The sequence below is a fragment of the Cupriavidus sp. Agwp_2 genome (genome assembly GCF_040784895.1).
Taxonomy (GTDB): Bacteria; Pseudomonadota; Gammaproteobacteria; order Burkholderiales; family Burkholderiaceae; genus Cupriavidus.
In genome coordinates this window covers 1-115,343 of the sequence record NZ_CP088085.1, presented here as the reverse complement: position 1 = coordinate 115,343, position 115,343 = coordinate 1, and the positions used below count along the sequence as shown (strand labels likewise).

The 115,343-nt window shown below is 61.1% G+C and carries 107 protein-coding genes and 5 pseudogenes (1 of these 112 running past the window's edge); 47 read left to right on the top strand and 65 right to left on the bottom strand.

The annotated features are described in order from the left end of the window. A protein-coding gene (locus LPA45_RS30805) for a dienelactone hydrolase family protein (protein WP_199414544.1) crosses the window boundary here: on the bottom strand, positions 1–696 show its 5' portion. 9 nt of this gene lie to the left of the window's left edge; only the first 696 of its 705 coding nucleotides appear in the window; it begins with the start codon at positions 694–696; its stop codon lies off the left edge, out of view. Between the two features lie 768 nt (positions 697–1,464). Between LPA45_RS30805 and LPA45_RS30800 the strand changes: the two genes are divergently transcribed. Then, positions 1,465–2,070 carry a YitT family protein gene (locus LPA45_RS30800; RefSeq protein WP_116318582.1) on the top strand — a complete coding sequence of 202 codons (606 nt, stop codon included), beginning with the start codon at positions 1,465–1,467 and terminating at the stop codon, positions 2,068–2,070. Positions 2,071–2,144: 74 nt separating this feature from the next. On the opposite strand, the gene LPA45_RS30795 is transcribed toward LPA45_RS30800, so the two are convergent. Both LPA45_RS30795 and LPA45_RS30790 read right to left on the bottom strand, forming a co-directional pair. Then, entirely contained in the window at positions 2,145–3,431 is a 1,287-nt protein-coding gene (locus tag LPA45_RS30795; RefSeq protein WP_317925245.1) for an MFS transporter, read from the bottom strand. Positions 3,432–3,804: 373 nt separating this feature from the next. Further along, positions 3,805–3,958, bottom strand: a pseudogene (locus LPA45_RS30790) (RNA polymerase subunit sigma-24); the annotation flags it as partial. 123 nt (positions 3,959–4,081) lie between these two features. On the opposite strand from LPA45_RS30790, the pseudogene LPA45_RS30785 reads away from it, so the two are divergent. The 3 genes and pseudogenes from LPA45_RS30785 to LPA45_RS30775 form a co-directional block, all read left to right on the top strand. Beyond that, positions 4,082–4,318, top strand: a pseudogene (locus LPA45_RS30785) (hypothetical protein); the annotation flags it as partial. 163 nt (positions 4,319–4,481) lie between these two features. Continuing rightward, entirely contained in the window at positions 4,482–5,030 is a 549-nt protein-coding gene (locus LPA45_RS30780; RefSeq protein WP_317925246.1) for a hypothetical protein, read from the top strand. Positions 5,031–5,221: 191 nt separating this feature from the next. Continuing rightward, entirely contained in the window at positions 5,222–5,662 is a 441-nt protein-coding gene (locus LPA45_RS30775) for a hypothetical protein (RefSeq protein WP_116318578.1), read from the top strand. A gap of 272 nt (positions 5,663–5,934) precedes the next feature. On the opposite strand, the gene LPA45_RS30770 is transcribed toward LPA45_RS30775, so the two are convergent. Together LPA45_RS30770 and LPA45_RS30765 are read right to left on the bottom strand one after the other, a co-directional pair. Continuing rightward, a complete protein-coding gene (locus LPA45_RS30770) occupies positions 5,935–6,441 on the bottom strand; it encodes a YkgB family protein (protein ID WP_317925249.1) in 507 nt (168 codons plus the stop codon). A 147-nt stretch (positions 6,442–6,588) separates the two neighbouring features. Continuing rightward, a complete protein-coding gene (locus LPA45_RS30765; protein ID WP_116318576.1) occupies positions 6,589–6,894 on the bottom strand; it encodes a carboxymuconolactone decarboxylase family protein in 306 nt (101 codons plus the stop codon). A 116-nt stretch (positions 6,895–7,010) separates the two neighbouring features. Here LPA45_RS30765 and LPA45_RS30760 point away from each other — a divergent pair, with 116 nt between their 5' ends. Further along, on the top strand, positions 7,011–7,940 hold the full coding sequence (locus LPA45_RS30760; protein ID WP_317925252.1) for an AraC family transcriptional regulator: 930 nt from the start codon (positions 7,011–7,013) through the stop codon (positions 7,938–7,940). Between the two features lie 107 nt (positions 7,941–8,047). On the opposite strand, the pseudogene LPA45_RS30755 reads toward LPA45_RS30760, so the two are convergent. The 6 genes and pseudogenes from LPA45_RS30755 to LPA45_RS30730 all read right to left on the bottom strand — a co-directional run. Continuing rightward, a pseudogene (locus LPA45_RS30755) lies at positions 8,048–8,311 on the bottom strand (aldehyde dehydrogenase family protein); the annotation flags it as partial. A 260-nt stretch (positions 8,312–8,571) separates the two neighbouring features. Continuing rightward, positions 8,572–9,129, bottom strand: a complete 558-nt coding sequence (locus tag LPA45_RS30750) for an Rrf2 family transcriptional regulator (RefSeq protein ID WP_367395316.1) — start codon at positions 9,127–9,129, stop codon at positions 8,572–8,574. A 197-nt stretch (positions 9,130–9,326) separates the two neighbouring features. Continuing rightward, positions 9,327–10,805: an efflux transporter outer membrane subunit gene (locus LPA45_RS30745; RefSeq protein WP_317925017.1), complete on the bottom strand. Its 1,479-nt coding sequence runs from the start codon at positions 10,803–10,805 to the stop codon at positions 9,327–9,329. 11 nt (positions 10,806–10,816) lie between these two features. After that, complete coding sequence (locus tag LPA45_RS30740; protein ID WP_317925016.1) at positions 10,817–14,008, bottom strand: efflux RND transporter permease subunit; 3,192 nt, start codon at positions 14,006–14,008, stop codon at positions 10,817–10,819. Between the two features lie 103 nt (positions 14,009–14,111). Next, positions 14,112–15,359 carry an efflux RND transporter periplasmic adaptor subunit gene (locus tag LPA45_RS30735; protein ID WP_317925015.1) on the bottom strand — a complete coding sequence of 416 codons (1,248 nt, stop codon included), beginning with the start codon at positions 15,357–15,359 and terminating at the stop codon, positions 14,112–14,114. A gap of 648 nt (positions 15,360–16,007) precedes the next feature. Beyond that, positions 16,008–17,057, bottom strand: coding sequence for a porin (locus tag LPA45_RS30730; protein ID WP_116318635.1), 1,050 nt, complete (start codon positions 17,055–17,057; stop codon positions 16,008–16,010). 528 nt (positions 17,058–17,585) lie between these two features. On the opposite strand from LPA45_RS30730, the gene LPA45_RS30725 reads away from it, so the two are divergent. Together LPA45_RS30725 and LPA45_RS34235 are read left to right on the top strand one after the other, a co-directional pair. Then, complete coding sequence (locus LPA45_RS30725; RefSeq protein ID WP_317925014.1) at positions 17,586–19,124, top strand: CYTH and CHAD domain-containing protein; 1,539 nt, start codon at positions 17,586–17,588, stop codon at positions 19,122–19,124. Positions 19,125–19,698: 574 nt separating this feature from the next. Continuing rightward, positions 19,699–19,827 (top strand): hypothetical protein, encoded by a 129-nt coding sequence (locus LPA45_RS34235; RefSeq protein ID WP_376790704.1) that lies wholly within the window; start codon positions 19,699–19,701, stop codon positions 19,825–19,827. Positions 19,828–19,924: 97 nt separating this feature from the next. Here the strand turns inward: LPA45_RS34235 and LPA45_RS30715 are convergent, their stop codons facing one another. Then, positions 19,925–21,046: a DUF2252 family protein gene (locus tag LPA45_RS30715; RefSeq protein WP_317925013.1), complete on the bottom strand. Its 1,122-nt coding sequence runs from the start codon at positions 21,044–21,046 to the stop codon at positions 19,925–19,927. A 544-nt stretch (positions 21,047–21,590) separates the two neighbouring features. After that, on the bottom strand, positions 21,591–22,763 hold the full coding sequence (locus tag LPA45_RS30710) for an iron-containing alcohol dehydrogenase (RefSeq protein ID WP_116318567.1): 1,173 nt from the start codon (positions 22,761–22,763) through the stop codon (positions 21,591–21,593). A gap of 604 nt (positions 22,764–23,367) precedes the next feature. Here LPA45_RS30710 and LPA45_RS30705 point away from each other — a divergent pair. Further along, complete coding sequence (locus LPA45_RS30705; protein ID WP_367395315.1) at positions 23,368–24,954, top strand: amidohydrolase; 1,587 nt, start codon at positions 23,368–23,370, stop codon at positions 24,952–24,954. Between the two features lie 312 nt (positions 24,955–25,266). After that, positions 25,267–25,359: pseudogene (locus LPA45_RS30700) on the top strand (ABC transporter permease); the annotation flags it as partial. Positions 25,360–25,476: 117 nt separating this feature from the next. Here LPA45_RS30700 and LPA45_RS30695 read toward each other — a convergent pair. From LPA45_RS30695 to LPA45_RS30650, 10 genes and pseudogenes are all read right to left on the bottom strand, one after another. After that, on the bottom strand, positions 25,477–26,451 hold the full coding sequence (locus tag LPA45_RS30695; RefSeq protein WP_195430937.1) for an NADPH:quinone oxidoreductase family protein: 975 nt from the start codon (positions 26,449–26,451) through the stop codon (positions 25,477–25,479). Between the two features lie 371 nt (positions 26,452–26,822). After that, positions 26,823–27,602, bottom strand: a complete 780-nt coding sequence (locus LPA45_RS30690) for an SDR family oxidoreductase (protein WP_317925010.1) — start codon at positions 27,600–27,602, stop codon at positions 26,823–26,825. Positions 27,603–27,718: 116 nt separating this feature from the next. Continuing rightward, positions 27,719–27,935: pseudogene (locus LPA45_RS30685) on the bottom strand (SDR family NAD(P)-dependent oxidoreductase); the annotation flags it as partial. After that, on the bottom strand, positions 27,932–28,666 hold the full coding sequence (locus tag LPA45_RS30680; protein WP_317925009.1) for an SDR family oxidoreductase: 735 nt from the start codon (positions 28,664–28,666) through the stop codon (positions 27,932–27,934). The pseudogene LPA45_RS30685 and the gene LPA45_RS30680, both read right to left, overlap by 4 nt. A 2-nt stretch (positions 28,667–28,668) precedes the next feature. Continuing rightward, on the bottom strand, positions 28,669–29,487 hold the full coding sequence (locus LPA45_RS30675; protein ID WP_317925007.1) for an SDR family oxidoreductase: 819 nt from the start codon (positions 29,485–29,487) through the stop codon (positions 28,669–28,671). Between the two features lie 15 nt (positions 29,488–29,502). Beyond that, positions 29,503–30,279 carry an SDR family NAD(P)-dependent oxidoreductase gene (locus LPA45_RS30670; RefSeq protein WP_317925006.1) on the bottom strand — a complete coding sequence of 259 codons (777 nt, stop codon included), beginning with the start codon at positions 30,277–30,279 and terminating at the stop codon, positions 29,503–29,505. After that, the gene (locus tag LPA45_RS30665) at positions 30,276–30,680 is read right to left on the bottom strand and encodes a Zn-ribbon domain-containing OB-fold protein (protein WP_367395314.1); all 405 of its coding nucleotides are present in this window, start codon (positions 30,678–30,680) and stop codon (positions 30,276–30,278) included. Before LPA45_RS30665 ends, LPA45_RS30670 begins: the two co-directional genes overlap by 4 nt. Positions 30,681–30,684: 4 nt before the next feature. Continuing rightward, positions 30,685–31,851, bottom strand: a complete 1,167-nt coding sequence (locus LPA45_RS30660; protein ID WP_317925005.1) for a thiolase domain-containing protein — start codon at positions 31,849–31,851, stop codon at positions 30,685–30,687. Between the two features lie 11 nt (positions 31,852–31,862). Then, positions 31,863–33,425: an AMP-binding protein gene (locus tag LPA45_RS30655; protein ID WP_317925004.1), complete on the bottom strand. Its 1,563-nt coding sequence runs from the start codon at positions 33,423–33,425 to the stop codon at positions 31,863–31,865. 8 nt (positions 33,426–33,433) lie between these two features. Then, the gene (locus tag LPA45_RS30650; protein ID WP_317925003.1) at positions 33,434–34,444 is read right to left on the bottom strand and encodes a tripartite tricarboxylate transporter substrate binding protein; all 1,011 of its coding nucleotides are present in this window, start codon (positions 34,442–34,444) and stop codon (positions 33,434–33,436) included. Between the two features lie 146 nt (positions 34,445–34,590). Here LPA45_RS30650 and LPA45_RS30645 point away from each other — a divergent pair, with 146 nt between their 5' ends. The 4 genes from LPA45_RS30645 (at position 34,591) to LPA45_RS30630 (ending at position 38,743) form a co-directional block, all read left to right on the top strand. Further along, on the top strand, positions 34,591–35,358 hold the full coding sequence (locus LPA45_RS30645) for an IclR family transcriptional regulator (RefSeq protein ID WP_317925002.1): 768 nt from the start codon (positions 34,591–34,593) through the stop codon (positions 35,356–35,358). Between the two features lie 303 nt (positions 35,359–35,661). Next, a complete protein-coding gene (locus LPA45_RS30640; protein WP_317926009.1) occupies positions 35,662–36,288 on the top strand; it encodes a tyrosine-type recombinase/integrase in 627 nt (208 codons plus the stop codon). 157 nt (positions 36,289–36,445) lie between these two features. After that, positions 36,446–37,423 (top strand): AraC family transcriptional regulator, encoded by a 978-nt coding sequence (locus LPA45_RS30635; RefSeq protein WP_367395313.1) that lies wholly within the window; start codon positions 36,446–36,448, stop codon positions 37,421–37,423. Positions 37,424–37,558: 135 nt separating this feature from the next. After that, positions 37,559–38,743: an FAD-dependent oxidoreductase gene (locus LPA45_RS30630; RefSeq protein WP_367395312.1), complete on the top strand. Its 1,185-nt coding sequence runs from the start codon at positions 37,559–37,561 to the stop codon at positions 38,741–38,743. 255 nt (positions 38,744–38,998) lie between these two features. On the opposite strand, the gene LPA45_RS30625 is transcribed toward LPA45_RS30630, so the two are convergent. The 7 genes from LPA45_RS30625 to LPA45_RS30595 form a co-directional block, all read right to left on the bottom strand. Beyond that, on the bottom strand, positions 38,999–39,793 hold the full coding sequence (locus LPA45_RS30625; RefSeq protein ID WP_317925730.1) for a PRTRC system ThiF family protein: 795 nt from the start codon (positions 39,791–39,793) through the stop codon (positions 38,999–39,001). Then, positions 39,793–40,434, bottom strand: a complete 642-nt coding sequence (locus tag LPA45_RS30620; RefSeq protein WP_317925731.1) for a PRTRC system protein A — start codon at positions 40,432–40,434, stop codon at positions 39,793–39,795. The genes LPA45_RS30625 and LPA45_RS30620 overlap by 1 nt, the downstream gene beginning before the upstream one ends. A gap of 5 nt (positions 40,435–40,439) precedes the next feature. Continuing rightward, positions 40,440–41,162, bottom strand: a complete 723-nt coding sequence (locus LPA45_RS30615; RefSeq protein WP_317925728.1) for a PRTRC system protein B — start codon at positions 41,160–41,162, stop codon at positions 40,440–40,442. An 11-nt stretch (positions 41,163–41,173) separates the two neighbouring features. After that, the gene (locus LPA45_RS30610) at positions 41,174–42,307 is read right to left on the bottom strand and encodes a PRTRC system protein F (RefSeq protein ID WP_317925727.1); all 1,134 of its coding nucleotides are present in this window, start codon (positions 42,305–42,307) and stop codon (positions 41,174–41,176) included. A 102-nt stretch (positions 42,308–42,409) separates the two neighbouring features. Further along, on the bottom strand, positions 42,410–42,628 hold the full coding sequence (locus LPA45_RS30605) for a PRTRC system protein C (RefSeq protein WP_317925725.1): 219 nt from the start codon (positions 42,626–42,628) through the stop codon (positions 42,410–42,412). Between the two features lie 11 nt (positions 42,629–42,639). Further along, positions 42,640–43,098, bottom strand: a complete 459-nt coding sequence (locus tag LPA45_RS30600; protein ID WP_317925724.1) for a PRTRC system protein E — start codon at positions 43,096–43,098, stop codon at positions 42,640–42,642. Between the two features lie 64 nt (positions 43,099–43,162). Beyond that, positions 43,163–44,824, bottom strand: a complete 1,662-nt coding sequence (locus LPA45_RS30595; protein ID WP_317925722.1) for a PRTRC system ParB family protein — start codon at positions 44,822–44,824, stop codon at positions 43,163–43,165. A gap of 513 nt (positions 44,825–45,337) precedes the next feature. On the opposite strand from LPA45_RS30595, the gene LPA45_RS30590 reads away from it, so the two are divergent. Continuing rightward, positions 45,338–46,567: a hypothetical protein gene (locus LPA45_RS30590; RefSeq protein ID WP_317925720.1), complete on the top strand. Its 1,230-nt coding sequence runs from the start codon at positions 45,338–45,340 to the stop codon at positions 46,565–46,567. A gap of 409 nt (positions 46,568–46,976) precedes the next feature. Here LPA45_RS30590 and LPA45_RS30585 read toward each other — a convergent pair whose 3' ends face one another. The 9 genes from LPA45_RS30585 to LPA45_RS30545 all read right to left on the bottom strand — a co-directional run bounded on the left by LPA45_RS30585 (position 46,977) and on the right by LPA45_RS30545 (position 54,641). Next, on the bottom strand, positions 46,977–47,216 hold the full coding sequence (locus tag LPA45_RS30585) for a hypothetical protein (RefSeq protein WP_317925718.1): 240 nt from the start codon (positions 47,214–47,216) through the stop codon (positions 46,977–46,979). Next, positions 47,213–50,323, bottom strand: a complete 3,111-nt coding sequence (locus LPA45_RS30580; protein ID WP_367395311.1) for an SNF2-related protein — start codon at positions 50,321–50,323, stop codon at positions 47,213–47,215. The genes LPA45_RS30585 and LPA45_RS30580 overlap by 4 nt, the downstream gene beginning before the upstream one ends. A 219-nt stretch (positions 50,324–50,542) precedes the next feature. Further along, positions 50,543–51,049, bottom strand: a complete 507-nt coding sequence (locus LPA45_RS30575; RefSeq protein WP_367395310.1) for a hypothetical protein — start codon at positions 51,047–51,049, stop codon at positions 50,543–50,545. Between the two features lie 121 nt (positions 51,050–51,170). Further along, positions 51,171–51,956 carry a hypothetical protein gene (locus tag LPA45_RS30570; protein ID WP_317920659.1) on the bottom strand — a complete coding sequence of 262 codons (786 nt, stop codon included), beginning with the start codon at positions 51,954–51,956 and terminating at the stop codon, positions 51,171–51,173. Between the two features lie 79 nt (positions 51,957–52,035). Further along, positions 52,036–52,581 carry a hypothetical protein gene (locus LPA45_RS30565; RefSeq protein WP_317920660.1) on the bottom strand — a complete coding sequence of 182 codons (546 nt, stop codon included), beginning with the start codon at positions 52,579–52,581 and terminating at the stop codon, positions 52,036–52,038. Between the two features lie 11 nt (positions 52,582–52,592). Then, positions 52,593–53,075, bottom strand: coding sequence for a hypothetical protein (locus LPA45_RS30560; RefSeq protein ID WP_317920661.1), 483 nt, complete (start codon positions 53,073–53,075; stop codon positions 52,593–52,595). A 133-nt stretch (positions 53,076–53,208) separates the two neighbouring features. Continuing rightward, on the bottom strand, positions 53,209–53,679 hold the full coding sequence (locus LPA45_RS30555; protein WP_317920663.1) for a hypothetical protein: 471 nt from the start codon (positions 53,677–53,679) through the stop codon (positions 53,209–53,211). Between the two features lie 118 nt (positions 53,680–53,797). Next, entirely contained in the window at positions 53,798–54,004 is a 207-nt protein-coding gene (locus tag LPA45_RS30550; protein ID WP_317920664.1) for a hypothetical protein, read from the bottom strand. A gap of 157 nt (positions 54,005–54,161) precedes the next feature. Next, positions 54,162–54,641 carry a hypothetical protein gene (locus tag LPA45_RS30545; RefSeq protein ID WP_317920666.1) on the bottom strand — a complete coding sequence of 160 codons (480 nt, stop codon included), beginning with the start codon at positions 54,639–54,641 and terminating at the stop codon, positions 54,162–54,164. A 268-nt stretch (positions 54,642–54,909) separates the two neighbouring features. Between LPA45_RS30545 and LPA45_RS30540 the strand changes: the two genes are divergently transcribed. The 9 genes from LPA45_RS30540 (at position 54,910) to LPA45_RS30500 (ending at position 63,184) form a co-directional block, all read left to right on the top strand. Further along, on the top strand, positions 54,910–55,155 hold the full coding sequence (locus tag LPA45_RS30540) for a hypothetical protein (protein WP_317920668.1): 246 nt from the start codon (positions 54,910–54,912) through the stop codon (positions 55,153–55,155). Positions 55,156–55,405: 250 nt separating this feature from the next. Further along, positions 55,406–55,807: a hypothetical protein gene (locus tag LPA45_RS30535; RefSeq protein WP_317920669.1), complete on the top strand. Its 402-nt coding sequence runs from the start codon at positions 55,406–55,408 to the stop codon at positions 55,805–55,807. 78 nt (positions 55,808–55,885) lie between these two features. Then, positions 55,886–56,494, top strand: coding sequence for a hypothetical protein (locus tag LPA45_RS30530; protein ID WP_317920670.1), 609 nt, complete (start codon positions 55,886–55,888; stop codon positions 56,492–56,494). 51 nt (positions 56,495–56,545) lie between these two features. Beyond that, on the top strand, positions 56,546–56,965 hold the full coding sequence (locus tag LPA45_RS30525; protein ID WP_317920672.1) for a DNA/RNA non-specific endonuclease: 420 nt from the start codon (positions 56,546–56,548) through the stop codon (positions 56,963–56,965). Positions 56,966–57,215: 250 nt separating this feature from the next. After that, the gene (gene gmtY / locus LPA45_RS30520) at positions 57,216–58,598 is read left to right on the top strand and encodes a gamma-mobile-trio recombinase GmtY (protein ID WP_317920673.1); all 1,383 of its coding nucleotides are present in this window, start codon (positions 57,216–57,218) and stop codon (positions 58,596–58,598) included. Beyond that, on the top strand, positions 58,595–61,651 hold the full coding sequence (locus tag LPA45_RS30515; protein ID WP_317920674.1) for a VPA1269 family protein: 3,057 nt from the start codon (positions 58,595–58,597) through the stop codon (positions 61,649–61,651). The genes gmtY and LPA45_RS30515 overlap by 4 nt, the downstream gene beginning before the upstream one ends. Next, a complete protein-coding gene (gene gmtX, locus LPA45_RS30510; protein WP_317920675.1) occupies positions 61,648–62,364 on the top strand; it encodes a gamma-mobile-trio protein GmtX in 717 nt (238 codons plus the stop codon). The genes LPA45_RS30515 and gmtX overlap by 4 nt, the downstream gene beginning before the upstream one ends. A gap of 224 nt (positions 62,365–62,588) precedes the next feature. Continuing rightward, positions 62,589–63,014 carry a DNA/RNA non-specific endonuclease gene (locus tag LPA45_RS30505; RefSeq protein ID WP_317920677.1) on the top strand — a complete coding sequence of 142 codons (426 nt, stop codon included), beginning with the start codon at positions 62,589–62,591 and terminating at the stop codon, positions 63,012–63,014. A 14-nt stretch (positions 63,015–63,028) separates the two neighbouring features. After that, the gene (locus LPA45_RS30500) at positions 63,029–63,184 is read left to right on the top strand and encodes a hypothetical protein (protein ID WP_317920678.1); all 156 of its coding nucleotides are present in this window, start codon (positions 63,029–63,031) and stop codon (positions 63,182–63,184) included. Between the two features lie 92 nt (positions 63,185–63,276). Here LPA45_RS30500 and LPA45_RS30495 read toward each other — a convergent pair whose 3' ends face one another. Then, positions 63,277–63,912 (bottom strand): hypothetical protein, encoded by a 636-nt coding sequence (locus LPA45_RS30495; protein WP_317920679.1) that lies wholly within the window; start codon positions 63,910–63,912, stop codon positions 63,277–63,279. 19 nt (positions 63,913–63,931) lie between these two features. After that, positions 63,932–65,086 carry an integrase domain-containing protein gene (locus tag LPA45_RS30490; RefSeq protein WP_317920681.1) on the bottom strand — a complete coding sequence of 385 codons (1,155 nt, stop codon included), beginning with the start codon at positions 65,084–65,086 and terminating at the stop codon, positions 63,932–63,934. 1,109 nt (positions 65,087–66,195) lie between these two features. Between LPA45_RS30490 and LPA45_RS30485 the strand changes: the two genes are divergently transcribed. The 3 genes from LPA45_RS30485 (at position 66,196) to LPA45_RS30475 (ending at position 69,167) form a co-directional block, all read left to right on the top strand. Next, positions 66,196–67,200: a PRTRC system protein D gene (locus tag LPA45_RS30485; protein ID WP_317920683.1), complete on the top strand. Its 1,005-nt coding sequence runs from the start codon at positions 66,196–66,198 to the stop codon at positions 67,198–67,200. Positions 67,201–67,211: 11 nt separating this feature from the next. Then, positions 67,212–67,643 (top strand): hypothetical protein, encoded by a 432-nt coding sequence (locus LPA45_RS30480; protein WP_317920685.1) that lies wholly within the window; start codon positions 67,212–67,214, stop codon positions 67,641–67,643. 280 nt (positions 67,644–67,923) lie between these two features. Next, positions 67,924–69,167, top strand: a protein-coding gene (locus LPA45_RS30475) for an IS3 family transposase (protein WP_317924294.1) whose coding sequence is annotated in 2 segments (ribosomal slippage) — positions 67,924–68,277 and positions 68,280–69,167 — 1,242 coding nt in all. Because the reading frame shifts where the segments join, the coding sequence is not laid out codon by codon here. A 58-nt stretch (positions 69,168–69,225) separates the two neighbouring features. Here LPA45_RS30475 and LPA45_RS30470 read toward each other — a convergent pair. From LPA45_RS30470 to LPA45_RS30445, 6 genes are all read right to left on the bottom strand, one after another. Next, on the bottom strand, positions 69,226–69,444 hold the full coding sequence (locus LPA45_RS30470; protein ID WP_317920686.1) for a hypothetical protein: 219 nt from the start codon (positions 69,442–69,444) through the stop codon (positions 69,226–69,228). A 107-nt stretch (positions 69,445–69,551) separates the two neighbouring features. Next, positions 69,552–70,625 (bottom strand): primase-helicase zinc-binding domain-containing protein, encoded by a 1,074-nt coding sequence (locus tag LPA45_RS30465; protein WP_317920687.1) that lies wholly within the window; start codon positions 70,623–70,625, stop codon positions 69,552–69,554. 230 nt (positions 70,626–70,855) lie between these two features. Further along, positions 70,856–71,374 (bottom strand): single-stranded DNA-binding protein, encoded by a 519-nt coding sequence (locus LPA45_RS30460; RefSeq protein WP_317920688.1) that lies wholly within the window; start codon positions 71,372–71,374, stop codon positions 70,856–70,858. Positions 71,375–71,398: 24 nt separating this feature from the next. Further along, positions 71,399–72,160: a hypothetical protein gene (locus LPA45_RS30455; protein ID WP_317920689.1), complete on the bottom strand. Its 762-nt coding sequence runs from the start codon at positions 72,158–72,160 to the stop codon at positions 71,399–71,401. 8 nt (positions 72,161–72,168) lie between these two features. Then, positions 72,169–72,597: a hypothetical protein gene (locus tag LPA45_RS30450; RefSeq protein ID WP_317920691.1), complete on the bottom strand. Its 429-nt coding sequence runs from the start codon at positions 72,595–72,597 to the stop codon at positions 72,169–72,171. A 100-nt stretch (positions 72,598–72,697) separates the two neighbouring features. Next, positions 72,698–73,003 (bottom strand): hypothetical protein, encoded by a 306-nt coding sequence (locus LPA45_RS30445; RefSeq protein WP_317920692.1) that lies wholly within the window; start codon positions 73,001–73,003, stop codon positions 72,698–72,700. Between the two features lie 739 nt (positions 73,004–73,742). Between LPA45_RS30445 and LPA45_RS30440 the strand changes: the two genes are divergently transcribed. The 4 genes from LPA45_RS30440 to LPA45_RS30425 all read left to right on the top strand — a co-directional run bounded on the left by LPA45_RS30440 (position 73,743) and on the right by LPA45_RS30425 (position 77,798). Then, positions 73,743–74,912 carry a hypothetical protein gene (locus LPA45_RS30440; protein ID WP_317920693.1) on the top strand — a complete coding sequence of 390 codons (1,170 nt, stop codon included), beginning with the start codon at positions 73,743–73,745 and terminating at the stop codon, positions 74,910–74,912. 10 nt (positions 74,913–74,922) lie between these two features. Beyond that, entirely contained in the window at positions 74,923–76,104 is a 1,182-nt protein-coding gene (locus LPA45_RS30435; protein ID WP_317920694.1) for a FlhC family transcriptional regulator, read from the top strand. A gap of 54 nt (positions 76,105–76,158) precedes the next feature. Further along, positions 76,159–76,488 (top strand): hypothetical protein, encoded by a 330-nt coding sequence (locus LPA45_RS30430; protein ID WP_317920695.1) that lies wholly within the window; start codon positions 76,159–76,161, stop codon positions 76,486–76,488. Between the two features lie 296 nt (positions 76,489–76,784). Further along, entirely contained in the window at positions 76,785–77,798 is a 1,014-nt protein-coding gene (locus LPA45_RS30425) for a CAP domain-containing protein (RefSeq protein WP_317920696.1), read from the top strand. A gap of 76 nt (positions 77,799–77,874) precedes the next feature. Here the strand turns inward: LPA45_RS30425 and LPA45_RS30420 are convergent, their stop codons facing one another. The 16 genes from LPA45_RS30420 to LPA45_RS30345 are packed head-to-tail and all read right to left on the bottom strand — an operon-like array spanning position 77,875 to position 93,031. Next, on the bottom strand, positions 77,875–78,345 hold the full coding sequence (locus LPA45_RS30420; protein ID WP_317920697.1) for a hypothetical protein: 471 nt from the start codon (positions 78,343–78,345) through the stop codon (positions 77,875–77,877). A gap of 13 nt (positions 78,346–78,358) precedes the next feature. Further along, positions 78,359–79,606 carry a shufflon system plasmid conjugative transfer pilus tip adhesin PilV gene (pilV, locus tag LPA45_RS30415; RefSeq protein ID WP_317920698.1) on the bottom strand — a complete coding sequence of 416 codons (1,248 nt, stop codon included), beginning with the start codon at positions 79,604–79,606 and terminating at the stop codon, positions 78,359–78,361. A 12-nt stretch (positions 79,607–79,618) separates the two neighbouring features. Then, positions 79,619–80,098, bottom strand: coding sequence for a hypothetical protein (locus tag LPA45_RS30410; RefSeq protein ID WP_317920699.1), 480 nt, complete (start codon positions 80,096–80,098; stop codon positions 79,619–79,621). A 36-nt stretch (positions 80,099–80,134) separates the two neighbouring features. Then, positions 80,135–80,635: a prepilin type IV pili gene (locus LPA45_RS30405; protein WP_317920700.1), complete on the bottom strand. Its 501-nt coding sequence runs from the start codon at positions 80,633–80,635 to the stop codon at positions 80,135–80,137. 34 nt (positions 80,636–80,669) lie between these two features. Then, on the bottom strand, positions 80,670–81,710 hold the full coding sequence (locus LPA45_RS30400; RefSeq protein WP_367395309.1) for a type II secretion system F family protein: 1,041 nt from the start codon (positions 81,708–81,710) through the stop codon (positions 80,670–80,672). Further along, positions 81,707–83,509 carry a GspE/PulE family protein gene (locus LPA45_RS30395; protein WP_317920702.1) on the bottom strand — a complete coding sequence of 601 codons (1,803 nt, stop codon included), beginning with the start codon at positions 83,507–83,509 and terminating at the stop codon, positions 81,707–81,709. The genes LPA45_RS30400 and LPA45_RS30395 overlap by 4 nt, the downstream gene beginning before the upstream one ends. Then, complete coding sequence (pilO2, locus tag LPA45_RS30390) at positions 83,506–84,750, bottom strand: type 4b pilus protein PilO2 (protein ID WP_317920703.1); 1,245 nt, start codon at positions 84,748–84,750, stop codon at positions 83,506–83,508. The genes LPA45_RS30395 and pilO2 overlap by 4 nt, the downstream gene beginning before the upstream one ends. Before the next feature lie 3 nt (positions 84,751–84,753). Next, on the bottom strand, positions 84,754–85,401 hold the full coding sequence (gene pilP, locus LPA45_RS30385; protein ID WP_317920705.1) for a type IV pilus biogenesis protein PilP: 648 nt from the start codon (positions 85,399–85,401) through the stop codon (positions 84,754–84,756). 15 nt (positions 85,402–85,416) lie between these two features. Next, the gene (locus tag LPA45_RS30380) at positions 85,417–87,072 is read right to left on the bottom strand and encodes a type II secretion system protein GspD (RefSeq protein WP_317920706.1); all 1,656 of its coding nucleotides are present in this window, start codon (positions 87,070–87,072) and stop codon (positions 85,417–85,419) included. 20 nt (positions 87,073–87,092) lie between these two features. Continuing rightward, the gene (locus tag LPA45_RS30375) at positions 87,093–87,593 is read right to left on the bottom strand and encodes a toxin co-regulated pilus biosynthesis Q family protein (protein WP_317920707.1); all 501 of its coding nucleotides are present in this window, start codon (positions 87,591–87,593) and stop codon (positions 87,093–87,095) included. Between the two features lie 28 nt (positions 87,594–87,621). After that, positions 87,622–88,059: a lytic transglycosylase domain-containing protein gene (locus tag LPA45_RS30370; RefSeq protein WP_376790703.1), complete on the bottom strand. Its 438-nt coding sequence runs from the start codon at positions 88,057–88,059 to the stop codon at positions 87,622–87,624. Beyond that, a complete protein-coding gene (locus LPA45_RS30365; RefSeq protein WP_317920709.1) occupies positions 88,056–89,336 on the bottom strand; it encodes a pilus assembly protein PilL in 1,281 nt (426 codons plus the stop codon). The genes LPA45_RS30370 and LPA45_RS30365 overlap by 4 nt, the downstream gene beginning before the upstream one ends. Continuing rightward, on the bottom strand, positions 89,333–90,124 hold the full coding sequence (locus LPA45_RS30360) for a lytic transglycosylase (protein WP_376790710.1): 792 nt from the start codon (positions 90,122–90,124) through the stop codon (positions 89,333–89,335). Before LPA45_RS30360 ends, LPA45_RS30365 begins: the two co-directional genes overlap by 4 nt. Before the next feature lie 19 nt (positions 90,125–90,143). Next, on the bottom strand, positions 90,144–91,385 hold the full coding sequence (locus LPA45_RS30355) for a TrbI/VirB10 family protein (RefSeq protein WP_317920711.1): 1,242 nt from the start codon (positions 91,383–91,385) through the stop codon (positions 90,144–90,146). A 26-nt stretch (positions 91,386–91,411) separates the two neighbouring features. Beyond that, positions 91,412–92,296 (bottom strand): TrbG/VirB9 family P-type conjugative transfer protein, encoded by an 885-nt coding sequence (locus LPA45_RS30350; protein WP_317920712.1) that lies wholly within the window; start codon positions 92,294–92,296, stop codon positions 91,412–91,414. A 27-nt stretch (positions 92,297–92,323) separates the two neighbouring features. Next, positions 92,324–93,031, bottom strand: a complete 708-nt coding sequence (locus LPA45_RS30345; RefSeq protein ID WP_317920714.1) for a type IV secretion system protein — start codon at positions 93,029–93,031, stop codon at positions 92,324–92,326. Between the two features lie 384 nt (positions 93,032–93,415). On the opposite strand from LPA45_RS30345, the gene LPA45_RS30340 reads away from it, so the two are divergent. The 15 genes from LPA45_RS30340 (at position 93,416) to LPA45_RS30270 (ending at position 108,477) form a co-directional block, all read left to right on the top strand. Beyond that, complete coding sequence (locus tag LPA45_RS30340) at positions 93,416–94,465, top strand: ATPase, T2SS/T4P/T4SS family (RefSeq protein WP_317920730.1); 1,050 nt, start codon at positions 93,416–93,418, stop codon at positions 94,463–94,465. A gap of 17 nt (positions 94,466–94,482) precedes the next feature. After that, complete coding sequence (locus tag LPA45_RS30335) at positions 94,483–94,833, top strand: TrbC/VirB2 family protein (protein WP_317920715.1); 351 nt, start codon at positions 94,483–94,485, stop codon at positions 94,831–94,833. Positions 94,834–94,839: 6 nt separating this feature from the next. Next, complete coding sequence (locus LPA45_RS30330) at positions 94,840–95,169, top strand: conjugal transfer protein (protein ID WP_317920716.1); 330 nt, start codon at positions 94,840–94,842, stop codon at positions 95,167–95,169. Next, complete coding sequence (locus tag LPA45_RS30325) at positions 95,163–97,610, top strand: conjugal transfer protein (RefSeq protein ID WP_317920718.1); 2,448 nt, start codon at positions 95,163–95,165, stop codon at positions 97,608–97,610. Before LPA45_RS30330 ends, LPA45_RS30325 begins: the two co-directional genes overlap by 7 nt. Positions 97,611–97,642: 32 nt before the next feature. Then, complete coding sequence (locus LPA45_RS30320; protein ID WP_317920719.1) at positions 97,643–98,407, top strand: conjugal transfer protein TrbJ; 765 nt, start codon at positions 97,643–97,645, stop codon at positions 98,405–98,407. Between the two features lies 1 nt (position 98,408). Next, complete coding sequence (locus tag LPA45_RS30315; RefSeq protein ID WP_317920720.1) at positions 98,409–99,422, top strand: type IV secretion system protein; 1,014 nt, start codon at positions 98,409–98,411, stop codon at positions 99,420–99,422. Between the two features lie 3 nt (positions 99,423–99,425). Beyond that, complete coding sequence (locus LPA45_RS30310) at positions 99,426–100,697, top strand: TraI domain-containing protein (RefSeq protein WP_317920721.1); 1,272 nt, start codon at positions 99,426–99,428, stop codon at positions 100,695–100,697. A 4-nt stretch (positions 100,698–100,701) separates the two neighbouring features. Then, a complete protein-coding gene (traD, locus tag LPA45_RS30305; protein ID WP_317920723.1) occupies positions 100,702–102,558 on the top strand; it encodes a conjugative transfer system coupling protein TraD in 1,857 nt (618 codons plus the stop codon). A gap of 5 nt (positions 102,559–102,563) precedes the next feature. Next, the gene (locus LPA45_RS30300; protein WP_317920724.1) at positions 102,564–103,070 is read left to right on the top strand and encodes a hypothetical protein; all 507 of its coding nucleotides are present in this window, start codon (positions 102,564–102,566) and stop codon (positions 103,068–103,070) included. Next, positions 103,042–103,287 carry a hypothetical protein gene (locus tag LPA45_RS30295; protein WP_317920725.1) on the top strand — a complete coding sequence of 82 codons (246 nt, stop codon included), beginning with the start codon at positions 103,042–103,044 and terminating at the stop codon, positions 103,285–103,287. The genes LPA45_RS30300 and LPA45_RS30295 overlap by 29 nt, the downstream gene beginning before the upstream one ends. A gap of 1 nt (position 103,288) precedes the next feature. Continuing rightward, positions 103,289–103,906, top strand: a complete 618-nt coding sequence (locus LPA45_RS30290; RefSeq protein ID WP_317920726.1) for a DUF4400 domain-containing protein — start codon at positions 103,289–103,291, stop codon at positions 103,904–103,906. Positions 103,907–103,984: 78 nt separating this feature from the next. Next, on the top strand, positions 103,985–104,839 hold the full coding sequence (locus tag LPA45_RS30285) for an ATPase (RefSeq protein WP_317920727.1): 855 nt from the start codon (positions 103,985–103,987) through the stop codon (positions 104,837–104,839). 58 nt (positions 104,840–104,897) lie between these two features. Then, positions 104,898–105,068 carry a hypothetical protein gene (locus LPA45_RS30280; RefSeq protein WP_317920728.1) on the top strand — a complete coding sequence of 57 codons (171 nt, stop codon included), beginning with the start codon at positions 104,898–104,900 and terminating at the stop codon, positions 105,066–105,068. After that, a complete protein-coding gene (locus LPA45_RS30275; protein ID WP_317920729.1) occupies positions 105,058–106,764 on the top strand; it encodes an ATP-dependent helicase in 1,707 nt (568 codons plus the stop codon). Before LPA45_RS30280 ends, LPA45_RS30275 begins: the two co-directional genes overlap by 11 nt. Positions 106,765–107,196: 432 nt before the next feature. After that, positions 107,197–108,477: a helix-turn-helix transcriptional regulator gene (locus tag LPA45_RS30270; protein ID WP_367395308.1), complete on the top strand. Its 1,281-nt coding sequence runs from the start codon at positions 107,197–107,199 to the stop codon at positions 108,475–108,477. A 682-nt stretch (positions 108,478–109,159) separates the two neighbouring features. Here the strand turns inward: LPA45_RS30270 and LPA45_RS30265 are convergent. Next, on the bottom strand, positions 109,160–110,527 hold the full coding sequence (locus LPA45_RS30265) for a replication initiation protein (protein WP_317924307.1): 1,368 nt from the start codon (positions 110,525–110,527) through the stop codon (positions 109,160–109,162). A gap of 1,337 nt (positions 110,528–111,864) precedes the next feature. Between LPA45_RS30265 and LPA45_RS30260 the strand changes: the two genes are divergently transcribed. After that, positions 111,865–113,061, top strand: a complete 1,197-nt coding sequence (locus tag LPA45_RS30260; protein ID WP_133095114.1) for a ParA family protein — start codon at positions 111,865–111,867, stop codon at positions 113,059–113,061. Further along, positions 113,062–114,048, top strand: coding sequence for a ParB/RepB/Spo0J family partition protein (locus LPA45_RS30255; RefSeq protein ID WP_317924305.1), 987 nt, complete (start codon positions 113,062–113,064; stop codon positions 114,046–114,048). It begins immediately after the preceding gene. Between the two features lie 267 nt (positions 114,049–114,315). Here LPA45_RS30255 and LPA45_RS30250 read toward each other — a convergent pair whose 3' ends face one another. Continuing rightward, positions 114,316–115,287 carry a transposase gene (locus LPA45_RS30250; RefSeq protein ID WP_317924304.1) on the bottom strand — a complete coding sequence of 324 codons (972 nt, stop codon included), beginning with the start codon at positions 115,285–115,287 and terminating at the stop codon, positions 114,316–114,318. Positions 115,288–115,343 lie beyond the last annotated feature (56 nt).

Sequence of the window (115,343 nt, the reverse complement as noted above, 5' to 3'; positions counted from 1 at the left end):
GAGGTGGCGCGCGAAGAACGTCAGTGTGCGGTCCCAGGCGACCTGCGCCCAAGCGGCGTCGTACTGGGTACCGGCGATGCGGCCGTCGCCGATGGCTTCCTCGTTGGCAAAGGCATGGTGCGCGAGGTAACGGTGGAACGTCGCATCGACGCCGCCGGCGCGCAGCTTCTCCTCGAGCTTGTCGAAGTTCTCGGCCGCAAAGAACGCGTCCTGCGCGGCCGAGTGGACGAGCACCGGCACCTTGATATTGGCAGGGTCGATGGCTTCCAGCGGCGGCATGCCGTAGAACGGCACACCTGCCTTCAGCTCGGGGATGGCGTTCAGCGACAGCAGCGTCAGCGCGCCACCCATGCAGAAGCCGGTGATACCGATGCGGCTGCTCAGGGTGCCGAGGTACTGCACGGCGCCGCGGATGTCCTGCGCCACGGCGTCACCGAAGTTCAGCTTGGACATCAGGTGGTGGGCCTCTTCCTGCTCGACCGTGCTGGCGCCGCGGTAGAGGTCCGGCACCAGCGCGTAGTAGCCGGCACGCCCAAGGCGGTCGGCCACGCCGCGAATCTGGTTGTTCAGCCCCCACCACTCCTGGACAACGATGATGGCCGGGGCGCCGTCGGTGAGATCCGGCCTGGCAAGGTAGCCGTTGACCGACTGGCCGTCGGGACGGATGAACGAGACAGTCTGACCGATGTGTCGCATGATTGGCTGCTCCTGTCGTTTGCTGTGGACCAGATGGCCGGATGATAGCGCGTAAGGCCGGATCCCGGCCATCTCTCTTTCCCGGCTCGCCCCCGATTCGTCTAAGGTCATCCCCGTTACTCACGACGCTCGCTCCAGATGAAAGGCCGATCCACCAACTATGCCACCGACGCCGCCTTACCAGTCAGTGTGGCCATCGGGACGAGCGGCGCAGTCGGGACCTGCTATCTCGCTCGGAGACGCATTCCGTCGTCGCAGGTTTCAAAAGTCCTCTACGTCTTCCTGGAATAGCTATGCGACTCAGAAGCAGGGCCACCCAATGCGAGGCAAACCTGAGGGAGGGCCTGTCCGCCTTGCGTATTCGTGGCATGGCTCGGGGAAATCGGACCGAAGCGGATGCCAGAAGAGCGATCTCTTTCAAAAGGTCTACATGAAGGTCGCAGGCGCGATCGGATCAACAGAGGCGTCCATTTCAAAGCCCACGGAGTGACCGTTCAGGGTTGTCGGGAAGTGCCGGCCGCCGAGTTCGCAAGAGTCGCTTGCCGGCGAGGAGTCGAGCGGGTAGCAGCGGTTTGCATCGAGACAGTCCGGCGGAGATCTATTGGACGACGAAATCAGTGCTGAACGAACCCATATCTTGGCGGCTGACACTTGACCAGGATCATGCAAGGGCTCGTCCAGCGTCGCTACACTTTGTCAGTCGTAGTCCGACTTGCGCCCGACTTATCTTGATGGGCAGTATCGAAGCCATCTTCGCCCCCCTCCGCCATGAAGCCTGCAATCGCCCAACACACTCCCATAGAGAACTTGCAGGCACTGATAATAGGCACACTGCTTGTCGCACTGGCAGTATCCATGTTCAAGCAGGCAGGTTTGCTTTCGGGCGGTACGGCTGGTCTGGCATTCCTTGCCCATTACCTCGGCGGCATGCCGTTCAGCGTAGCGTTCTTCGTCTTCAACCTGCCCTTCTACTGGCTTGCATGGAAATTCATGGGCGGGACGTTCACTTTCCGGACGTTTGTGGCGGTATTGTTGTTCTCAGTCGAAGCCGACTTGCTGCCACGCTGCCTCAGCTTCGCCACGCTCGACCCCACGCTTGCTGCAATCCTGGGAGGCGTACTATTGGGCAACGGATTCCTGATTCTGTTTCGGCACAAGGCGAGCCTTGGCGGTATCGGCATCCTTGCTCTCGTGCTTCAGGAACGGCACAACTGGCGTGCCGGCCATATCCAGATGGCGGTGGATGCAGCGGTCGTCGGAGCGGCTCTCCTGACCGTTCCATGGCCGCGCGTCGCTCTCTCCATTCTCGGTGCCGTTGTCCTCAACTTTGTATTGGCGACCAACCACCGCCCGGGACGCTACGTGGTCCAGTGATCATTGCTGGCGTCCGTCAACTGCGAGTGAGAACGATCCTCACCGTGCTGCTCACTTCTGGCCAGTATGCTGCGCTAACCATTGCCGTCGGCCGCAACCTCCGGATTTGGTTCTCCGTCCTTGGTAGCAATCAATGCTTTCGGCGTCAGCGGAATCAAAGGGAGAATCAGTGCGTACACCACGGTAGTCGCGATCACACACAACGTGAAGCCGTGCGCTGCGCCGCTGTTATAAATCCATGAGCCCAACAAATCCCCGGCACGCGCCGAGAGCGCGAGAACACCATCGACCAGCATCATCAAGGTCCCTTGCAGGCCCGGTGGACAGGACCGCATCGCAAGATCGAAGTATGCTGCCGTGGCTACCCCGCCCATCAGCCCTATCGGTGCCGCCAACACCAGGGCGAGATCGGCTGAGTGAATGAATGCCAGCGGAACCATCTGCGGCACTGCGACGATCGTTCCCCACCACAGCAGCTTGTTCAGCGATACCTTCTTGCATAACACGCCGTACAGCAAGAATGTCGGGATGAACGCGGCGGCGAAGATGCCGTTGTAGTATGAATACACGGAATCCGACGCATTTAGCTCATTGCTCAGATAGAACTGCAGCGGCGTGGCAGACCCTGGCGCAAAGTTCCACAGAAAGCAGATGAGCAGGGCTGGATAGACGGCCTTATGCTTCACTAGCCGTCTGACATTACCAACGAAATCCGCGCTCCCGGCTTGCGGCTTCTCGTACACATGGCCGAAGACGGAAGTGGGATTCCAGAGCCCGAACACGGCAATCAACAGCGTGACCATCGCCACTAACAAGAAGGCCTCTTGTGGGGCAAGATGATCGGACACGAGCCCGGAAGCGAACGCTCCCGCAACGACGGGAACGGAGCTGACCACGTTGGACAAAGCGCTCAGGCGCCCAGACATGAGCTTTTCCTGGCCCACCAGTGCGAGTAACCCCTGATAGGCTGCGGCAGTAAATCGGGATGACAGCATTGCCAGCAGCATTCCGACGACCAGTCCCGTGTATGAAGTCCCCGCAAACGCCATCCAGGTGAATGCCGCCGCGGTGGTGGGAGCGAAAATCAGGAAGAAGCCGCGGTCTCGCAATCCGAGCGGATTCCAATGATCGCGCGCGAGCCCAAAAGCAAACGCAATATACACGGGTATGCCGGTAATCAGCCGGAATGCCGAGATCTGCGTCGCTGTCGCATGCAACTCATTCTTGAGTAGGTACGACGTCTGTATATCAATCAGGTAACCGGCCGGCGTCGCCAGATGGACAAATAGTGTCAGCCAACCGAAGTACAGCAGGGTTCGGTAATTGTCCTTAGGGCCATTGGGATCTAAAGCGGCCGGCATTGTCGGAGGCGGAGCGAAAGACTGGAAATTCGGTCTGTACAGATTGCCGATCAGAACTGCTCGTAAAGCCACACCTCCAGGTACGGCGTGCCCAAACACCAGCTTCCGGATTCGGCATGGAGTCGCCCTTGCCCGCGAGAATAGTGCTCAAGAAAAATCAAGTTAACTGCCGGGCAACGATAACAGCATACTGCGCCAGAGACGATGGAGGTAGCGCGGACTTGACAATGACGGCCCTGGGTAACGAGGACCGCACCGCCGTTCCGCCTTGTCAATCACATCAGTCGCATCCCGAACGGAGCAGCCCGCGCATGCGAAGGGCTGCTAGTACGTGATTGACTACCGCGTCGCAGCGTGGACCGGCAAGCTGAAAGTCCTGAGCTTCGGCATCGTCCGGGACCAGCCCCCCTCGCCGTCCGGAACAGCAAGCGGTTGTTGCGCCGCATGATGACCTCGAAGGCAGAGGCGGCGCCGGCACGGGCGCTGGCTATCAGTTCGGCATCCGTGTGGGCATCGACGGCAGACATCTTGGGGACCTGGCATTCCGGTTTGTGTTCGTATTGGCGATTTCGCTCCCGTTTCTGACCATTAGACGTGCCTACTTACGGAAAGGTGACAAAGATCTGGGTTCCGGACGGTAGCCCGCCTCAATCCCAGGCCTCTTTCGACCGCGTCAGCCATCATATCCCCGCCTCGCCGATCGAAATCTGGGTCGGGGTCTCTCCGTACCTTCCGGCCTCCGCGGCATTTGCCGATGCAAACTCGGTCCTGCACCCGTCCGCCGACTCGATTGCCGAGCCGGAAACCCCAAGCTACGCCTCGCGCTCCGCGACCAAGCCTACCGGACCACGTCACTAAGGGGCATCTGGCAACACGCCCCCTACTTTCATGACGGATCAGCGGCGACGTTGTCGGATGTCGTGAAGACCTACAACACGAAGCAGGGACTGGGGCTGACCAACCAGGAAATTGCCGACCTGGCCGAGTATCTGAAATCGCTGTGAGGGGTGCGACGGGCCGAGATCGCGCGGCTGTCTGTGAGAACCCTTCGTGGCTGAGTTCGATGGACACCATTTCTTACAACTCAGCGGAGTACCCATCGGTATTCTTGCGGCACTTTTGCCAACTCAGGTCATCATGCATTCCGTTCGTGTGCTCACCGTAGCTGCGGCAGCACTGTTTACCGGCTGCGCCGTCGCTCCCTACGAAGACGACTATTACCATCGCGGATACTCACGTCCCCTCTATGGCGGTGGCTACTCTGGCTGGGACAGCGGCCACTACCATGGCGGCAACCGAAAATGGGACGGTAGCTGGGATCGAGGCCGCGACTGGGACGAGAAGAGAAGCAGAAGCCGGGATTGGAACAACGGCGACAGCCGAAGCTGGACCCGTGGTCGAGATCAAGGCGAAAGCCGCGGCGAAAAACAAGGATGGCATCACCGCGACGAGCTTACTGAGAATCGTGGTCGGGAACGACGGAGCGAGCGCGGAGAGCACCGGAGTAATGGTCGTAGCAATCACCGCGCTGACGAGGGCAGCCGCCACCATGATTGGGACGGCGGCCACGGCCGCGGCAAAGATCGCAACAGGGATTGATGCAGCAACCGCTAGCGTTGGTCGGCCCCACAGACTGAAGAGCGCGCTTCGCGCCTGGTGCAACGCCCATCGGCACGCTCGCGAATCGCGCGCTGCCCCCACTAAGGCCAGGCAATCCCTGAATTGGACCTCCCGTGTAGCGTGTAGACTTCCCGTCGACTCATTGCCAACCCTCGCTACTCAAGGAAAAAATGCCTCAAAATTCACTTCGCGGACTGTGCTTGACCCTGCTGCTAACTGCCGCAACCACATCGGCACTGGCTGAAGACCTGAAAAATGCTGCCGGCGGTGGGCTGGGCGGTGCCGCAGGCGCGGCGGTCGGTGGAGCGCTGGGAGGCAGCAGCGGTGCTGTCATCGGCGGCGCGCTGGGAGGCGGCGCGGGCGGTGCGGTGACAGCCAACAAGAAGGAACGAACCGGGGCCATTGTGGGTGGCGCGCTGGGCGGTGGCGCTGGCGCGGCGGCGGGAAATGCCTTGGGCGGCCGCACTGGCGGTATCGTTGGTGCCGCTGCTGGCGGCGCGGCCGGATCGGCGCTGGGCGGCAATGTGTCGCGCAACAACTACGCCGATGATCACAAGCATGGCAATCCCGGCAAGCATAAAGGCCACAAGAAGCATCGTCACGACGACTGAGCGAGACGACGTGCGGGCGTCCAACTCGCGGTATCTACCCCTTCACGCGTGCGCAGAGATCGGAACGGCCAGGACGAAAAGAGCCGACGCTGTTGTGCCAGTACCTTGCAAGGGGTCGCGGGCGCCTGGATGGGCTTCGACGATGGATGTTAGCGACAGGCCTGGCTAATGCCCGTCAACACTCATAGCCTCCGCTGCCCCGGCGTCCTTGTGGGCTCGCGTCGGTCGGAAGCCGGCCAAGATTCGGCATGCCGCAGAACACTGCTACGTACTCAACGGCGATCCCACCGGGAACGCGCCGCCTGCCAACGTGCCAGCGCCGTGCGCAGCAGGGAAGCCGACGCTGCCAACAGCACGAGGTCCTTCAGCAGGAACTGGCCGATTGGCGCTGAGATCGCCGGAAACCCGCCAGCGGTCGGCTCGGCAACGCCGGGGGTGGTGACAAAGAACGTCAGCGTGATCACGTATGTCGCGCATGACATGGCTGCACCAAGTACCGCCACCCTGTGATGGAAGGCGCCGGCGGCCAGCGTCACCGCGGTGGACAGTTCCATCACGCCAATGACAGCGCTGGCGCCACGTACACCGAACACGTCGATCAGCCAGGCCATGAAGGGGCTATTCTCGATGAACGGCGCAATCCCCTGCGCTTCGTAGCCGGTAAATTTCATCCCGCCGAACCAGAGAAAGACGACAACCAGAGACCAGCGCAGCAATGCCTCGTGGTTGTTGATGGCTTCGCTGGTGCGCGTTGTGGCGACGGGTTTGATGGCTTGCATAGTTACTCCTCAACGGATATGTGGTGTGGTGGAGGAGCACGCCCCGGTGGCGCAGACCTCCTCGTATCAGACGCGTCCCTTACCGGAATGAAGTCGCCCCACGGAGTTCGGGGCTCCCCTTGCGCGGTAAGGTTCGTTGGATGGCGTTCAGTCTCGGAACAGGTGCGTGGCATGCGTGACCGCACCGCCCGCCCGGATGGCGGCGGCGACGAGTGCGGCTTCTGCAAGTTGCGCATTGGTGGCGCCGGCATCGTGGGCGGCCTTGGTATGCAGGGCGATGCAATAAGGGCACTGCGTCGTCAGCGCCACGGCCACCGCAATAATCTGTTTCTGCTGCGCCGAAAGCGCGCCGTCGGCAAAAGCTGCGTGGTCAAATGCACGGAAGCTCTTCATCGCTTCAGGAGCGTTTTCGTCCAGCTTCCTCAAACGGGCAAGATCCTTCATATCAAACATGAAAACTCCATCAAGGTTGGGGTTGGAGTAGGTATGATAGGAATGGCAAGGTTCCACTTGGTCTTAGTTTGGTTTCAATTCGTCCAAAGATGGCCTCTCCCCCTTCTGCACATCGTGTGCTCGAGCATTTCCTTGCCACACTTGACATTGGTGTCACGCACATCACACGGTGCGACATTCGCGATGGGTGGAGCGTGCGCTTCGATGCGTGCGAAACCGCCAGCCTGCACTACTGCCTGGACGGCCGCGGAACGCTCGACGCAGGCAACGGCCACCGCATCGCTCTGCAGCCGCACAGTTTTGTCCTGATGCCGCCGGGCGTTTCCTACCGGCTGGAAAGCGCTTTCGAGTCGCCGACGATGTCGGTGGAGCGGGCAAGGCTTGGCTCATGGTCCGCGCGCGAAACCGCGCCGACGGTAAAGGTGGGCGAGGCGGCAGCGGGAGTTGAGATGGCGTGTGGGGAGTTGCGCTTCGCGACGAGTACCGCCGATCCCTTCAGGATGCTGCGGCATCCAATCGTGACGCGGTTCGACGGGCCGGCGGGGTTGAGAGACCAGTTCGTCATGCTGCTGGCGGAATCCGCACAGCCCGGACTGGGATCGAGGGTGCTGATCGAGGCATTGCTCAAGCAATGCCTGGTCATGCTGCTGCGGCGTCAGATGGAGAGCGATAACGCGGAGTTGTCGTGGACGGCGGCCGTTGCCGATCCCCGGCTGCTGCTCGCGTTGGAAAAGCTCTTTGAACAACCGGAAGCGCCACTGTCGGTGCAGCGGCTGGCCGATCTGGCTGGAATGAGCCGTTCAGCGTTCGCTTCGCACTTCGAACGGGCGTTCGGCCAGACCCCGATGGCCATGCTGCGCGCGGTGCGGCTGCACAAGGGCGCGGAATTGCTGGCAACTACAACCCTGCAGGTTTCCCAGGTGGCGCACGCCGTTGGTTTCTCCAGTCGCAGCAATTTCTCGCAGGCGTTCTACAAACAGCATGGTGTGGACCCAAGCGGATTCCGGCAGCGAACGGCGTCTCGTCAGCGTGGGCGTGGTGACTAATATCGATTGCGGGTTCAACCGATCGCCGTCAGCAGCAGGCCCTTGCCGCGAATCACCGCGACCTTGCGCAAACGGAAGCCGATGGCATTGTTGCTTCTGGAATCCCATTAAATCGGGTACTGTGGCGCTTCGCCCTGAATGGTCATCCATTGCCACTGGGTAAATTCCTCCCAGTTGGCTGCTCCGCCGATGCTGGTACCGTTGCCAGACGCGCCGACGCCGCCGACCGGGTTGATGACCTCGTCGTTGACTGTCTGGTCGTTGATATGCAGCATGCCAGTGCGCAGGCGCTCCCCAATGCGCAATGCCCGAGCGACATTGCCGGAGACGATGCCCATTGACAGCCCGTACTCGGTACGGTTAGCACGTGCAGCGCGCCAGCCGGCAGGCCGGCGAGTTCGAACAGTCGCGCAACCACAAAGCCACCGCCACCGCCGTGCGGGGATCTGGCTTGAGCACCACCGCGTTGCCCAGCGCCAGCCGTATAGACCCAAACAAGGACTAAGTAGTCGCTGTTTAGTCGCGCATTGTTGGCAGGTCAGATGTGACGAGTCTGAAGAAGCCAGGCGAAAAAACGCCTCCGCAAGCGATGAGGAGAAAAGGCGATGCTGGAGACTTGAACGCGCGGACCTCAGGCGCTCTTGCGTGAACCCGCGCGCGCGGGCGCAGCCCTGTCGCCCCGCCGGTTGGCCGCTCGATCCGACAGCCAGTTGACAACCTGCACACCGTAGCTGGCCGGCGTCTTGTCATTCACGCGCTGGGAAAGGTCGGCCAGGGTATGCCGTTTCAGTTCCGCTCGCATGGCCTTCTCGGCAGCCTGCATGACAGCGTGAACCGAGCAAACGCCGCGTGTCGCCCAGCCCGGTGCATCATCATTGAAGACGGCACAGCGGCCGCGGATCTCGAGGCAGTCGAAGAGCGGCTTCTCGCCATCGATCGCAACCACGACCTCGTGGACGGTAATGTGGTTGGCGGGCCGCGCGAGCCGGAATCCACCCTTGATGCCCTCCGTGGCGACCACCAGTTTGGCCTTGGCCAGCTTGGTGAACAGCTTGGCCAGGAAGTCGTGTGGAACGCCCTGAAGTTCAGCCAGATCACGGACGCTCGCTTCTTCCACCGCCGACTGCGAATGCGTCAGGTACAGCAGGCAGTGGAGGCTGTATTCAACGCCTGTACTGATTTGGGACATGGCATACTAAGACTTGATGTATCGTAGTTGCAATGCTATACAACTTCCGCGGGAACCGCAAGGCGAAGACACACCGCTTGTGCTTAGGGGCGACCACGGCCACCGGGCCGATAAGCGGCATGGCACCGGCTGCCGGCCTGGTGTGAGCGACAGGTCTCCTGATTCCCGCTCCAACACACCCGGCAGCACGCACGCTGTCAGGATTGCTGCCGCTGGCTCCATCCACCGCCGAGGCTGCGCACCAGCGACACCGTCGCCGCGGCACGCAAGCCTGCCACCGCATTGGCATCGCGCTGCGACTGCAGCACGGTGCGATCGGCGTCGATCACGGCCAGGTAGTCGACGGCACCGGCATCGTAGCGGCTGCGCGAGATGCGCTGGGCCCGTTTCGCGCCGGCCAGGGCGCTGTCGAGCGCAGTGGCCTGCTGGCTGAGCCAGCGCACGTCGGCCAGGCTGTCCTCCACCTCACGGAACGCCGACAGCACGGTCTGCCGGTAGCGCGCCACGCTCTCTTCGTGCGCGGCGCGGGCGCCAACCAGGTTCGAGCGGTTGCGGCCACCGTCGAACACGGTCTGCGCCACCGTAGAACCGACCAGCGGACCCAGCATCCATGTGCGCGACGACCATTTGAACAGGTTCGACAAGTCCGCCGACTCGAAGCCGAACAGCGCCGTGAGCGAGATGCGCGGGAAAAACGCCGCGCGGGCGATGCCGATGCGCGCATTGGCGGCCGCCATCTGGCGTTCCGCCGCCGAAATATCGGGCCGGCGCTCGAGCAGTTCCGACGGCAGCCCCGCCGGCACGGCCACCGGAGCGGTATCGAACGGCCGGGTGGCGAGCCCGAACTGCGCGGGGGAGACGCCGGTCAGCACGGCCAGCGCGTGTTCCTGGTTGGCGCGGCGGCGCTCGATGCCGGCCAGGTCGGCGCGTGCGGTGCCCAGTTCGCTTTCGGCACGGGCCGGATCCAGGTCGGTGGTCTCCCCTGCTTCGTACCGCTTGCGCAGCAGCGACAGCGCGCCCTCACGCAGCCTGATCGTCGCGTTGAGCAACTCGCGGTCACTGTCCAGCGTGCGCAGCGCGAAGTAGGCCTGCGCCACGTCGGCCTGCAGCGCCAGTTGCACGGACCGGTACAGGTCCTCGGCTCCCCGCTCTTCGGCACGCGCGGCGTCCACGCTACTGGCCACGCGGCCGAACAGGTCAAGCTCGTAGCTGGCGAACGCGCGCGCCTTGAGCACCGTCTGGGGCGCCACGCGCGCGCCATCGGGCAGCCCCTGCGAGGCCGCTGACGGCTGCGAGCGCGTCGGGTCCAGGCCCACGCTCAGTTGCGGGTACCGGTCCGCCTCGGTGGCGCCGGTGAACGCACGCGCCTGCTTCAGGCGCGCCGCCGCCGCTGCCAGCTCCTGGTTGTGAGCGTTGGCCGCGTCGATCAGCCGGTCCAGATCGGCATCGCCAAACAGCTTCCACCACTCACCGCGCTGCTGGCCTTCGGCCGGCGTGGCGGTCTTCCATTGCGCGCTCTCGGCCGCGACGGCCTCGGCTTCCTTGAAGGTCGAGGCGCTGGGTGTCTCCGGCACCTTGTAGGTCGGCGCCAGCGAGCAGCCGGCCAGCACCAGTGCAGCCGCCATGGCCGCAAGCCGTGGCGCGTTCCGCTTCATCGCATCGCTAATGTTGTGCATGTCTTTCACCATCACTCTGCGGACGCCACGGCATGCGCGGCCTTTGCATCGGTCGACACCGCCGCGCGGCGCTGGCCGCGCGTGGCCAGCAGGCGCAGCGCCACATAGAACACCGGCGTCAGGAACAGGCCGAAGAACGTCACGCCAAGCATCCCCGCGAACACCGCCACGCCCATGGCCTGGCGCATCTCCGAGCCGGCACCGCTCGATACCACCAGCGGCACCACGCCCATGATGAAAGCGAACGACGTCATCAGGATCGGACGCAGGCGCAGGCGGCTGGCCTCGATCGCTGCCTCGACCACGGTGCGGCCGTGATGCTCCAGCTCGCGCGCGAACTCGACGATCAGGATCGCGTTCTTCGCGGATAGTCCCACCAACACGATGAAGCCGATCTGCGTGAAGATGTTGTTGTCACCTTGCGTCAGCCATACGCCCGTCATGGCGGCCAGCAGGCTCGTCGGCACGATCAGGATCACGGCCAGCGGCAGCGTCAGGCTCTCATACTGGGCGGCCAGCACCAGGAACACCAGCAGCACGCACAGCGGGAAGATCCACACACCCGCGTTGCCGGCCAGGATGTCCTGGTACGTCAGCTCGGTCCATTCGAAGCCGATCCCCTTTGGCAGGGTTTCGGCAGCGATGCGCTCGGCGGCAGCCTGCGCCTGGCCCGACGAGAAGCCCGGCGCCGGTCCGCCATTCAAGTCGGCGGCCGTGAAGCCGTTGTAGCGGATCACGCTATCCGGGCCAAAGCCCTGCTTCACCTGCACCAGCGACGACAGCGGCACCATCTCGCCGCTGGCGCTGCGCGCCTTCAGCTGCAGGATGTCCTCGGCATGCTGGCGGTACTGCGCATCCGCCTGCACCTTGACCTGGTAGGTCCGGCCGAACTTGTTGAAGTCGTTGACGTAGGCAGAACCCAGGTAGGTCTGGAGCGTATCGAACACATCGGTCACCGGCACGCCGAGTTGCTTGGCCTTGGTACGGTCGAGCTGCACGTCAAGCTGCGGCACGTTCACCTGGTAGTTGCTGAAGATGCCGGCGAGCTCGGGCGTGGCGCGCGCCTTGGTCATGAACGCGTTGGTGGCTTCGAACAGCGCGTCATAGCCCAGCGCGGCGCGGTCCTCGATCATCAGCTTGAAACCGCCGATCGTGCCGAGGCCCTGCACTGGCGGCGGCGGGAATACTGCAATGAACGCGTCCTGGATCGCGGCATACTCCTTGTTCAGGTCCGCGGCAATGGCCTTGCCCGACAGCTCCTTGCTCTTGCGCTTCTCGAACGGGTCCAGCGTGACAAAGACGATGCCGGCGCTCGGACCATTGGTGAAGCCGTTGATAGACAGGCCCGGGTAGGCAACGGCCGATTCCACCCCCGGATGCTTGAGCGCGATATCCGACATGCGGCGCATCACGTCCTCGGTGCGGTCCAGCGTGGCCCCGTCAGGCAGCTTGGCAAAGCTCACCAGGTACTGCTTGTCCTGCGCCGGCACAAAGCCCTTCGGCACGAGCTGGAACACGCCCCAGGCGGCCACCAGCATCACGGCGTAGACGCCAAATACCGAGCCCTTGCGGCGGATCACACCCTTCACGCCACGGCCATAGCTTTCGGAGCTGCGGCCGAAGAAGCGGTTGAAGCGGACGAAGAACTTGCCGAAGACCCTGTCCATGCCACGCGTCAGCCAGTCCTTGGGCGCGTCATGGCTCTTCAGCAGCAGAGCCGACAGCGCGGGAGACAGCGTCAGCGAGTTGAAGGCCGAGATGATGGTCGAGATCGAGATCGTCAGCGCGAACTGCTTGTAGAACTGGCCGGTCAGGCCGGTCATGAACGCCAGCGGCACGAACACGGCGATCAGCGTCAGCGCGATGGCAATGATGGGGCCGCTGACTTCGCGCATGGCCTTGTAGGTGGCCTCCTTCGGCGTCAGCCCTTCCTCGATGTTGCGCTCGACGTTCTCCACCACCACGATCGCATCATCGACCACGATACCAATGGCGAGCACCAGCCCGAACAGCGAGAGCGCGTTGATCGAGAAGCCGAACGCATGCATCAGCCCGAAGGTACCGACGATCGACACCGGCACCGCCAGCAACGGAATGATCGATGCGCGCCAGGTCTGCAGGAACAGGATCACCACCAGTACCACCAGCACGATCGCCTCGAACAGCGTGTGGACCACCGCCTCGATCGAGTGGCGCACGAACTGCGTGGGGTCATAGACGATGCTGTAGGCCACGCCTTCCGGCATGTTCTGCTTCAGCTCGGCCATGGTCTTGCGCACTTCGTTGGAGATATCGATCGCGTTTGCCCCCGGTGACTGGAAGATCAGCAGCGACAGGGCGGACTTGTTGTCCAACTGCGAACGCAGCGCGTATTCCGACGCACCCAGCTCGATGCGCGCGATGTCCTTCAGGTACGTGACCACACCGTCAGGCGAAGTCTTGACAATGATGTCGCCGAACTCTTCCACGGTCTGCAGACGACCCTGCGCGTTTACCGACAGCTGCAGGTCGGTGCCCGGCAGCGCCGGCGACTGGCCAAGTACGCCTGCCGCCACCTGTACGTTCTGCTCGCGGATGGCACGCACCACGTCCGACGCGGCGAGCCCGCGCTCGGCGATCTTCTCCGGATTCAGCCACACGCGCATCGAGTAGTCCCCCGCGCCGAACAACCGAACCTGGCCCACGCCCTGGATCCGCGCGATGCGGTCCTTCACGTTGATCAGCGCGTAGTTGCGCAGGTAGGTCGTGTCATAGCGGTCGTTGGGCGAGACCAGGTGGACCACCATGGTCAGGTCAGGCGAGCTCTTTACGGTGGTGATGCCCAGGCGGCGAACATCTTCCGGCAGGCGCGGCTCGGCCTGCGAGACGCGGTTCTGCACGAGTTGCTGGGCCTTGTCCGGGTCGGTGCCCAGCTTGAAGGTCACCGTCAGCGTCAGCGTGCCGTCGGTGTTGGCTTGCGAGTTCATGTAGAGCATGTCCTCGACGCCGTTGATCTGCTCTTCCAGCGGCGTGGCCACGGTTTCCGCGATCACCTTCGGATTGGCGCCCGGGAACTGCGCGCGCACCACCACTGACGGCGGCACCACTTCCGGGTACTCCGAGACCGGTAAATTGAACATCGAGATGGCGCCGATCAGGAAGATCAGCACCGACAGCACGCCCGCGAAGATCGGGCGGTCGACAAAAAATTTCGGGAAATTCATCGTGGTCTCGGCGAAAGCAGCCCCCGCTGGCGGTCCGCCGGAGCGGACGCCATGTGCAACCTCAGGGGAGAATTCCAGTTCGGTCTGTGGCGGAGGGCGGGACTCAGCTCACCCTGGCCTTGCCGGCCGTGCCGGCCTTGGCGTCAGCCGCGGCCTGCTTGCGGTCCGTCGTGCTGCCACGCGACTCCAGTTCGCTGCGGTAGGCCATCGCCACCGGCTTCGGGGTCACGGTGTCGCCGGGGCGCACGCGCGTCAGGCCGTTCACGACGATGTTCTCGCCCGGTTGCAGACCCTTGCGAATCACGCGCAGCCCTTCGTACGTCGGCCCCAGTTCGACTTCGCGGTACGCGAGCGTGTTGGCCTTCTCCACCAGGAGCACGAACTTCTTACCCTGGTCTGTGCCAATGGCGCGATCGTTGACCAGCGCGGCGGGATACGGCGAGCCGCCGCCGAGCTTGACCTTCGCGTACAGCCCCGGCAGCAGGCGGCGGTCCTCGTTGTCGAAGACGGCGCGCACGCGGATCGTGCCGCTGCGCGTGTCGAGCCGGTTGTCGATCGAATGAATCCGGCCCTTGTGCGGGTTGCCCTCCTCGTTGGCCAGGCCCAGGAACACCGGCAGGTCGCCCTTGCCGCCACCAGCGCTCGGCGCCGTGTAGCGCAGGTAGCTCTGCTCGTCGACATCGAAGCTCGCGTACACCGGCGAGACCGATACCACCGTGGTCAGCGGCGGCGATGCCGCTCCGGCCGCCACGAGGTTGCCCACCGTGATCTCGGCACGCGACACGCGGCCCGTGACCGGCGCAACGATGCGCGTGTAGCCCAGGTTCAGCTTCGCCACCTCCAGCGCCGCCTGCGCGCCGCGGACGTCGGCCGACATCTCGCTGGCCGCATTGATACGCTCATCGAACTCGCGGCGCGAGATCGCGTTATCGTCGAGCAGGCGCTGCGCGCGCACCTTTTCGGTCTGCGCATGCGTTGCACGTACCTGCGCCGCCGCCAGCGCCGCCTCGGCGCGCGCGACTTCGGCCGCATACGGGCGCGGATCGATCGTGAACAGCGGGTCACCCTTCATCACGATCGAGCCATCGCGGAAATGCACCGTTTCGATCGTACCGGACACACGTGGACGGATCTCCACACGGTCCACGGCCTCGATGCGGCCCGAGAATTCATCCCATTCGGTGATGGTCTGGCCCACCACTGCCGCCACTTCAACCGCCGGGGCCGGCGGCGGCGAGGTGGCCTGAGCTTCCCCGCCGTGCTGGGGACGCAGTACCGAAGCTGCCACGCCGGCCCCCAGGATTGCCACGAGGGCAGCGGCGAGCAGCGTTTGTCGAGACTTGCGATTCATCCTTCTTCACTCCATGCATCTTTGAGACTCTTGAGTCGATGCGCCCTTCCCTCAATCCAGCCTCAAAACTGGAGGTCGCTGGTGCGCTAGTGGCCATGAAGGCTCCGATTGCCATTTCAGCGTATCGAAACATGCAGCCCCCGGCCCTTAACCACGGTACGCCGCACCGTGGCATATCGGTAGCACCGACATGCCACCATAACTACGATAGTAGTAGTCGTAGTTATAAAGCGCAAGCAATTTTTGGTGGAGCAATGCTGTCCACCTCCATGTGCAGCAGTGGGATCATGTCGTCTGGCCTGACATGACGTCGACAACCGCAGCAACTGTCTGCGGCAGACCAGGGGCGGTGCACGCGTCCAGCCAACTGCAGGCGTGATCGAAGGCTGTTGCGGGTCGGGAACTGCCTAGCGGCGTAGCCTTCAGGGTAGCTTCCCGTTCCCCACCAGGATTCGACCGCAGGTATGCACGGCTAACGGCCTCGATGGCGAACGTGCCGCGTTCCCCGGTGCCGTAGAAGCCGTCGCCGTAGTCTGCCACCAGGTAAGCGAGCGCGACCTGCGCGACTGTTCCGTTCGAGACCCGCTCTCGACATGGAAGCCCGGAAGGGGGCCCGGGAGGGCCGCGCACGCTCCGTGGCAAGGCGCATCAGAACCGGTGACGAACGCCCACCACCGCACCCACCTGATCCTTGCCAGGCTGTACGTTGAAGACAGCCGACGTGCCACTGCCACTGTTGAAGCCGTTGACCCCCAGTGCCGAGTTATCCTTGTTTAGCGCGTAGGAGACCGAGGCGTAGAGGTCGGTGCGTTTGCTGAGTGAATAATCGCTGGTAAGCACAAATTGCCACGGGTCGGATGCGGTCTGGCGGAAGTCTTGGTAGTATGCCGCGCCAGTCAGAGAGAACGCCGGCGCCAATTTGTAAGCCAGGCCCAGCCAGTAGAGGTTCGAGCCGGTGTTAGCCGCCTGGGCGCCCGGCAGCATGGCACCATCATAGGCCTTCGCCAGGCGGTAGCCGGCATAGACCTTCGCATCACCCACTGCATAGGTGCCAGCCACGGAAACGCGCCTCAGGACCGGCGCCTGGTTTGTCGGCGTGCCGACGTGCGCATCGTCATAGGCCACGCCCAGCGCGAAGGGGCCGGAGGCATAGTTGAGGAACGCGCCGAAATTACGTCCGAAAACGTTGCTGCCGGCCACTTCGCTGCCATTAGCCTGGAATGAGTAGAAAGCCTGGCCGGTCAGCTTGCCGAACTTGCCCACATACTTGACGGTATTGTCCGCGCGCGCGCCAAACTCCGGCGCAATCGAGAGGATGCTGTAGCGGTCGGCAATCGCATTGGGGTCATAGATATTGCCGAATTCGCGCATGGCGGTTTGCTGCCGTCCCAGCAGCAGTGAGCCGTATTGGCTGTCGAGCCCTGCATAGGCATTGCGGCCGAACAGACGCCCGCCCTGGCCCGAATTGCCGGTATCGATGTCGAAGCCGCTTTCCAGCAGAAAGACTGCCTTCAGCCCGCTGCCCAAATCCTCCATGCCCCGCAGCCCCCAACGCGAGCCAGACTGGTTCCCGGAAACCAGCCGCACGAGACTGTCGCCATTGCGGCCTGCATTATTGCTGAATTCGATACCGGCGTCGGCGATACCGAACAGCGTCACGCCGGACTGGGCGTGGACGCTTGAACAACACCCTATCATTGCGAAGAACAAGGATATGTCAACGAGAGGTAGTCGTCGCATGGTGGTCCCCCTTCCTTCTTCCTGATTTTTGGCCAGCAATGCGCCCGCTGCAATCATCCAAACGGTGGGGTTCGAGGCTTAGCGAAGATGTGGCGGATCTTTTTCGAATCCCGGCCACCCTCTCCCACATCTCCTCCCTATGTGCTCCAAACACAACGGTTCAAGGTATTGGCGTCGTGTCGCACCGGCTCCAAACCGCTGCGTCGGCAGGGTGAAGTCATACCAAGTGTCGAATGGCTGGTTATCTGACGGTAATGCTTGCAATACGATGTGAACCATTCGGCTGCCCGACTTTTCATTGCTGAATGTCTGCTTCTCGCCGCCCGCTGACGGCATATCTCTTGCACGGGTATCTACGATCGCGAATGCAATGTCCGAAGAGCCGGCTTTCGCCGACACGGATGGGTAAATCCTGCGATCTGGTGTAGGAACTGATAGGCAAGCCGCGTTAGACATGCCCCATCGCCCTTAGGAGCAGCAATACCCATGGAGAACGAACTGAAGTTTGAAGTGGCGGGGGACCAGGACGCCGCCATTCGCGAATTGCCAACGCTTCTGGACGCGGAACTGCTTTCGCCACAGGAGCAGGCCCTGGAAAGCGAATACTTCGATACTCCCGACTTTCTCCTGCGGCGAAACGGTGCAGCTTTGCGCGTTCGCCGCGATGGCGACCAGATCGTGCAGACCCTGAAGTCTACCGGCGAGCAGCGCGCCGGGATCTTCGAGCGCGAAGAGTACGAATCCGAGTTGAAAGAGGCTAAACCTGATCTCGAAGCGTTGCGCGCCGCTGTGCCAAAGTCTTCGCCGCTTTCACATGTCCTCAAGAACGCATCGCTGTCAGATCAGCTAGCCCCAATTTTTCGAAGCACGGTCACCCGGAAATTGTGGACGCTAAGGCCGACGAGCGGCGAGGAGATCGAACTCGCACTAGACACCGGCGTGATCACGGCGGCAGAGCATGCTCGCTCCTTCTGCGAGCTTGAACTGGAACTCAAGCATGGCGATCCCCGCCGCCTTGGCGAAGTCGGCCTCCGGCTCATCGATAAGGTACCGTTAAGCCTAAGCATGCAGAGCAAGAGCGACCGGGGCTACGACTTGCTGGTATGCGACAACCGCTCGGCGATCAAAGCCCTGCCCATCTCCCTGAGGAAGAAAGACACTGTGGAAGAGGCCCTGTGCAAGATATTGCACAACTGCCTGGCCCAGGTGCATGCCAATGTGCCGCTGGTAGCCACCGGACATTCGCCCGAGGGCGTGCATCAGATGCGCGTGGGCCTGCGCCGCTTCCGTTCCGCGCTCGACATGTTCGAGGATGTGGTCAAACTGCCGGCTGCCCTCGAGGATGAAGTGAAGTGGATTGCCGACGAGCTCGGCCAATCACGTGACTGGTATGTGCTGGCACACTCCACGTTGTCGCAGGTTGATGCAGGCGACGACAAGCCCGACCCCATGGCGGAAACCAAGGCGGCGGCCGCCGAAATCGCAGAGGACCGCCATGCCAAGGCAACGGCTGCGGTACAGTCGCCGCGCTATGCACGCGTTGCGCTTGCGCTCGATCACTGGATAACGACGAACCCATGGCGCGATACGTCCGATGACACGCGCAAGATGCTCAAGAAGCGTATCGGCGTGCTTGCAGATCGGGTCCTGCGCCAACGCCATCGCAGGCTGGTCCGCCGTGGCCGAGGCCTGCACAAGCTCGATGCGCATCATCGCCACCGCGCACGGATCGCGGCAAAGAAGCTGCGCTACGCGGTTGAGTTCTTCGCGGACCTCTTCGAGCAGAAGAGCCTGAAGCCGTATCGACAGGTACTGGCGAAACTGCAGGATGATCTGGGTTGGGGCAACGACATGGCGGTAGCAGATGGCCTGCTTAGCCATCTGCAGCAGCACCATCGGAAGGCCTCGGATGGTGCAGGCTATGCGCGCGGCTTCCTGGCGGCGCGCGTAGCGGACGATCGTGATAATCAACGGAGGCTTTGGAAGCGGTTCCGAAGCACAAGGCGCCCAGGCTCGCCGAAGTGAATGCTGGACTGCCGCGACGGCCGGCCTCGATGGATGCCACCACGGCTAGCCACCACTTTTCTCATATCGGCACACCAATGGTACCGGGCGCGGTAAATAGTAGGTTGAAACGTCCTATCGCGCCTCAATCCCATCGCACCGGCCAGCAGTGCGATGGTAGCCGTTCCACTTAGTGACCAGCAGCGATTCCATAGAATGAGCCTGGCCGGGGATTCGACACGATATAGGAATTCCGTCGAGCCCAATTCATCGCTGCTTTGAATACCTCGGACTCTCTCTGACTCCAATCACTTCTCATTAGAGGAGCGGCGTCCTGTGCCTTCGTGGCGTACACAGCCGCTTGGTGTAGCGGCTCGCGGCTCCGCTTTCCTGGGATAGTAAAAGTACGAATCGTTACGTGCATCATTCGAAGCAGCAGAGTTGCTTGATGAGCGATTATGTCGGCATCCAAATGACATTACTGTGACAGCCACTTCCTAGCCAAGCGCGAAAAGGTGGTACGCGACAGTTTCACGATGCCGAAGTCGGACTACCAGAAGATCGCTGAACGAAGGGGCGCTGTCTGGAGGGTGGCGTGCGCAACAAGAAGAGCGAAATTCTGCGTGCTGGGTTGTTGCTGCTGACCGAGAGGTCGCCGAAGGAGTTGCTGGCGGCAATCAGGAAGCTCGAAGCCGTGAAAACGGGGCGTCCGCCGAAGGCTTAACACCCGCCTCCCCCGCTCAAATCTCGGCGGTCAATGCCGATACCATACAGTTGCGCGGCGGCACGACCTTGACGTCCAAAAGGGAAGCGGGCGGTTGTCATTGGCCCCGTTTGTGCGCCTTCCTATGTGGCCTACGGTCGGACTGCCGCGGTGAATCGGAAGGCACGAGGGTTCGCCAGGTGTCGTAGTCTTCGAGGACGCTGGCCGTTGAGCGCGCGGTGCAGTCGAGCAGCCATCCCTTGGGCTGGCTGCGCAGATGCGTCAGCACTTCGGATACGCGCCTATGCGCGGCATGGATCGACCCAACGTCGCGCCCCATTGCCTCCAACAACTGTGGCCCCCTTCCCGCCTTCGCAACATCATCGATGTCGAGCTTGCGGCTGTCTGGTCCGATGCGCCGCAGAATGAAGCTGTCGCAAATCTGAAGAAAGGGATCTGGGGAACGGTATGCGCCGTTTGCTACGTCAATAAATCGTGAGGCCTTCGTCTTTCGGTTGTTAGCCCAGTACCAGCTCGACGGCACCAGTGCCTTAGCCTCGCGGACGATCGCCCCACCTTGCCAGTTCGCCATAGCGCAATACCTGGGACGGCCGAGACCTCCACCGCCACGCCGCCTCGGCGCGACCCATTCCAGCGTGGCTCCCCGGGGTAGGCTTCGCTCGAACATTCGTACGATTCCGCGCGGCGGATTCACATGCTCCAAATTCTCCAGGGATTGCCAGAATTCCTGAGGTTTGTCGATGAGCTCCCACATCAGCTTGCCAAACCACGGAAAGCCCTGTTCAAGCAAGACCGGCCTTGGCTGCTGGATACCGTTTACGTAGCCTTCGAGAATGGCCGCACAAACATCTGGCGCAGGAGACTCGCGCCGCTGTGCCAAGGTCGCGCTGGTTGCCAACCGCACCAAATCCAATGAATAAGGCATGATTGCAGCGTCGTCGAAATCGTTGACACCCCATACCTGCCGTCCTTCTGCATCACGCCAGGTACCGAAGTTCTCGACATGGCAATCGCCAATAGCTAGCACGGACGGAGCGTCGAGGCAGTCGGCCGCGAAACGTAAAGCACCCTTTGCCCAACGGAAATACGTCGCTCGCAGGAACGTATGTGCGTCCTTCCGCATGCGCTCGTGCTTGAAAAGCAGGTCGCCTTCTACGACATCGCACTGATGACGCAGCCATTCCTCGTACCCCACAACGTCCTGCGTCAGCGGTGCCATACGATCCCCTTTGTTCAACCGAATAGATGCACCAAAAGCTTAGTTCGGGGTAAAGGCAACGCCCGTCCTCCATAAGTATGAGACCCGTTCAGTCATTCTAAAACGCGATCTAACCGTCAATAGAGTCTGACTGCTTTGATGAAACTCCGGCGTCATTTGCAAGCTTGTACAGGCACGCCCGCGAAAGCGGAATGCTCCGAAACGGGGAAGGATCGGACTAAAAGTGGTGTCGCAAACGCCAATGACAGGGACGACCCCTATAGGTGGCTCCCCGTCCGTGCAGATGCCTCCAACGTCGCCGCAGCGGAGAACCACTATGCTCGGCGGCGCGCCAACCTTGCCGATAAGCGCAACGTTATAGCAACTTATCGCTACGTCACTGCAATGCCGGCGCACGCCCGCCCCCATACTACGGTTCACCGTCGCCGCCGAATCTTGCGCGAACGCAACAGCAGTCGCCGGCCACAAGCGGACCTTCGGTGATGCTCCCTAAAGGTCCGCAGTCTGCCCGCCCCTCCTGCCTTCGCAGCAGGGAACATACGCATTACATCGCCGCGGCGAAGATTGCCATGACTTGCGCCAGCGTGGCCTTGCGCGGATTCGTCAGCATGCAAGCATCCTTTTGCGCATTGCTTGCCATCACTTCATGGTCGTCCGTCTTGACGCCCAGGCCTGCCAGACCCGCCGGAATGCCAATCGACGCGGAAAGGGTCCGGATCGCCGAGATTGCAGCTTTGGCGGCGTCGTGCGCGCTCAAGCCCCCAATGTTCTCGCCTAGCAGTTCGGCGATTCTCGCGTAGCGCTCCGGCGCGGCAATGAGGTTGAATTCCGACACGTGCGGCAGCAGGATCGCGTTGCACACGCCGTGGGGCAGATTGTAGAAGCCGCCGAGTTGATGGGCCATCGCGTGCACGTAACCGAGTGATGCGTTGTTGAAGGCCATGCCGGCAAGGTATTGGGCGTAGCACATCGCAGCGCGTGCTTCCATCGAGTCCCCGTTCGCGACCGCTTTGGGCAGCCATTCGGCGATCAGCGCGATCGCCTTTTCCGCACAGGCATCGGTAATTGGCGTGGCGGCGGTGGAAACGTATGCCTCGATGGCGTGAGTCAATGCGTCCATGCCGGTCGCCGCCGTCAAGGCGGGCGGCATCGCGACCATCAGGCTCGGATCGTCGATGGCGATTAACGGCGTGCAACGCCAGTCGACGATTGCCATCTTCACATGATTGCTCGAATTAGTGATGATGCAAAAGCGTGTCATTTCCGCAGCAGTGCCAGCGGTCGTGTTGATCGAAATCAGCGGCGTCATTGGCACCGTTGATTTGTCGATGCCTTCGTAGTCGCGGATATGTCCGCCTCCGGCGGAAACGAGGCCGATGCCTTTCGCGCAGTCGTGCGATGAACCGCCGCCGAGCGAAACGATGAAGTCGCATTCTTCCCGCTCGAACAACCTTGCGCCGTCGTGAACGTTAACGTCGGTGGGATTGGGCTCAGCACCCGGAAAGATGACGGCCTGGAGCCCGGCTTCGCGAATGTGCCCCGCGACGACCTCGGAGAGCCCCATCTTGTACAAGCCGGCATCCGTGACGATGAGAGCCTTCCTGGCCCCAAGTGCTTTGGCGCGAGCGCCCGTTTCGCGCGCGCAGCCCGGACCAAAGAGGGTCACGCAGGGAATGAAGAAGCTGTCGACGCGATTAGCGATGTTCAGGTGGGTCATGTCGTCTCCAAGGTCGTAATGAATATGAGGTCTCCTGTCCTCGCAAGCCTTGACGCATGAACTGTACCCGTGTCTGGCGACGTCTTTTTCAGACGCTGTCCATCAGATGCGCCTCGTGAAGTGTTGTAATTTGAATCGATGTGTTCAGTTTTGGAGCGACTGGGCGTATCCGGCAACCGCTGGATCGCCGAACTTCGGCCGTTCGCAAAATCGTGTGCGAATGACGGCAGCGGGTCGAAGGCAAGCCTTGAGAGAACCTGCTGCTCGTACGGGATCAGCTTCGGCCCGCTGACAGCATCGCCGGCATGACCACTGGCACCATAGATCGTCGTCTTCTGGATCTACGAGCGCCTCCCGCTCTTGAGCTAGGCTGGCCTGCCCACCCCTGATTCCGGGAGGGTACTGCAAGCAGAACCGAGGTCAAGCACAAGGACAAGGGAGGAGATACCGGACTATGAGAACGACAACGAAGATGCGGTCCATCAGATGCGCCCTGACAGTGGCACTTGCGGCGGGCGGCGTCACAGGGCCGTCGATCTGCGCTGCCGTGGAAAATTCGGCCACGAATGCAGACGCGATTTACCTCAATGGCAGAGTACTGACGGTGGACGCCGGCAACCGCACCGCGGAAGCAGTAGCCGTACGCGACGGCCGCATCCAGGCGGTAGGACGCAGGAGCGACATCGAGGCACTGGCCGGGGCAGGCACCAGGGTGGTCGATCTGAAGGGGAAAACCTTGATTCCCGGCTTCGTCGACGCGCACAGCCATTTCCTGGCGACGGGTACCGCGGAGGCATTCTCCGTTGACCTGAGCAGTGCCCCCGTGGGCACCGTCAAGAACATCGACGAGATCGTCGCGCGCCTGAAGCGCAAGGCCGAAATCACGCCCAAGGGAGAATGGATCCTCGGCCACGGCTATGACGACACCCTGGTCACGGAGAAACGGCACCCGACCCGAGCCGACCTGGACCGGGTATCCGCCGATCATCCGATCTTCGTTCGCCACGTCTCGGGCCACTTTGCCGTTGCCAACAGCAAGGCCCTGGAACTGGCGCAGATCACCAGGGACACCCCGAATCCGCAGGGTGGCGAATTCCGGCGCGATGCCGCCACGGGCGAACTGAATGGCGTACTGGAGGAGACCCCCGCGCTGGCGCCGGTGGCGGCCAGGATACCGACGCCGAGCCGCGAGAAGAATCTCGAGGCGATCCGCAAGGCCACCGACATCTACTCGGCCAAAGGCGTGACGACAGCGCAAGACGGCGCCCTCGGGAATCCCAGGCTGCTGGGCATGGTCCAGGAGGCGGCCGCGCAGGGGCAACTGCCGATCCGCCTGGTACTCTGGCCCACCGCTCCTGTCGCCAAGGCGCTGATCGAAGGCAAGGCCGAGTTCCGCTCACCGGATCCGCAACTGCTCAGGATCGGTGCCACCAAGCTTTTCGATGACGGCTCGATCCAGGGCTATACCGGCTACCTGAGCCAGCCATACCACGTGCACGCGCCCGGCAAGGATCACGCCTATCACGGCTACCCCACCATGCCGCGCGAACAGCTTGCCGCGCTGGTGCTCGAGCAACACAAAGCAGGTCGGCAGATCGCCATCCACGGCAACGGCGATGCCGCCATTGACGACATCCTGTTCGCTTTCAGCGAAGCACAGAAGGCCTTCCCCCGTGCCGACGCGCGCCACATCATCGTCCACGCACAGACGGCGCGCGACGACCAGCTCGACAGGATGAAGGCACTGGGCGTGATCCCGACTTTCTTTGTCCTGCATACCTACTACTGGGGTGACCGGCACCGCGACGTCTTCCTCGGGCCGCAGCGCGCCATGCGCATCAGCCCGGCGGAATCCGCGCTCAAGCGGGGGCTGCGGTTCACCATCCACACTGACACACCCGTGGTACCGATGGATGCGCTGCGCCTGATGTGGTCGGCGGCCAACCGGATTTCGAGCAGCGGCAAGGTGATCGGGGCGTCGGAACGCATCAGTCCCACCCAGGCGCTGCGCGCGGTCACCATCGACGCTGCATGGCAGGCATTCGAGGAGAACAGCCGCGGCTCGATCGAACCGGGCAAGCTCGCGGATTTCGCCATCCTGTCCGCCAGCCCGCTGGAGGAACCGGCACGGATCAAGGATATCCAGGTGCTCGAGACCATCGTGGGAGGGAAGACCGTCTTTTCACGGTGAGGGAATGGCCTAGGCCTTACACCTGCCCTGCTGCCAGGCCGTCTGCACTGCCTGTGCCGCGGGCGCTCGCCTGCCGCGAAGCACGTCGTTCGAGCCAGCCCAGGCCAGCACTTTTTTGGCCCCTTCCGGCCAGCCCCGGTCATTCGCACCCACCTAGGCGAGTGGCCGCAGTGGCTTCGACACCGGACCATTGCGATAAGGCGCCATTCACACCCGCCTTGGAACGTGGCATTATCCGTACGAACCAAATAGAGATTCCGTACGCGACGACCATTTGCGCGATGGGGGACGGGAGGGGTGAGCACGTAACCGGGTTCGGCGCGGGGCATCGGCTACCTCGTACTGCAAGCAGAGGACACGTTCGATATCTACACGATGTTCGCCAGCATCGTCGTGCTGACGGCGCTGCTCGATGTGACCGCGAGAAGTGGCTGACGACGTCCGGCAACACACAGACGCCGTCATTTCCTGACGAGGGTGTCTCCCCCTCCCCTCGTCGCGGGAACACGGAGCACAGTGGCATCACGGCGTGATGACGATCTTCCCCGTCACCTTGCGCGCTTCCATATCCTTCAACGCCTGCGGTGCCTGTTCCAGCGGATAGCGCATCGAGATATGCGGGCGGATCTTGCCTTCCTCCATCCAGCCCAACATCTGCGCCATACTGCCCTGGTTGGTCTTCGGCTCGCGGCGCGCGAACTCGCCATAGAACACGCCCACCAGGGACGCCCCCTTGAGCAACGCCAGATTCAGCGGCATCTTCGGAATCTCGCCATTGGCAAAACCGACCACAAGGTAGCGGCCGCGCCAGGCGATGGACCGGAATGCCGGTTCGGCATAGACGCCGCCCACCGGGTCGTAGATCACGTCCGGACCCTTGCCGTTGGTCAGGGCCTTGATACGCTCGCGCAGGTCTTCGGTGGTGTAGTTAATCACGGCGTCCGCACCGTGTTCCTTGCACACCGCGAGCTTTTCATCGGTGGATGCCGCGGCAATCACGCGCGCGCCGATCGCCTTGCCGATTTCAATAGCTGCCAACCCGACACCGCCGGCCGCGCCAAGCACCAGCATGGTTTCGCCGGCCGTGAGCTCGCCGCGGTCCACCACCGCATGGTGGGAGGTACCGTAGGTCAGTGTGAAGGCAGCAGCCACGTCGAAGTCGATGCCGGGTGGCATCGGCACCACGCCCTTGGCGGGCGCCTTGGCTTGCGTCGCGAATGCGCCATTGCTCAGGTAGGCGATGACCTTGTCGCCCGCTTTCACATGTGTGACACCGGCGCCCACGGCGTTGACCACGCCGGCCAGCTCGGAGCCCGGCGAGAACGGCAGTTCGGGCTTGACCTGGTACTTGTTCTGGATTACGAGCACGTCGGGGAAATTCACGCCGGCGGCCTTAACGTCGATGACGACTTCACCTTCGCCCGGCACCAGGTCGGGCAATGTCTCCAGCGAGAGGGAATCGGGGGGGCCCCAGGCTTTGCACAATACGGCTTTCATCTTGTCTCCCATACGTGAAGTAGTCTTGCCGTTGCATGCGCGGCAGAACTGTGACATAAATTTAGAAGTGACGCGGCGGCGACGACTAAGAGAGCACCCCCCGTACGTTTTTATTGCTCCTTAGAGCCTCGCGACGCAAGGAGTGGGGACTCCCTATCCGCCAGAGTCCGAATGCAGGAGGCTATGCCCTACGACGAGGCCGTTTATGGCAGAGCCTGTCGATCATATGAATAGCGCCTCGCGAGACTGGATCCCCTAAGACGCGGTGGCAAGCGCCTGATTGATCTTGCAAACCATGATGAAAGGGTCGACACCTCTCAATTCTGTCAGTCCTTTTTTTGATCGTTATGGTTCAAAATGTCCCGTTCGGATCAGGCGGCCACATATTTGAGCCAGCGCCCGCCATCCACGATGAGGTTCTCACCGGTGACGTATCCGCCCAGATCGGAAGCGAGGAAGACTGCGGCGTTGGCGATGTCCTGCTTGCGGCCGAAGCGGCCCAACGCAGTCTTCCTGGCTTCGAGGTCGCCATTGCCTGCGTCGATATACATCCGCTGCACACCCTCCGTATCGCCGATGGGGCCGGGAGAGATTGTGTTGACGCGGATGTTGTCGCCACCCCATTCCACCGCGAGCGTGCGGGACAGCGAGAGGATGCCGCCCTTTGCTGCGGAGGCATGGGCTGAACCCGGCCAACCCGTGACGCCCAGCATCGTGATGATGCTGATGATGGAGCCGCCGTGCGGTGACGCCTTCAGATACGCGTAGGCGGCATGACAGCCGTGAAAAGTCCCGTTCAGATCGATATCGATCACCGTGCGCCATCCGTTGGGCGAGAGTTCCGCCGTCGGGCAGACAAAATTGCCCGCCGCATTGTTCACCAGGATGTCCAGCGTCCCGAACCTCTCCACGGTGGTCTCGACGGCTGCCTTGACCTCTTCGTAGCTGCGCACGTCCACCTTGAGCGCTGCGGCTTTTCCGCCTTCATCAACGATAGCCTTCGCAGCGGCCTCGACGCGCTCTTGGTTGCGGCCGACCAGCATTACGTTCGCACCCAGCCGCGCATACGTCGTGGCGATTTCCAGTCCGATGCCGGTACCGCCGCCGGTGATAAGGGCAGTGCGGCCCTTCAGAGGGTCATTCGAATACATGAGAGTTTCTCCGTAGGTTGCGCCTCAACTGAACCAACCGGGCGCGAGAGGGTCAAGCTCGCCCGCGCCTTTAACCATTGCCCTCTAAGTCATTCCACGATTACATCGTCGTTCAGTTCAGCGAAGTCTGGCGCCGTGACACTACCCACGCAAACGACGGCGTGGCCGCCAAGCTTCTATCAGCGCCACCGTTTCGCGTGCAGGTTCGGCGCCCAGGTCGTTGTTAGCCAGCCTCGCCCCTTCGCTGGCGAGCTAGAGCGCCACCGCTTACCCCACGCCATGACCGGAACCGGTGATCAACGCCACCTCACCGTCGAGCTTTTCCGTCGTCATGTGGCCAGTCCTACGGTCATTCCACCGCATACGTAAATCACCTGACCGGTCGTGAAACCGGCTCGCGCATCAAGCAGTCCGCTGACCATATGCGCTACCTCTGCCGGCTCACCCATGCGGCGCACGGGAATCGCGTCGACGATGCGCGTCGTCGCGGGCGCGCCCGCTGGATTGACGCGCTGAAACAACTCGGTAGCGATCGGCCCTGGCCCAATAGCGTTCACCGTGACGCATTCTGCAGCCAGTTCGAGCGCCAGCGTCCTCGTCAGTCCGTGCAAGCCGGCCTTAGTGGCCGAATAGGCAATGCGTTCGCTCTTCCCCAGCGCGGCGCGACTCGATATGTTGACGATGCGGCCAAACTTCGCCTCGCGCATGGCGGGCAGCACCGCCTGCACGCAGGTGATAACCGCGGTTAGATTTACCGCCACCACCGCCTGAAGGTCCGAGGCGGTGACCACATCAATGGCGGCAGGGCGAACGATTCCCGCGTTGTTCACCAGCCGCGTAATATGCCGGCCGGAAGTCGCCTTAAGAAGCGCCTCGCGAAGTGAATCCGGATTTGCGAGATCCGCCTCCACATAAGTCTCGCCTGGGAGCACGTGGGTGGGGCGCGCGATGTCCAGGTTGATGACATCATAGCCATCCTCAAGGAGCCGCTCGATGGTAGCTCGCCCGATGCCGTTCGAGCCGCCAGTTACCAGCACCGAACCCTCTTGGTGTCGATTTGCCATAGTTAGATGAACTTTCCGGTGATCCCACCGTCGACCATCAACTCGGTACCGGTGATGTAGGCAGCGGCGTCCGATACGAGGAAGGCGCACGCATTAGCCACGTCCCATGCGGTGCCCATGCGACCCACTGGTACCTGTCGGGCGCGCTCCTGCCTGGCTCGATCGAAATTCTCCGCGTCGTACATCTTTGCCACTGTGCTGGCAATCCGCGGGGTGTCGATCAATCCGGGAACCACCGTGTTGGCACGGATACCGTCGGCCGCGTATTCGTGGGCTACCAGTCGGATGTATTGCTCCGTGGCCGCCTTCGTCACGCCATACGCCAGGTGCGGATACCCGAGATAACGACGCCCTGCGATGGATGAGATGGCGACGATGGCCCCGCGACGCCGTTCTTTCATGGCTGGCAGCACCGCTTGCGCGCACAGCAGCAGGCCGCCAACGTTGATTCCATTGATGCGCGCCATGTCGGCCGCGCTTGTTTCCATCGCGCCACCTACCTTGCCGATGCCAACGTTGTAGTGCAGCACATCCACAGCGCCAAATGCATCGCGCGCCTCGCCAAAGAGTCGCACGACATCCTGCTCAAGCGCCACGTCTCCGAAAAGGGCAATCGCACGGCCGCCCTCCGCTTCGATCAGCCGCAATGTCTCGCGGGCAGAGGTTTCGTCGAGGTCAACAACCGATACGCTCGCGCCCAGGCGTGCATACAACACCGACGCGGCGCGTCCGATGCTCCAACCGGGTCCGGCCGAACCGCCACCTGCAACGAACACATGCCGACCATCGAGGCGCAGCGGCATCGGAAGATCTGCTTCCATGACTTTCCCCCTCACTTAACGAGGCTGCATGCGGATCGCCCCATCCAACCGGATGGTTTCACCGTTCAGCATTTCGTTCTCGAGCAACTGGACCACCAGCTTTGCAAACTCCTCGGGCTGCCCCAGCCTCGCAGGAAACGGCACGGAGGCAGCGAGACCCGCCTTCACCTTCTCCGGCACCCTTGCGAGCAGCGGCGTGTCGAAGAGCCCCGGCGCAATCGTATTGACGCGAATGCCGCGCTGCGCAAGATCGCGCGCCGCCACAAGCGTCATGCCCACGATGGCGGCCTTGCCGGCGCTGTACGGGATCTGGCCAATCTGGCCTTCGAAGGCCGCAACAGACGCTGTCAGCACGCAAGCACCGCGTTCGCCGCTCTCGTTGTGCGGTGCGGTCTTGGCAATCTCTGCAGCAGCCAGGCGCAAGACATTGAAAGTACCGATGACGTTAAGCTGGATCACTTCGGCAAAGCTGGACAGGGAGCCCGGCGAGCCATCTTTCTCGACCAGACGGACCGGTGCGCCACGTCCGGCACAATGCACCAGCCAGCGAAACGGCGCGGCTTCGCTCGCTTGCGCTAGAGCGCGGCGCACGTCGTCTTCTTCCAGGACATTCCCGGGGACAAAGGAGGCCGTTGGCCCGAGGTGGTCGCACACCTCGGCGCCGCGCGATGACGGCAGGTCAAGGATAACGACATTCGCGCCGCCCTTGACCAATGCGGAGGCCGTAGCCAGGCCTAGGCCCGATGCACCGCCCGTGATGAGCGCAGAAGTATTCAGGAACGGTTGATTCATCGTGCCGTCTCCGCAGTAAAGGTTGGGGCGTTACGGCCTTCATCGGTGCGCCGGAAGGCCACTCGGACCGGCATGCCGATCCGCATGTCGTTATCGTCGATCTCGACGAGGTTGGTCAGCATGGTGGCACCTTCCTCCAGTTGAACGTACGCCACCGTATAGGGCTGAGCCGCGCGCCTCAAGGTGGAGAACGCGTAGACTGTGCCGCGCCCGCTGAGCGGCTTCCACTCAGTATGATCGCTGCCGCAGAACGGGCAGATCGCGCGTGGGTACCAATGCAACTTGCCGCAATCACTACAGGCTTTTCCCAGCAACACGCCTTCCTCGGCGGCGCGCCAGAATGGCAGGCTCTCAGGGTTAGCAGCGACGTACGGATCTTCTTGAAACGATTTCAGTGTCATGATGTCACTCCCTTTCGAGGATCAACGCCGAGTACGCATGCCCACCGCCGAGCACCAGGCCAGGCCCACTTGCCATCGCGATGGAACAGTCCGGTACCTGGACCTTCGGATGGGCTTCACCTCGCAATTGCCTGACGGCCTCAATGACTTTGGTGACGCCGCCGCGATTCTGCGGATGGTTATTGCACAGACCGCCGCCATCGGTGTTCCAAGGCAGTGCACCCTTGCCGGAAATCAGATTGCCGTCGGCCACGAACGCACCGCCCTGCCCTTTCTTGCAGAAGCCGAGGTCTTCCAGTTGCATGATCACCATGATGGTGAAATTGTCGTAAATCGACGCATACTGGATGTCCTTCGGCTGGACGCCTGCCTGCGCAAAGGCTTCCTTGCCGGCCTTCGTGGCGCCAGTGACGGTCAGGTCGACCATGCCCCCCTGATTGGTGTTCACCGTTTCCCCGGTGCCGAGTACCTTGACCAGGGGCCGCTTCAGCGAACGCGCCACCGCCGCGCTCGTGACTACGAGTGCCCCGCCGCCGTCGGTGACCACGCAGCAATCCATCTTATGTAGCGGATCGGCTATGATGCCTGACGCCAATACGTCTTCTACCGTCACAAGCTTCGGCAGGAAGGCCTGGGGGTTGTGCTGCGCATGGGTCGATGCGGCCACCTTGACCCACGCCATCTGCTCCGCCGTAGTGCCGAACTCGTGCATATGGCGCTGCGCTGCCATCCCATAAATCGTAGCGATCGTCCATTGGCTCCCGCTGTCCCAGACAGCTTCAGGCCGGTCCGGGCTCAATGGGCGTGGCTTGATGCCTACCGACTGGCCGGTGCTGCGAGGGCGCCCCGCCATGGTGATCAGTGCTACCGAACATTTTCCCACCGCGATGGCGGCGGCGGCGTGCGACACCAGCGAGATGTAAGAGCATCCGCCAAGCTCCGTGCTGTCGAGCCAGCGCAACCGTAGGTTCAGGTAGTCGGCCATCAGCAATGGAGTGCCGCCCGGCACATCGCCCGCGCAGAAATAGCCGTCGACATCGGCAAGCGTGAGCCCCGCGTCGGCGAGGGCACCCTTGGCGCATTCGGCGTGGAGCTGGGCGACGGACTTGTCCGGCGCGTGCCGAGTCGGATGCTCGTAGGCGCCACAGATATAGGCTTGGGTTTCGTTCATGGCAAGACTCTTCAATGGACAGAACGCTGGCCTGCGTTCCAGTGGAGCGACCGCAACGCCTTCTTGTCGATCTTGCCGAGAGCTGTAAGCGGCAACGCGTCAATGAATTGCACGCGCTTGGGGGTAGCCACGGCACCCTTGGCCTCGCGCACCGTTGCGGCAATCTCTTCTTCCGACAACTGGCAGCCATCCTTCAGTTGCACATAGGCCATGACCAGCTCGCCCCACTTTTCATCGGGAACGCCTATCACGGCTGCCGAAGCCACCGATGGATGCGCGCAGATCGCGTCCTCGATTTCCTTCGGATACACGTTGAACCCGCCTGAGATGATCATGTCCTTCTTGCGGTCGACGATGTAGTAGAGACCGTCAACGTCCTTGTAGGCAATATCGCCAGTGTGAAGCCAGCCGCCCTTCAATGCCGATGCCGTTTCCGTCGGATTGTTGAGATACCCAGACATCAGCAGCGGTCCGCGCACGCACACCTCGCCACGCTCGCCAGCCGGCACCTCGACGCCCTCTGCATCAAGCAGGCAAACGCGCATCAGAGGCGACGGGCGCCCCGCAGACGCCAGTTGAGCGTCGCTCAGACCCGAATGATCCTGTTTGCCCATGATCAGAATCGAGTTGGGCGACTCCGTCTGCCCGTAGCTTTGGATCAGGATCGGGCCCAGAAGATTCAGCGCCTGCCGGATGCGCGAAGGCGAGGTGGGCGCTGCACTGTAGATCAGCGAATGGAACTTGGACCAATCGACCTCATACACGCGCTCGCTATCCAGCAGCGCGTACAGCATGGTCGGCACCAACCAGGTCACGTTGCAGCCGTACCTGTTGATCGTGTCAATCACGCCGCCGGCGGAGAAGCTACGCATGAGCGTTACGCAGCCACCGCGCATCAGCGTGGGAACCACCAGCGATCCGGCCCCGTGCGAGATTGGCGCCACGCACAGGTATTTGATCTCCTCCGGCCATTCCTTGACAGCCAGATCGATTACCACATTGGTCGCGAGCGCGCGGTTGGACAGCATCACCCCCTTGGGGCGGCCAGTCGTTCCCCCGGTATAGGCCAGGCGAACGATGACCTCTGAATCGCCATAGGCGATGAGCGGCGCCGGCTGATAGTCATTGATGGCATCTCCCAGGTCATCGAAGCCTGGAATCTCACCCAGCGACAGCCAAGTCCGCACCTTGCCGCAGCGTTCGCGCAGCGCCATGCCGCGCGCCTCGTGATAGGCATCCACGATCAGCACGCTGGCTCCGCAATCATCGAGCACATACTCGTGGTCGGCCTCGCTGCCCATGGCGTGAAGCGTGACTGAGCGCAAGCCGCGCATATATACGGCGGCGATGATCGCGAAGACTTCGAACCGGTTGACGGCGAGCTGCGCGACAGTGTCGCCAGGTTGCAGCCCGATGCTATCGAAGTACTGTGCGATCTGGCTGATCTTCTCGCCCAGTGCCCGGTAGCTGACGGTGGCCTCGTCGTTCCGGAAGGCAATGCGATCCGGGAAGCGTTCGATCGCGGTGATGATGAGGTCCGCTACGGTGGACCCCTGGTGGGCTTCGTGAGACATGTACGTTCCTATTCAATGGTGACGTTGCCGGCCTTGATCATCCGTTCCCACTGCGGGCTGTCGGCCTTCATCTGCTGGACGAAGGCATCCGCCGGAAGCGGGGCCGGCGTCAGGCCAAGTTCCTCGATCCGCTTGATGACCGCGGGTTGCTTCAGTGCGTCCTGCAGGGCGTCCGAGATGGTTTGCTTGAGCGGCTCGGGCAGCCCCGCCGGACCCAATATGGCGTACCAGCCGATGGGTTCGAACCCGGAGAACCCCTTTTCCTTCAGGGTGGGCACTTGCGGCAGCAGGGGATTGCGCTTCTGGCCGGTACCGGCGAGGATCTTCAGCTTGTCGCTCTGCAGGTGTGCGCGCAGGGAGGAGATATCGACGACTGCGGCATCCACCTGCTTGCCCAGCAGCGCCGTGATCAATGGGGCCGACCCGGCATAGGGCACGTGGACCATGTCAAGCTGGTTGCTCACATTGAACAGCGAGCCTTGCAGATGCGCGGAACCGCCATTGCCGTTTGACCCGTAGCTGATATGCCCCTTCCTGGATTTCGCGTAGGCGACGAACTCGTCCACGTTTTGCACCGGCGTGGAGGCGGGAACAACGAGGTAGCTGGTCGATGTCGCAATCTGCGCAAGCGGCGTGAAATCCTTGAACACCGCGTAAGGCACATGCTTGTACAAGCTCGGCTCCTGGATGATCGCAGTCGTCGACACCAGCAGCGTGTAGCCGTCGGGTTTCGCACGCGCCACCATCGCGTTGCCGATCTGGCCACTCGCGCCGGGCTTGTTTTCGACGACGACGCTGGTCTTCCAGCGCTTGCTCAGTTCATTGCCAAGCATACGGGCCACGATGTCGGTGCCGCCGCCTGCAGCGAACGGGACGATGATCGTCACCGGCCGGTTTGGATAATTACCCGCCGCAGTGCCCTGCGCCGTAGCGAAGGTGGGACCCAGCGCCAGCGTCGTCGCCAGCATCAAGGCGCCTAGTGTTTGCCTGCGCCGTAGGCGCAACATTCCCATGGTCATGCTCGTCTCCAATCTAGTTATGTGCCGTCGGGCTCTACTGGTGGGGTGACCACTGCGGGCTCGGCTGCCATGAAGTTTTCCGCTTATTTGCCTCGCTGAGAAGGCTAGAATGTCCGGCAGCCGGACAAACGAACAGGTGAAGTAAAGTGACGAAAGCGCCCAACGATGATGGCAACCGATCGCTCCAACGGGGATTAGACCTGCTCGACTGCGTCCGGCAACACGCTCACCAGGGCATCCGCGTCATGGAGATCATGCGGATTTGCGCGCTCGAACGGGCAACCGTATATAGGCTGTTAAGCACGCTGATCAACGCTGGCTACGTGACAAAGCGAGACAGATACTGGTACGTGCCGGGGCCGCGCTTGCAAGAAGTATCCAGCGGCGCGACGCCAGTGGACGATCTCGCGATGCGACTGCAACCGGTGCTGCGACACATCAGCGAAATTACCGAGGACTCTGCATTTGCTGTGGTGCGCGAAGGCGCCCAATCTCACTGCATCGCCCGGCAGATCGGCACGTTTCCCGTTCAGGTGCTGATCGTGCAGGTTGGCCGCCGTCAGCCTCTGGGCGTGGGCGCCGCCGGATTAGCGCTACTCGCTGCGCTGCCCAAACACGAGGCCGCAGCAATCGTTGATGCGAACGCCTTTACGCTGAGCAGTTATGGCGGGATGACGCCTGATCGCATGCACCTCTTGTTGAAAGCCACGCGCGAGCGCGGATGGTCCGTTATCGGTAACCACGTAGCGACGGACACGCTCGGCGTGGGGTTCGCAGTTCCGGCGGCGGGCGGGGTGCCTCTGGCAGCCGTCAGCGTGGCAGCGCCGCTGGCGCGCATGCAGCGTCAGCGGCAAACCTACATCATCAAGGTTATTCAGAGCGCTCTCGCCAAGTGTTTACCGACAGGGCTATAGGGGCGCTGCTTTGCCCCGGCTAAGCCCCCTCCCGCGCGAACCTGCGTTCTCCTATCAGATTGGTAGCGTGAAGACCTTTTCCGGTTATCGATGGGCGCACGCATCGAACGTGGCGACAGTGCCTGGCGCGAAGAGTATTCGGGCGGCCGCCCAATTCTACGGTCTCGAAATGACTTCATGTGTGTCCGCTGTAGGCCAGCATTCGGACCTTCGCGGAGAACTGTAGGGATGGCCGTAACGGGTCGATCAGCGACCGCCGGCAGAGGCGCAGACTAGTTTCCCTTCATTTGAATGGAGACCGTCATGGAAAACACCTTTGTCGACCAAACGCGTCACGTCCCGTGGAACAAAGGGAGGCTGACGGGCCAGAATCCTCCACTGAAATTGAATGAGATCTGGGCGATACGAACGCGGCTTCAGCTTACGACGAATGTTCGCGAACTGGCGATGTTCAACCTTGCCATTGACAGCAAGCTCCGAGCGTGCGATCTAATCCGCCTGCGCGTGCAGGACATCTGCATTGGCAGCCAGGTTGGCGCGAGGGCAACAGTCTTGCAGCAGAAAACTCAGCGGCCAGTGCAGCTCGAGATCACTGAACAAACTCGCCAAAGCGTTCAGTGTTGGATTTATGCTCGCGGACTCAAGCTGGGCGACTATCTCTTTCCGAGTCGCTTGCATGCATCACCGCATCTGTCGACACGACTGTACGCGAGGATCGTTCATCGCTGGGTCGCCTCCATTGGTCTTGACGATTCGGCTGACGGAACGCATTCCATCCGACGCACCAAAGCGGCGTTGATCTACCGACGTACGAAGAATCTGCGAGCCGTTCAACTGCTTCTTGGCCATACCAAGCTGGAAAGTACAGTACGCTACCTGGGCATCGAAGTGGACGACGCGCTCGAGATGGCTGAGCAGACCGAAGTGTAGTTAAGGACTTGGCCGGCCAGCGGTCGCTTGCCGGCCAGTTTCTGCCGTTTGATCTTTATCGCGCCAATGACCGAAGTCGGCCAACGCTGACATTTGCAGGAACCGCCGAAGACGCTGAGCTAGAATCCCATGGCCCGCGCACCTCACTTTCCCGACGATGAATCCCGGACCGCATGACGTCCTGAGCCGACTCCTTTCCGCATGCAAGGCCGAACGCGCCGTGACGGCAAGCTTCCGGCTCCACGAACCGTGGGCATTGCACTCGGCCGGCACCGAGGGGGCGCTGATCCGCATGTGCTCCGGTCCCGGGTACTGGATCTGCACCGATGGCGGCACGCCTGTCGAGATTGATCCGCGCGATATTGTCATGCTGCCCCGCGGCACCCCTCATACGGTGTCATCGACACGCGACCCCGGTGATCGCGTCGTGCCGTTCGCCGATCTGCTGCAGGCGCACATGATCGGCCGCCATGGCGACCATCCGATCGAACTGACATATGGCGGGGATAGCACGGGCAGCACCGACATCCCACCCACGCAACTGTTCTCCCTGCATTTGTGGATGCCCGCGCTGGACGTGGGCACCATCCCGGCGGAATTGCCACCGCTGATCGTCCTGCGTGCCAATGAGCAGGCGCTGGCGCACACGCTGGCAAACACGATGGAACTGCTGGTGCAGGACTCGCTGACCCAGCGTCCTGGTTGGCAGTTGTCCGCTGCACGCATGGGCGACCTGCTACTCGTGCATATCCTGGGCGAGTATCTGAGCACGCCCGCGGCCGCGCGTCAGGGCACACCGAACGTCCTTGACGACCCCGGCATCGCGCGCGCCGTTGCCGCCATGCAGGAAGCGCCGCAACAGCACTGGAGCATTGCCCAGCTCGCTGCCGTGGCGTACCTGTCGCGCACGGTCTTCTTCGAGCGCTTTTGTGTGCTGCTGGGGGTGCCGCCGATGCAGTACCTGAGTGCCTATCGCATGAACCTGGCTGCCGAACGGCTGCGCCAGCCGCGCGCACGAATTGCCGATGTTGCCGAAGCGACTGGCTATGCATCCGAAAAAGGATTTTCACGCGCGTTCCAGCGCTGGATAGGCGTGTCGCCCACCCAATACCAGCGTGACGCCTGGGCGCCATGACGTTTCCGCGCCCCCACACGCTGCCGATCCGGACGATCGGTGCCCGAATCCGGCCTTCCGGAGGTTGAGCGTGGCATAACCACCGCCCAATAATTCCGCTCAGTCGCCTGCACCGGCGAATAAGGAGACTTGGGTATGAAGCAGATGGAACACGCGCTGATCGTGGGGGGTGGAATTGCCGGCTGTGCGGCGGCCATTGCACTGGCACAGGCTGGTGTGCGAGTGACGATGCTGGAGAAGCAGCGAGAATGGAAATTCCGGAGTTCTGGCATATTCATCTATCACAACGGACTGGCGGCGCTCGGCAGCCTTGGCGTACTGCCGCAAATCGTGTCGGGTGGCTTTGCCATTGCCGATGGCCGGAACAGCTACCTGGACGAGCGCGGCGATCCGATCACCGATACGTACTACCCGTCTCGGCGCCCGGACATTGCGCCGATCGTCGGCATTCGTCGGGCCGAGATGCATCGCATCCTCGCCAGTCGGCTCGATGCGCTGCGCGTCGATGTCCGTCTGAGCACCACCGCCGTCCGGATCGATCAGAACACGTCAGAGTACGTCACCGTCGCTCTATCCGATGGCACCATAGGCCGGTATGACCTTGTAATCGGGGCAGACGGCATTCGCTCGGAGATCCGTCGTCTGGTCGCGGGCCCGCTGGAACCTGTCTATACCGGACTTGGCGTCTGGCGCAGCGTGCATCCGCGTCCGAAGGACCTCACCGCGAAGATCATGATGATGGGTACCGGTAAGCGGCTTGGCATCATGCCGATCAGTGATGATCAACTGTACCTGTTTGGCACGCTGCCTGAACCCGCCGGGCAATGGTATGAACGGGCCGATTGGCCGGCGCTGATGCAAGCCCGCTTCGCGGAGTTCGATGGCCCGGCGCGCCAATTTCTAGACGCGCTCTCGGCTGACGCCGAAGTGCTCTACACCGCCGTGGAGGAGGTCGCCGCCCCCCTGCCTTGGCACCGTGGCCGTGTGATCATGATCGGTGATGCGGCGCACGCCTCCACACCCTTTATGGGACAAGGCGGCGCGATGGCGCTCGAAGACGCAGTGCTGCTAGCGGAGATGGTGTCGCGTGACGTCGACGTGGAGACCACGCTGCGAGCCTTTGGCGAGGCACGCTATCCCCTGTGCAAGTTCGTGCAGGACACCTCGCGTAAAGTCGGCAAGGCCGGAGCACAGGAAGATGCGGACATCATCAAGGCGCGCAACGAAACGATGCGCCGATCCGCCCAGCGACAGGTGGACGATTTCTACGCGCGGATGGATGTGCTGCGCCGTCAATCGCCCTGGGCGCAGAACGCCTGACAGGCGGGGTACAAGCGCGCCTCGCCAGTCGCTAGCGCGGGCGCGGCAAGAAATCACCCACTGCATGAAAGGAGGGGGCCGGTGGGACGTTGCGATCGACAGCTATGGCCCAAAAATGCGGTCGCACGCTGAGCCGTGCGCGAATGACTCAGAGGGGTCGTTCTGCGACCCTCAGTCACCCCGCGGAGCGGCTATGAACCAAAAAAAACCCCGAACATCAGTTCGGGGGTGGGTGTATGAAATATCGACGCGCCCTCATTTCGCCTTGGCACGCTTGCGCGTGGGCCTGGCGGCCACGGCGTAGCCGAATCGGGCCCATGCAGCTGGATCGATCGGCAACGGATTGGTGCGTCCAGCCTCCAGGTTGACGAACACGCCCGAATACTTCAGCGTGCCCTGCCGGAAGAGCGTCCACAACAGGTTGAAGGCCTGCACCGCGATCGCTTGATTGATGACCAACGACTGCTTGCGCAGCGCGTCGGCCATCGAACAGGACGGCCCGGTGTCGGCCTTGTCGCCCTTGGGATCGATCAGTTCCGGGAACAGGTCGCCCACATGCGGAAGTCGAGTTTCCCGCTTGCCGCCCACCTGGCCAAGAATGACCTGACCGCGGTCGGTCTCGTTGCCGCAATCCAGGTAGTAGCCACCTCGGCCGCGCTTGAGCGCATCAAGAATGGCTTTGCGCGCCGCGCGGGAGTCCACGCAACCGATCGCCATGTCACAGTGAAAACGATCCTGGCTGCCGATCCGTCGTGGCATGGCTTCCCAGCGGGTGCCCATCAGCAAGTTAAGGCGATTCACCAGCAACGTCGCCTTGTGCTGGCCGACGTCGTTCGGATAGAAGCCCTGGCGGCCGACGTTCGTTTCGCTCACCGTGTCGTCATCGTACACCGTGCATTCGATCCCGCAGGGGTGGCCGAGTTCGAGCATGGCGTGGTGCAGACGCGCCAGCGCCGGCAGCAAAGCGCTGCCGGTACCGCCCGCACCTACCACCACCACTTGCCAGGCATTGCATCGCATCGTTTCGGGGATATGGTGTTCGAACGTCATCACACCACCTCCCGGGCCCGTGCAGCCGCGTACCAGTTGCCCGGTACTCGGTCCACCGCTTCGAAAATTCCCTTGGCACAGAGCCGCAAGCACAGCGACGGTGTTGCAGCAAGGCAGTTCCCCATCACGAACGCGAACTTCACGTCATGCTGATCGTCCTTGTTGTCCGTCGGTGAGAAGCCTGCTGGAAACTTGCCGTGCGAATGGCAGTCCACCACCAGCACCTCGCCATCTGCCAACGCCGGTCTGTCGTAGTCCAAGTGATCGCGGCCGTGCGAAAGGATCGTGACCGGGACCAACTGGAATGCGCCAGTAGCTGAATTCCAGACGATCCAGCCCCCGGTCTCGTTGGGCATGGCTGCACGTGCCATCTCGGCGAATTCCCCGATCAGGTGAGCGGGGATCTTGCCGCAGCGTAGGTCCGTCGCGGCAGCCGCGGTGCCATATGGCACCGCAGTCTTGATGTCGAACCGGCCCACGCGGCGCACCAGGCGCAGCCAGGGCCGCGACACTTCCAGAAACACGCCGTTGGCGGCGATCAGCAGGCGTTCTCCCGTCGTTTCCAGAGGTGCCAGTTCGCCGAAGCGCGGCACCATCACTGTCGGGCAGGATTTTTGCAAAGTAATGTCCATCGGATGCAGCATGTCTAGGCTCCAATTTTCCCGGCGATCAGCTGGCCGAGAGTCTTGTTCATGGGGATAAGGGCTAACTTTGGGAATGTTGAGAACTTCCCGTCGAGCATGTCGCGCCAGAAGGCAAAAAAACCGTCTGCGTAAGCGACACGCGTGCCACCGACATTCGGATGCGTGAAGGCAGAAGCGAAGAACGCCTCTTCCCAGCCGGCAATTGAAGCCACGTCGATCTGCTTGGGCACGTGTGCCGAGCCGATACAGATCTTTCCGTGGTCCCAGGTATTGAAATAAGGCGGCTCGTACAGCACCGACTCTGGATTGGGTCGCACATCCTCGCTCAGGGCAAACACGCGAAAGCCATTGGCCGCCGCGTGAAACACCAGTCCGGGATGAGGGACGACCACACTGCGGTTGCCCAACTCCTGACAGGTGAAGAACACGCGGCGATTGCCAGGCGGACACCACCAGCTAATGGCCTCCGGACTGATCGACAGCACGTTCGGCGTGAGGAACTCGCCTTTGGGCAACGCAGCCTCGGCAACCTGACGCACCGCCTGAATTAGTGCACGTCGGTTGAGCGGGGTACCAGCCCCAATAGCTGGGCGGCCTGTCTGGCCGTCAGTGACGATCCGATGTGCGGTTGCATAAGTGAAGGAAGACAAGTCGCGCCCATAAAGCAAAATGGCCCCTTGGAGGGCCACGTCATGTTCGCGAGATGCGCTATGAATTTCGGCCATGTGGGGCCCTCCTATTCAGAAATTTCGGTGAGAACGCGATCAAGTGCACCGATCACGTCAATCATGTCAGCCAGTTGCTTGAACTGCCGGCGGATTTCGCGCGTTGTGCTCTTCAGCGGAATCAACGCCTGGAACATCGTGGCGTCGCCTGCATTGTTGAGACACTCAAAATGGTCATCAAGGATTTCTCCGACCCAGTGCTCCCGCCACATAGCAATGGTTGCCGCCGAGTACGCCGGCTCCGCCCATTGCGAACCATCGAGAACACGACTACGACGAGTGCGTGCCAGTACCTCGTGCAGATGCAGCAACGCGAGGCAGATTCGGCGCGCAACGCCGCGCTTGCGCGCCGCGAGCGATTCAAGCTGTTTGGGCGTCAGCACATTCAGCTTCATGGACTTGTCCAGTCGCCGGTATGAGGGCACGGCATCGTCGGGGGCCAGCAAAGGCAAGACAGCCGACGGGAGATAGCGCTCAATCTCTTCGCTATCCTCGTCTCCGAAGCGCTCAGCAAGGTGCTTTCGCGCTTCCTCATCACTCATCGTGGCATCGTAGTCCCACCACCATCTGGAGAACATCTCTGCCAGATCGTCGGGCGTGCGCAGGAATAGTGATTTCCCAGCTGCCTGACTGACCAATTGTAAGGCTGTGAAGAGCAGCGCCGGATCGGCACGGCGCATGGCATCAGCGCGCGGCCCGATCTCGAACACGTTCTCGTCGGGCAGCTCGATTGCCAGATACAGGGGCGCATCGACCTCGCCGTCCCATCCGAACTGACTGACCTGATCCACTGCGGCAGACTGGTCCAGCAGCGCGAAACTGAACGTAAGACGCTGGTACTTTGAAACACGCCGGCGCAGCCAGGCAAACATCGCTTGGGCAAACGCATCGCCGGCGCTGGTAGCACCGTCGACATCCGCAGCATCCAGCCCATCGCACGCGAAGTGCTGGCGGATCAGGAGGCGTGCGTCCTTACTGTCGCCGTACTTGACCTTCCCGCGAGCGGGAACGTCATCCGGCAGAGTCGGTAACGTCAGAAAACCATTGGCAGCTCGACGTCGGGCAGGGCTAGGCTGTCGCGAAAGCGTCCAGCCGGACTCTGATGCAGGGAGGCTCTCATCAACGGGCCGAGGATCGAACAACACGATTCCATCTCCTCAGAATGTAAAAAAACCGCCCTTTCGGGCGGCTCCTGGTCGGAAGGCAGGTTGAAGTCCGGTGTGGACAGCGCCTGCATCAAGTCACGCTTACGCATGGCAGCCCTTGGCGCCGGCGGCTCGCACGAACGTGTAGCGCATGACGGTGCCGTTGTGCTCCGGGCCGTCCACCGTGGCGGTGGTCAGTTCGGGGTACTGGGCGGTGTACATGTCGCGCACCTGGTCGGGCGTGAATGCCGGCCCCGGATCCATCAGGGTCATGCCGTTGTAGGTGAACTCACGGGTCAGTTGCTGGACGGTCAGGCTCATGGTGTCGCTCCTTATCCAAGCAGATCGGCGAGATTAGTACCGATCTGCTCGGGCGAGGTTGCTTGTGGTGCCGGGCCCGCAGCCTTGCCCTCGCCTTCCGCGTTGTCGTCCGTGCCGTCAGTACCATCCGCATCATCGGAAGACGATGCGACCGGCTTGCTGTTGGCCTTGGATAGCGCCTTCTGCGCCTTGGTCGATTGCGCGCTGGTTGCGGCGTTCAGGATCGAAGCCGTGGCTTCGACCTGTTCGGCCAACGAGCGATGCGAAACCGACACCGAGGCGATTGCCTGGGAAAAGCCCTCGTCCAGGTCCGCCGCGGAGGCGGTCAGAGCGAGCGGCGTGGCCAACGCCGCATCAGCGGCCTTGGAAACGACCGGTGCAACGACAACAGCCATCGCGTCACCTTTCATGGTTAGCGTGAGCACGACCTTGTCGCACGCCGCGACGAGCGGAACGAGTTCCTGAAACATTGGGAAATCCTTGAAAAGATGAGTAAATTGGGAAAAGCGACCGCCGGGAGGCGGTCGATTGCGATCAGAATCGAAGAACCTTGGGCAGCTTGCCTGCGTAATCGAATCCGTCGACGTTGAGCAATGCCTCGATCAGATCCGGCTTGGACTTGTTGAAGACCTTGGCGAAGTTGTCACCAAGCGCCGCACGCAGGCCCAGTTCGTCGGCCAGCACCTTCATTTCTGACTTGGTCAGCAGCTCCAGAAAGTCCTTGGACTTTTGCAGATTCCAGTGCTGGCGCAGGTCCAGCTTGTGGTACTGGCACATCGCCACGAGGTGATTGACTTCGATCCCCTCAATGGCCGCGACGGTCATCGCTGTGGTCAGCGTGGCACGTTTGCCGCCATCCAACTCTTGCACCGTGGCCAGGTTCTTCTTGAGGTCGGTGGACGAAGCTTTCTCGTCAGTCAGCTTCTCGAAGATCTTGCCCATGGTGTCGCCACTAATGTTGCGCGAGAGGCCGGACAAAGCCACCGCCAGCAAGTAGACGTTGGCCGTCTCGGGAATACTTGCAACCTCGCGCCGCAACGCCTTACGCCACAGCGCGACTCGGTAGGTCTTCACCTTCTCGGTCTCGCTGATGTGCGTGACGGGCTTTTCCTCAGCCGGAGCCGTGGTCGAGCCCTTGACAGTCGTGGAGGCACCCGCAGCCGCTGTGGTAGGCTTTTGCGCGTTCGCCTTGGCGTCGCGCTCGGCCTTTAGGCGTGCCGCGATCATCTTGCTGTTGCAAGCCGTATCGAAGCACTGGCCGCGGAAGACTTTGCCGATACTATCCGGCAGGGCGCTGACAGCCGCCCCATAGTGCTCGCAAGCGTGGCAAGCCTTCGCCTGCCCTTCGCCTACTCCGGTCGGACCGTCCACCACCAGTTGCACGCGCGTATGGTTGTCACCCGCACGCACAATCCGGATCACCGGGTACTCATCCTTCAGGCCGTAGGCAACCGTTTCCAGTTGCTTGTCGGTCTTCTGGGTGTAGCAGGCGCGGTTGGTGCAATTGCCGGTCGCAATGGCCTCACCGAACATTTCCGTCTGCAACGACGAGTTGTGCGGGCACGCAGCGCATTCAGCCTTGTCGAAGATCGCCGTAGCGAGGCTGCACGCCGCAGCCTCAATGGTCTTCTTCAATTCGGCCACCGACTTCTTCTCGCTCACGATCACAGGCAGGAGCTTGTCCTGCTTGTCCTTGGCGAGCGTGGCCAGCAGTTCGGCGTGGCCGAGTTGGATGGTGCGGGTATTGAGCGCGTCCAGAACGGACGTGCTGCAGTTCATCAGCGCCAGGCGTTTGTCCAGCGTGGAGCGGGACCATCCCAGGATCTTGGCGGCTTCCTCGCGGTCGCCCTTGAGTTGTCCGACGATCCGCGCGGCAGCCACGGCTTCTTCGGAAGGCGCCATGTCCGCACGCTGGACGTTTTCGATGAGGGCGAGCCGGTCGGCTTCCTCTTCGCTCATCTTGCGGATGGTGACAGGAATCTGGTAGTCGTCGCCATGCGCCGCTTTCGCGGCACGCAAACGGCGCTCGCCGGCCACCAGCTCGAACACCTCCTCGCCCAACGGACGAATCAGGACCGGCTGGATGACGCCGTTCTCGCGAACGGAATCGGTCAGCTCGGCCATTTCGGCAGGATCGAAATACTTGCGCGGATTGCGGCCAGGGTTGATCTTACCTACGGCGATGGTGGGATTCATTATGGGGTTCTCCGAAACGGAAATGGGAACCCGTTGCCGCACCGGGAACAAGTTCCCGATGGGATAAGAAAGGAAGGCATGGCGGCCCGGCAAAGCGGGAAGCCAAGTTACTGCAAACAGCTGCGCACCAGGCGGTGCTAGGTCGATGCGTCAGGGACGCTGAAGTAGGCGACAGGATATACCAATCGTCTTGTTCACGCCACTGAGGCTACGCGGTTCCTCGTGGCTTTGCTTACGCTGTCAACGTGGCATTGCCGGCGCGCCAGCGCCCGAGTCCCAAGGCGACTTGGGGATCGACAAAAAAAGTCCGCACTGTGGCGAGCTACGGGTGGGAAATCGAGAGAGGTCAACTCACGACCCACAAATTTTCCGTCAAATGTAAAGACATATATATCCCCCGCAAGGGGCATCCGACGCTCGATGCGGGGCGCATTTCCGTCGCTATACTTCTCGCCGCCAAGAAGTGAGCAAGGTCCGCCAGGCCTTGCCACCAATCAACGCCGAGGGGCACACGTGACTAAACTAAAAAGAACTCGCAAGACTATCCGCCTACTGACAGCGTTGGCTGTCATCGCACTGCAGTCGGCCTGCAGCACCTCGCCCGTCGTCTTCAGCGCGAAAGAACGCCGGGACGCAGCGCAACATGTGGTCCCCGCCCAGGAGCTCGTCGCCTTCGTCGATCGTCACGGCAATCTGTATCCAGGGCAGGAGGTCGAGGTTAAGCTCGATGCAATGACGGCCGTCAGTGAACACTCTGCCGACTTTGCATCCCTGGAGGCGCTTTATAAGCGCGGTGCGGACCCCGAAGGCTGGGCTAAGATGCGCTCGCAGGCCGGGGTGACCGATACCGGGACGTTTGACGAGCAATGGAACCTCGTTCAGACCAAGCTCCGGGCAAGCCTGGTGCAGCAAATCCAGCAACGTACTCAAGGAACTCGCCCCCTGGTCATCCTTATCCACGGGTTCAACAACGACTACACCGCTGCCGACGCTTGGTACCACTTGGTCTCCGAGGATGTCCGGAAGCTGCAGCGCGACGCCGTAGTGTTGCGGCTCCACTGGGACGGCATGGTGCAGTCGGGCGTCCCGGTGTTCATTTGGCGTGAGGCGCAGTGGAACGCACCTATTGTCGGCCTGGCCTTACGGGATCTGTTGCGCTCCTTGCCGTCGAGTCAGCCGGTTCGCATTCTCACTCACAGCACCGGCGCCTTAGTGGCGGCCAACGCCTTGGGAGACGCGACCAAGCCTCTAGACTGCGAGCGGCCTGGCTATGCTGAATACTGCAAACGGATCAGCGACTCTAATACCTTGCCGAATCAAGACCTCTATCGAGTCGCCCTGGTGATCCCAGCTGCCAGCCTAGAAACGTTCCGGAACTACCCCAACGCGAGCCGCACTTGGCCGGAGCGCATGATCCTCGGGCTTAACAAGGACGACTTCGCGACCGACAAGTTGATCTTCTCCTGCCGCTGGGATGGTGCAACCTGCATGAACACTTGGGCCGCGGACGCCTGCCGGGAAGTGAAGAGGGCCTTCGAGCAGGCTCCTTCCAAGACACAGGTGTCTCTATTCCAGTTCAGCAACTCGCCGGGCAACTCGGAAGGCTCCAAATGGATCTTCTGGGAAGAGCACAGCATGGAGGCCCAGCGCAACCGCAGCAAGTGGTGGCCCCTCCTGCATCAACTGCTTGACGTTAACCCTGCGGTGAGTGACGACTCGATACGGTTCTGCGCTAGTAACTGACCGCGTCATGCCTGAAGGGTGGTGCATGTCTATGACCGCTACACCTCCCTGAAAGGCCGCGAAAAAAAGCCCTCATTCGAGGGCTAGAACTACACGTAAGGGCATCGTAGCGGGGCACGCTACGGGAATCCATCATAACTGCCAATCCGGCAATCTCATCCCCCGAAAGCTCTCGAATTTGCTATGCCTTTCGACGGACTGTGCGACTTTTCTCGCCGCCACATGAAAGTTTGCCCTCCGTCGCGGCCCACACCACCTGGCATGCGCGCTGCGCGCACAAAAAGAAAAGCCCTCCGGGAAACCGGAGGGCGTTGCATCAAAGTCCTAAGTTTGCGACAACCGACCATCCCGGCGACTGCGCCGCCGGCACATGGCCGCGGCGCTGGAACGTTCGGGTCGGCCCCTATTGCTACACCGGCTGCCGCGGCCCGATCGGCCGCGACAGGAGCGTGGTAACGGCGCCGGCCACGTGCCAGCCGTCCAGCTCCGACTCGTGGATGCCGTGCACCAGCCGGTCCAGGCATATCACTTCGACCCCATCCGCCTCGATGGTGCCCAATATCTTCGCCACGGCGGTAACGCGAGTGCCGCGGCGCTTTACGGTGGCCACGCCCTCGCCGATGGCGATGGTGCAGTTATCAACTTTCATGCTGCCTCCTTGAGCAGATCACGTTGATCCCGGGCCTTGCGGCCGTGCAGCTTGGCAAGATCGTCTACAAATTCGTCCAACAGCGTGTCCATGTGCAGGAACGCCTCGTCCTCCAGTTCCGGCGTCGCCCAGTCCAGGCCCGCCTCAATGGCATCCCGTTTGTGCGCCACCATCTGGTCCTGATAGGTGTCAATGCTTCCCGGCAGGTGGAAATAGACGACCTTCAACTGCCCTTTCCGGCTCCAGCGCAGCGCGCGTCGCATCGCCTGATATTCGATACGCCACGTCCACGAACGGTCATAGAAGAGGACATAGTCGGCATTGGGCAGGTTGTAGCCCGCCCGGCCCGACGCCTTGGTGCACAACAGTCCTGTGGCACTTCCACCCACGAAGCGCTTGTCCTTGTCGGCCACGCGCTTCGCAATCGGGATCCCGCCATGAAACGGCACCGTCTCGACTCCCTTCGCCTTCAACTGGGTGGCGATGAGGTTGATGACCCCGGGGTTCTCCGCAAACAGGATGGCCTGCTTGCCCTCAGCGGCGATGGCTTCCAGCCGCTTGATCACCGCGCGCTGTTTGCTGGTCAACTGCGCCAGCCCCCCGACACGATCCACCCCGTGCTGCGGGTAGTTGGCGGCGAAATGCACGGCGCGGATGCGAGCCAGGATCGCGATCAGGTTGTTGGACTTCCCTTCCACCTTTCGCACGTCCCGGTACCACTGAGCAAACTCATCGGCCGTCCGCAGATAGAGCGACAAGTGCGCAGGGTCCCAGTCCGTCTCGACCACCTCGACCGCGGGCGGCTCGACGCGGATATAGCGGGCTACATCGGGCTCGCACACCAACCGGCGCTTTACGTGCGGCGCCAGCATCTGCCGGTACCGCGGCAAGTTGCCGATCTTGGGCACTTCGCGCTTGGCCCCATCCTGCAGGCTTTCTGCGAATTCCCAGGTGACCCACTCCAGTACGACAAAGTCGCTGCGGAACCGGTCGATTCCGCGCTCGGCATGCTGCACCGAGGCGAGCCAGTCCGCTTCCAGGTAGCCACGCCGGTAGCCATAAGGCTGGGCCGCAGTACCGTCGCCGCCCGTGAACGCGATCAATCCGAAAATGTCGCGCGGATAGTTGGCGATCGGGCTGCCGGTCAGGATATAGCGCCGCTTCGCCGACAGCTGCCAGAGCGCGCGGCTCTGGTCGCTGGCCGGATTGGACAGTCGCTCCCCCTCATCGGCCACCAGCAGGCCGATGCGACGGCGCAGCCGGTGCGCGTAGGTGACTCGGCGTGAGGCCTGCCGGTCGACGGGCATGCGCAAGCGCTCATAGGCGATCAGGTTGAGGCGACCCAGCTGCACCAGGTCTTCAGACGACTGAATCACGTGGACGTCCGAAGCTGGCATGACTTGCTCCAGCTCGGCGCGCATCTCGGCGATCAGGCGTGCCTCGACAACGATGAGGCCGTGCTTGACGCCCGACAGCAGGATCAGGCCCGCCGCGAGACGCGACTTGCCGCAGCCCTGCTCCCACGCCGCCACCGCACCGTTGGGCTTGAGTAGCAGCTCAACCAGGTCTTCCTGTTGGAATTGCCAATCCAGCCACCGGTCGATGCCCAGCGTCAGCAGCCGCTTGCGCAACCCTTCGGCCTGCCCGGGGTAGCGCTTGGCCAGCCCCTCGTGGACAATTTCCCATGCCTGCGCCGATTTCTCGAAGCTGTAGCGGGTGGTGATCTCGTCAAACGAGACGACGTAGGCCTTGTCGCGTACCTGATACTGGTAGCGGCCGTCGGCCTGCCGATCGAAGCGCACTGCCTGGCCGGCCTTGATCACCGGGCCGCCCCAAACCGACGAATCGACCAGATGCGTCTTCGTCGCCGTGCCGACTATGGTATCGGCGGCGCCTACGCCAGTCGTCCAGGCCACATGGCGCAATGGCAATGCCTGCCGCTTGCTGCGTCGCAGACGCTGGCGGAAGTGCTCGAGGAAGCCTGGCGCAAACTCCGGCTCACCGCCGGCGGCCTTCACCATGCCGACGAGCTCGCCCAATGCCCCGATAGGATCGGGCTGCACCAGGTAGGCCTCCAGATCCACCCGGCCCGTACCTGCATAGCGAAAGCCACGCGGCAGGCGCTGGCCTTCCAGCGACACGATGCGGCGCTCCAGCACTCGGTTGAGCACCATCGCCTCGACGAACCCGCAGTCGAATCCAAGCACGATCCATCGGCCGTCATGTGAGACGCGTACCCGTTTCTGCGAGGTCACCGGGCGCGTGATGGCCGGACCTTGGTCGTCCAGCAGCTGGTGACCAAGCCGCGGCTCGCCATAAAGGCGACCCTCGGCCTGCAGCTCCAGTGCGGGCAGCGGTTGGGTCAGATCCGACACGGCCTGCCGCACGAAATCACTGGCTCGCATGCGAAAACGCGCGAACACAGCAATGGAGGTGCGCACCTCCGCCCCTTCCTCCCGGAAGGCGCTCGATGGCAAGTCGAAGACGCCCACTACGCGCCTGGCGGCATCGCTGAACGGCTCGCCGTGAGCGATGAGCCGGCCGGCGAACTTGTCGACAAAGGTTGCGGGCAGCAATGCCACTACGATCTGCGCCGCGTCGAGTGCCTGTGACAGCGCATACTCGTGGCTCAGGGCACTGGTGCTCGCGCCGAAGCGGCCCCAGGTTGTGCAGTCGTAGGGCTTAAGGTGCGGCGACTCCAGATGGATAGAGAACGGCGGGTTAATGAGGGCGATATCGAAGCGCTTCGGATGGATTTCCTCCATGCTGGCGTGCCGAAAACTGCCGTCAAAGCCAGCCGCCTCGACGGCTTGCTGAACCGCCTCGATCGTTGGTTGGTGCACGTCCACGCCATACAAGCTGTGCGTGTCCGGGTCCGCGAACTGCAGCAGACGAGCCGAGCCGACCGAGTTGTCGAGAATCGACACCTTCCGGTTGGGCTGCCAGTGGGCCACAGCTCCCCACATCAGGCGGGCAATGGCATCTGGCGTAAAGAACTGGGAGAGATGGCGCTGACGCGCCGCGTGCAACTCGCCCATGTTGGCGATCTTCTCGGCCTGGGAGCCAAGGCTAACAATCGCCCGCAAGGGCACGTACCAATTTGACATGCTGGGTTCCAGAAAAGAAGGAGTCCCGCCGGTGAAAGTCACTGGCGGGGCGTTAAGGGGATGCAAGCAATGGGGGGCTATGCGGACTGAGGTGATATGACGGTATGCCGCTGGACGACCGCTAGCAGCGTGTCAGCGACCGGCGTGGCGAAGCGCAACTCCCAATACTCGTTGTACTGGATGACGTCGAGGCCTGGGAAAGTGCGCCGCTGCTGCGACTCAAACACATCGGCGGGATGGAGCTGCGCGAAGCAGCTGGCCAGGACCGCTTGTCCATTGCGACGCGCAAAGACCGCGAGTGCTGCGAATGCCTGCGTAACAGGCTCCATACGAGCCGAAATGCAGTTGGCGCGAGGGCCGCGAGGCATAGCTGACCGTCTGCGATATCGCAACGAGCTTGAGGCGAACGAAGACAGTGGAGCGGCGCACGGCCGAACTGCTGGCCACGCCGAAGGCACGAACGAGCGTGGCCGCTGTCTGCCACACCGCTTTCGCGGGCCCGTCGGCCTCGTATGTCTCGCGCAGCAGATTCCAAAAGCGATCCAGATCCGGCACGACACCGGCGCGGATAGCTTCCCAGATGTTGGGATAGTCGTCGATGGGCAGCCGTGTTTCGTCGATGGCGATGGGGGCACCGTCGATGCCAAACTCGACGCCTGCCCGCTGGATGATCTCGGCGACCTGCTTGCGGCAGAACCGTTTGAGGTCGGCCGACGATGGCGCCATAGCTTGGGGTCCGGCTAGGGTCTCCCCTGCGCGGAATGCCTCAATGCGTGTGTTGTAAATGACTTTCACTCCAAGAGGCCGAGGCGCCCATAGGCGCCACCGGTAAAAGTTTACATGGGGCCTACGCCGCTTCCTGCATGAACGCCTCGCCGTACTCGCCGAGGAAAAGCATCAGATCGTCGGCGACCTGGTGGGCTAGCTTGAATTCCCACGCGTCCTTAAAGAACACGATGTCCAGACCGGGATAGCTGAGCTTTTCACGGTAGTTGTACTCAACGTCGTGCACGTTGACCTGGCTGAGCCCGCCAGCCAGCAACTGATGACCCGCCTTGGCGGCAAAGGTGGCGAGGCCGGACAGGCAGTCTGCCGTGCTCTGGTAGCTGTAGTAGCCTACCTTGCGCGCCGTCCGCCGATAGCAGGCTTCGGAGGTGACGTGTTTGCGCAGGACCACTGCCGAGGCGGTGCGCTTGACTTCGCGCTTGCGATTGAGGCCAAAGCCGGAAATGATCCGCTGGGCGGCCTGCTGGTAGGCCAGCTCCGCGCCGCCATGGCCGCCGTAGCGGCGGGCCATCGATGCCCACAGCCCGTCGATGTCGGGAATCTTTCCGGCCCTCAGGGCCGCGTCGATATCCAGGCCGGCGCGCTTGTACTCATCCTCGTGGGCAATATCAAGCCGAGCGCCAGCGGGGGCAAACTCACGGCGGGCGCGATTGACCACGCCGCCGGCGACCGAGCGGCAGAACTTGTCCAGTTCTTGCGCCGTACTGTATTCGCTGCGAAGCTCAATCGATCGATAGTGATCAGGAATCGCGGCGACAGTCTCGCGTTCAAACGCTGCAGCCGCAGCATACGCGGCGTGGGCCGCCTTCTGTGCGGCGATGAACTGCTCAATGATGTCCTTGTACATAGTGGTCTCTCAAGAATGGCAGGGGAGACCCCCCAACGGGAGTCTCCCGTTGGGGTTAAAGTTTGGTGGGCATTGTCGGCTAAGCGCCGGCGTCGTTCATCCATTCCGCGGCGTCCATGCCGCGCTCCAGCTCCAGGTATTCCAGAAGCCACGACTTGCGTTGCTGTGGATGTGCCGTTCGCCAGGTCACTTCGTTCTTGTCGTCGCCGCTGAAAAACACACCGGCCACGTCGCCAGCATCAATGCCAGCAGCACGCTGCAAGGGGTACAGCGCCTCATTGAGGTCGCTCTCCTGCACGGCAGCATCGATCATTGACGTGGTGACGAGATCCACGTCGACCGTAGCGGAGCGGCTCGACGCTGGCTTGGCGTTGGTAGCGCTGTCAGCCTCGATCCAGTGCTTCGATACGTCGGCGTAGTTGCGCAGCCACTTCGCCCGGGCTAAATCGTCAGCAAGTCGCCATGCCGCGTGCTTCACTGGCCCGTCGAAGTAAAGGCTTGCAATTCGGCAATTGCCCAGATCTACCACCGCACTGATCACTGCTAGCGCGGAGGAAAGGTCATCCCATAAGATCGCCTCTTGCACCAGCTGCTCGTCAATTGCCGCAATCTGCACCTGAGTCATATGGGACCCCTTCAGTGCACGGAGATTGCTGCGCCTGCAGGGAGGGGGGAGAACCCCATCGCCCACCACACCGACGCGGGATGATCCGGAAAGTCGGGGATCATGCTGCTGCAGAAGAACACCGGCACATCGTCCATGTCGACAAGTCCCGAGACGACTTGCTCACGCCACCGGGCCTGAAGAAGCAGCCACGTCAGCTCAGCGCGCGCAATGGTGTCCCAACTCGTCGGCACGTTGGCCTCGTCAAAGAGCTCCGCGCCCGCGGGGGTCATGATGGCAACGACTTCATGGTACCGACCGAGATCGTGGGGAAAGCCACGGCGCTCAAACGTGAGCGTGTGGCGATCCGGATTGCCGAAGACTCGCTTCAGTTGTCGGATGTAGACCGCGCATTCCAGACGCGATTGCACCTCGTAGTCGGGCTGTCCGACCTGGGCGCATGATTCTTCGGCGGGAACGGGCCCGACTTCGAGGGAGAGAGATTGGATAAACATGGCGCTTCCTTAATGGCATGCTGGGAAACGCCTCCCATCGGGAAGTTTTCCCAGCGGGTAGAGGGCTGTCCAAAACAATCGGACGCTCGATGTTGGTGCCGCGCCATCCACGAGGGATGGCGCGGCAGATCGGTCAGTTAAGACCGTAGGGGATATTGCTTACGAGGATGGCCTCGCGAGCAACGTGCTGCTGAAAGCCTTGGAGATTGGCGGACACCCATTCTCCGGCTAGCCGGTTGGTGTACGCCTCATCCCTGTAAAGGTTGTTTTCAGGGAAGCGCTGGTACAGCCACGCGTGACATGCTTCGTGCGCAGCTGCGGCAACACTCGCTGCGTCCGACGCATCGAGGTCTAGCAGTTCGATTACCGGTGGAAGGCTCGTCGGCTTGATGCCGAGTTCGGCCATCGAGTCCTGCATCGTGCCGTGGACGGCGGGCGAGAACCCTGCCCATTCGCCGTGCCTGATGAGAGTCTTGCCGGCTTCGACATCGCTCTGTACCAGTGCCACTGCCTCAGTACCAAGAATGTCGCGTACTACATCGACGACGTTCCACTTGGCCGCTCCGAGGTCACTCGAAAGGGCCGATTTCTTGCAAGCTTCCATGGCTAGAATTGAGATGAGCACGGAAGCCGGCCGGTACGGGAGGCATTCCCGTGCGGGTTGGAAAATAGATCGCGGATGGGTTCCGTGACCGAACGGCTCGAACCTCGTCTTTGGACGCTCAGCGCGACAACGAAGGTTTGGCTGGGAACAACAGCTTGACGAGGAGCCAGGCAGTGCAAATCAGCAACTGAAAGTCGAAACAGATGGACACCTGCATCATCGCGACGCGATCGTCAGGCGTAATCTGCAAGAAATAGAGGACGGCGAGCAGGTTAAAGACGGTCGCAAGGACAGCCAAACCAGTCGTGCGAGAAGAGAGGTTCATAAAGGCTCCAATGGATAGATGGAGCCTCCGCGTTGGGAAGCCCCAACGGGATGGAAAAGAAGAGTGCCGACAACGTCGGCAAGGTCGATGCGTCGGAGACGCGGAAGTAGCCTAGAGAATACCGGAAAGGCCGGTGCAAATAAAGACTGCGACCGCCCTACCCCAGCATTTCGGTCGCTTTGCGCAGCCGATTGAGTACCTTCCAGCGATGACGCGCCGCTTCGGCTGGATCTTGCGAAGATGAGTAGTCCGGCATGAGTTCATTGCCTGGCCTGCCGCCGGGCTTCTCAAAACTCACGCATTCCATCCCATGCTCTGCGGCATGCAGCTGCGAGAGCGACCAGGACACCTCGAACACCGCGATCGAATCCCAACGCGCGGGGAGGGATTCGTAGTCGAACCAGACCTCCCCAGTGCCATCCAGAATCGCGGTGACCGTGTATTCGGTGCCATGACTGGCCGGGATGGCGCGGACCTCGAATCGCAGGACTTCTGCCGGCGGATGCCAGAACACCCGGTCCAGCATCCGTCGATACGCCAGCGCGTCGATGGTAGCCAGCTCGCGGTAGTACTGCTCGCCGGGAGCGGCGAACGCCCGCTCGTTGCGGGGCCGGGTGCCTAGGTCGATTACCTTCATGGGATGCGGTGTAGGGACGGATTTGCCGGTCGTCCGGCGAAAGAGACGCGAAATCATACGTCATTCGCAAGGTCGGTTGGCTCGATTCCCCGTGACAATGGTGATTGCCCCAAAGGGTCCGCTCGTCGCATGGCGGAATTCGCACGCAAGCAGGCACGTGAGCGCGAGCGCTATCCGCTGCTGAACGACCACGTGGCCGCAGAACAGCACTCGGTGGAGGTGGAGATCGCACGACGCATCGTGCGTGCCGGATTCGTTCGAGCAAAGAATGCGGGACTACTACGCGCGCAGCTGGCGCGATGCCCGCAGGATTTACTTCAGCCAACCCGATGCGGTCCGCTCATCCACGCAAAGTGCGACTTGGGCAGGTCCGACCACCTCGACCTACTTCGCGTGGATGGTCGACGTGGAGACTGGCAACCAGGCGCGCCGCATTGCCGAGTGCCGAGCCCGCGATGCTGCGGCACGCGCCGCGCGCACGGCGCCGTCGGTGCAGGAACTCTTGGCAATCTGAACGCGACCGCAGCAACCTGCAGGCGGGATTCCGCCCGGCCTCTCTCTCTCTCTATATATATGCACCCGAACCTCTGGCCAACGAGCTGAAGTCTCTACACGGCTTCGTCGGCGAGGTTCTGGCCCGGAGCGCCCAAGGCCCACTCGACGGGGACACCATCTGCTCCCTCGGCGAAAAGCACGCGCTGCGGGACTACTTGCAAGCCATCGTCGCCCAACAACACGCCATCTGAATCCAACCCAAACCATGAATGTCTTCCCCCCACTATGACTACCCCCAACCTGAAACAGTGCTGGCGATCCGCGGCGCCATTGCAATTGGCCGCCAGGCCGGGCCCCGGCCTCCTAATGGCTCATGGCTTACCGAGTTCTGGGAGGTAGGCCACGTCGCCCGCAATGCAGCCAACGCGATACACGAGGCGATCGAGCCGTTGCAGCGGATGGTCTGCGACGCCACAGCGCACCTGCAAGGCCATGTCGCTACGCTGGAGCGAGCCGCTGGCGACATCGATGGACTCTACCCGGAACGATTCAAGGATGAGCCGATGCCTGCCGCAACCCAGCTTGACATGAACCAACCCATGCAACACGCCATCGCCGACTTGCTCGCCAAGAGCACGCAGTATTTGCAGCTTCCGTGCAACGCCAGCTAAGCAAGTCGCCCTGCGGCGGCGGGCCGGGCCGCGGATCTTGGCATAATGCGCGCCATATTCCCGCCAACCCGCCCATCCATGGCCGACGACCTTCTCACCTGCGCCCACTGCGGCAGCCAGCCTCGCTTCATTGCCAACCGTTTCGAGGCCGTCATCACCTGTACCGGCTGTGGCATTACCACCCCACCCGAATCTCTTGATGCTGGCCACGACCAGGCTCACGCCGTCCTGCGCGGCATCTGGAATACCCGCCTCACCCCACGGCCAACCGCGCAACACGAGCTCTCCGCCATCGTGCGTAAGGAATTGTCCAGCTCGGACCTTGGCACCGTCCTCGCACTCATCGCCCGCAACGAGGATAATTGGGAGACGCGTGGGCCGCTCTTCGCCGCTATGGCAGAAAAGCTATTGCAGCCCGAACCCTTTCTGCAGGAGCTGATACCAGCTGAGGCCTTGCTCAAGGACGCCTGCCGCTATCGCAAGCTCATGCGCCGCGCCAAGCTGATCCACATCGACGGTCGCCCCTGGGTTCACATCGAACCGATCGACGCACTGCCCGCAACGGTCTCCGAGGAGCTATTCGGCGGCACGATCATCCTGGAGGAGTTTCTGGCACGCGTGCTGGATACCACGCAGGACGCCGGCGAGGGCGTTACGTCGCCGCAGGGGAAGCAGCCGAAGGCTTGACTTTGGCGAAGCCTTGGCAAGATAGGTGCATCGCCTCTCAGGAAAGCAACCATGCACAAGCCCCTGTTCCTTGCCGCGGCCATCGCCGCAACCTTTGTCGGGAGCAGCATCAGCACCGCGCTCAGCACCGCCGCGTACGCCAAAGGCCCGGCGACCGATTGTCCGCACATCTTCGGTACCAACGGCAAACCGAGCGTCGCCAGCAGTGCCCCTGCCAGCCGCACCAAGTTCCTCTGCTTCCGCGGCTATGCCGTGCAAACGTCGGCCGCAACCCGCACCGCCCTGTGGTCGGCCGAGAACCTATCGGCCCAGGCGGTGCTGGCCGCCCGTTCGGTCCCGCGCGGCAGCGATTTCTACGAGGAAGCAGAGATCCCTGCGGCCGACCGTGCCCGCCTGTCCGACTACGGACGTGGCACCGGCCTCGATCGCGGGCACCTCAAATACCCGGCGAAAAGCATACTCAATGCGTAATCAAGCGGTCAGTTATTGAGTATCCATACTCGACCCTATATACTCGCCCCCCCTTAAGAACTACCAACCATCGAATTGCGCAAAACCGTAGCCTGGCTGTTTGCTTTGATTGTGCTCTGTGCAGGCATAGCAGATGCCCGAAATTTGTTGGATCACATCGCTCGCCAAGAGCAACGAGAGTACGGCTCAGAACCTTCGTTTGTCGAATGGGCTCCGGTCGCGAGTACGATTTGTCGCTCATAACGGCGCGATGATCTACACCGATACGGTCCTCGTGCGGGACAGCATCCGTGCTGACAGACCGACCATACTTCTAATCGTAGGCACCGCCCCGTTTGAGCAGTTGCTGGCCTTTTTTAGAGAGAAGTGTGTCTCCCTCTCAGCAGAGCGCACCTATGCCCAAGCTACTGGCCGATTTATCGAATGGCTTTCCGTGCGCGCAATCGAGTTCCACGATACCTCAATGCGCAACCTTCTGTTCACGGCTTTCACTCACGACCTGCGATTCGGAACATGCCGCGAAGGAAAGGACCTCTATGGCCTTCACTGGCGGCCAACCAGTCAGCAGAATCTGGCACGGTTGACTCGGGCTCTGCTTCATTTTAGCGACTGGCTGAACACTCGCATCGGTACGACGCTGCTGAATCCAATTCACCACCAGGCTTCACCAGCAGAGCAGTTGGTCTTTTGGCGCAAATGGAATAGACAAAGGGTGGCCTCTCTCTTGGCTCACACCAAAGGGCGATCACAGGCCGAATCAGACGCCCAAACCAGCCGGAAACTGCGGCTTCCGAGGAACCGGAATGCTCTGCTCCAAGAGGTCAAGGCGTTTCCCGCGGAACGCCTTGAGGATCTACTCTGGCGAGGCTTTGCAAGTCCTGGGAATGAACTGGATCCCCGCCTTTGGATGAAGTACAAGCTGCGCGACATTCTCATAACGCTACTCTGCGCCTACGGCGGCTGTCGGGCTTCCGAGCCACTCAATCTATGGGTGGACGATGTCTTCGTTGACCCCGACGACACCGAGCTGGCGTTGGTGCTGGTGCACGAGCCTAGCGACGGCTTGGCGGAATACACCGATCCGATGACGCGTGTACGCCGGAGGACAACTCGCGCTGACTTCCTGCAGAGATTCTGCGGTGGTCGGAAGCCCCTCACTGCGGAAACAGGTCGTCGGCATGCGGGATGGAAGGGATGCCTTTTGACGCATCGTGAGCGCAAGGCATTCCAGGTATTTTGGATTGACAAGAACGCTGGTCGCCTTTTCTTAACGCTGTGGCGCTTGTATATCCAACATGTCAGGCCTGTGGTTCCGCAGGTACCCTGGGCTTTTCTAACCAAAGAAGGTCAGCCTCTCGGCGTTGAGGGATTCGCTGACTCTTTTAAGGTGGCAGTGCGCCGTATCGGCCTGACGCCAGCTAAGTGGGCAGGCACCTCCACCCACGGCCTACGCCACCGATACGGCCAATGGCTGAACGACCTTGGACTAGGTGACAAGGAAGGTCAAGTGGCCATGCACCATGTAAATGCACGCAGCCAGGACGTCTATCGGCAAGGAGGTGTCGCTGGCGTAGCCGCCGCGATTGGAAGCCTATCTATCACCTCCCTGCCTCACTTCACGGAAACCGCATGAACTTCATTTGCCAGCTCGATCGATACACCGCCATTGTGAGCGTGCTAACCGGGCGCACCATCTATGTCAACGATGCCCCGGACCAGTATCTTGTCTCACCAGACGTCGCGTGCGAGAAGGTAGTGGAGATAGGGGAAGGCTGGTTGGCCAAATTCGATGCGGCACCTTCTGAAGCGAGGCCCACACCAGGATTGCGTAAAGTGGTTAAGGACTTGACTGAGTGCCGCAGCCGCGAAGACGTTGCAGAAGCACTGCAGGCGATTCTGGTCAGAGAGTTCGAAGCGAAGCGCGATACTACTTCCGTAGCAAGCCACCAACCCTTCTTGGTGGAGCTGCTGTTGCAGCTTTGGTCCTGTGGTGCGGTGGCTTGGCCAGTAAAGCAGCAAGTCCCCTTCGCTAATCCGTTCTTGAGGCTGAGCAACCCTGGCTTCACCGAGCAGCCGCTGTCCTATTTGTCGCGGATCGGCGCATACCTCAACCGCGGGAGCACGGATGACGCCGCAAACTTGCGCTTCATCCTGGATCATATTCTCGCGCGAGCCGGGATAGCTGAAATCGGCGACCTGACGCCGAACACGTTCTATCTGACCGAGGAGCGCACCCGCCTGCGAAAAATGAGGTCCACCGGCATTCAGGGTGTTCTTAGTGTCCTGCGCGAGGAATACTACGATCGGGCCATAGGATGGACGCCGGAGGATTTCGGCTTCTTCAAGGCCAAGATGGGACACTTGGCACGAGATGACAACTTCGCCTGGCTCGTCTCGAAAGACGCGGCAATGAGCGAATGGGCGCGCCTGGCCATCAAGCATTTGGAAAACACCCCTGCAAACTTCCGCAAACGCAAATCTTCCCTAAACAGTTTTCTGCAGCATTACCTCGAACACCCAGAATTGCCGCGCAACCCAGCTGAATACTTCGACATTCGCCGACGCCCAAATGCCTTGTTCCACGCCCCGGGAAATATAGGTCGGCAAACCATGTCGGTTCTCCATGAGTTCCTGAACGAAGTGCTCTTCGAAGTCTGCGCACAACCGGATGACAATGAAATACCCATTCTGATGCCGGGCTTCGCCAATCCTCTTCCCAGGCCTAGCTACAAGAACGTGAACAAGGGTGAAACCCATCGGGAAGCCATGCCGACTAGGCTTATTAGCCTGGCGGCTCACATCTTGACTGAAGACGACTTCGCTTGGGCAAGAGAGGCGGGACGCATCAAGGATGTTTACCGCTGGCTAAACCCAGAGACAGGGGACTTCGAAACCGTATGGAGCCCTGTCCGCGCCTACGCCATATTGATTAAGCTTCTACTGCCCGCACGGACATATCAAGTCCGCATGCTCGACAGCGGCGAAGGAGACACCTACCGCTACGAGGGCGGTGGCCAATGGGAAGTTAACTCCGGGGACCATCGCCCGGTGCCCGGCAGTAAGCTGGTCGATCGTGGTGTGTTTCGTCACTACAAGCGCAAGGATGGCAGCAACGGTGCTGTGTTCTACTTCAATACAAACAAGACTGCCGACATCGAAAGCATAGTCAAGGGCTATGTCATGCCTTGGGAGAAGAAGGACGCCTTGCAATTGTTGGTCAAGCTGCGTAACTGGCAGGAGAAGTACAACCCGCTCCGGGCGCCTACCGCATGGTCCGACATCGTCGAGCTGAAGAGGGTAAAACACGCCGACGACCTGGCGAAGATGGGAGCGAACTTCTTCCTCTTTCGCGACCCTGCCAACAAGACGCGCCCCGACCTGCCGGTGACCGACGTGCGGATTCGCAATCTATGGCTAAAGCTCATGGAAGAGATGGAACTACGGCTAACCCAGGCAGGCGAAACGTTGAGCAATGGCGATCCAATCAAGCTGGTCCTAACCCGGGACTATACCGGGCAGCCGACATCTGCCACGTTCGATCTCCATAGCCTGAGGGTGTCGATCATCACTGCCATGTACGAGGAAGGTATTCCCCCGGAATACCTGATGAAGATCGTCGGCCACGCCACCGTGCTAATGACCCTCTACTACACGAAGCTCAGTGCCGAGACTCTCAGCTTGCGGATGGATGAGGCTCTACTGGAGCGGCAACGCAAGTCCCAGGTGGAAATGGCGGGGTTCATCAGGCGAGCCAGCCGACAGGAACTGGAGCAAGCGGTGGCCGTCCGACACCCTGCGGCCCTAGATGCAGCGGTCGGGGGAACAGGGGTAGGTATGCTAGTGATGGACCATGGCATCTGCGCAGTCTCCGCCAAGCGCTGCCACGAAGGGCTCGCGACAACCGATCCGTCGACGGGTGTCACCCGATATCAGGCAGTACCCGGCGGCGCCACTAACTGCTCTCGCTGCAGGTTCTTTATCACCGGCCCAGCGTTTCTTTTCGGACTAGAGGCACATGTCAACGACTTGTCGTATCGGCTCAAGAAGGCCTCCTACACGTTCGAGAAAGCCCAAGAACGATTCGACGCCCTAGCGGACGCCCATGCCGCTTCTTTGGGAGATGGAGTGGCCTTTCACCGGCAGCGCGAACTAGAGATTGCCGAACCAGCTTTCGAGTCGTCGACTGCCGAGGTGGACGCCATTGCGCTGAGCTTGCAAGCTGCCTATGCGCTCACCGAACAATCCATTCGCATTGCCAGCCACAACAAAGGCGACGGCTTAGCACTGGTCGCCGCGGGCGGCACCGGGCAGGTCGAGGCCGTGCTATCCGAGGGCCACGAATTTGAGCAGCTCAACCGCATATGTATGAGCGCGACACTGTTCGACGGGCTCAACATAAATTGGCAGCAGCCGAATCTTGAACGCGCCCGCCTTTTTGACCGGATGCTTCGAAATTCTGGCTATGCCCCGCAGTTCTCTCTGCTTGATGACGAGCACGCGCTGCAAGCGGCAAATGCAATGGGCCAGTTCCTTTACGCCAGGCTGGAGGCCAACACAGTACACGCATTGGTGGACGGACGCACGACTCTGCAGGCTGTGGGGCTGGACAAGGCCTTTATAGCCCAACTGGAGCATCTCCAACCCAAGGCCTTAGAGTTCGCCCATTACATTTTGGAGCCCGCATGACCAAGCCACAAAATACTACCGTTCAAGACATCCTTAAGGACGCCCGACAGCTCTACGATGTGCACCGGAACACGGCAACTAAGGAATCAAAGGTTGAGAACCTCGATAAGCTGTGGGAAGTCCTCAACGCCATTCAGGATGAGGGAAGCCGCGACTACTCGCTCGCTGAGGTAGGTCGCCGTCTCGCGAAAATTGGTGGACCGAAGACCCAAAGCCTCCGCAACGCACAGGGCTCCTACTACCGGGAGATCATTTCGTCGTATGCAAACGCCCTCAGCGGCGCGACTCGGTACGCGGCCAAGACGAAATCCAACGTGGAGCAGGCGCTGGCCTTGGTAACCGATCCAAGCATCCGGGCGACCATCCGAGTTGCTCTCGATGAAGCAAAGCGGCTCAAGGTCGTCAACGACAATCTTCATGCCGCATTTAAGACACTGCGGGTCGGAGCCTCGCTAATGCCTTCGCCCGCAGCGGAAGCCACGCCGTCGCTACCACCGTCCGGCGTGGCCGAAGGAGCGCTTGCTCCCAGACTGAAAGCAGCTCTCTGCAAAGGCATTGATCATTCTAGATTGGCTCAACAAGGGCTACGTGTCGGGGAGGATGGCAGCATCGAGAACGACCATGGAGATAAGCTTTTCCCGCCAGCCTTTGTCACCGCCATTCAGTCTATCCTGCGCTCGCCGACAGAAGCTCCAGCAGTTACTTCGCCCTGACCGCGGCCGTGTGAGCGACCAAAAACCGCCACCCCGCTGCCCCCAGATTGCATGCTACCGCTCACTTTGAGTATAGTTTTCCGCCGGGTGTTGCACCTCTCGCCATCAGGAGATTTCCCTGACCTGGCTTCCCAAGCAGAGAGCTTTAGCCTCGTGAATATCGAGCCACAGGCTGCTGCAGCAACCGTCGACTGTGGAGCCACATCGAAACTTCGACCCGGCGCATGGTGCGCGAGTACGGCCAAGCCTTCGTGGTCACCGGCCCGGCGTTCGATCCCGCTCAAGCTGCCCGCCTCAACGGGCGCATCTCGGTTCCTACCTATATGTGGAAGGCGGTTTTTGTACCGGGCGTCGGGGCCGCCGCCTATGTGGCCCGCAACGACGCGACGCGCCAGTATGCGGTCTTGAGCATCGTCGAGCTGGCCAAGTTCGCAGGCGTCGACCCGTTCCCGCGTCTGGATAAGACCTACCGCGATTCGCCGATGGCGCTATTGGCTCCGACACCGCACCCGGGCGAGAAAGCTGGTCGCAAGGTCAGCCTCGCCACGCTCACGTTCACCCCCGTTGAGCGGTCGGACCAGTCTAATGCACGGGAGCCGCGGCAATCCAACGTCTTGCCTTTCGTCCGCGCCGTCCTCAGCCAAAACTGACCGGGAAATCCGTCATGGATCGTATCAAGCAAATCATCCACGTCCTGCGCACCGACAAGAAAGCGCGGGTCTACGTCGCCGGCTATGTCGCCTTTGTCCTGTTCCTGTGCTGGTGGGGCGCAACCGGACATTTTGACAACGATCCATGGCTGCCGGACTTCCTACGCTGAATGCCCTGGGAGCGCGTTTAACCGGTTAATTGCGCCCCTCGGCTACCGGCCTCCAGTTGGATCCGACCGGACCTATGCTGACCTGATCACGTTCAGTGCAGCACCGCCCTTGTAACGTGCAGCCCCGCACCGACTCCATCCCCCAATTCAGCAAGATACTCGGGCTGTTGGCACCGACGCGAGATTTCTACAACATTCGCCCTCAGTATTGCAGAGCTCATCGAGTAGGCGTTAGGCGCGCCTTCCCACCCCTCCCCGACTTCCTGAAACCACTGCACACGAAGGAACTGGCCAATACCGCCGTTGTCATCCCAGTCCCACCCGCCGCCGTCAAGCACTCCCCCAACAGCCTTGGTAAACTCGTAGCCCACAACATCGCTTAGGAATGTGCCAACCGTTTCGCCATTGCGTCTCAAGTGCGAAAGCTCCACATACGGATCGGCTGCCAGATACCCGATTACCTCGGTGAGCAACCCTTCTTCATCCTCTGTCTGGTCCACCACCAGAAGCCCCCAGTACGTACGCAGGCCCCGCCGCAAGCGAGTCGCCTCCTTCAGGTCTTCCTGAACGTATGGATCGTGCTTGTCCTCCAAACTATTCACGCGCGCCACGGCGATAACGTAATCCGGAAGTGCTACCCATGGCCATTCAGCAACAGCTGCCGCATCGAGACCACGTTCGACTATCACGTTTATCTCTTCATCCGAATAGGTTCTGTCGATAAGCATGCTTGCCCTCCAATGATAGTTACGCAGATTTCTCCCCGGCCTGATGCCGGTCCAATCGTCGGTACAGCGCCTGCCGCGAGATGCCCAAGGCCTGCGCGGCCTTAGCCTTGTTGCCTCCGGCGGCGACGAGTGCCTCCTTAGCTTGATCCGGATTGACCTGTGGCTTCTCCTTTCGCGCCATGGCAGTGAATGTCGAGAGGTAAGCGCCGGTCTTCGACGCCTTGCTGTGCCCCGCAGCTTCGACGACCGCCTGGAGCGCCCGCCGGTGTGTCTCAAGGTCTGGTGCCTTGCCGCCCTTGATCGGCGCGTCCACACCGGTCAACGACTTGTAGCGCTCCTGAAGCCACTGATGCCGCAGACCATGACTAGTCACGCCCAACCCCTTTTTGAAGATGCCAGACTTACGCAGAATGCTGTAGTAGCGGGACCGCCAGTCATTGATAGAGTAGGACGCAGGCGTTGTCGACCCACTCGAGGGATCCACTAGCGCCGCCGCCTCCTCCAGTACCGCAAGCCGCAGCTGCACCGGTACCTCGCGCGGACGTCCTCCCTTCGTACCATCAACGACACGCATCGTGTCCAGGTTCCGCAACGCCGTCCCGACCTTCAGCGAGAAGCTTTCCTCAATGCGCAGGCCGAATGCAGCCTGCAGCTTCAACTGTATTGCGACGCGAGGGTCCTCGGCGCCAATCTCCGCAATCTTGGCCGTAGCGTCAATGCCGTTTCCCGACCAAGATTTGTCAGTCGTCGTCACGGAGCTGCGGATCAGGCTTTGCTCCTTGCGATCAACGTAGTCGCCAAGGGTCCGGATCAGGTTGTGCTTGCCGATCCACTGACAAAACGCCTTCAGGTGCGACAGCTTGTTCTCGATCGTCCCGCCTGACTGCTTCTGCGACACCCAGTAGTCCACCAGCGCCTGCACATGCTTGTGCCGGAGCGAGTATGGGCTCTCAATGTGAAAGCCGCGACCGCGCAACTCCACGAACGAGCGACACACCGTGTACATCCGCCGCTCCTGCGTTTTGATCGACGCGTTCTTGTGGCTGATCCGTGTTTGGCTGAGGATCTTCTTCACGTTGCCGGCGACAGCAACCTCAATCTCAGCCTTCATCCTCGTTGGCATGTCGTACCTGGCCAGCAAGCCCCGTACGTCAAGCGCGATTGCCTGCCGCATTCGTTATTCCTCCATTACGCGTTGCGCTACGCCCCGGACATACGCCCCGCATCCCCCGTGACGCCGCGCGTGTCCCTCTCTGGCACGTGTTGTGTTGCCGTTTGCCGTCGACCACGGTCCTGCCTTCCGATCCTTTAGCGATCCCCTTGCTGATCGGCCCCACACGTGGAAGTTCGTGTCATGACCGTCCCGTTCCTTCGCCACCAGTACGCTACGCGCAACATGGCCGGCAAAGTTCGGGCTACCCGGTTGCCAGGATCGCTCCCAACATGAACGACGACTAGTGCTTACGCACCCGCCTTCGCCACCCGTGTAACTCTTGTTGCGCTGTTTCTTGTGACGGTCGCGCTCACCGTGCTCGTATCGTTCCAGAGAGTTCATGGCCTTGCGCCATGCAATCCCCCGCCCCCCAGGTGACGACATCTGGACCGCCGTGTGTCGGGCCCGCAGTGTTCGTCTACCCCGCGTCTCGCTGTCAGGCGTGGTTAGGTATCGGAGGCGGCAATGTGTCCGAGTGTCCGGTTTCCACATGTCCTCATCACGTCCAATTCTTCCAGACAACCCGCAAAGCCAAGCGGCATCGCAGTGTCCGGTGTCCTCAGTGTGGGCCAGTATGTGCTTGTGGTGAAAGAAAAAAATACCGCGACAGTGTGCGGCATGGACAGTGTGGCGACCGACGCCCATTCTGGCGGAATCGGTGCATTTGGGATGGCCGCCAGCGTGGCGGTAGGGTCGATGCGTCGGGGACGCGAGAAGTACGTCAAGGATAGCGAGCGCCGCCCGCACGTGCAACCCCGGTGCAAAGCGAATCGTGCTTGAAACAGGCGAGCTTTCGATCGCCACGCCGCACCTGACTCACCTTACAGTAGTTGGACGGACGATCTGATAGAAACTGACCGACGGCGGCACATTCGGTGAGCGTCTGACACTCATGGTGAGTGTCTGACTCAATCTGGCAGCGCTTCCGCGCGGCGACCACTGTCAGTATCTGGCACTGTCTATCAATGTCTAACAGATACGGTGAGTCTCTGACAGACACTGACAGCATCCGGATCACGTTCCGCTGCTACCGTTCCCTTGCTCAAGCCCTTCAGGAAGTGACCCCAAAAATGAAAGCAACTGTTTTTGCGACCGACGTTGGCTACGGAAATACGAAGAGTGCGTTTGCACGCGGCGCCGAGATCGGCCTGCAAATGTTCCCGTCTTTGGCGCCACCGGCGATCAACTCGACTCTCTCCGAACACGGCGGCGGATACCTAAAAGCTCGCGACGTCATCACCGTCACGGTCGACGGGGCACGCTACGAGGTCGGCCCGGACGTCACTATCAACACAGCCTATGGAGATACGGGCCGCACGCTTTCTGAGGATTTTGTGACGACACCCAACTACACCGCGCTACTGGCAGGCTCGCTTCAGTATGCCGGCGTCACCGAGGTGGACCGTTTGGTGCTTGGTCTTCCGGTGCACACCACGCCGATGTACACGGACTTTCTGCGCGATCGCTACACCGGCGAACTAGACTTCGGCGACACACGCATCGTAGTGCGCAACGTAATGCCACTGCCCCAGCCACTCGGCGCGCTGGTATCGTTTTCCCAGTATGGGGGAAGCCAGTTCGATCCCGGTAACTCCCATCTGATCGTGGATGTGGGCTACTTCACAACCGACTGGGTTGTCGCGCGGGGCTTTACCATGGACGACCGTCGCAGCGGCGGGGTCCCCGGAGGTGCAGCGAAGATCTACCAGCAAATCGCCGAGCTCATCGCCAAGGCTGAAGGCGTCTCGGTGTCCGGGATCGAACGCATTGACGAATGCCTGCGCGAGAACAAGGCAATGCATTTCTATAACAAGGATCTGGACCTTCGCCCCTATTTCGAGGAGGCCCGCTCCTTGTGCCAGGCTACTGTCAAGGAAATGCAATCCCGGGTTGGCCGTGCCGAGGACATTCGGTCCATCGTGCTTACCGGCGGCGGCGCCACCATTTATGCTCCGTTCATCAAAGCCGCCTTCCCGCGAACAAACGTGCACATGATGGAATCACCTTGCTATGCCAATGTCCGCGGCTTCTACCTGATCGGCTCGGCACACCACGCACGCAGCAGCAACAGGTAAAGGAGGGGGTTGTGGGAAAGCTCGAAATCAAAGTCACGATCTCCGCCGCGGCGACTCCTGCTCTGTACAAGCGACTCTCCGGTATGGCCGACCTCCGGCAACGTGCCTTCTTCCTGAAGCAGCTCGCCGAGTACGGCGCGGCCACTGTTCCAGGATCGATCGGCATACCGCTGGCGCATTCCCACACTGCTTCACCGGCACCGACTCCTTTCGGCCCCCCAGGTCGCAGTGCGGCGGAACTGGTGTCTATCGACACGCAATTGTCGAGCGTGCCGTCCGTCAAAACGCCGGCGCCTGTTCCCGCGCTTCCGCCCGTGCCGAGCACCAGTGTGGTCGACGAGCCAGAAGCGCTCGAGGTAACAGCGTCGATCGCAGCCGCTGGTGGACTCTCCGCTCTCACTCTGGACGCTCTCGTAGCAGCAACAAGTCGCTTCGATGGCTAGATGCGTAGGATTGACTTGGTGTCATGGAGGGTACAGTAGAATCAATCAAATCGCACCAAGGGGGCAAAGCAATGACCGAATACGAAATCATCCGCTTCTTCAAATTCTTGCTGGCATTCGGCATTGGCTTCTGCCTGTGGGAAGCAGCGCTGAGACTGGTCCATGCCCTCAGACGAAATTGATCAAAAAAAAGCCCGGCAAAGTTTGCCGGGCTTTTCTCATGGGACTGACCCGTCCTGAATAAGGTTGACACTTTTCTGGCTGTGACGAGGAGAGTGCCTTGGAGACGGATCGAAAGCGAACCCAGCGTGATTACACGCTGGCTTTTAAGCTGGCGGTTGTGGAGGAAGTAGAAAGAGGCGAGTTGACGTACAAGCAGGCGCAAAGCAAGTATGGAATCCAGGGCCGGTCCACGGTGCTGGTATGGTTACGCAAGCACGGACTACAGGACTGGAGCGGCACGTTGCCACAGGGCACCCGGTACGCCACGATGGGAAAACAAGACAAAGCCAAGCCCCGTACCCCTGAGCAGCGGATCAAGGAGCTGGAGGCTCAGTTGCGCGAAGCGCAGGAGAAAGCGCGGCTGTTCGAGACGGTGATCGACGTGATTCAGAAGGAGCACGGGGTTCGCATCGTAAAAAAGCCTTCGGGCAAGTCCTCGCGCAAGAGCTCATCCAAGGGCTAAGCGTTAGCAGGGCTTGCCGTTACTTCGGCATCAGCCGCCAGGCATACTACAAGCGCCGCGACAGTGAGCTTAGGCAGGCCGCCCGGGATGCCAGGATTTGCGCGCTGGTCACCGAGGTGCGACTGCGCCAGCCGCGCATAGGCACTCGCAAACTGCAGCGGGTGCTGCAGGTGCCGTTGGAGAAGGCGGATATCCGAGTGGGCCGTGATCGGCTGTTCGATGTCCTGCGCGCGGCGCGGCTGCTTGTGAAGCCGCATCGGGCGTATCACAAGACCACCAACAGCCATCACCGCTTCCGACGCCATCCCAACCTACTCAAGGACGGGCCGCAGAAGGTGGTGCCTACCGCCGCCGAACAGGTCTGGGTGGCTGACATTACGTATCTTCCCACCGCCGGGCAGACGGTCTATCTGAGCCTCGTCACGGATGCCTGGTCGCGAAAGATCGTGGGCTACCACGTCCATGACGGCCTGCAGACCGAGCAAGTAAGCCAGGCGCTGAAGATGGCGCTACGCTCGCGCCAGTCCCGGCAGGCGCTGGTGCACCATTCGGACCGAGGAATTCAATACTGCGCCACCTACTACCAGGCCATCCATCAGCGGCATGGCCTGACCTGTTCCATGACCGACGGCTACGACTGCTACCAGAACGCCATGGCAGAGCGCATCAACGGCATCCTCAAGAGCGAATTCCTGCTGAACCGACCGGCTGATCTGCAGCAAGCGGCTCGCATGGTAAGGGAGTCAGTTGAGATCTATAACCGTGAACGCCCCCATCAAGCCCTGAAATACAAAACGCCCGATGAGGTTCATCGGGCGTCCGTTGCTATGGGTTGCTAGGTTCAAATGACCCAGCAGAACCTGTCAACCTATGTCAGGACTTGACAGACAAGTGCGCTCAGTGCAACGTCGGACGTTGCTTTCCGGCGCAGTACGTAAAGGCGGCATCGAAATCCGCCTCGGTGTGCTGAAGCTGAGTCGATCCATCGGCATTGCGCCGGTAGACATGGTAGGACTCCGCATCGGATTGACAGGCCGGAACGGTACCGGATGGCAGCTGTCGCATGGCGCGGATTTGCAGACGACCGACGATGACACTGAACCCTTTGAACGACATAGCAGAACTCCAAGAGTAAGCTGCCGCAAGGTTCTGCCCTGCGGGCAGAACCCACAGGGCAGAATGGAAATGAGGTACCGCCCCGAGGGGCGGTTACAACGACTGGGTCAAGCGCAGACCGCGCGCTGCCCGGCAATGCCCTGCAACCGGTTGGCGGTCAGCCACTGGTCGCAGAAGTCCGTGCCACGCACCATCGGACGATGTAGGTGAACCGTCAGCCCTTCGTTGCGTACGCGCTTGGCCAGAGCTAGCGCATCCGCCATTCCAGGCGACTTTCCTGTCTTCGGATCAATCTCGTCGAAGTCAGCAAAGATGTGCAGCGTATGGATTCCCAGGTCTTGCGGCACAGCGAATCGGTTGAGCAGCACCCGATTCAGGCAGTACCAGGTGGGGACGCCGAACAGCATGTACGCTGCGTAGGCATTTTCCAGACCCTCAGCCACACCCACGACCCCATCGCGCGGCGGCATGAGCCGTACTGCCCCGCCTACTGTGGGTAGCGCGGAGACGTCATTGCGCTTGGCCGGTAGTATTTCTCCGTCCGCGGTCACGATAAGCGCCTTGGCCGGTTTGACCGGGTCCAGCGCAGTGCGATGCACGGTCGCCATGCGGCCATCGGGCAGCGTGAACTGCGCAACGATTGTGGGGTAGCGCCCCATAAGCTCGCCGTCATGGAAGTAATCCATCTCCGCAAGCCGCAACGCATGCGGGCGGGGAGCAACCAAGCCCGGCACACGCGCTGCGAGATACTGCATCGCGGCATCGCCCGACCCCAACGGCGCGGCGTTTGCCCAGACTCGCTGGATTCGCCTTGCCTTCGCCTCGTCCGACATGCCGGCCTTCGGTGTAGCCGGCCGCGCTACTTGTGGCAACGGGCACGGCGGCCGATTGCCTTCCAGCTCATTGGCCAAATCGGCGAACGACATGTTCCGCAATCGACGAATGAGCTCGAGGCCATCGCCAGCCATGGGCTCGCCGTCGTTGCAATGACGGCAGACCCAGTCACCGCGTCCGCGCTTGTTGTCGTACGTAAATCGGTCTTGCCCACCGCAGATGGGGCATGGACCAGGCCTGCCGCGCCAGAACTTGTCCGTGAGGACATTCGCCGGCAGGTACTGCATGATCAGCGCGTCCCATTGAGCGGGCGTCCATTGCTTCACGATTACACTCAGTCTAGTCATGGGATGGCTCCGAGGTGGAGGGGTTGGTCGATGCCTGAGACAGGCGGAGAAACTCGCTTGCTCAAAGGACGCCCCGGCCGAGCCAGAGGGTCTTTTCAGCATGGCGCATCGCGGTAGGGATGGGGATGTGCGGCCCTGAATCGGGCTGGGAGAGAAATGAACCACTGCCGCCGGCGTAAGCCGGCAGCAGTAGCAATTCAACGTGAGGATGAGTAAGGAGAAACTCCGGGCTAGAACGGTATATCCTCGGAATCCATATCCTCAAAACCGTTCGATGGCGCTTGCTGCGGGCGGCGCGCGCCGCCACCACCCTGGCCGGCGCGGCCACCGGCGCTTCCGCCACTACCGCCGCCCTGCGATTCACGGCTGTGGCCACGGCCGCCATAGCCGCCATCATCACCGCCGCCGCCATCCTGGCGCGATCCCAGCATCTGCATCTGGTCGGCAACGATCTCGGTCGAGTACTTGTCCTGGCCGGACTGATCCTGCCACTTGCGGGTGCGGATGCGGCCTTCGATATAGACTGACGATCCCTTACGCAGATACTGGCCGGCGATTTCTGCCAGCTTGCCGAAGATCGAAACGCGGTGCCATTCGGTGGCTTCCTTCATCTCGCCGGACTGCTTGTCCTTGTAGCGATCAGTGGTTGCCAGACGGAGGTTGGTGACCGCATCGCCGCTGGGCATGTAGCGCGTTTCCGGATCGGCGCCTAGGTTGCCGACGAGAATGACTTTGTTGACGGATGCCATGAGAAATCTCCTTGCTGATAAACGTTAGTTTGAACGAGCGATTGACCACAGCCATTTGTCCCAGAGGATCTGCTGGCCGCTGGCATCGAGTTTGGGCTTCCCCGATATTCGGTGGAAGGCCGGAACCTTCACCTTCTTCAGCCGTCGCACATCGACGCGGTCGCCAACTTGGCAACTGGCTTCTGCGATGGCGTCCTTGAGCCCCTCACCTTGCAGTGTTTCAACCGTCCCAGCCGCCGTCTCGAGCTTCAACGCGAACGAGGTGTAGGTGCTTCCGACACGCTTTCGGTCAGGGAACTCTGCATCGCCCCAGAAGGCGATCGTTCCGCGATATACCGCGGAGCCGTGATCGCGTCGCGCCGACGCCTTCGCCGGCGCCGCTGGCTCAGGGTGGGCGCCCGGCTGGGCCACATGGGCTGACTGGCCAGCACCATTGCCGCCGGACACCTCCATACGCGCCGCGGGCGATGCGTCGCGGATTGCCCCGGCGATGACGCTGGCCAGTTCTGCATCATGATGCTCCCCTGCGACGCTCCAATAGGGAACCGGATCCGGCAGCAACTTCTGGCCAAATCGCGTCGATGTAGGTCGCGCATCGAAGGCTGCAACGAAGTGAACGATTCTCTCGCCCTCGTCGCGGAAGAGATTCGGCATGCCGCCAATCTCGATGTGAACCTCATTGCACGCACCAGTACCGACAGCTTGCGCACCGGTGGGAGAGGTTTTGGACGGGCGTGACTGCAGCGCTTCCTGCAGAGCGCCAAGGAATCGCTGGATGAATGCCATGGCGACTCCTACAGCAGCGTGCCGCACTGCATCCGGCGAACTTCGTCCAGGTCGCGCTTGAGGCGAGGATGATTGAGGATGATGTCCTGCAGGACTTCGGAATCGATACCAGTGACGGCACAAACATAGGCATAGGGCAATGCCCCGTCCCAGTAGCCGAAGATCCAGCCGAGCGTCATGTCGAAGTCATCCTTCTCGACCGCTTTACCCTGCATACGCGCACGCAGCAGATCGGCACAGTCCGCCAGCGACTCGGGCAGGTTGTCCCCGCGACGGCTGTCGCAGGCCAGGCTGATGAGTGCATCGATCATCTGACCGCGCACGGCATCGCTCCAATAGATCGGATCGGGCAGCGGGTCGCGCTTTGGGTGATCGTTCACTACAGGCGCAGCATCCCCGAAGAAATCGAGTTGCCAGCCGGCGGGTTTCATTTCCATAGGGTTCTCCCAGGCGGGAACCCTATTGCCCACCTGTCGGTGGGAACAAGGCTCCCACAACAGGTGGATAGGGCCGCCCTCAGAACGAGGGCGGGACAGGTCACGCTGCGCGACGAGCGCCGTCCTGACGGTTCAACGGTACGACAACAGGGGATTTCGCATACGCAGGCGCTTGGGACGCCTTCGATTGCTCAGGTTCTGCAGTAGCTGCTTGCGGCTTGGGCATAACCACATCTCGGGGCGTAGGCACAACGTGACCACGACCGATGAGCTTGTGATAGCACCATGACCCCGCGACAATTGCGAGGAAGAGCCCGCAGACCGCCGATTGCGTCGCCACGTAAATCGCCATCAGGGTTAAGAACAGGCGGACAGGCGAGCGCAGCAGATTGGCCAAGGATTCCATGGTTTTCTCTCGTGAAAACATTAAATGGGATTTCCCGACAGACAAGTCGGGCGATTATTCGATGCTCAAGTGAACAAGGAATCCTTGAAGCGGCAACGCGCTTGCCGGATGCCTGGGCATCGAGCAAAAGCGCTACGCACGGGATTCGCGATGGAAGCGAGCTACAGGGGACGAAGCGAGCCGGGATTGCCTGGCACTGCTTGTCGAAGTCGATGCGTCGTGGACGCGAGAAGTGGGCCCATGGTAGCCCGAAACCCAAATGCCAGCAAGGGCTTGCAGGGGGTCGGGATTGTGCTGTGGTGCGGCGCGTCACTCCGAGCACATGAGTCCACCCTACTTGCGATAAGGCATACGAAAAACACCTTCTTACCACCAATAGGGTGGACTCGTGTGCCCGCCCGACGTGGCATCGGCGCCAATGTATTCACATTCAAGGTCTTCAGATCTTGGGATGCGACCGTAATCGGCCACACCCCACTGAAGTCGTATGGGTGTTAACCCTAGAAACTTAAAACCGATAAAAGAGAGGTGAAATCTGCCTCATTTCACCCCTTGACTTCGAAAGGGATGCGAAATACGTGAGTTTTCGTTGGCAATTTGAATGAAAAGTGGCGCTAATCTTTTGCCACTCACACTCGCTGCCAGCCCGAGCGCTACGCGTTTCCTTGACATAGCCAGCTATCCGCTAGGCTCGGTGGAGGGTCACGCTCACCCTTTCGGCCTCCTACGCTAAAAGAACATGGACAAGAAAAACAAATTTGAACTGACTGAAAGCCCCCGCCAGCCATCCATTCTGGATTTGGCTCGCGAGCAACTGACGCCCTACTTTGACCAGACGGCCATTGCACGAATCGTCCAGGCCGGCGAGGAGATTGCAATTGCGCGGGAGCGCATCTTCTCCGAGCATGTCATGATCGGCTCGCGGCTCACGCAGATCCAGCACATCATGTGCACTTCGCTTACTGCTCACCGCGCGGACCCCGCCAAAGCGGCAAATGAAGCGCGCACGCTCCTCTACCGCTTTGCGGAACACTCCCTCAAAATTCCCAAGTGGTCGGCCAAGCGATACGTACAGATCTACGAGCGTTTCATGCACAACAACGATGCGCTGACCTTCCTGAATGTCGGTGAATTGAACACACTCAAGCGGCAAGACATAACGGCGGACGAAGTTGCTCTCGTCATCAAGGCTAAGAAGGCGAATGAGTCGTTCAGCCGGAGCGAGATCTTGCCGTTCATTGACCGTTACCGCGCACTGGTCGCTGAAATGGACACGCTGGAAACCCAGCTTGCCGGTACCGAAGAGGAGCTATCGGCCAGCATGGCGCAACAGGATCAATACCAGTTTGAACTGAAATACCTGAAGGAACAGATTGCAGCGGCGGGAAGGAGTACGGAAGCCCAGGAGGCAGCGCTGATTGAGGCTCAGACCGCCCTTGCCTCACAGAGCGCAAACGTTGATGCACTGCAGACAGCAATCCAGAAGGTCAATCGCGAGAAAGCCGATCTGCAAAGCCAACTCGCGGACATAAAGATCCGGGTCGAAGTCAAGGAGGTGCCGGTAGTCCCGGAAGGCTATGCGTCCCTGACACAGGCGATCGCGGATGCCCAGGCCAAGCTGCAGCAAGTAGCGAGTGAGATTCAAGCGTCCGAGGAAAAGCTCGCCAGCATGCAGGCGGCCATCGCTGCCAACGAAACGTCTGTTCATTCGCCCACTGCCCGCCATGCTGACCGCAGTATTAGCCTCCGTTTGGATGGTCTCCTTGCGGATTTCGATTCACTGCGCGAGAAATTTCAGTCGTGCCGACAAGCTCGCGAGTTGCATGACCATCGCAGCACACTCTCTTCGCTGGCCGCTTCGGTCGCAATATTTCACCAAGAACTGCTCGCGGCAGCGAAGGCCGCCTAAGAGGTACAGCATGACACGACGCAACACCAAGAAGTTTCACGAGCAGTTCCTCCATCCCGCGTGGCTGCAGGATCGCACGTTGTCGGCAAACCTTCGCCTGTCCACGGCGTTGGTCAATACCCTTGCCGTCAAGCCAATGTTTGAGTCGATATTTGGCGCAAAGAAGGATGATCTCCAGGCCTTGCGAGACAGCGTTGAACAGTCCTCAACCGTACTGGGCTCGCCGTTTCTGGCCTTCGCACCTACGTTGGAAACACCTGCAGATTGGGCCTGCTTTACCGAAGGCTCCACGTCGACGCTGACGTTTGATCGGCTGGCGATGAAGACCCCAGAGTTGACCCCAGTGGACAAGATGTTGCTGGAGCAATACAACCGCCTCTACGTTGGCGCCCTATACGACGTCCTCAACATCTCTGTACTGGCCGCACCGCTACTGGGGATCTCCAACGAACTGGCCGACTACCTGCGCACACTTCCGCAGCACCGCGTCGAGCTTGCGATCTCGTCGCGGGCCATCCCGCTGTTCAAGTGGCGCTTCTCCAATTCCATGTTCTGGGCCGAAGCAAGCGGTGGTCGGATGTCAAGTGAGCTCATGGCGCACTACTTGATGGTGCACTCTCCGGTAAGAGCCGACAAACTCTCACACTCCGGCGCGTGGGGCGGCCTAAGGATTGCGCGTCCACTGCAGGAAGCCTATGCCGAAGCGTTCGTCTACTTCAAGTGCCGCGCCAAGGGCGTAGCATCGTTGTTCAATATGAACGTCACAGCTGTGCGCAAGATGTACCTCCGAATTCATGGCGAATCCTCACCGTCTGGCCATTCGCCGACTTCATCGGCCTGGTACCTGGATTCGGCCGGGAAGCGTCTGCAATCAACTTTCCATCTTTGGCTGTTCCGATCAGCCTTGTCGACAGAAGCCTCAATTCCCGAAGCGTTCATCGCAGCGGTCAATGTCAGCCAGCACATGTTTGGCGATGAGTCCAAGGTCCCGGCCGAGCGTGCATTTCATCTGTTGCGCTCGATGGCAACCGAGCATGAACTGGACGTACGCGCTTGCCGAACTTGCAGTACCGCATACCTGACGGCAATTGGTGACTTGGCACATTCTGTACTGTGTCCGTGCTGTAGCGGTACTCTTTCGTCCCCCAACGTGGGGCGGGTGGGACGGACTCGGCCGCGCAAGAAGCGCTGACACCCTGCACAACGGGCGTGCCGTGGCACGCCACAGCAATCATAGTGAGGTCACTTGGACATCGGATTTTGGTTCTTTCAGGGCCTGTGCATGCTCTACACGGCCTATCTTGCCCACCGTCGCGGCAGGAATCCCTGGATTTGGGGCGCACTTGCATATCTGTTGACGATCTTCACGCCCTTTGTGCTCGTTTTTGTCACGCGCCAGAAGCGCGTGTCATTGAAGGACTATTTGGCGAAGTACCCGCAATGCCGCACCAACCGCGGCATCGCCTGCGCCCACTGCAATTCAGGAAGCATCAGGATGTGGCGCAACAGCGGTCTGCTGTCCAATCGCGACCAGCACCTTTGCAACCATTGCGGCTCCTACCTATACGACAGCTGAGGCCAATCGCCAGTTTGGCCAACGAGGCACGGAAGACTTGAACCCATACTCAAGTCGCGCTACCGCTCCCGGTGATGCCCCCTGGGCAAAGGTCGCTTCGAAAATCGAGCCGATAGACAAGACACCCCTCTTTCCGGGGGGCAAATTCGGCTCCTTTTCGCCGTCTTAGTCTTGGTCGCCTTCGTGTATTCTCACGTCCGGCCGGGGATTGCGGGCACTTGACTTCGCGCATCGATAGGTAAGCTGAAAGTAACGGTCGATCCCCGGCCGGTCAAAGTCAGAGGAAGAAAAAAAACATGCAAAACTCCAAACTCGCTCTTTCGGTGCTGGCCACGGCCATGACGCTCGCGCTTGCCGCATGCGGTGGCGGCGGCGGTGACGACGGTGGCTCCAAGAACCCCAGCACGCCCCCAACTACACCGAGTGTTCCGCAAGGGCCCACTTCGGTCCCACCCTCCACCAGCGTCACCCCGCCGACTTATGTTTCCGGCGATGCCCGCCTTACCACGTTCAACGAACTGAACGACTATCGGATCAGGATGGGCGTCGGGGCCCTGAAGCAAGATTCAGCGCTCGATAAGGCTGCTGACAACCATCTCGCCTACCAGAAGGCGAACTCCGAGTTCGGGCACGATGAAACCGCTGGAAGAACTGGATATACCGGGGCTAACCCATACGATCAAGCTGTGGCGGCTGGGGCATCGGCAAATCAGTGGGTTGCTCAGGCGGCAGATCGGTCGGCGTTCTGTGTCGATAGCTTCAAGAACTCCATCTATCACCTGCAAGGCATCACCAGCAATCAAGAGACCATTGGCATCGCGAACCGCGATAGTCTCTGCGTGATCAACTTCGGTGTGCTCACCGGAGCCAACGGCAGTGGCTATGGCCTGCCATCGTGGGGAGGCCAGCAAATGGATGTAAGCAGCATGGCGTACTCACCTGTTGATGGGGAAAGCGTGTGGGGTACCTTTATTCCAGCGAGCGAATCACCAAATCCTGCGCCGGATCTCTCCAATGCGGGACATCCCATTATGTTCCGGGTTCCTGCGCCCCAAATCAATGACGTCCTGACTGTCTCCAGCTTTACGCTGACCGGAGCTGGTGGCTCTGCGATCCCTGTGCGCGTCCTGGTTCCATCCAAGGCCAAGGCAGGCTCAGTGGCCAGCGCCATTGAAGACTCCCGCCTATATGCTGGCGTCGTATTCATGCTGCCGACGCAGCCGCTTCTGTCCGGCACGTACACCGCTACATTTAGCGGAGCGCGCAACGGCGTGGCCGTTTCTAAGTCGTGGAGCTTCACGGCGTTCTAAGTTAGTCGCAGTGATGTCCCAAAAGGCCCGCACATTGCGGGCCTTTTGACACCGCTTTTCTGATTCCAGTCGTCGACTATTTGCGGCAGACTTCATACACCTGTAAGCCCATGTTGTTGCCGTTGCTTGGGTAGTTCTGCTTGATCGCGCCGACACGATATCCACTGGCGTCGATGCCGGCCACGGCCTGCGGACCCAAGTCCGACCAGTCCATGTAACCAGTCCACATTCTGGAAGCAACAACGCTTCCTCCCCAAAGAATTTGATAGCCCTTGCCCTCGCATCCGCCATCAGCTGAGCATTGACCAATATCACCAATAGAGATGTTATAGGCATTATAAGAATACTGGCAGGCTGGGGGCTGAGGCTGGGGATCTGGAGGTGGTTGTGGAACGCCACAGTACGGCAGACCGTTGCCCCGACGCAACCACTGCTGGCCGGGTTGGCAGTCGGCGACAGTCATAGGCGGCACCGGAAAGGAGTAGAGCTGCGCGTACCCTAAGGACGCTTCGGCAGCCAGAATGTACGACAAAAGGAGGCGTTTCATGGATTTCTTGGGTCTAATACGTGCAGCCGGTCGTCACAGTGCCAACAAGTTGTCCGCCAAGCGCCCCGGTATCGTTGCCGCCATACCAAGCCGCGGGAGAAATGGCGCTCGCTTGCGCGTACCAGTAGGTACCGTAGTCATTCATTGAAAAGAATGTGCCCTGGATCGGCGGCATCACATTGCCTGTGATGTTGACCATTTCCTGCTTCGGCGTGTAGAGCGCCCACGCGGTGCCACCAGGACAGTTGTCCTTCCCGATCGTCATGCCATCGGTCACGTTCTCGTACTTCCGAGTGATAGTCATGTTGCCAAGCGCATTGGCGAGTGCAATGTATCGGTTGCCTTTGCAGATGTAGCCCTGGTTTATTGCACTCGTTGCGATCTGGTTATTGGTGCCGCACCACAGGCCTTCATAGATGTTCGCCACCGCTGTTCCAACCGACTGCCAGATGCCCCCGGAGCAGATCACGTGGCCAGTACCGGTGGAGCTTCTGCGCGTCGACGTTTCGACGCTGCACGCTGTGCCAGGAGCACCGGTACTCGTCAGATAGGTATCCCCGCCACTGGTCAATGCCGCTGTCGCCGTGATGCGGCCTGCGTTGTTGACGTCGTTCCCCGCCATGTCAATGGACGTCTGCATCCGATTCAGCTCGGGATGCCCCGGAACCTGCACCCGGTACAAATAGCCATTGTTGGCCTGCGCGCCGGTAAACGCGAGCAACGATGCGAGCCGACCGCTGCCCGGGTTCGTGTAGTTGGCGAGCGGCACCTGCCACGCACCATAGGCCCCATAGGCCCGGTTTGCGACCATCGTTGGATCGCCGTTCTGCCCCGCGTAAGGCACGAAGCCACCCTGAGCCCCGGCTTGCGCAGCGATCTGCACGAGTTGGCGTGTGTCCGTGATGGCTCGCCCGCCCTGCGAGGTGACCAGCGCCTGCAAATTGTTCGGCGTCGGCTGCAAGACCTGAAGCAGCCAGGTCTGACCGAACACGTTGGTCGCAGAGAATCCGGCAGGCAGATAGCCGCCAGTGATTAACATGGACGGGGTAACGTTGACGGGCACGCTTGGGGTAGCCTGCGCAACCAGTGTCGCCGCTTCATCCTGCACGAACTGCAGAGCGGCCTTGTCGAACACAAGCATCTGGCTCGCCGCGGCCGCGGTCTGCACGTTCGTGACACCCGCTTTAGCCCACGTCACAAAGCCGGCAAAGCTCAGGGTCGAGAGCATCAGCGCGATGAGATATCCGAGGATGGCTTCCATGCGATTCGATTTTCAGGTGTTCAGCTGGACCCAATGAACCAGCGCTCCGACTGGGATGGTCGAAGGCACGCTGTAAGCGATGCCGGTGGAGAGGTTGATGGCCGTACCTTGGCTACGGACCCGGAACCACGCGAGACTTCCTTGCGTGCTCCCCCGCAGCGCGCCGCCGGCTCCAGACGAGACGCGCACATAGCCATACACATCGCGCCCGCCACCCGGGTTGGCTACGGCCATGCAGCCCGCCCCATTCGGCGCCATCATCCCGGAAGGCAGCGCGGGGATCAGGCTCGCGCCGACCAGCCCGGGCGTTGCGTCGGCGGTCGACACGCATGCCGCCCCGTAGGCCTGAGCCTGCTGCGCGGTGACCGTCGCGACGGATTCCATGCGGCCGGGGACGCCTGCCCCCGGTGCTGCTTGTGACAACTGCCAGCTTTGTGCCACGAGGCCAAGACTGAACAGGACCGTCGCGATCGGCAAAATGAGATAGCCCATAGCCTCCTCCTCAGAAGGTGGCGACAGCGCCGAAGATCACTGGAAAGTGAGGGTGAAGGCGGCAGTCGCACTGCACGCAGCGCCAGCGGTGACCTGATCGGGGAGGTTCGTCTGGTTGAACGTCGTCGACCCAACCGCCAGCGTCACGTAGTCCTTGAGGCCAAGGGCGGCGCTGACGCACTGTTTCGCCGTCTGCGCATTGCCGCCGCCAAAGGTAATCACACCCTGCGATCCGCTGTTGGCCGCCGCGAGCGTGACGGCATTGCCCCAAGGGTCGATTAGCGCCGTGCCGCGCACCATGTCGGACGGGAACATCCCACCGGTGATCATTGCCGGGATGTTTGCGGTGGTGAAGTTGGTGTAGCCGTTATTTCCCTGCGAAAAACCAGCGCGTGCGTTCGTGATCAGCTGCGACATGTTGGTCGCCACCACGCTTGCCTTGTGGTTTTGAAAGCCGTTGTAGCCTGCATAGGCAATCCCAGCCAGTGCGAGAAGGCCCAAGACGATAGCGACGATGCGCCCGAGAATGCCATCCATGTGAAGCTCCTAATGTGTATGAATACGGTGGTTGTTAGAACTGGCCCATCGAGGACGTGAGGATCGATGAGAGTGAGTTCGAGCCTAGCTGAAGCACAACAAAAGCAAGGAACATCAGGCCGGTGAAGACCGCCGACATCGCCATCCCTTTGGCGAGCAACTGGCGCTCGATCACTTGGGCGTTCTGTCGAACGGCCACCGTGATCTTCTCGGTGAAGTCGTCAAAGCCCGCATACGCGCCGATCTCGTCGATCAGGTCCAGCGACGGAAAGCCGTTCCCCGACTGCCGCATGGCTTCGGCCAGGTCCAGGCCGTCGGCCAGTCCGAGGCGTATCGGCCTCAGACGCGAGGCCAACCATGGTGACGCCGATCCGATCTGCGCTTCCAGCGCGGCGATGTCCGGGACCTTGGCTCGCAAGAGCGCCACGAACGACATCGCCCAGGTGAAGCCGGTGATTTCACGGTACGCAGTGAACGGGAATACGTGCTGGTCGCAGAACCGTCTGCCAGCCCCGCTCCACCGCGGAAGCGCCCACCAGCTCCAGACGGCATAAACACCGAGACTCCCGAAGATCACCGGTGCCGGCCATCCCACGGCCAACTGGCCCATCCAGTACATGGCGTAGGCCCAGTCGGTCCATTTCTCGATCGGCAGGATGTCGAGGAACTGGGGCACGATGTAGCCGCCGATCACCAGCAGGACGGCATACAGGCAGACCAGATACACCGTGGGCGCAAAGAAGCTGGCTTGCAGCTTCTGGCGCAGGCGCGTAGTCAGTTCTCGCACGTCCAGCACCAGCCGCATGGCGTCCGGCAACTGTCCAGCCTTCTCCCCTGCGTCCAGCACGCTGCGTTCGAGGTCGCTGAGGCTCGCCCCCATCGCCGCCATCAGCGTCTTACCATCGCGCACCTGGCGCCCGACCTCGTGCGCAGCCTCGGCTGCGCGCTTGCGGCCTCGCCTGTCCTGCCGCTCCCGAAAGTCCTCAATGACTTGCGCGAGGGTCAGCCCGTTCTCCAATTGACTCGATGCCTGTTGATACAGGCGCCGGCGCATGGCCCAAGACAATCCGCTCATAGGTCTTCCCGCATCGGAATGGCGTCAACGCTTCGCTCGGCGTCGACCGGGCTCAGACGGCCAGACAGCACGAGATCCATGGCGTGCGCGATCATGGGCTTGTCCGAACCCTTCCGGGCCCGATGATTGCGCCGCGCCTCTAATACCCCGTCGTTGATGCAGTCCTGCATCAGCTTCTCGCTGGTCACGACCACTTCAGCGACCGCCTGTTGACCAATGATGGCTTCGCCGTGGCAGTGATCGCATCCGGTCCCGCGAACGCGCACCTCCAACAGATCCCCCCACGAGCGCATCGCATTGAGCATGTAGTCCGGCAGCGGCTCAGACGCTTTGTCGAGGGTGACCGAGCATTTCGGGCAGAGCAGCGGAACAATCCGCTGAGCAATCAGCCCGATGATCTGCGTGTGATTGGCGATCACCTCCATCGCCAGACGAACATGGTCCAACATCACCAGTCGGGAGAAGGTCTCGAACGGGTCGGTCACGTGCAGGGTCGTCAGCACTTGGTGCCCGGTCGCCGCTGCCTGCAGCGTCGCAATCGCCTCCTCAACGCCTCGGATTTCGCCCAGCAGCACCGCATCCGGGTCCATCCGCAGGGTCATGCGCAGCATTTCCGGAAACCGCTCGCTTTCCGTGGTGAGCTGGATCGCCCAATCCATCGGATACTCGGTCGGGTTCTCGATCGTGATGAGCCGCTTTTCGGGGAATAGGCGTGCTTGATGCCGCGTGCACTCAAAGAGAGTTGTGGTCTTGCCACTACCGGTCGGGCCGGTCACGACAATCACGCCCATGGGGCGGCGCAGCAGCTGCGAGATCAGTTCCACCTGCAGCGGCGTGTAGCCCATCTGGCCCAGCTTGAATTCGCCGCTCGGCGCCTTCGGCGTGCGCAGATCGAGCCGTTTGGCTGCATCGACAGCATCCGCCTTCAGTGCGCCTTCGTGGTGCTCCCTGTATTGCAGCCGCGCAATGAGGAAGCCGCCGCCGCTTTCCACCGGGTAGGCCGGTCCACGGACGATCCGCACACTGGACAGCCCCGTGCCCGGCAGCGTGTCGCCGGCGATCTGGGCGTCCTGTACGTCCAGCGGGTTGTAGGTGGCCGCCTTCACCGTGGCGAGGCCGGTGTACATGGCGCGGATCAGGCGTTCCCCCTCTTCGCGGCGCATCGACAAGGCCGACACCGTACGCAGATCGCCCTTGATCCGTACCTGAATCTCGGTGTGGTGCTCACGGACCAGGATGTGGATGTCGGAGGCCACCAGCGCAGCGCAGTCCGCGATCAACCGGCGTGCGAGGGTCAGTGTCTGCAGGTCGGTGTCCTGCTGCTGGCCGGCGCCGCGCTGCTGACGCAGCACGGCAAGCTCCTGCGCAGACACCTTGCGCAGCTGGGGCGCCGCACCGCTGCGCCGCAGCTTCGCTTCCCAGGTCAGAAGCCGCGGCGTGCCGAAATGTCGGGCATCCACATAGATGTCGCAGCCGTGCACCGCCAGCACTTGCTGCACGTTGTCATCGGTCAGGCCCAGCTCCTTGGCAACATCCTCCACGTGCAGCCCGCTCTCGGCGACGCGCTGACGAAGCACCACCGCCTGGTCTGCCGTCAGATGGTCGAGGTTGCAGGCAACACGGTCGAACGTGGCGGGCAGGTTGCGCGGATAGAGGATATGCGGCTCAAGCACCTCGGGAGGCTTCGGTACCACCAGCGCATCCGACTTTACCGACGGCTCGGCCCGCGTCGCGAATGCGGTGCCTCGTGCCGACTCGCTGCCTCGACTGCGCCACAGACGATTGATCGTCGCAATCATTGTTGACTCCCGGCGGGCGGCACTGCACCGTCCCGCATTGCGTAAAGCTTCCCGGTTCCTTTCCATGCCTGGGCGGACGCTTCGTAGCTAACTTCCGTGAGTCGCAGACCCACCACCGAGTCCAACCCCTCGCCCAGTCCCAGCCACGGCGGAGGGCCAAAGCCGATGTCCGCAGTCATTGCAATCCACGGATCAACCGGCGTGTTGCCGTCGGCAGGAAGCAGCGGCGGCGGCGAGTTCAGCTGCAAGCCCACGCCGGTACCCTGTGCATACGTCCACATGGAGCGCTGCGCTTCGGCAGGCCGATTGACCGCGTGCGACGAAGGCAGGAATACCGCCGGCGCGCTCGCGGTCGCCGACGCCTGGTTGCCGTCCGCGGAAAGCGCACCGGGCGCGTTAGTGGCCAAGCCGCCCTCCCGCTTCCAGGTCGTTTCGATCGTCAGAGCCGTCGACGTGGCTGGCTTGCAGCGCCAGCTGGAGAGCGTCCAACCCGCGTCCGCGAGAGTCTGGCGATCCCACGCACGGCTGCATGCCAGCAGGAAGGCGGTCGGCGCAGCCTCCTCCACCCAAGGCACGGCTCGCTGCCGAGCAGCCTCATTGGCGCGTTGCGCGGCGGCGATCGCGCGCTGGCGCATCATTTGCGCCTCGCGCTCAGCTTCCTGCTGCTGGTCGTACCAGTACCAGCCGCCTGCGAGCAGGGCCGCCACGCCGGCCACTGCGGCAACCGTGTAGGAAGTCGACTTCCAAGGACCGGTCAGGACGTCTCGCATAGGCGATACACCCTTTGACGCCCGCGCCATGTTCGCGAGATCCCGTACTGTCCCTTCGACTTCCGTCCAGTCACCCAAGGCACGATGCCGCTCGCGGACCGGTGCAAGCTCCTCAAGCGTGCCCACCCGATCGCCGCCGGCGATGACGGCGTGGCCCTGGCGGACGGCGATATACCAGTAGAGACTGCCCTGCAGATGGAAGAGTCCCCTCCACGGCTGGCGGTGCTGGCCGGCCACAATTGCGGCGAGCGGCTTCAGCCCGGCCGGCTTCGCGCCGGCGATTGCTTCGCAGAACCCCGTCTGGACGGCGCCTTCCGCGCTTTCATGCACGACGCCCCAGCGCACGTTGCGGCCAAGCTCCGCCGCCCGCGCGCGCAGGATGCCCTTGCCCGGCTGGGCTTCCTCATGTTGCCAGGTCAGCCCGATGGCAAAGCCACCCTTCAGTCCCGGGAATGACAGGATCTCAGCCATCGCTCACGGCCTCAGGGTGCGTACGCGCTTGCCGTTGGCGAGCTTTACCCCGCCGTCGTCGATGCTCACGACCTTCCAACCACCGTCCAGAATGTCGCCAGCCTGCACCGGAGCAGTACGGCCGCTGACATCTACTACGGCGTTGTAGTGACCATCGAATGCGCGCAATGACACCAGCCGGGGCGTTTCCGGCGCGAGCCGCGGTGCTCGCTCTGCGATGCCTCCCGACGGCATAGCGCCGCCCAGCGAGATCGACGCCACGCCGGCTCCCGGCGGCGCCCCGGCAGGAGCTGCGACCATGGAATCCTCGGCACGCTTCACTTCCGCCTTGAGCTTGGCGATTTCGGCGCGTGCCTTCCACAAGGCCAGTTGGGACTGCAACGCAGCAAGTTCCGGCGCGTCCGTGGGGCGCGACGGTTGTGCCGTCTCGACCGGGGGCGTGCTGGCCGCTGTGGCAGCCACCGCCTGCGCCTGCTGGCCTTTTCCCGGTTGCGACGTCACCGTGCCGCCCCCAGCCGATGCAATCGCCGCTGCAACGGGGCTCGACATCGTTGACGCCGCCTTGGCCGGGACGGTCACCGAAAGGCCGATGGTAGCGGCAATGGCCAGCGCGGCCGGGGTCCAACGAAGATTGATTGCGCGATTCTGCATGGAATGGTCTCTCTGTTACAGCAAGCGGGCCGAAATCATGATGGCGATGACCGTGTCTCCCTTGAGGGCACCAACCCCGCCGCCGAGCGCAGCCATCCAGGGTTCACCCACGCCGTTGTTGGTCGAGGACGCCTTCTGGTTGCGCAGGCCGGTGAGCACCAGCGATTCGCCGGGCTTCAGGGTGATCGACTGCGTGAAGCGGTTAGTCGGCATGGTGCGCAGCTGCACACTGGTCTGGTTCGCATCGCCACCTGAGTTGAATCGCTGCAGCGGCAGCAGATCCGACAGCGTCATGTCGAAATTCATCAGAATCCGGCCGTCGACGACTTTCGGCAGGAAGTTGCTGGTGAAGCCATAGGTAACCGTTCCGGTCTGGGTGGAACTGGTGGAACCCACGTTGGCAGCCAGCGTCGTTTGTGACTGCGCTACATAGTCCTGCAGCGTGGCGGTCTGCAGGGCCAGCACCTTGCCGTTCTGCGTCACGCCCGAGCGCGATACCACCTGCGATACATTGCCGAGCGTCGAAAGCGCCTGCACCACGGCCTTGCTGCCGGCGAAAGGACCACTCATGATCGTCGCGCCCAGATTCATGGGGGTGGCGCTCCCTGAAATCGTCGGCGTGCTGACGGAACTGAACGAGACGTCGGGCTTACCGCTGGAGCTTTGGTAGGCAAGCGACAGGTTCAGGCCAAAATTGTCCTCGCGCGTGACGCGCACCTCGTAGACCTGTACGTCGATGGCGACCTGCTTGCCATACATCGCCACGAGGCTCTTGACGAACTGCTCGATACGGTCGCACTGCACGGGGTCGCCAGTGACCGTCAGAGTGCCAAGATTCTTGTCGACCACGACCTCGGCGCCCGCGCCAGCGACTGCCTTCGCGGTCGCCTGCAGCGTTTCCCAGGGCTTCATCTCTGTCGACATCGTCATGGACTGGCCGCTTCGTCCCGCTCCGCTTCCACCAGACCCATTGCCGCCGGCGCCAGCCGTGCCGCCGGAACTGCTGTCCGACGTCGTGATCGAGCCGTTCATGGAGGACGAATCCGCGAGGCTCGGTAGCATGAAGGTCCTCGTTTCCGTCCTGAAGAACGAAACCGTGCCGTCGTTGTAGCGGGACCAGACCCCAAAATGCGCCTCGACGGCATCCAGGAAGCCCTTGAAGTTGCCTTCGTACCTGAGGGTCAAGGGCACAGTCAGCGCCGTGCCGGCACCCTGGCCCGATGCAGACGTGCCGGCCAGCGAGGTCGCCAGGTCCACGCGCGGCGTTCCACCCATCGGGATCGGGCCTGTCGGCCGTGCCGCGGCGCCCGGCTGAGTCGGCGCCGTACCGGACACAGCGGATGCAACAGATGCAACGGCCGATGCATCCACGGTCGCACGCACGCCGATACTCTGCGCGATCCAGCTCGCGGCTTCGGTCAACGAGCCAAGCGTGCCCCTGAACACCACATGCTTGTTGTAGATGTCAGGCTGCGGCTTGCTGGCGCGGATCTTCTCCCCCATCAGCCAGGCGCCTTCATGCACCCGGAACACCGGGCGGCTGCGTGGTGCATCGGCGTAGGCCGCGTGCGCATCGCTGCCGATGGCGTTCTGCAAGTTGCGCGTCTCCATCACACCACAACCGGACAGCAGTGTTGCGGCCGCCACGGCAGCCGCGGTATAGCGCGCCATATTCCTCCTCATATGCATCATCACTGAACCATCCCGTTTTGGCTGATAATCACCGTGCGATTGCCGCGCCAGCTATCGCCAACCACGTCCGCACCGTTGTTGGCGAGTTCCTCGATCACGCGCTTGACGGCGCTTTCGAAGTCACTGCCGTAGTCCTTGCCGCCGGGCACAATCCAGCCGTCGGGGACATTCCATTCGACGGTCCAACCGGCCCGATCCGCCCAGTTCTCGATCTGTTGTTGCAGCGCCTGCCCTTTGACCAGCCGGAACACGGCACCCGCCGTCGGAGTGACGCGCGATACCGCCGGCGCACTCGCCACAGGCGACGCCGCAACAACTGACGGAGTATTCGCTGCCAGCAACGTTGGACTGATGGCCGCCTTGCCGGCGCGGGGCCCTTGCAGTTGCTGCCATCCCTCGTTCGACAGTTGCGAAGCATGCGTTGCCGGCGCGAGGATGATGGCGCTAAAGAGCGACGCCGCGGCGACGGCAATGCGGAAGGTTCGGTTGTTTTGGCACATAGCTATGCTTTCGATTGAACGGATTGAACTACCGCAAGGCGGCGCGCTGCAGCGCCTGCCACCGCGCATGAATCTGGTTGGCGTACCGCAACTGCTTCTCCGGCGAAGAGGCGTTGTAGGCGCCGACCGCCTTCCATGTGGGTCCGAAGCGCTGGATGTTCTCGCGCAGGATCCACGCGCCGACGTACGCATTGATGCATCCGTCAAACAGGTGGGCGCGCGTGATGCCGTAGCGACCCAGTCGCGGCAAGTGGATCGAGTTGATCTGCATGAGCCCGATATCTTCCGAACCGTTAGCATTTCTGTTCGTCACCCAAGGTCGCATGCTGGACTCTTGCAATGCGATGCTTCGCAGCAGAGACGGGCTGACGCCGTGAAACACCGCGGCATCGTCCAAGCAGTCGGCATGGGCAACGCCGCCCAGCAACACCACGCACACAGCTGCAACCGCCGCTACTGCCCTCACAGCGCCACCTTCCCCGGCTGTTCTTTGAAACGCACCTGGGGCACGCGGTCCACATAGACCACATTGCCATCGGCGATTACCGTCAGACGCGCGGCAATCCCGTTGAACTTGTAGTAGCGGTCCTTCTGCTCACCGCTTCGTTGGTGGTCATCGCCAAACACCGACACGCTCACCATTGATTTAGAAAAGCTCAGGTACGTCGCGCCGTCCTTCTCGAATACCATTTCGAGGCCGGCACCGCTTTCGTGCGGGAATTCGTAGTCAATTTCGGGAGAGCGCTTCACCTCCACGGACTTTCCGTCACGCGTCGCCGTAAAGCGATCGACGGTCGTAAAGGACAAGACGCGCTGCGCCTCGTCCCACTTCGTCCAGATCTTGGTGCCGGTCTCGTCGCGCAAGACCAGGTCCTTGGGCTCTTCCTCGAAGCGAATTTCGATCCGCCCTTGCTTGTTGTCGCGGATTGCCAGCGCGCCAAAGGCAGAGGCCAGCGTCGGTCCCTCCGGAAGCGGCGATCCGGAGACCTGCATCGATGCCGGAGCACCCTCTCCTGGGGCCGCATTGGACGTGGCCTTGCCGTTGGCGGTCGCTTCGAGCCCGATGGACGGCGCTGTCGCGATCGACGGTTCGCCGACGACAGAGAAGCCCTTCGGCGGTACCGCCCGCAGTGCGATGTTGCGCCGCGTGAAGTCCACTTCCGCGTAAAGGTTGCGCCGATCAAGAACGCGGGCCAGCGCCTGAAGCCAGTTCTCGCCGCCATTCATGTCGACGGTGACGTCTTCGGTCAGCGGAATGTCCTTCTGCGCGGTGCCAGTCCAGCCTGCCGGTGCAATCGACTTGACCATCTGCGCCAGCGGAAGGGAGGAGCGCCCAGCTCGTACCACAGGAAGCGTCGTGTAACTACCGATCAGCGCTAGCCGGCCAGAGATGCCGGCGACATGGCGTGGAAGGTCACCGGTCGGGTTCGCAGGCTCGGAAGTGAAGGCATTGGCGCGCTTCCAACGGGCGACCACGTTCTGCCCATTCACGCTGTAGCGCACCACTTCCGGCACACCGTCAATCACCCAATACGGTCCGTCTTGTTGTGCGCCGTCAGCCGAGACAGCTTGACCGGCCCGCGGTTGAATGTACGTGGACAGGCCATCGTTGAAGATCAAGGCCGGACGGTCAATCGCGCGCGCGACGACCTGATAGTCGAAGTCCAGCGGATCAGTGTCCGCCGCGACGGCAGCGCCGCTTGCCGCCAGGGCCAGCACGGAGATCAGAAGCGGCTTCATCATGGTTGAGGGGCCTTCAGTTGCTGGAAGTGATTCAGGAATCGGGCAAAGTAAGGACCGCCGCGCGCTGGATTGGCACTGTGGTACCAGGCCACTGCCTTCATTGCGGAGCCGCTGCGCTGCAAGTTGTCGACGAGGATGGCTTCTGCCGCAGCGATGTTCGTTGCCGGGCTCAGCGCCTCCCACGCCGACGCGAATCTCTTGCCGTGGTAGCACCAGTTGATCTGCATGATTCCCACATCAAAGTCGCAACGGCCGGCGGCTAGAAGGCGTTCGATAGCGGCGTGCGCATCCTCTCGGGTTGCGAAGAACATGCCGCGCCCGGCGACATTCAGCGTCCACGGCCAAGGACGGCCCCGATATGCCGATTCGTTCATGGCGATCCCGGCGAGAATGCGAGGATCGACCTTGGTACTCATTTGTGCGAATGCTTCGACCTTGGGCGCGCATGCCCACCCGCCCCGCCGCTCCACCAGTGCGACTTGCGAACCGTCATCCAGCCTTTCGGGACGCAGCCAGCCGTCGCGGGCGAGCAAAGTGGTCAACGCCAGCCGCTTCCCGTTCGCTTCAACTTCCGGCTCCCTGCCTGGCTCCAGGCGCAGCACCGCGCCGATAAGCCGCGCCGACCAGCCGAGGAATGGGTCCAGGCCGCAGTAGAGGACAGGCTTACCCGGCAGCGTGACCATGCGCGCGGTCTGACCTTCGCGCACCAACACGGCGGTTGGGCTCACCATCGCCTCGATAGTCTGTGCGCCGGCACCAGTCATGGTCAGCGTCCACAGAGCGGCCATCCCGAGCTGACTAATCCGGTTAGTCACGGTAGGGCTCCAGCACAATGTCGTGCTTGACCTGCACCAGCATCTTCTGGCCGGGCTTGGTGGTGATCGTCGGGCGGATATTCTGGTTACGGTTCAGGATTGTCTGCGCCGTCTGGGCCGCGATTTGCCCTGCCGTGTTGCCATAGCTGACCAAGCCGCCGGGGCCTGCAACGGTCGCGGTAGTCGTGTCGTTGAATTTCTGCTCCAGCACGCCGATGACGAGCGCGCCCCAAAAGATCTTTAGGAAGTGGTTGTTGACGTCGCCACTGATACCTGCGTAACCGTTCGGGTCGGCTCCACCCATGCCCAGCAAGGGCACCCACTTTCCATTCGGCAGCTGCATGCGTACGAACGCTGCGAGGATTCGCTCCTGTCCGATTGCAATGTCGCTGCTGTAGGTACCCACCAGCGTCGAACCGGCCGGTATCGCCTTGCAGTTTCCGGATACCGAGTCATACACGTCGTTGGTCACTGTCGCGCGAAACTCACCCGGCTTGTCCGAGTTGAGGCCACCCACAAAGGTTGCTGGAATGACGAAGCCCTGGCTGACCGTGCACGGCGCGAGCTTGCCGGCGAACCCAGTGCGGGTAAATGTTCCAGCCGCCGCGCCTCGCAGGAATTGCCTGTCACTCGACTGGGACCCCGAATCGATCGCTCCAGCACCTGCGCCGACTCCGGGGATGCCGGGCCCGTAAGCGGCGCCACCGTCCATGCCCGCCACAGCGGCTTGCTGCTGCGCTCGCATCTGCGCTGGATCGGTCACGCCACTAAAGTCAGGCTGTCGTCGCCCCGAATCGCGCCGCATGGCCTTGCCGTCCGACTTGTAGATCGGCGAAGTCATGACGGTATCCATGTCGTTCGCCTTAGCCAGCTCGCCAGGCGGTGGCGTCGTAGACTGCTGCACGAAATCCTTTGCAGTCATGACCGGTGCCTTGCCGCTCGGCTCCACCTTCGATCCTTCTGACTGCTGCTGTGCGGCCAGCTTGCGAGCATCTTCCTGCTGCTGTCGGATGAGCTGGTCCAGGCCACCGTTGTCCGGATTGTTGGTGCGCTCCTGCAGTTTCTTAGCCTTCTTCTCTTCAGCTTCTTTGGCGAGGTTTGACTCCATGCCACTCTGGTAGAAGAAACCAAGGGTACCCACCACGACCGCCGCCACCACGCCAAGGGTCATGACGATATTGCGCGGCACTTTTCCAGTGGTGAGGCGCTCTTGCGCGTCGGAAACGTCAGTCACGGGCTGCTGCTTCACGGTATCCTCGCTCAGAACAGGCCCAGGAACCGGCGCCGGCCACGCTGCACCGTCACTTCGGTGTCGCCGGAGCGCAGGGCCACGGCATCTGCCATGCGCTGCAACACGAGGAAGTCGCCGCGTCGAATGAAATTCGCCACCACATAGTCGCTACCGTCCTTGACCAGCGGCACCGGCCAGTCGGCCGACTTCGGCATGCGCATCCAGATTGCCTTGCCGTCGTCGAACACGGTCTCGGGCTTGAAGCTCGCACTACCCGAAACTTCGTAATCGAAGTTCAGCTTGTCTGGCGACACCGCTACCGCATCTGACGTGGCGACACTGGCTTCACTCACGTCCCTCGACTGATCGGCGCGCCCCTTCACTTTGGCACTGAAGGGCTGCTGGACCCGGAAGCGAACCTTCTGATAGAAAATGCCGCCCAGAGGCGAAGACACCAGCGTGAATTCGTAGCTGCGTTTGTTGGTGTTCACCGAGAGCGTGTTGACCAGGGCCGGTGCGGTTGGCTTCACGTAGAGGTGATTCGCACCATCGGTCTCGAAGACCCAACGGATATTGTCGCCCCAAGCCGGCTCGCCAATGATCTGCTCGTCGGCGGCGAATTCGATCGTCGTGACCTTGAGTGGCGCAGTCAGTACGCGGAAGATCTGATCCGCGTTGTAGGGAAACACCACCAGGCGCGAGTCGCCCGGCAAAGCCACGGGCTCTATCCCTCCATTAAACGGGTTCATCGGGTTCATCGCGTCGGACATATCGCCAATGCCGAGCGTCGGCAACGGCGGCGGTGCCTTGCGCGAGGGCTTGTCGGCCGAGAAGCCCGGGCCTGCTGACAGGATCAGGCAAAGGGCCGTTGCAAGACCAATAACAGAGAGTTTGGGACGCAGGGATCGGAACATGGCTTAGGTGGCAACTCAGTCGTCGACTCAGGCGGCAGACTTCTGGATACTGAAGAACACGGGATAGATGCCGAATGGATTCGACGTCAGAGCCGCGTCGCTTTTCGGAGGGTCAATCTGATAACGGAAGGTCATTGCGTAGCGCTGCCTTCGCGGCTTCGAGCCTTCGTCACGGGTGGACGTGACGAATTCCACCGCCACCGTGTTATCCGGCAGCAAAGCAATGTTGGTGATCTGGACCTCGCGCACAAGCGAAGGGCTTTGCGCAATGGCACGAAACGGCGCGTCTTCAGACAGCCAGTCCTCGAACTGCTTGCGTGCCGCGCCCACCATCTGTTTCTTCACGCCATTGATGTTCTGAAAGATGCGGGAATTCTCGATCTCCGGGGTGAGCACCGGCTCGATCGTGAACATGCGCGTGACAACGTCGCGGAAGGCGACCTGGATCTCCAAGGCTTTGGGCTGGTAGGCGTCCAACTCGCGCGCCACCGGCTTGCCGCTCGCATCCGCCGAGACCCCAACCACGCGCACTACCGGCTCTGGCGGCTGTCGCGTTATGACAGCCGCAACGGCAACCAGTGCGGCGACGAGCGTCGCCAGCTTCCAGTGATTGCGCTCGACAACCACGCGAGCGGTCCGGTCAAACAAAAATTGCGTGACGTCCTCGCCGGCGTACATGCCAGGCGCGGGAGACAGGACCTTCTTCGATTCGTTGCGGCGGGAGAACAGTGGCATGAGGCACCTGTGTGGATGCCGCCTATTGAACCAGCGAATCGATACTCAACGAGTCACGAAAGGTATGCGATTTTCGACAGCTTTCAAAATTTCTTTGATCGGGATTTAGTTGCCACTGCAGGGCGATAACAACTTGCCAAATCCCTTTCTCCTGAGCGCGCCTCGCTGCGTCCTCAGCCCCCCTCTCCGAGCACATGAGTTCACCCTATTTGCTATAAGCGAGCGAAATCGTATGCGTTATGGCCAGTAGGGTGGACTCATGTGCTCGCCGCTCTTTCTGGGGCGGGCGGCTTGAAAAGTGCCCTCCGCGATTTCGCTGAAAGCTCTCGAAAATCGCATACCTTTCGACCGCACACGCAGACGCTGAACGAGAACAATAGCGGCATGTCTGCACCTGCCGCTCCCTCCCCCCTGCAATTCGACCAGCTCGAAGCGAGCGCGGTCGCCATGTTCTTCGAGGCTCTGGGCCCGATCAAGCCCTACGTCGAAGCGCCGGACGTTGCCGAGGTCATGATCAACCACGCTGATAGCGTCTGGATTGAGCGCCACGGCGAGTTGCTCCAACTCGATATCCGTCTAGATCCCGCCATGCTCGAAGGTGCAGTGCGAGCGCTCGCCGCCTCGGTGCAGAAGTCCGCGGTGCGCGGTACCGACCAAGGCATCATCAACGCCGGCTACAAGGGAATGCGGATTGCCGCCGTCATGCAGCCCACCGCGATAGACGGCAACGCGCTCAGTATCCGTCGCCACCGCGAGAAGAACCTGTCCCTGACCGACTACGTGGAGATGGGCGCGTTCTCAGCGCGGGTGGCCCGCAGCGCCGCCGATGACAAGGTGATCTTTGACGGACCGGTGGAGGATGAATCGCTCAAGGCTGCGCTCACCCAACTCGTCGTGCAGCGCAAGAACATCCTCGTCGCAGGCGGCACCTCCTCGGGCAAAACGACGCTACTGAATGCGCTGGTGGCCGAAATTCCTGACAGTGAGCGCGTTCTTTCCATTGAGGACACGATGGAACTGAAGCTGGCCGTGCCAAACAAGGTACGCCTGCTGTCCAACGCGGACACTCGCGTGACCACCCAGCAACTTGTCGCGCTGTCTCTCCGCTTTCGTCCCGATCGCATTCTCGTTGGCGAGGTGCGCGCCGGCGAGGCCTTCGACTTGCTGCAAGCGCTCAACACCGGCCATGACGGCGGCATGGCCTCCCTGCACGCCAACAACGCCCGCTCGGCCCTTTCTCGGCTGGAGAGCCTGGCGATGCTTGGCATTCCCGCCGGCTCTCGCTGGGAGCTGGACGACATGCGCAAGCTCATCGCCGAATGCTTCCACTATGTCCTTCATTTGCGCCGCACCGGCGAGATGCGGCACGTATCGGAAATCCTGGAGATTCAAGGCTTCAAAAACTACGACTACGTCGTCAATCGCGTTTTCTAACCGGAGTTCAACCACCCATGTTTCGATCCAATCCGCAACCGGAAATGCCTCTCAGCCGCGCCGGTACTCGTAGCCAATACGCTGCCCTGCTGTTGGGAGCTGCGATGCTTCTCAGTGCGCAAAACGCCCTAGCCGCCGACATCGGGATATTCAGCGGCCTGACCAACATGATCTGCTCGATCCAGGCACTGGTCAGCGGCCCCATCATCTTCGTGATCGGCGTGGTGGTCATCATCCTGGGCGCGATCGGCATTGCCAATTCGGAATCGACCATCGTGAAGATCGTCATGACCGCCATCGTTGGCATCGGTTTGGCGGCCGCTGCCATCCCGATCGCCAAGAACATGGGCCTCACCCAATACTGCTGAACGACCATGCGCCAGCACGCCGTCAGCCGCTCGCTCTCCCTACCCCGCATGCTCGGTGGCGCGGTGCGCGGGCTCGCCATTGCCAACGGTACGATCACCGCCTTGCTCTGCTACGCCACCTATACGGGCGGCATTTGGACAGTGGCCGGCCTTTTCCTGCTCGGCCTGTGCATCCACTTCTTCCTTCGCTGGCTCACCACCAGCGACCCGTGGTGGAACCTGGTGTTGAACGTCTACAACCATTACGGCGATGTGTACGAGCCGACACCGTGGCACGGCAAGTTCAGCCCGCGCTTTCGTCGCCCCTACGGATTCGATAGCGATCTGCCATGCTGAAGCGTCGCCCTATGCAAGAAATCGCACCGTGGATGACGCTTGTCACCCCGGATCTGGTGCTAAACAAGGACGGCTCGCTGCTGGCGACCTACGAATTCGACGGTATCGACGCGGACAGCCCCAATACGCACGACGTGTCCTCGGCGCGCGACCAACTCGATCAGGCCTGCCGCAGCTTCGACAGCCGCGTTACCGCATGGTGGCGTTTGCGCCATCGACGCACCCGTGAGTACATCGGCGGCACATTCCCAGCCGCGTCCGACGCCCGACTTGATGCGCTCAACCGGGAGAACATGGCCAGCGGAAAGTACTTCCAAAATTCGCATTCGCTTGCCCTTGCGTACACGCCAGAGAACGGCATCGACAAAGTGTTCGAGCGCATGGCGTACCACATGACGGTCGGGGCCAAAAACTTCGGCGTAGCGGCTTTCGAGACCGCGAAGGACGTGCTCCTTGCCCGCAATGCCTTTGCCTTCGACCTGCAACGCACCGAGGCCGACGCCAAGCGCTTCGAGTTAATGCTCGATGCCTTCGCGGGCGGTGCGACGAGGGTGGGTCTGTCGCGTCTGTCGATGCAGGACAGCCTCGCGGCCCTGCACCAGACGGCCAACCCGACCGTGCCAGCGCGCCGCGTGCGCTTCCCGGTAACACTCCTGGATACCCACCTCACTGAATCGGAGGTGACCAGCGGCTCGGACAAGCTGCTGTTCGAATCAGCACACGGCAAACGCTATGCCGCCATCGTGGCTGTCAAGGAATGGATGGGATTTCAGGAAGCAGCGCTGGACGTGCTCACGCAGCTTGATGTCGAGCTGGACATTTGCATTCTCTATCGTTTTCTCGATACCCATAAGGCCGCCACCTACATCGAGAAGATTCGCCGCTTCTACAAGATGGCGAGCTTTAACCTTTGGTCGATCGTCAAGCAGATGGCTGCGAAGGAAGAAAGTGAGAATGACGAGGGCCGCCAGCAACTAGCCGCCGAGGCAGGCGACGCGCTGCGCCGCCTTACCGCCGAAGGCCAGCAACACGGCTTCGTCAATATCTCGGTGATCGTCTATGGCGACACAGAGGCGGAGTGCGAAGATTCCGTGAGTGAGGTCGTGGGAGCCATCACCAACGCGGGGTTCGGTCCGATCCGCGAGAAGTCCAACCTCCTGCCCGCCTGGAACAGCACCCTGCCCGGCCGTTGGGACAAGCAGCGCCGCCTACAGTTTGTGGAGACGCCTGCCGTCTCCGACATTGCACCATTGCGCTCGGTGAGGCCCGGCCCGACCCGAAACAACTGGCTCACCAATCTGTCTGGAGTTGAGACGCCACCGCTCACCTGCCTGCCGACGCGCCATCGCACCGCGCAACGGGTGGACTTGCACCAGCCCGGCGGCAACGGCCACCTGCTAGTGCTCGGCCCGATCGGCGCTGGCAAGTCTGTCATGCTCAATTTCCTCGTCACCCAAGCAGGCCGCCAGGGAGCGCGGCGCATCCGCTTCGACAAGGATCGCTCGACCCGGATCCCGACGCTGCTAGCCGGCGGGAAGTTCGTCGACGTAACCGGCCGATTCCAAGGCGCCACGCAGACCAATCCGCTTTCCTTGCTAGGCAATCCGGAAAATCACGCCTACATCACTGACTGGCTGGTGCTCGCCATCGAGGACGAAAATTATCACGTCACGCCGCAGCAGCGCACCGACCTGTATCAGGCCGTGCAGATCCTGTCGCGCTTCCCCCGCGAGCGCTGGACTCTGTCTAATCTCTGTACGCAGTTGCACGCTACGCTGCGCGAGCGCCTGCAGGTCTGGGTGCGGGGCGGGCAGTATGGGCACTTCTTCGATCATGTCGAGGACGCCTTTGAAGTCAGTGACGACCTGTCAATCGAGATGGGCGACCTGTTCAGCAACTTCCCTCGGGCAGCAGCCCTCTTCATGGACTATGCGTTCTATCGCATCAGCCAGTCCATGGGGGGCACTCGCTACACGATCATCGAGGTGGAGGAGGCAGGCTTCTTCTTCACCAACCCGCGCTTCTACGCTCGGCTGGAAACCTGGGTTGTGACGATCCGGAAACTCAATGGCGCGATCTGGATGGCGACCCAATCGCTACAGCAGATTGCGCGCGTGGCCGACTTCGAGATCCTCAAGGACAACATCGCCAACATCCTCTACCTGCCCAACAGCCAGGCCATCACCAGCCGAGAGCTGTATTGCGACGTCTTTGGCCTCACCGTCGACCAGGTGAAGCTCATTGCTGAGGCGGTGCCGAACCGGGACTACTACTGGACCACCAAGACCCAAAGCCGGATGCTCCAAACCGCATTCAGCAAGGAAATGGTCGCCATGCTGCGCTCGGACGGCTATGCGCAGGAAGTACTCGACCGCCACTACGCTTCCGGCCATTCCAACTGGCAGGAGCGGTATGTGCGCGAAGTGCTGGCGCGTGCCTAGTGAACCCCCTCTCCCCTGATAGGACTCGACTCATGAAAAAAGCTATCGCCTGCGCACTGGCATCGGCAACCCTCCTGGCATCGACGCTCTCCTACGCCGGCGGCATGCCGGTATTCGACGCGGCCAACTTCGTCAAGAACACAATGACTGCCGCACAGGCACTCAAGACTGAGATCTACGAGAACACCAACATCGTCTATCAGAACAAGATGATGCTCAACCAGCTTCAACAGGCGGTAGGCCTTGATGGAGTATCGATGGCCACCCAGGCCATGGGCATCAGAGACGATATCAGCAAGCACCAACGCTACGGGCAAACGCTGACGGCACTGTATGGCAGTCTCACAGATAACGCCGACTTTCTCTCAAGCGTGCAGGGACTGGTAACAGCTTCCGGCAAGTCGCCAGACCAGTGGTTTCGCGACCAACGCTCTCTGCTCGACACTGGCGACAAAACCGCGAAGCGCCTGTTCACCCTCGGCCAGGATGTAACCAAGAGCAACCAGAAGCTCGCGCAGCGCCGGCTCGATCTGCAGTCGGACTTGAACATGAATCAGACCGCGCAGGCTACGGCCCAACTCACGAACCAGATGCTGGACCTGTTGGCCGGGCAGAACGCCGACCTGCTGCAGCTCATCGGTGCGAAGACGCAGTCCGATGCGGTGAAAGACCAGCGCGAGAACGCTGACACGGCAGAGAAGACTGCTGCCTCCGAACAGCTCGCCAGGCAGCAAGCGGAGGAACTTCAGCAGCTGCGTCGACAGGTATTCAATCGCGGCACGCTGGTGGGAAAGTGACATGATCCGCTCAACGATCACGAGCTTTGTACTCTGCGCCGCCTTGGCGATGGTCTCGCTCTTCACTGAGACAGCCTTTGCGCAAGAGAGCGTTGAGTCGCAAGGTGGTTCCACCGTTACGATGCCGGCGCCGGGGTCCATCGGCGAGGGGTTGGTGTCAACCGTCAGAGAGATCATCGCCTTGCGAGACGGACTTCTGGACGGTGGCGTCAGTCTTAGCCAACGCACTGCTTCGGAAGCCGGCAAGTTCGCATGGGCTCTCGCCGTGCTGACTCTCGTGATCGGTGGCATCCGCTTTATGGCTCATCGCAACCCTGTGGGTGCGTGGGTGGAGTTCATCGAGACACTGACTTCCCTCGGCATCTTCGTCGCGATCTATCTTGGCTACAGCAGTTTCGGACCCTCAATTGTCAAATGGTTCGATGACTTGGGTCGTTCGATAAGCGGCGGCAACTACGCGGCCGGCGAGATCCTGGCATACACGGCCGCCCAGTTCATGGATTCCTTCTTCGTCGCATTCAAGGCGGCCAAGTGGTACGACACACTGTCTGTCGTCTTTTCATCGCTCGGCTTACTCGCGGCCTTTGTGTTCACGTGTCTGGCCTCGATGGTATATGCCTTTTACGTGATCGTCGGCCAACTTCAGGCTGCGGTCGGCTTGGCCGTCGGCCTGATCGCCGTATCCCTTGGCTTCTCGGAGTTCACTCGGAAGTACTTCTGGGCATGGTTCGATTTCATGGTCACTGCTTCGATGTATATCGTCGTCGCCGCTATCCTCGCGAACCTGGTGGCTACGGCGACTGCGGAGACGATCCAGCATCTTTCGAAGATTGGCACTAGCACTGCCGCAGCAGGGTGGAAGGCCGCGTCCTTGTCTTTTTTCATCCTCTTGATCTCGCTGGAGATTCCAAAGCTAGCTGCCTCACTGTTTGGCACTGGTGGCGGCATCTCGGGCGGCGCCGGCTCGGTTGTAAAGGGCGCGTGGAAACTCGGCAGCAAACTGGCAGGGAAGTAATCGATGAACCAACACATTCCCCAGACCGCCGAGGCGCTACTGGCGTCCCACGATCAGCGAATTGCCCTGATCCGCCAGTACGCCAATGAGGCCAATCCGAGCGACTTCGATGCGAAGTGGCTTTCGGTGCTGCGCGCTTGCGCCAACTGGTTCTCGACCATGCCGCTGCAACCAGCGCAGCATTCTGAGCCCGGCGGTGCCTTCCGGGCAACGGTCGAGGTCGCATACTTCGCCATGCGACTGTCAGGGGGGCAGAAGTTCGCCGCCGACCAACCATCGGAGCGACGCCGCCGGCTGGAGCCTCAATATCTGTACGCGCTGTTTCTCGCGGCGTGCTGTTCGTGGCTTGACGAGCCCTGCCGGCACTTCCATTTCGTGCGAGAGGATACTGGCGAGCAGTGGATGCCGGCTGCGCACGGCGCGTTTCACGGCTGGCTCAATGACAATCCATACCGTGTGATTCGGTTGGAGGCCGCCCTGCCCGTAGAGCGCATGCGTAGCGCACTGCTGGCCCGATCGATCCTCGGCGCCGACTCATTGTCGTGGCTGGAAGGTCCGGTGTTGTCGGAATTATTCGGCGCTATCAACCCGGCTCCGATGCCGACTGGCTTCGAAGCCCAGTTGCACAAAATCGTGCGACAGGCTGTTGCCGCCACCCGCGAATACGAGCAAAAGGCGAGGCGTGCCGTCTTCGCTCCTGACCCAACCACCCCACCGTCGGCCGAGCAGCTCGCAGCGGTGCCCACACCCGGGGATCAGACGGCAAGCACAAAGACCGTCGCAACTACCCAGGCTCCAGAGCCAGTTGCTCCGACTCCAAGCGCGGCAGCAGGCGCTGCAGCACTGTTCCAGTCTCCCGCGCCAGCTCTCGCAGCGCCGCGCCAGCCCGTTCCGCCAGCACACGCCATTGAATCACCTACGGCAACGCCTGCCTCGAGCGCGGCTACACCGCTTGCCATCGACGCCGCGGCGATTGGCAGGAATCGCCGCGATACACCGGATCCATTTGCCGCGCTGCTAGGCGGCTCGCGCATGATGAGCGAGTTCTTCCGCGCGCTCGCCCAAGACGTGACGGCCGGCAAGGTAAAGGTTGCATGGGCGGAAAAGGGGTTGGTGCTTCCCAAGAAGATGATCGGCCACTACGGCATCGCGAGCGACACGCTGATCGACAACCTGCGCAAGCTGTCGCTGCTGTACGGCGTCCAAGGACCAGACCTGGTCCTTGCAGAGCGCATCGGCACATTGATCATGCCTCGACCCAACACCCCGGCCTGATCCCATGGTTCGCTATATCAATCACTTCCGCCCCATGTACGAGGCGCGCGCCGCCGTAGGCTGGGCATCAGGCCTGGTGCTGATCCCGGCCTCCGGCATGCCACATTCTGGCTACTTTTCCGCCCTCTGCGTCGCCATGCTGCTGTTGCGAGGATCGCAGGTATGGCGTGCGCTTGCCTTCCGTATGGCGATCTCCACCAAATGGCTCGCCAAGATCCACATAGGGCAGTTGCTCAAGGAAAGTGCGGAGCTGCGCAAGCGCGACGATGCCATGTACCTGGGAACGGGCTTCGAATGGACGCAAAAGCATTGCCAAATCGCGCACGACATTCTGCGGATGCCATCATCGGAGATACCGGGCCTGCCCCGCTGGCTGCCCAAGAAGATCGCCGACGCCGTCGAGGCCCAGTTTGGCCCCGCCCAGAGCGTCCGCGACCGCACGCCGCAGGGGCAGTCCTGGATTCACGGTATGGAGCCGAAGAAGGTCTGCGTCCCGCTGCACTACAAGGCGCTCGGGGGCCATACCGCGGTCGGTGGCACCACCGGCGCGGGGAAAACTCGCACCTACGAGGTCATCGCCACTCAGGTGATTCACAACGCCGAAGACGTTTTGCTTATTCTGGATCCCAAGAACGACCGCGAGCTCCGAGATCGTGTCAAAAAGGAGTGCGAACGTACGGGTCGGAAGTTTTTGTACTGGAAGCAAGCCGCACCGTCCGAGTCGGTACGCCTGAATCCCTTGGAGAATTGGTCTCAACCGTCCGAGATCCCCAGCCGGATTGCGCAGTTGATGGAAGAAGGCCCGTTCCGCGACTTCGCCTTCCTCTTCATCGACCGCGCAGTCAAGGGGGAGCTTTACGTCGGCGACAAGCCCAACCTGCGCTCGATCCTCAACTACGCCCAGTCCGGCATTAACAGCTTGCTGGAGCGCTGCCTCAAGCGCTTCTTCCCGGAGGCCGGCCTGGCCGACTGGGATGACGAGGTCAACGGCTTCATGCAGAAGCTTGGCCAGAAGAGCGGTGCGACGGTGCTCGACGGTATGGTGCAGCTCTACCTACAGCGCTTTGCTAACGTAGGGCGCGGCCACGAATCGATCGACGGCCTGGTTTCGACTTTCACGCACGACCGCGAGCATTACATGCGCATCATCGCGTCGGCGCTGCCGCTGCTGCAGATGCTGGCGACTGGCGAGACCGGACTGATGCTCGCGCCTAAGGCCGACGACTTCGAGGACGACCGGGAAATCTGGGATATCGACAAGATCATCAAACAGAAGGCCGTGCTATGTGTGGGGCTGGATTCCCTATCCAACAGCATCGTCGCCAAAGCCATCGCCTCGATGATCCTGTCCGATATCGCGTCCGTGGCGGGCACCATCTACAACTTCTACGACAAGCCGCCCGGCGTGGTGCTCATCATTGATGAGGTGGCCGAGGCCATCAACGAACAGGTGATCCAGATCCTCAACAAGGGACGGGGCGCGGGCTTCAAAGCGTTCGTCGCGTTCCAGAGCCGGTCGGATTTGGAAGCCAAACTCGGTAACGCAGCAAAAATGCTGCAAGTCTTGGCGAATTTGAACAACCAGATCATCTTACGATTGGAGGACACCGACACGGCGCAGTGGTTCTCCGACAAGGTGGGCGAAACCGGCATCACCAATATCGTTCAGTCCAGCACCACAAGCACGGGCAGTGAGGCCCACGTGGGCGAGTTCAGTGGGTCAGTGTCCCGTTCCCGGCAGCTGGAAAAGGTCCCCCTGATTCCAGTCCGGCTGATTACCCAGTTGCCCAACCTTCAGTACTTCCTACGAGTCTCCGGTGGCGCCGTCTACCAGGGTCGCATTCCCATCATCGAAGGATAAGTCTCATGACCAGCCTGTTTCGCCAGATCGTCAAGGAGCACAAGCTCTCGGCCAAGCTGTCGCCAGTCTTCATCTGCTTCCCCGAGCTCGACGACGTCTGCACGCGACTTGTGGACTTCATCGGCCTCAATTTCACTCTGCGCGACGAACCGCTTGTGAAGGAAATGTTGGTGGATGCCCTGGCCGGCTTCAAAGTCGAGCGCAAAGACGGCCAAGCCAACGTCGCCTTCATGCGTGGCCTATTCGCACGCTCGCATGAGCTGTATGCCAAGCGTTACGCCGCGTTCAAGGGCGAGAAGTACATCGTCTGGGCGCCCTTCCTGGAACCGATTCCGCTATTCGAAGCCCGCCAGGCGCCTGGCTATGTGTGCCGCATGGTCGATGAGCCCTGCCCCGAGCCGATCACACCGCGGAGCGCCGCGTTCCAGCTCGCCGCCCGCGTCCTCAGGGGCCCTACTTTCCGCCGGTATTTCGAGGAATACGATGCAACTAGCCAGCTCGCTCATTGCTAAGGTCGCGCGCATCGCGCCCGAGGAGGTCTCCGAGATGCGCTCATGGATACGCGCCAACGATGCCGACGCGGTGGTACCGGCTCAGTTCGCGCAGGGCCGTCAGGCTCTTGCAATGGCATTGATGAAGCTCGAACACGACCGGCCAGCCCAATTCTGGGGTGGCCTGCTCGCGTTCATCATCATCCCGTGTCTCGCTCTCCATTCTCTGCTCCGCTGACATGCCGAACAGTCGCTTCGTTTCACACCTGCGCCTGTGGCTGATCGTTACGCCCGTATTGCTGGCGACGCTGGCGCCCATGCTTCCAGATGACAGGCACTTTGAGATCGACACTGCAGAGGTTTCCTCGGTCCATGCACTGTTTGGAGAGGACCGTTCCGACGCGCTCACTCACCGCGCCAACGAGCGATTCCGTGTCTGGTTTGTCGACTCTGGCGCAATCCGCCGCTCCTATGGCGGTTCTGCCAAGCAGTCGCTCATCAGCGATGGCGGCACGGCAGACATTGCCTCGGCATGGCTGCGGCACCTATGGATGGAGCTATACCGCGCCATCTACCGGGCAACGGTCGTCGGAAACTGGGCCTGGGGCGCTCTTCTCTTCGGAGCTGCAATGCTCAACGACGGCGCGGTACAGCGGCGGATTCGGGCCTCGGCGGCCGGGGTTGCAAGCCCGTTGGGCTTCCACCTTGCCGCGCACGGGTTGCTGATTGCGTTCGGCTTCTGCGCTTCGGCCCTGCTGTTGCCGATGTCGCTTCCGGCCGGCGTCTGGACTATTGCCGCCGCCTGCGTCGGCGCATTGGCTTGGCGCCTGGCCGCCTCGTTCCATGTGAACCGGTAGCCGTAATACCACTCACCATAACTTCAAGCATTCAACGCGGATGACCCACCCTTGGGAATCCATTCAGGAGAAGACCGCATGACCACCACCACCGACACCACCGCCGTTGCTACCAGCCTGGAGGAGGACGCCGCCCTCACCGTCGAGACCGCCACGTTGGCCGTCGCGTCTTCCGGCGTGACCGATGGTGCCGACGATGGCTCGCTTGAGCGCGAACTGCAGGAGATGGACGCAGCGGCGGAAACGCTGCGCAAGGAAGGCTTGATCTCGTCGACGGAGGCCGAAGAGAAGAAGGCGGAGGTCGCCAACACCCGCAAGCGCTTCCGCGAACTCAAGCCGGAAGATCGCGCCGCCATCATCCGCCGACGCCGCGACATCGGCGTCCAGATCCTCACGCGCCAGCTGGCCGGCGCTGCGGTGGTTCCCGTCGCCATTAAGCTCAACCACACCCGCCTGCGCCCCTTGTTCGAACAATGGTGGCCGTTCATGAACCGCATGAGCATCAACCTGCAGCGTTTTGGCGGGGCCACGTACAGCAAGGCCGAGCTGGCGACCGTCGAAGCGTACTTCGAGAGCGCCCTGTCCCGCCTGGAGGACTACGTCAACGAGCAACTGCGCGTGGCCGAGGCGCTGCGCTCCCAGCGTGAAGCCGAGATGCGCGCGAAGAACGACATTGTGTTTGAGCCGTCGGTCACGCTGCCGTCGTTGAATCTGACTGTCGAAGCCTACTCGCGCTTCTCGATGCGCGTACTGAGCGTATTGGCCAAGTTCGACCGAGTGATGGATCAGTTCGATTTCATGGTGTGGAACGGTATTCGCGACCAGACCGATATCAATGATGAGGTGGCTCGTTTTCTGCGCACCTTCCACCCGCTCGGTTTGCGCAGCTACATGACCCACCTGAAGCTTATGACCACTGTTCGGGGCATCTGAACCTGAGTGCCGCCGCTGGCCGGCGGCCCCCTCGCAATCCCAACCGGCTGACCATCCTATGAGCCTGAAGAACGCCACTGTGGAATTCCAAACCGACATCGATTCGTTCGGCGAAGGCATCGTGATCGCGCATGACGAGAGCGACGGCAGCATCGTGATCCGTGACGCGGACGGGATCCACTGGCGCGGCGTCGAGGATCATATCGTGGTACTCAACCATGCTCGATGAACTGAATCCAGCCCAGCGCGAAGTGGTGGAGCTGCGCCGGCATTGCGTTGCTGTGGCCTGCCCGGGAGCCGGCAAGACGAAGACCATTGCCACGAAGGCCGCGATGCTCCTGTCAGAGCCCAACGCGACCGTTGGCGCCGTCACCTTCAGCAAGGATGCGGCCGTCGAATTGCGCGACCGTATTGCGACACTGGCTGGCGGTAACGCCAAGAAGCGGCTTATGGCGGGAACATTCCATTCGCTCGCCTACAAGCAGCTCAGCAGCGGTGTCGAGGGACGACGCGATATTGCAACCGATGGAGATCGCATCGGGTTGCTTGCGCAGGCGCTTTCTGACACCGGCTTGGACTGGAAGGTAGAGGACGCTATCACCGCCATCGAGACCATCAAGACAAACTTTGGCCAAGTCCAGGCGGGGACAACCGAGGGGGTCCTGTACCGCGCCTATCAGGATTCGCTGGAGCGTAATGGGAAGATCGATTTTCAGGACATGCTGCGCCTGGCGGTCGAAGGCATCCAGCGCGGCACGATCGCGCCTTACCCCCTCACCTATCTGCTCGTTGACGAGTTTCAGGACACCGATCCGCTGCAGTACCAGTGGATCGCGCTCCATGCTCAGGCGGGTTCGATTATTACGGTCGTAGGCGACGACGATCAGAGCATCTACGGCTTCCGGTCGGCCCTCGGCTTCCGCGGCATGGAATCCTTCATTCGGCAGTTTGACGCGCAACCTGTGGTGCTGGGCAACAACTATCGCTGCCATGCTGAGATTCTTGGCGCCGCCGACAAGATCATCCGCCACAACCGCGACCGGATTCCGAAAGTCCTCGTCGCTCACAAAGGCCCAGGCGGCGAAGTAGCTTTCCAACGGTTCCCGGACGAGTACGCCGAGGCAGTCGCCGCAATGGAACACCTCGCGCCTGCGCTCTCCCAAAGCCAGTCTGCGGCGATATTGGCCCGTACGAATCGCATCCTTGATCCGGTCGAGGCAGTCTGTCGCTCCCACGGCATCAAATACTACCGGGCATCGGGAAAATCTATTCTCAGCCGCCCTGAGGGTGCCCTAATGTGCAACCTTCTGGAACTCGTCCAGAAGACCAGGAAGACCGGGATCGACGCATTGCTCTCGTTCGTGGGTGTCGGAACGCATGAACTGCGACTACTCCACAACAGTGGCAAGACCACCGGCGAGCAGCATCAGAGGAAGGACCTGGTCGAATTGGGTCTCTCCGAGAATTCGGCCGACAAGTATCGGGAGCTAATGAAGCGTTTGGGTGAATGGCGCGCGCTCTGCGACCGGCAGTTCTACTCGTTAGTTTTGGAGGGCGTGCACGAGTGGATGATGCAGCATGCAGGTGCTGATCAGGCCCGGCGCGCCATCACGACGACGTATGACGTGCTGTCGCGGTTGAACGGTCCCTTCTCCGATCGCTTGGAATTCCTGCGGCGAGACAACAACAAGCCGGCACCTGATGCGCTGGTGCTGACCACGATGCACAGCTCGAAAGGTCTCGAATGGGACCGTGTCTGGATTATCAGGGCGGAGGAAACGGTCGTCCCCGACGAGAAGAGCACCGAGGCTGAGGAGCGTCGCCTCTTCTATGTAGCAGTGACTCGTGCCCGGCAGGATCTACGGGTATCCATGACCAAAAAGAACCCGACTTCCAGGTTCATCCTTGAAGCCGAGCTTGGGTGACTTGGTGCGTGTCCTCCCGCTGAGTAGCGACTGATCGACGAGATGGGCAATTGCAGCCGCCGTGTCGAAAACAAGAAGGTACTGCACGCTGCCCCGCATTACGCCGCCGGCGAATGTTGGCGCACGGCGAATAGAACCCCCTAATCGAGTCGACGATGCCTGTGGTGCCCTGCAGGCGCCCAATATTGTTCGCGCGGACCCTTCTGGAGCTAGCGTGACCTATCGCATTTTCAAGGAGTTGTCGTTGAGCCCGTAGGCACAGCCCGAACAAAAAAGCCTGGAGCTTCGGGCGCTCCAGGCTTTTTATCCGCATAGGCAAAACGGGAGCAGGCTTTGAAACCCTCTTGACCCGACCTCTAAGACAGTTCGAGTCTGCGAAGCCTCTCCCTTCGCTGTCAATGCTCCCTCCACAAATTTGCGCGTTGATCGAAGATGATTATTGGCTTCGAAGGGCTTCCTATTGCCCAAAAAACAACAGCATGCGGCGGTGCGTTGCATGCTCCAACCTCGATTGTCAGTGATGGCCGGCAACCCAAGCCAGCCAGGTACGATGCAGGGCGTCTGCCGGAGCGGATCCTCAGGGCGATCGCATTGGCTTACGAGTCAGATGGGCTCCGGGGCTTGCACATCACGAGTCGCCAAGTTCTGGCCACGCTCATCCGCTTTGCGCTGAACCAAGAACATCCTAACGCGCTAGCCTTCATCAAGAAGTCAACGATTGCGCAGCATCTTGCGATTAGCGAGGCCACTGTCTATCGAGCGCTCGGCGCACTCGAGGATGCCGGGCTTATAGAGCGTGAACGGCAGCAGCGCACCAGGGCGCAACTCGAGGTCGTTGGCCGGATCCGGTTCACTGCAAAGTTGCTCCATTGCATTGAGGTTACTGTCGTGCAACTTGGGGCGGCTCAACGTCGGACCGGTCACAATGAGCCCCAGTCCGTTGCTACATCTCTCGCACAGGTGAGTGGCGTAAACAACTACCAGCAGTCTTCTACGAAGAAACATCCCATGCGGGGAGCCTTTGTGCAGATTGCCGATCGGACAGTGCCCATTGATCTGGCGCCTCTCGTGCGCGATCAAGAGCTGAAGACGTCCGCCCTCTTCTTGCTGATGCGCCTTGCAAGGAAAGCTGGCCACCGACTGTCGGATGTCGTCTCGGCGTCCGGCCATTCTCTCAAGCCGCTCCGAGGGCGAGAACTGTTCGCCTATCTCAAGTCACTCCTCGGAAAGCCCATTGACTATGGGCATGTGGTCCGGACTCGAAAGGTCCAAGAAGATGAGGGGCACGCAGCCGAAGCTCGCGCCGAGCAGGACCGGCAGGAAGTTATCCAACTCGTTGAGCGGTACCGCGGAAAACGGGTGGCAGCGCCCGACGGGCGCATCTATGAGGTCGACTCAGCCTCAATCGTAATCACCGAGGCCAGTGGCCGCCGCAGTTCATTAGGGCATGGGCAGGCACGCGAGTGGCTTATCGAGATGGACAAAGCAGCGCTTGGGCTCGAGGGTGCCCTCGTCGAGCCCCCGTCAGCGACAAGGTCATCGCCAGCAGTGGCACAAGCAGCTATTGGGCAACTTCGCAGCATCCTTGATGGCAGACCTGCATCGAACATGATCGGTGTCCTCTCGGAGTCGGAGTATGAGTCGTCTGCGTGCAACCAGCACGGCGTCCGGGCCCGGAGTATTGGGCCCTACTTCCGGTACGCTTGCCGCTGAAGGTGGTGTGGGCCGGGAGCAAGGTGAGACTAGACTTCGCACATCAGACCAGCTACCGCTTGGCGGAGTCCGCCGGCGTTCGGCTGCAGGCATTTGAGGCGCTGCACGCTAAGGTGTTGAGCGCTCGGCTGCCCATAGCCAAGCAGGACCGAGCTTTGCTGATAGCTCACGATTCAGGCCAGGGCCAAGGCGGGTCCGAACAGCAAGATACTGGCAAGCGCCTGGGGCAAGACATTGGTGTTCGCCCAATATAAGGCACAGCGAAGCAACAAGCTCGTCGTCACGGTGCGGCCGCAATACAGTTCGCAGGAGCGTAGCCATTGCTGCGGCCACACGCGCCCGGACAACCGGCCTAAAGGCCGTAGCTTCTCTGCCAAGGCGGCGGCTGCCGAACCAACGCCGACCATAACGCGGGCCGGGTCATCCTGGATCGCAGTGTTGCGCTGGTGCTGTCGGGGGAATTCACGGCCGTGGGCCGGAAGAAGACGATGCGGAGATGCGGATGCGAACCAAGGTACCAGCGGGACGCTTCGAACCGGGGGCCAAACAGGCTCCCACGCAGGCGAGATATCGGTAAGACGCCGGGCGGTCAGCCGCACGGCGCAGAAGTCGGTGAACCCGGAAACCCCCGCTATAAGCCGAAGGCTTTAGTGGCGCGCGGGTTCATGTGACGCTGGCGTGCTCAGATCAGACTTGCTGAGGCCGCTGCACCTACTCGCTTGGCGGCCTTCGCCGCCTTGTGCACGCGACTCGCCACGAAGCCTCCAAACGTGCTTCGAACACTAGGATCATCGATGTGCTCATGCATGTTCAGGAGCGTCACGTTAAGTCTTCGCGCGAGAAGCTTGGCAGCCTGAGACTGACAAAATTCGGACATCATGTCCGATTGCTGCTCAGCGGACAGCTTTTTATATGCTTCCCAACCGAAATCAGCTTCTCGTTGGTCGCGCTCCGCGCCCGCGGCCTTCACACGGGCCTCGCGCTCAGCCATCTCTTGGTCAGCAGCCTTACGTGTTGAGTCTGCAATGGCCGACTGATGGTGAATCTGCCTGTCGAGTTCACCAAGCAAGTAGCCCTCGCGAAGGGCCTTCATGAAATAGCCACCCGCGCGCACCTTCACCTTGCCAACTTTCACGTTGTGCCGGGTGTACTCCATGGCCTGGTGGATTCGCTCGTCGTTGTACAGGTCGCGGTTGGTAATGATTTCGTTGAATTCGGACTGGTTGAGTGCGAACTCCTTACGCAAGGTCTCATAGACGTTGCGAAGTACGATGAATGCGGTCTTTTGCTCGTTGGGCTGCTCGGTAGCGTTCAATCGGAATCGAACTTGTCCGATCTTCTTTGAACCTGGCACATTAAGTGTGAGCATCTCAATGTGGAGTCCGGTCACTTGGCGAATTTCCGAGATAGCTACCTCAAGAACTTTACTTCGGAAGTGCTTGAAAAGATCGTAGGTTTTCTTCTCGCACTCCAACCAAGCACGTAAGGCTTGAACTTCGAACCAAGGCGTGATGCCTTCAACCATGAATTGTTGTAGGCGGTCGTACAGGACCTTAGAGTGAACCGACTTGAATACGTAGCGCAGGCTTAGAAAATGCGATGATTTCGGGTTCTTGATGGCGCGCTGTAGCCGATCAGGAAGCTCGAAGATGAACTCACCTTTTTCGATGAATGCTGGACCCATTAGAGGCACTGCCCCCCAGCGATCTTTGGAAGGGTCCTCGACGTCGATTTCGTTTAACTCGATAGCCGCTTTCTGGGCTTCGCGAATTAGCTTGCTGAGGTGACGTCGGTTGTTGCTCGTTGTGGCCAGCAACCACTTGAACAATCCGAGATCGACCCGGTATTCGCGCCGGACTTCTTGGTCTTCAGCGACAAGGAAGTAGGCAACATCGATGAGGCGTCGGCCTGCCAGACTAAGGTCGATGATTTTGACGAAGGCATTGCTGCGACGGAAGCCCAAATCCTTGGGTGCTTCCGTGACACTCTGGCCGCGAGGAGCGAAGTCCTCGAACAATGCCAAGGCTAATTGTTGCGATGCGCTGTCCATACCACTCCCCTCCTTCGGGCAGGAGGTTGCAGGGGAAAGGTCGAAAAGTCAAAACATTTCTTGTGACTTTGCCTTCCTGTAGTCTTCATAGTGACGGTGGGGCCGAGTTTGGTCAGCAAGAGAAATTCGGGACAATTCTGGTGACGTTAGCTGGATCAAGTTGCCTGGTCCGGGTGGGAGGAGGTTGTTTGGCGTGCGGTGCGTTGTGGTCTGTCTATATGTACGTGTGGTTGGTAGTTTGTTGTTTTTATATACAGAACACTACTTACAAGAGACAACAGGCCTCTCCATAAAATCAATGACTTAGTTTGGAAAGGTCACCTTTTCGGTTCCAAAGGTCGCCGATTTTGTCGGGCAAGGTTACTGGATGTGGTCAAAAGGACACCAGATTTGGCCGGGCCTCTTGAGTCGTTCGACCCTCGGCTCTGATAAGGTCACCGAAATTGTCCTTAAGGTCACAAGAATTGTCCGATTCGGGGCTAAGCCAAGCCCAGCAAGGATGTGCGAGCGGTTTGCCCGACTCACGGTCACAGGAATTGTATTTCTGCGGGTAAGGGCTTGATACGGAACCGGCAAGGGAACAAGGTCACCAAGATTGTCCGTCATTGCAGCATTAAGAGGCCGTTGAGACAGTTGGCAGGGTCAATATGCGGGCAACAAGTCATTAGTTGTTTGTCCGGTTACTGAAGTGGGGGACCAAGGTCACAAGATTTGTACGAGCTGGGCCCTTAGCTGTCTGACAAGGTCACCAGAATTGTGCAAACGCCCCACAGGTTGCTGGCGGTTGGAACGTTGCGCCGCAGTCACCTAGGGAGTTGTCAATAAAGTGGCAGCGCTTTTCGCCGGCTGTTGATGATAAGTTGTCTATAGGACACTTTTGTCACTGATCTTCATCAGTTGCTCAAAGGGCGAGTAGTGCCGGCATGAATGTGGTGACCTTTACCGCACGACGATGCGTACAATTTTGGTGACTTTGCCCCGGTGGATACTCTGGAAAGAGAACTCTGCTGCGGGCCCGACACTAATCTGCAGAACCACAAAACAGTGAATTCGTACAATTGATGGTGACTTTGCCTATTACCCACGGATTCACCGGCCGTGGTAATCCGTTTGGCGCCGCCGCGCACCGGTCATTATGGGGGACCGGCTGAGGTCAACATTTTTCTCCAACGCGAAGTACCCTCTGAATCGGCCTGGCCACATCAGATACAGCGAACGGCGCACATAGAGTCCCTCCAGGCGTCACTTTTTTGCCAAAAGTGCTCACAAATACGTGAAGTTTCTCCGGTGGTCGCGTATTCTACGTTTCATCGTGAATTTCACATGGAACGTTGAATATGGTGGTGAAGAGCGAATTAACCGAGATTGACCGGACTGTCACGATTGGTTCAATGAGTGACTTTTCGAAGAAGCTTCAAAAACTTACTGAGGAACTTCGCGAACATATCCTGGCACCTCGTCCTCGGAAAAGTCCGCCAACGTTCACCTCCACCCAGGTGGCCGAAATGTGCGGCATCGACCGTGCGCGGCTTCACTATCTGGCAACGAAAGAGGGGAGCACCCTTCCTGCGGGTGAGCTTCATGGGCGCGTACGCCAATTTACGCTTGGTGAGACTCGGAAGTGGGTTCAACAAGCTTCACAGGTGAAGCCGTCCCCGCTACTAAGAAAAGGGGAAGCGGATGGTCGCGTACTGATTTCTGCCAATTTCAAGGGCGGTAGCTGCAAGACGACTTCGAGTATGTGCCTGGCGCAGGGGTTGAGTTTGCGCGGCAGGAAGGTGCTGCTGGTTGACTTGGACCCTCAGGCATCGCTGACCGAATTGTGCGGCCTGTATGCCGAGAAGATGATTGTCGAGGAAAGCACCGTTCTTCCGTACATCTACAGCCCAGAAGACTTTACGCTAGAGAGCGTCATTCAGGAGACGTATTGGGACGGGGTTGATGTCATCCCTGCGCATCCATCTTTGTTCTCCGCCGAGTTTCATATCCCGGCGATGGCAAGCAAGTCGGCGAATTATCGCTTTTGGACGCTGCTACGTAAGGGCTTGGAGCCACTTCGAAAAAAATACGACTATATCGTGTTGGATTCGGCACCTTCGCTATCCTACCTGACGATCAACGGCCTGATGGCTGCGGACGCCATGGTGATGCCTTTGGTGCCGGAAAGTCTCGACTTCATTAGCTCGGTATCGTTCTGGAGTCTGTTCTCCGATATGGCGGACAGCTTCAAGAACATCGAGGGAAACAAAACCTACGACTTTGTGAGCATCCTGCTTTCAAAGGTGGACTATGGCGTAGCGTCTTCGGCTCCGATAGTTCGCTCCTGGGTACAGCGCGCCTACGGCGATTGGATGAGCCCAATTGAAGTGCCGGCGAGCTCCGTAATGAGTAACGGAGCTCTCGCACTTGCGACGGTTTTCGACATTAGTAAGTTCGAGGGCAGCAACAAGACATTCCAGCGTGTGCGGATTCCGTTCGACGAATATTGCCGTTGGGTGGATGAGTTTTACGCCGGAAAGTGGGAGGACGCTTAAATGAATATGCGCAAGCGCATGCTGGAGCAAACCGCAAATTTGACTCCTGCTACTGAAATCAAAGTGGAAATTGCCCCCCAAGTTGCAGACCGTCCGAAGACTGCACCAGGGATGATGGCGGCCCTGAGTGCGGCACAGCTGCGGATTCAAGAATTGGAGTCCCAGGGGGCTGCAAGCACCGTTCCTGTCGAGCAGATTCGACCGAATCCCTGGCAGCCGCGGATAAAATTTGACGAGAGCAGGCTCACTGAGCTTGCGGAGAGCATTAAGGAAGTGGGCCTAATGCAGCCCATTCTCGTTCGACGAGTCACGCGGAACAACGGGGAATCCTATTTCGAGCTGGTTGCCGGCGAACGCCGTTGGCGCGCTCACCAGGTGCTGGGTCTGCAAGAAATCAAGGCGCTCATCACGGAGGCGTCAGATGCAGACATGGCCGTCCTCGCTTTGGCGGAGAATATCAGCCGAGAAGACCTCACCGACTACGAAATTGGCAAGGCCATGCGCCGTGTCGAGAAGGAATTTCCAGACAGGAAGCGGATGGCTGAATCTATGGGGATGAGCCGGAGCACACTCTATCGGTATTTTGCCTTCGACAATCTACCCGAATTCATCCGTGTAGATCTGGAGAAGAACCCTTCGCTTTTCAGCGGTACTGCGGCAAGTGACACCTACGCCGTACTCAAGAAGCATGGCGAGCCAGCTTTGGCGGTGGCTCGCGAGGTGTGGAAGCAACTTGTAAACGGCAGCCTTGAGCAGTCGAAGTTCGCCAAGCTGCTGGAGGCTTCGCTACTCCGTCGCGAAGCGACGCCCGTAACTTCTCAGCGTGACATTCACAAGGTCTATGCCGGTAAGACTCAGGCCGGCAGTATAACGAAGGACTCCGTGAGCTTTACCGTAAAGCTCAAGAGTGCTGTCCTGACCGCCGCTCAAGAGGAGCGGATACGGACGGTTATAAACGAGCTTTTTGACGAAGGACCGCAACGCTAGCAGTTGTCGTTTCCAGACTATTCGAACCCCTCATTGAGGGGTTTTTTTGTGTTCCGAGTCGGAACACGAGTCTCGTTCTTATACAGACGCGGTTTGAATTCCGCGCGGCCCTGTCAAAAGCGGAGTTTGTCGGCGCGAACGGTGCAAGTGAATCCGTCGACAACCCGTGCCATCGTGTTCCGAGTCGGAACACGACGTCTCGAACATCTCCCCTCCCTCGACCTTAGGCCGCCGCCTTTCGGCGAAAAAGAAGGGATCCCCACGGCGCTACGCGGTGAACTGCGCAGTCACTTCGGCGGGTTCCTGCTTCGCAGAGCGGCCCAGGTGCACCGGCTCTCCACAGGCTGCAACGCGGTGTCCCCGCGCCAGAACATTGATCGCGCCGACCACGTCGGCGTTTTCCTCGAAACCGCATTCGATGCAGGCGAACCGAGCTTGGGTAACCCTGTTGTCCGCGCTCACGCAACCGCATGCCGGACACGTCCGACTGGTGTTCTCGGGCGGCACTGCGACAAGCCAGCCGCCGTTCCACGCCAGCTTGTATTCCAACTGGCGGCGGAATTCGAACCAGCCCTGATCGAGAATGGCTTTGTTCAGGCTGGACTTGGCCCGAACGTTCTTACCCGACTTCTCGGTGCTCCCCGCTGCCGGCCTAGACATGTTGCTCACCTGTAAGTCCTCGATAAACACCATCGCGTGATCTTTGCTTATCGTGGTCGTGGCTTTGTGCAGGTAGTGGCGACGGGCGTTCCCGATGCGGGCGTGAATGCGCTGGATTCCGGCTTTCGCCTTCTTCCAGTTGCTGCTGAATTTCTGTTTACGGCTCATGGACCGCTGCGCTCGACGCAGCCTGGCCTCGTGCCGCATGAAATTATTGAGCGGGGCAAAGTAGCCGTCCCGTCGCTGAATGTGGCGAAGCGGGCCACGCCGATCGATGCCGAAGGCGCTGGTGGTCTGAGGCACGGGCTGCTCGACCTCTCGCTGAGTCTGAATCGAGACGAACCACTTGCCAGCGCTCATGGATAATGTGGCGTTGTGCACCTCGTCCATCACATTACGGCCGTTGCGGTAGCGCAGCCATCCAAGCTTTCGGCAGGAAGATACGACTGTTCGCCTGATCCAGCTTGATTTGCTTTGAGTCCGAGTAGCGGAAGCTGTCGCCTTGCCCCTTTTTTCTTGATCGCGGCGATGTGGCCCGCTTGGCGAAGGGCCGCCAACAAGAGACCCCCAGATGTTCAAAGCTTCCGAGTAAGTCCGCTGGAAGGCATCGTGTTCCGACTCGGAACACGATGCTC

Coding starts and splice junctions, on each gene's coding strand:
- LPA45_RS30800 (WP_116318582.1), top strand. CDS start 1,465: ATGAAGCCTGCAATCGCCCAACACACTCCCATAGAGAACTTGCAGGCA.
- LPA45_RS30795 (WP_317925245.1), bottom strand. CDS start 3,431: ATGCCGGCCGCTTTAGATCCCAATGGCCCTAAGGACAATTACCGAACC.
- LPA45_RS30775 (WP_116318578.1), top strand. CDS start 5,222: ATGCCTCAAAATTCACTTCGCGGACTGTGCTTGACCCTGCTGCTAACT.
- LPA45_RS30770 (WP_317925249.1), bottom strand. CDS start 6,441: ATGCAAGCCATCAAACCCGTCGCCACAACGCGCACCAGCGAAGCCATC.
- LPA45_RS30765 (WP_116318576.1), bottom strand. CDS start 6,894: ATGTTTGATATGAAGGATCTTGCCCGTTTGAGGAAGCTGGACGAAAAC.
- LPA45_RS30750 (WP_367395316.1), bottom strand. CDS start 9,129: ATGTCCCAAATCAGTACAGGCGTTGAATACAGCCTCCACTGCCTGCTG.
- LPA45_RS30745 (WP_317925017.1), bottom strand. CDS start 10,805: ATGCACAACATTAGCGATGCGATGAAGCGGAACGCGCCACGGCTTGCG.
- LPA45_RS30740 (WP_317925016.1), bottom strand. CDS start 14,008: ATGAATTTCCCGAAATTTTTTGTCGACCGCCCGATCTTCGCGGGCGTG.
- LPA45_RS30735 (WP_317925015.1), bottom strand. CDS start 15,359: ATGAATCGCAAGTCTCGACAAACGCTGCTCGCCGCTGCCCTCGTGGCA.
- LPA45_RS30730 (WP_116318635.1), bottom strand. CDS start 17,057: ATGATAGGGTGTTGTTCAAGCGTCCACGCCCAGTCCGGCGTGACGCTG.
- LPA45_RS30725 (WP_317925014.1), top strand. CDS start 17,586: ATGGAGAACGAACTGAAGTTTGAAGTGGCGGGGGACCAGGACGCCGCC.
- LPA45_RS30715 (WP_317925013.1), bottom strand. CDS start 21,046: ATGGCACCGCTGACGCAGGACGTTGTGGGGTACGAGGAATGGCTGCGT.
- LPA45_RS30710 (WP_116318567.1), bottom strand. CDS start 22,763: ATGACCCACCTGAACATCGCTAATCGCGTCGACAGCTTCTTCATTCCC.
- LPA45_RS30695 (WP_195430937.1), bottom strand. CDS start 26,451: ATGAAAGCCGTATTGTGCAAAGCCTGGGGCCCCCCCGATTCCCTCTCG.
- LPA45_RS30690 (WP_317925010.1), bottom strand. CDS start 27,602: ATGTATTCGAATGACCCTCTGAAGGGCCGCACTGCCCTTATCACCGGC.
- LPA45_RS30680 (WP_317925009.1), bottom strand. CDS start 28,666: ATGGCAAATCGACACCAAGAGGGTTCGGTGCTGGTAACTGGCGGCTCG.
- LPA45_RS30675 (WP_317925007.1), bottom strand. CDS start 29,487: ATGGAAGCAGATCTTCCGATGCCGCTGCGCCTCGATGGTCGGCATGTG.
- LPA45_RS30670 (WP_317925006.1), bottom strand. CDS start 30,279: ATGAATCAACCGTTCCTGAATACTTCTGCGCTCATCACGGGCGGTGCA.
- LPA45_RS30665 (WP_367395314.1), bottom strand. CDS start 30,680: ATGACACTGAAATCGTTTCAAGAAGATCCGTACGTCGCTGCTAACCCT.
- LPA45_RS30660 (WP_317925005.1), bottom strand. CDS start 31,851: ATGAACGAAACCCAAGCCTATATCTGTGGCGCCTACGAGCATCCGACT.
- LPA45_RS30655 (WP_317925004.1), bottom strand. CDS start 33,425: ATGTCTCACGAAGCCCACCAGGGGTCCACCGTAGCGGACCTCATCATC.
- LPA45_RS30650 (WP_317925003.1), bottom strand. CDS start 34,444: ATGACCATGGGAATGTTGCGCCTACGGCGCAGGCAAACACTAGGCGCC.
- LPA45_RS30640 (WP_317926009.1), top strand. CDS start 35,662: ATGGAAAACACCTTTGTCGACCAAACGCGTCACGTCCCGTGGAACAAA.
- LPA45_RS30635 (WP_367395313.1), top strand. CDS start 36,446: ATGAATCCCGGACCGCATGACGTCCTGAGCCGACTCCTTTCCGCATGC.
- LPA45_RS30630 (WP_367395312.1), top strand. CDS start 37,559: ATGAAGCAGATGGAACACGCGCTGATCGTGGGGGGTGGAATTGCCGGC.
- LPA45_RS30625 (WP_317925730.1), bottom strand. CDS start 39,793: ATGACGTTCGAACACCATATCCCCGAAACGATGCGATGCAATGCCTGG.
- LPA45_RS30615 (WP_317925728.1), bottom strand. CDS start 41,162: ATGGCCGAAATTCATAGCGCATCTCGCGAACATGACGTGGCCCTCCAA.
- LPA45_RS30605 (WP_317925725.1), bottom strand. CDS start 42,628: ATGAGCCTGACCGTCCAGCAACTGACCCGTGAGTTCACCTACAACGGC.
- LPA45_RS30600 (WP_317925724.1), bottom strand. CDS start 43,098: ATGTTTCAGGAACTCGTTCCGCTCGTCGCGGCGTGCGACAAGGTCGTG.
- LPA45_RS30595 (WP_317925722.1), bottom strand. CDS start 44,824: ATGAATCCCACCATCGCCGTAGGTAAGATCAACCCTGGCCGCAATCCG.
- LPA45_RS30585 (WP_317925718.1), bottom strand. CDS start 47,216: ATGAAAGTTGATAACTGCACCATCGCCATCGGCGAGGGCGTGGCCACC.
- LPA45_RS30580 (WP_367395311.1), bottom strand. CDS start 50,323: ATGTCAAATTGGTACGTGCCCTTGCGGGCGATTGTTAGCCTTGGCTCC.
- LPA45_RS30575 (WP_367395310.1), bottom strand. CDS start 51,049: ATGGCGCCATCGTCGGCCGACCTCAAACGGTTCTGCCGCAAGCAGGTC.
- LPA45_RS30570 (WP_317920659.1), bottom strand. CDS start 51,956: ATGTACAAGGACATCATTGAGCAGTTCATCGCCGCACAGAAGGCGGCC.
- LPA45_RS30565 (WP_317920660.1), bottom strand. CDS start 52,581: ATGACTCAGGTGCAGATTGCGGCAATTGACGAGCAGCTGGTGCAAGAG.
- LPA45_RS30560 (WP_317920661.1), bottom strand. CDS start 53,075: ATGTTTATCCAATCTCTCTCCCTCGAAGTCGGGCCCGTTCCCGCCGAA.
- LPA45_RS30555 (WP_317920663.1), bottom strand. CDS start 53,679: ATGGAAGCTTGCAAGAAATCGGCCCTTTCGAGTGACCTCGGAGCGGCC.
- LPA45_RS30550 (WP_317920664.1), bottom strand. CDS start 54,004: ATGAACCTCTCTTCTCGCACGACTGGTTTGGCTGTCCTTGCGACCGTC.
- LPA45_RS30545 (WP_317920666.1), bottom strand. CDS start 54,641: ATGAAGGTAATCGACCTAGGCACCCGGCCCCGCAACGAGCGGGCGTTC.
- LPA45_RS30540 (WP_317920668.1), top strand. CDS start 54,910: ATGCGGGACTACTACGCGCGCAGCTGGCGCGATGCCCGCAGGATTTAC.
- LPA45_RS30535 (WP_317920669.1), top strand. CDS start 55,406: ATGTCTTCCCCCCACTATGACTACCCCCAACCTGAAACAGTGCTGGCG.
- LPA45_RS30530 (WP_317920670.1), top strand. CDS start 55,886: ATGGCCGACGACCTTCTCACCTGCGCCCACTGCGGCAGCCAGCCTCGC.
- LPA45_RS30525 (WP_317920672.1), top strand. CDS start 56,546: ATGCACAAGCCCCTGTTCCTTGCCGCGGCCATCGCCGCAACCTTTGTC.
- gmtY (WP_317920673.1), top strand. CDS start 57,216: ATGATCTACACCGATACGGTCCTCGTGCGGGACAGCATCCGTGCTGAC.
- LPA45_RS30515 (WP_317920674.1), top strand. CDS start 58,595: ATGAACTTCATTTGCCAGCTCGATCGATACACCGCCATTGTGAGCGTG.
- gmtX (WP_317920675.1), top strand. CDS start 61,648: ATGACCAAGCCACAAAATACTACCGTTCAAGACATCCTTAAGGACGCC.
- LPA45_RS30505 (WP_317920677.1), top strand. CDS start 62,589: ATGGTGCGCGAGTACGGCCAAGCCTTCGTGGTCACCGGCCCGGCGTTC.
- LPA45_RS30500 (WP_317920678.1), top strand. CDS start 63,029: ATGGATCGTATCAAGCAAATCATCCACGTCCTGCGCACCGACAAGAAA.
- LPA45_RS30495 (WP_317920679.1), bottom strand. CDS start 63,912: ATGCTTATCGACAGAACCTATTCGGATGAAGAGATAAACGTGATAGTC.
- LPA45_RS30490 (WP_317920681.1), bottom strand. CDS start 65,086: ATGCGGCAGGCAATCGCGCTTGACGTACGGGGCTTGCTGGCCAGGTAC.
- LPA45_RS30485 (WP_317920683.1), top strand. CDS start 66,196: ATGAAAGCAACTGTTTTTGCGACCGACGTTGGCTACGGAAATACGAAG.
- LPA45_RS30470 (WP_317920686.1), bottom strand. CDS start 69,444: ATGTCGTTCAAAGGGTTCAGTGTCATCGTCGGTCGTCTGCAAATCCGC.
- LPA45_RS30465 (WP_317920687.1), bottom strand. CDS start 70,625: ATGACTAGACTGAGTGTAATCGTGAAGCAATGGACGCCCGCTCAATGG.
- LPA45_RS30460 (WP_317920688.1), bottom strand. CDS start 71,374: ATGGCATCCGTCAACAAAGTCATTCTCGTCGGCAACCTAGGCGCCGAT.
- LPA45_RS30455 (WP_317920689.1), bottom strand. CDS start 72,160: ATGGCATTCATCCAGCGATTCCTTGGCGCTCTGCAGGAAGCGCTGCAG.
- LPA45_RS30450 (WP_317920691.1), bottom strand. CDS start 72,597: ATGGAAATGAAACCCGCCGGCTGGCAACTCGATTTCTTCGGGGATGCT.
- LPA45_RS30445 (WP_317920692.1), bottom strand. CDS start 73,003: ATGGAATCCTTGGCCAATCTGCTGCGCTCGCCTGTCCGCCTGTTCTTA.
- LPA45_RS30440 (WP_317920693.1), top strand. CDS start 73,743: ATGGACAAGAAAAACAAATTTGAACTGACTGAAAGCCCCCGCCAGCCA.
- LPA45_RS30435 (WP_317920694.1), top strand. CDS start 74,923: ATGACACGACGCAACACCAAGAAGTTTCACGAGCAGTTCCTCCATCCC.
- LPA45_RS30425 (WP_317920696.1), top strand. CDS start 76,785: ATGCAAAACTCCAAACTCGCTCTTTCGGTGCTGGCCACGGCCATGACG.
- LPA45_RS30420 (WP_317920697.1), bottom strand. CDS start 78,345: ATGAAACGCCTCCTTTTGTCGTACATTCTGGCTGCCGAAGCGTCCTTA.
- pilV (WP_317920698.1), bottom strand. CDS start 79,606: ATGGAAGCCATCCTCGGATATCTCATCGCGCTGATGCTCTCGACCCTG.
- LPA45_RS30410 (WP_317920699.1), bottom strand. CDS start 80,098: ATGGGCTATCTCATTTTGCCGATCGCGACGGTCCTGTTCAGTCTTGGC.
- LPA45_RS30405 (WP_317920700.1), bottom strand. CDS start 80,635: ATGGATGGCATTCTCGGGCGCATCGTCGCTATCGTCTTGGGCCTTCTC.
- LPA45_RS30400 (WP_367395309.1), bottom strand. CDS start 81,710: ATGAGCGGATTGTCTTGGGCCATGCGCCGGCGCCTGTATCAACAGGCA.
- LPA45_RS30395 (WP_317920702.1), bottom strand. CDS start 83,509: ATGATTGCGACGATCAATCGTCTGTGGCGCAGTCGAGGCAGCGAGTCG.
- pilO2 (WP_317920703.1), bottom strand. CDS start 84,750: ATGGCTGAGATCCTGTCATTCCCGGGACTGAAGGGTGGCTTTGCCATC.
- pilP (WP_317920705.1), bottom strand. CDS start 85,401: ATGCAGAATCGCGCAATCAATCTTCGTTGGACCCCGGCCGCGCTGGCC.
- LPA45_RS30380 (WP_317920706.1), bottom strand. CDS start 87,072: ATGGCGCGCTATACCGCGGCTGCCGTGGCGGCCGCAACACTGCTGTCC.
- LPA45_RS30375 (WP_317920707.1), bottom strand. CDS start 87,593: ATGTGCCAAAACAACCGAACCTTCCGCATTGCCGTCGCCGCGGCGTCG.
- LPA45_RS30365 (WP_317920709.1), bottom strand. CDS start 89,336: ATGATGAAGCCGCTTCTGATCTCCGTGCTGGCCCTGGCGGCAAGCGGC.
- LPA45_RS30360 (WP_376790710.1), bottom strand. CDS start 90,124: ATGGCCGCTCTGTGGACGCTGACCATGACTGGTGCCGGCGCACAGACT.
- LPA45_RS30350 (WP_317920712.1), bottom strand. CDS start 92,296: ATGTTCCGATCCCTGCGTCCCAAACTCTCTGTTATTGGTCTTGCAACG.
- LPA45_RS30345 (WP_317920714.1), bottom strand. CDS start 93,031: ATGCCACTGTTCTCCCGCCGCAACGAATCGAAGAAGGTCCTGTCTCCC.
- LPA45_RS30340 (WP_317920730.1), top strand. CDS start 93,416: ATGTCTGCACCTGCCGCTCCCTCCCCCCTGCAATTCGACCAGCTCGAA.
- LPA45_RS30335 (WP_317920715.1), top strand. CDS start 94,483: ATGTTTCGATCCAATCCGCAACCGGAAATGCCTCTCAGCCGCGCCGGT.
- LPA45_RS30330 (WP_317920716.1), top strand. CDS start 94,840: ATGCGCCAGCACGCCGTCAGCCGCTCGCTCTCCCTACCCCGCATGCTC.
- LPA45_RS30325 (WP_317920718.1), top strand. CDS start 95,163: ATGCTGAAGCGTCGCCCTATGCAAGAAATCGCACCGTGGATGACGCTT.
- LPA45_RS30320 (WP_317920719.1), top strand. CDS start 97,643: ATGAAAAAAGCTATCGCCTGCGCACTGGCATCGGCAACCCTCCTGGCA.
- LPA45_RS30315 (WP_317920720.1), top strand. CDS start 98,409: ATGATCCGCTCAACGATCACGAGCTTTGTACTCTGCGCCGCCTTGGCG.
- LPA45_RS30310 (WP_317920721.1), top strand. CDS start 99,426: ATGAACCAACACATTCCCCAGACCGCCGAGGCGCTACTGGCGTCCCAC.
- traD (WP_317920723.1), top strand. CDS start 100,702: ATGGTTCGCTATATCAATCACTTCCGCCCCATGTACGAGGCGCGCGCC.
- LPA45_RS30300 (WP_317920724.1), top strand. CDS start 102,564: ATGACCAGCCTGTTTCGCCAGATCGTCAAGGAGCACAAGCTCTCGGCC.
- LPA45_RS30295 (WP_317920725.1), top strand. CDS start 103,042: ATGCAACTAGCCAGCTCGCTCATTGCTAAGGTCGCGCGCATCGCGCCC.
- LPA45_RS30290 (WP_317920726.1), top strand. CDS start 103,289: ATGCCGAACAGTCGCTTCGTTTCACACCTGCGCCTGTGGCTGATCGTT.
- LPA45_RS30285 (WP_317920727.1), top strand. CDS start 103,985: ATGACCACCACCACCGACACCACCGCCGTTGCTACCAGCCTGGAGGAG.
- LPA45_RS30280 (WP_317920728.1), top strand. CDS start 104,898: ATGAGCCTGAAGAACGCCACTGTGGAATTCCAAACCGACATCGATTCG.
- LPA45_RS30275 (WP_317920729.1), top strand. CDS start 105,058: ATGCTCGATGAACTGAATCCAGCCCAGCGCGAAGTGGTGGAGCTGCGC.
- LPA45_RS30270 (WP_367395308.1), top strand. CDS start 107,197: ATGATTATTGGCTTCGAAGGGCTTCCTATTGCCCAAAAAACAACAGCA.
- LPA45_RS30265 (WP_317924307.1), bottom strand. CDS start 110,527: ATGGACAGCGCATCGCAACAATTAGCCTTGGCATTGTTCGAGGACTTC.
- LPA45_RS30260 (WP_133095114.1), top strand. CDS start 111,865: ATGGTGGTGAAGAGCGAATTAACCGAGATTGACCGGACTGTCACGATT.
- LPA45_RS30255 (WP_317924305.1), top strand. CDS start 113,062: ATGAATATGCGCAAGCGCATGCTGGAGCAAACCGCAAATTTGACTCCT.